Source organism: Roseovarius sp. BRH_c41 (assembly GCF_000961715.1).
In the GTDB taxonomy this organism is placed as follows: Bacteria; Pseudomonadota; Alphaproteobacteria; order Rhodobacterales; family Rhodobacteraceae; genus Roseovarius.
This window is the reverse complement of record NZ_LADY01000059.1, coordinates 56,437-158,421: the sequence shown is the minus strand read 5'-3', so window position 1 is coordinate 158,421 and position 101,985 is coordinate 56,437. Positions and strand designations below refer to the sequence as shown.

Annotated in this window: 98 protein-coding genes (1 of these 98 only partly in view); 39 read left to right on the top strand and 59 right to left on the bottom strand. The window is 61.3% G+C overall.

Going from position 1 to position 101,985, the window contains the following annotated elements; translation table 11 throughout:
- The 5 genes from VR71_RS18560 to argH all read right to left on the bottom strand — a co-directional run.
- The coding region (locus VR71_RS18560; protein WP_296430572.1) for a DUF4175 family protein at positions 1-396 on the bottom strand (396 nt) is incomplete at its 3' end.
- Positions 397-433: 37 nt separating this feature from the next.
- Positions 434-1,699, bottom strand: coding sequence for a diaminopimelate decarboxylase (lysA, locus tag VR71_RS18555; protein ID WP_045686099.1), 1,266 nt, complete (start codon positions 1,697-1,699; stop codon positions 434-436).
- A 36-nt stretch (positions 1,700-1,735) separates the two neighbouring features.
- The gene (locus tag VR71_RS18550; protein ID WP_045686098.1) at positions 1,736-2,056 is read right to left on the bottom strand and encodes a DUF2834 domain-containing protein; all 321 of its coding nucleotides are present in this window, start codon (positions 2,054-2,056) and stop codon (positions 1,736-1,738) included.
- Entirely contained in the window at positions 2,053-2,235 is a 183-nt protein-coding gene (locus tag VR71_RS18545; protein ID WP_045686097.1) for a hypothetical protein, read from the bottom strand. The genes VR71_RS18550 and VR71_RS18545 overlap by 4 nt, the downstream gene beginning before the upstream one ends.
- A complete protein-coding gene (argH, locus tag VR71_RS18540; protein ID WP_045686096.1) occupies positions 2,232-3,623 on the bottom strand; it encodes an argininosuccinate lyase in 1,392 nt (463 codons plus the stop codon). The genes VR71_RS18545 and argH overlap by 4 nt, the downstream gene beginning before the upstream one ends.
- 24 nt (positions 3,624-3,647) lie before the next feature.
- On the opposite strand from argH, the gene VR71_RS18535 reads away from it, so the two are divergent.
- The 6 genes from VR71_RS18535 to yihA all read left to right on the top strand — a co-directional run bounded on the left by VR71_RS18535 (position 3,648) and on the right by yihA (position 10,556).
- Positions 3,648-4,214, top strand: coding sequence for a TlpA disulfide reductase family protein (locus VR71_RS18535; RefSeq protein ID WP_045686095.1), 567 nt, complete (start codon positions 3,648-3,650; stop codon positions 4,212-4,214).
- Between the two features lie 581 nt (positions 4,215-4,795).
- Positions 4,796-5,665 (top strand): tRNA 2-thiocytidine(32) synthetase TtcA, encoded by an 870-nt coding sequence (gene ttcA / locus VR71_RS18525; RefSeq protein WP_045686094.1) that lies wholly within the window; start codon positions 4,796-4,798, stop codon positions 5,663-5,665.
- Between the two features lie 257 nt (positions 5,666-5,922).
- Positions 5,923-7,218 (top strand): bifunctional diguanylate cyclase/phosphodiesterase, encoded by a 1,296-nt coding sequence (locus VR71_RS18520; RefSeq protein WP_296430570.1) that lies wholly within the window; start codon positions 5,923-5,925, stop codon positions 7,216-7,218.
- Between the two features lie 112 nt (positions 7,219-7,330).
- On the top strand, positions 7,331-9,166 hold the full coding sequence (gene yidC, locus VR71_RS18515) for a membrane protein insertase YidC (RefSeq protein ID WP_045686093.1): 1,836 nt from the start codon (positions 7,331-7,333) through the stop codon (positions 9,164-9,166).
- Positions 9,163-9,906, top strand: a complete 744-nt coding sequence (locus tag VR71_RS18510) for an MOSC domain-containing protein (RefSeq protein WP_045686092.1) — start codon at positions 9,163-9,165, stop codon at positions 9,904-9,906. The genes yidC and VR71_RS18510 overlap by 4 nt, the downstream gene beginning before the upstream one ends.
- A complete protein-coding gene (yihA, locus tag VR71_RS18505; RefSeq protein ID WP_045686091.1) occupies positions 9,906-10,556 on the top strand; it encodes a ribosome biogenesis GTP-binding protein YihA/YsxC in 651 nt (216 codons plus the stop codon). The genes VR71_RS18510 and yihA overlap by 1 nt, the downstream gene beginning before the upstream one ends.
- A 131-nt stretch (positions 10,557-10,687) precedes the next feature.
- On the opposite strand, the gene ccrA is transcribed toward yihA, so the two are convergent.
- Both ccrA and VR71_RS18495 read right to left on the bottom strand, forming a co-directional pair.
- Positions 10,688-11,974, bottom strand: coding sequence for a crotonyl-CoA carboxylase/reductase (ccrA, locus tag VR71_RS18500; protein WP_037276605.1), 1,287 nt, complete (start codon positions 11,972-11,974; stop codon positions 10,688-10,690).
- A 135-nt stretch (positions 11,975-12,109) separates the two neighbouring features.
- Complete coding sequence (locus VR71_RS18495; RefSeq protein ID WP_045686090.1) at positions 12,110-13,483, bottom strand: 1-acyl-sn-glycerol-3-phosphate acyltransferase; 1,374 nt, start codon at positions 13,481-13,483, stop codon at positions 12,110-12,112.
- A gap of 137 nt (positions 13,484-13,620) precedes the next feature.
- On the opposite strand from VR71_RS18495, the gene VR71_RS18490 reads away from it, so the two are divergent.
- Both VR71_RS18490 and VR71_RS18485 read left to right on the top strand, forming a co-directional pair.
- Positions 13,621-15,600 carry a methylmalonyl-CoA mutase family protein gene (locus VR71_RS18490; RefSeq protein ID WP_045686089.1) on the top strand — a complete coding sequence of 660 codons (1,980 nt, stop codon included), beginning with the start codon at positions 13,621-13,623 and terminating at the stop codon, positions 15,598-15,600.
- Complete coding sequence (locus VR71_RS18485; RefSeq protein ID WP_045686088.1) at positions 15,597-16,043, top strand: GNAT family N-acetyltransferase; 447 nt, start codon at positions 15,597-15,599, stop codon at positions 16,041-16,043. Before VR71_RS18490 ends, VR71_RS18485 begins: the two co-directional genes overlap by 4 nt.
- A gap of 343 nt (positions 16,044-16,386) precedes the next feature.
- Here the strand turns inward: VR71_RS18485 and mepA are convergent, their stop codons facing one another.
- From mepA to VR71_RS18470, 3 genes are read right to left on the bottom strand one after another with little or no spacing between them, the layout of a single operon-like run.
- Complete coding sequence (gene mepA / locus VR71_RS18480; RefSeq protein ID WP_045686087.1) at positions 16,387-17,310, bottom strand: penicillin-insensitive murein endopeptidase; 924 nt, start codon at positions 17,308-17,310, stop codon at positions 16,387-16,389.
- Positions 17,295-18,674 carry an MFS transporter gene (locus VR71_RS18475; protein WP_045686086.1) on the bottom strand — a complete coding sequence of 460 codons (1,380 nt, stop codon included), beginning with the start codon at positions 18,672-18,674 and terminating at the stop codon, positions 17,295-17,297. Before VR71_RS18475 ends, mepA begins: the two co-directional genes overlap by 16 nt.
- 56 nt (positions 18,675-18,730) lie before the next feature.
- Positions 18,731-19,276: an acyl-CoA thioesterase gene (locus VR71_RS18470; RefSeq protein ID WP_045686085.1), complete on the bottom strand. Its 546-nt coding sequence runs from the start codon at positions 19,274-19,276 to the stop codon at positions 18,731-18,733.
- Positions 19,277-19,406: 130 nt separating this feature from the next.
- Here VR71_RS18470 and VR71_RS18465 point away from each other — a divergent pair, with 130 nt between their 5' ends.
- From VR71_RS18465 to yaaA, 3 genes are all read left to right on the top strand, one after another.
- Complete coding sequence (locus VR71_RS18465; RefSeq protein WP_009816591.1) at positions 19,407-19,694, top strand: YggT family protein; 288 nt, start codon at positions 19,407-19,409, stop codon at positions 19,692-19,694.
- A gap of 79 nt (positions 19,695-19,773) precedes the next feature.
- Positions 19,774-21,810, top strand: a complete 2,037-nt coding sequence (recQ, locus tag VR71_RS18460) for a DNA helicase RecQ (RefSeq protein WP_045686084.1) — start codon at positions 19,774-19,776, stop codon at positions 21,808-21,810.
- A 32-nt stretch (positions 21,811-21,842) separates the two neighbouring features.
- On the top strand, positions 21,843-22,607 hold the full coding sequence (gene yaaA / locus VR71_RS18455; RefSeq protein WP_045686083.1) for a peroxide stress protein YaaA: 765 nt from the start codon (positions 21,843-21,845) through the stop codon (positions 22,605-22,607).
- Here the strand turns inward: yaaA and VR71_RS18450 are convergent.
- From VR71_RS18450 to VR71_RS18430, 5 genes are all read right to left on the bottom strand, one after another.
- Positions 22,592-24,754 carry a response regulator gene (locus tag VR71_RS18450; RefSeq protein WP_045686082.1) on the bottom strand — a complete coding sequence of 721 codons (2,163 nt, stop codon included), beginning with the start codon at positions 24,752-24,754 and terminating at the stop codon, positions 22,592-22,594. The two genes, yaaA and VR71_RS18450, sit on opposite strands and share 16 nt — an antisense overlap.
- A gap of 86 nt (positions 24,755-24,840) precedes the next feature.
- The gene (locus VR71_RS18445) at positions 24,841-26,016 is read right to left on the bottom strand and encodes an acetyl-CoA C-acyltransferase family protein (protein WP_045686081.1); all 1,176 of its coding nucleotides are present in this window, start codon (positions 26,014-26,016) and stop codon (positions 24,841-24,843) included.
- Positions 26,017-26,106: 90 nt separating this feature from the next.
- Positions 26,107-26,826: a metallophosphoesterase family protein gene (locus VR71_RS18440; RefSeq protein ID WP_045686109.1), complete on the bottom strand. Its 720-nt coding sequence runs from the start codon at positions 26,824-26,826 to the stop codon at positions 26,107-26,109.
- Between the two features lie 81 nt (positions 26,827-26,907).
- A complete protein-coding gene (serA, locus tag VR71_RS18435) occupies positions 26,908-28,503 on the bottom strand; it encodes a phosphoglycerate dehydrogenase (RefSeq protein WP_009816604.1) in 1,596 nt (531 codons plus the stop codon).
- Positions 28,504-28,589: 86 nt separating this feature from the next.
- Positions 28,590-29,744, bottom strand: a complete 1,155-nt coding sequence (locus VR71_RS18430; RefSeq protein WP_045686080.1) for a phosphoserine transaminase — start codon at positions 29,742-29,744, stop codon at positions 28,590-28,592.
- A gap of 158 nt (positions 29,745-29,902) precedes the next feature.
- On the opposite strand from VR71_RS18430, the gene serB reads away from it, so the two are divergent.
- Positions 29,903-30,769, top strand: a complete 867-nt coding sequence (serB, locus tag VR71_RS18425; RefSeq protein ID WP_045686079.1) for a phosphoserine phosphatase SerB — start codon at positions 29,903-29,905, stop codon at positions 30,767-30,769.
- Positions 30,770-30,849: 80 nt separating this feature from the next.
- Here the strand turns inward: serB and VR71_RS18420 are convergent, their stop codons facing one another.
- Complete coding sequence (locus VR71_RS18420) at positions 30,850-31,101, bottom strand: EF-hand domain-containing protein (protein ID WP_009816608.1); 252 nt, start codon at positions 31,099-31,101, stop codon at positions 30,850-30,852.
- Positions 31,102-31,375: 274 nt separating this feature from the next.
- Complete coding sequence (locus VR71_RS18415) at positions 31,376-32,371, bottom strand: asparaginase (RefSeq protein WP_045686078.1); 996 nt, start codon at positions 32,369-32,371, stop codon at positions 31,376-31,378.
- 215 nt (positions 32,372-32,586) lie between these two features.
- On the opposite strand from VR71_RS18415, the gene VR71_RS18410 reads away from it, so the two are divergent.
- Complete coding sequence (locus VR71_RS18410; RefSeq protein ID WP_009816610.1) at positions 32,587-33,090, top strand: hypothetical protein; 504 nt, start codon at positions 32,587-32,589, stop codon at positions 33,088-33,090.
- A 78-nt stretch (positions 33,091-33,168) separates the two neighbouring features.
- Here the strand turns inward: VR71_RS18410 and VR71_RS18405 are convergent, their stop codons facing one another.
- The 14 genes from VR71_RS18405 to VR71_RS18340 all read right to left on the bottom strand — a co-directional run bounded on the left by VR71_RS18405 (position 33,169) and on the right by VR71_RS18340 (position 44,480).
- A complete protein-coding gene (locus VR71_RS18405) occupies positions 33,169-33,465 on the bottom strand; it encodes an SCP2 sterol-binding domain-containing protein (protein ID WP_045686077.1) in 297 nt (98 codons plus the stop codon).
- A gap of 127 nt (positions 33,466-33,592) precedes the next feature.
- Entirely contained in the window at positions 33,593-34,036 is a 444-nt protein-coding gene (locus VR71_RS18400; protein ID WP_009816613.1) for a molybdenum cofactor biosynthesis protein MoaE, read from the bottom strand.
- A gap of 3 nt (positions 34,037-34,039) precedes the next feature.
- On the bottom strand, positions 34,040-34,285 hold the full coding sequence (gene moaD / locus VR71_RS18395) for a molybdopterin converting factor subunit 1 (protein WP_045686076.1): 246 nt from the start codon (positions 34,283-34,285) through the stop codon (positions 34,040-34,042).
- Entirely contained in the window at positions 34,285-34,950 is a 666-nt protein-coding gene (gene pgsA, locus VR71_RS18390) for a CDP-diacylglycerol--glycerol-3-phosphate 3-phosphatidyltransferase (protein ID WP_009816615.1), read from the bottom strand. The genes moaD and pgsA overlap by 1 nt, the downstream gene beginning before the upstream one ends.
- Before the next feature lie 49 nt (positions 34,951-34,999).
- Complete coding sequence (locus VR71_RS18385) at positions 35,000-35,761, bottom strand: enoyl-CoA hydratase/isomerase family protein (protein WP_296430568.1); 762 nt, start codon at positions 35,759-35,761, stop codon at positions 35,000-35,002.
- Positions 35,758-37,062, bottom strand: a complete 1,305-nt coding sequence (locus VR71_RS18380; protein ID WP_045686075.1) for a phenylacetate--CoA ligase family protein — start codon at positions 37,060-37,062, stop codon at positions 35,758-35,760. Before VR71_RS18380 ends, VR71_RS18385 begins: the two co-directional genes overlap by 4 nt.
- Positions 37,059-37,715 carry a TetR/AcrR family transcriptional regulator gene (locus VR71_RS18375; RefSeq protein WP_045686074.1) on the bottom strand — a complete coding sequence of 219 codons (657 nt, stop codon included), beginning with the start codon at positions 37,713-37,715 and terminating at the stop codon, positions 37,059-37,061. The genes VR71_RS18380 and VR71_RS18375 overlap by 4 nt, the downstream gene beginning before the upstream one ends.
- A 75-nt stretch (positions 37,716-37,790) precedes the next feature.
- Positions 37,791-39,659: an excinuclease ABC subunit UvrC gene (uvrC, locus tag VR71_RS18370; RefSeq protein WP_045686073.1), complete on the bottom strand. Its 1,869-nt coding sequence runs from the start codon at positions 39,657-39,659 to the stop codon at positions 37,791-37,793.
- A gap of 296 nt (positions 39,660-39,955) precedes the next feature.
- Entirely contained in the window at positions 39,956-40,735 is a 780-nt protein-coding gene (locus tag VR71_RS18365; protein WP_045686072.1) for an SDR family oxidoreductase, read from the bottom strand.
- 13 nt (positions 40,736-40,748) lie between these two features.
- The gene (locus tag VR71_RS18360; RefSeq protein ID WP_045686071.1) at positions 40,749-41,714 is read right to left on the bottom strand and encodes a calcium/sodium antiporter; all 966 of its coding nucleotides are present in this window, start codon (positions 41,712-41,714) and stop codon (positions 40,749-40,751) included.
- Entirely contained in the window at positions 41,711-41,902 is a 192-nt protein-coding gene (locus VR71_RS18355) for a hypothetical protein (RefSeq protein ID WP_009816622.1), read from the bottom strand. Before VR71_RS18355 ends, VR71_RS18360 begins: the two co-directional genes overlap by 4 nt.
- Positions 41,883-42,680 carry a S49 family peptidase gene (locus VR71_RS18350; protein ID WP_045686070.1) on the bottom strand — a complete coding sequence of 266 codons (798 nt, stop codon included), beginning with the start codon at positions 42,678-42,680 and terminating at the stop codon, positions 41,883-41,885. Before VR71_RS18350 ends, VR71_RS18355 begins: the two co-directional genes overlap by 20 nt.
- Before the next feature lie 112 nt (positions 42,681-42,792).
- Entirely contained in the window at positions 42,793-43,554 is a 762-nt protein-coding gene (locus VR71_RS18345) for an ABC transporter permease (RefSeq protein WP_045686069.1), read from the bottom strand.
- A complete protein-coding gene (locus tag VR71_RS18340) occupies positions 43,551-44,480 on the bottom strand; it encodes an ABC transporter ATP-binding protein (RefSeq protein WP_045686107.1) in 930 nt (309 codons plus the stop codon). The genes VR71_RS18345 and VR71_RS18340 overlap by 4 nt, the downstream gene beginning before the upstream one ends.
- A gap of 205 nt (positions 44,481-44,685) precedes the next feature.
- On the opposite strand from VR71_RS18340, the gene VR71_RS18335 reads away from it, so the two are divergent.
- Positions 44,686-45,402, top strand: a complete 717-nt coding sequence (locus VR71_RS18335) for an SGNH/GDSL hydrolase family protein (RefSeq protein ID WP_045686106.1) — start codon at positions 44,686-44,688, stop codon at positions 45,400-45,402.
- 6 nt (positions 45,403-45,408) lie between these two features.
- Here VR71_RS18335 and VR71_RS18330 read toward each other — a convergent pair whose 3' ends face one another.
- On the bottom strand, positions 45,409-45,912 hold the full coding sequence (locus VR71_RS18330; protein ID WP_045686068.1) for a CoxG family protein: 504 nt from the start codon (positions 45,910-45,912) through the stop codon (positions 45,409-45,411).
- 147 nt (positions 45,913-46,059) lie between these two features.
- Between VR71_RS18330 and VR71_RS18325 the strand changes: the two genes are divergently transcribed.
- The 5 genes from VR71_RS18325 to VR71_RS18305 are packed head-to-tail and all read left to right on the top strand — an operon-like array spanning position 46,060 to position 50,454.
- Positions 46,060-47,145: a CaiB/BaiF CoA-transferase family protein gene (locus VR71_RS18325; protein ID WP_045686067.1), complete on the top strand. Its 1,086-nt coding sequence runs from the start codon at positions 46,060-46,062 to the stop codon at positions 47,143-47,145.
- Between the two features lie 22 nt (positions 47,146-47,167).
- On the top strand, positions 47,168-47,620 hold the full coding sequence (locus tag VR71_RS18320; RefSeq protein ID WP_009816629.1) for a YaiI/YqxD family protein: 453 nt from the start codon (positions 47,168-47,170) through the stop codon (positions 47,618-47,620).
- 9 nt (positions 47,621-47,629) lie between these two features.
- On the top strand, positions 47,630-48,601 hold the full coding sequence (locus VR71_RS18315) for a DMT family transporter (protein ID WP_045686066.1): 972 nt from the start codon (positions 47,630-47,632) through the stop codon (positions 48,599-48,601).
- Between the two features lie 15 nt (positions 48,602-48,616).
- Positions 48,617-49,534: an ornithine cyclodeaminase family protein gene (locus VR71_RS18310; RefSeq protein ID WP_045686065.1), complete on the top strand. Its 918-nt coding sequence runs from the start codon at positions 48,617-48,619 to the stop codon at positions 49,532-49,534.
- The gene (locus VR71_RS18305; RefSeq protein WP_045686064.1) at positions 49,531-50,454 is read left to right on the top strand and encodes an alpha/beta fold hydrolase; all 924 of its coding nucleotides are present in this window, start codon (positions 49,531-49,533) and stop codon (positions 50,452-50,454) included. The genes VR71_RS18310 and VR71_RS18305 overlap by 4 nt, the downstream gene beginning before the upstream one ends.
- Here VR71_RS18305 and VR71_RS18300 read toward each other — a convergent pair.
- On the bottom strand, positions 50,451-51,683 hold the full coding sequence (locus VR71_RS18300; RefSeq protein ID WP_009816633.1) for an MFS transporter: 1,233 nt from the start codon (positions 51,681-51,683) through the stop codon (positions 50,451-50,453). The two genes, VR71_RS18305 and VR71_RS18300, sit on opposite strands and share 4 nt — an antisense overlap.
- A gap of 87 nt (positions 51,684-51,770) precedes the next feature.
- Positions 51,771-52,559, bottom strand: coding sequence for an alpha/beta hydrolase (locus tag VR71_RS18295; protein WP_045686063.1), 789 nt, complete (start codon positions 52,557-52,559; stop codon positions 51,771-51,773).
- Between the two features lie 90 nt (positions 52,560-52,649).
- Here VR71_RS18295 and VR71_RS18290 point away from each other — a divergent pair, with 90 nt between their 5' ends.
- Together VR71_RS18290 and VR71_RS18285 are read left to right on the top strand one after the other, a co-directional pair.
- Positions 52,650-54,122, top strand: a complete 1,473-nt coding sequence (locus tag VR71_RS18290; protein ID WP_045686062.1) for an NAD-dependent succinate-semialdehyde dehydrogenase — start codon at positions 52,650-52,652, stop codon at positions 54,120-54,122.
- A 73-nt stretch (positions 54,123-54,195) separates the two neighbouring features.
- Positions 54,196-55,431, top strand: a complete 1,236-nt coding sequence (locus tag VR71_RS18285; protein WP_045686061.1) for an META domain-containing protein — start codon at positions 54,196-54,198, stop codon at positions 55,429-55,431.
- A 49-nt stretch (positions 55,432-55,480) separates the two neighbouring features.
- Here the strand turns inward: VR71_RS18285 and VR71_RS18280 are convergent, their stop codons facing one another.
- From VR71_RS18280 to VR71_RS18255, 6 genes are all read right to left on the bottom strand, one after another.
- A complete protein-coding gene (locus VR71_RS18280; protein ID WP_009816637.1) occupies positions 55,481-55,948 on the bottom strand; it encodes an Hsp20 family protein in 468 nt (155 codons plus the stop codon).
- Positions 55,949-56,087: 139 nt separating this feature from the next.
- Positions 56,088-56,900: a trypsin-like peptidase domain-containing protein gene (locus tag VR71_RS18275; protein WP_045686060.1), complete on the bottom strand. Its 813-nt coding sequence runs from the start codon at positions 56,898-56,900 to the stop codon at positions 56,088-56,090.
- Complete coding sequence (locus tag VR71_RS18270; protein ID WP_045686059.1) at positions 56,897-57,700, bottom strand: trypsin-like serine protease; 804 nt, start codon at positions 57,698-57,700, stop codon at positions 56,897-56,899. The genes VR71_RS18275 and VR71_RS18270 overlap by 4 nt, the downstream gene beginning before the upstream one ends.
- Before the next feature lie 65 nt (positions 57,701-57,765).
- Positions 57,766-59,088: a glycolate oxidase subunit GlcF gene (glcF, locus tag VR71_RS18265; RefSeq protein ID WP_045686058.1), complete on the bottom strand. Its 1,323-nt coding sequence runs from the start codon at positions 59,086-59,088 to the stop codon at positions 57,766-57,768.
- 21 nt (positions 59,089-59,109) lie between these two features.
- Positions 59,110-60,255, bottom strand: a complete 1,146-nt coding sequence (gene glcE / locus VR71_RS18260) for a glycolate oxidase subunit GlcE (protein ID WP_045686057.1) — start codon at positions 60,253-60,255, stop codon at positions 59,110-59,112.
- A gap of 60 nt (positions 60,256-60,315) precedes the next feature.
- The gene (locus tag VR71_RS18255) at positions 60,316-61,749 is read right to left on the bottom strand and encodes an FAD-linked oxidase C-terminal domain-containing protein (RefSeq protein ID WP_045686056.1); all 1,434 of its coding nucleotides are present in this window, start codon (positions 61,747-61,749) and stop codon (positions 60,316-60,318) included.
- Between the two features lie 83 nt (positions 61,750-61,832).
- On the opposite strand from VR71_RS18255, the gene VR71_RS18250 reads away from it, so the two are divergent.
- A complete protein-coding gene (locus tag VR71_RS18250; protein ID WP_045686055.1) occupies positions 61,833-62,552 on the top strand; it encodes a DUF599 domain-containing protein in 720 nt (239 codons plus the stop codon).
- Between the two features lie 36 nt (positions 62,553-62,588).
- Complete coding sequence (locus VR71_RS18245; RefSeq protein ID WP_045686054.1) at positions 62,589-62,948, top strand: hypothetical protein; 360 nt, start codon at positions 62,589-62,591, stop codon at positions 62,946-62,948.
- 21 nt (positions 62,949-62,969) lie between these two features.
- Here VR71_RS18245 and VR71_RS18240 read toward each other — a convergent pair whose 3' ends face one another.
- Genes VR71_RS18240 through VR71_RS18225 form a run of 4 tightly spaced genes read right to left on the bottom strand, consistent with a single transcriptional unit; the run spans position 62,970 to position 69,661 of the window.
- A complete protein-coding gene (locus tag VR71_RS18240) occupies positions 62,970-65,018 on the bottom strand; it encodes a glutamine amidotransferase (protein ID WP_045686053.1) in 2,049 nt (682 codons plus the stop codon).
- Positions 65,015-67,771, bottom strand: a complete 2,757-nt coding sequence (locus VR71_RS18235) for a DUF4159 domain-containing protein (protein WP_296430566.1) — start codon at positions 67,769-67,771, stop codon at positions 65,015-65,017. The genes VR71_RS18240 and VR71_RS18235 overlap by 4 nt, the downstream gene beginning before the upstream one ends.
- Positions 67,768-68,652 carry a DUF58 domain-containing protein gene (locus VR71_RS18230; RefSeq protein WP_009816647.1) on the bottom strand — a complete coding sequence of 295 codons (885 nt, stop codon included), beginning with the start codon at positions 68,650-68,652 and terminating at the stop codon, positions 67,768-67,770. The genes VR71_RS18235 and VR71_RS18230 overlap by 4 nt, the downstream gene beginning before the upstream one ends.
- A gap of 1 nt (position 68,653) precedes the next feature.
- Positions 68,654-69,661 carry a MoxR family ATPase gene (locus VR71_RS18225; protein ID WP_009816648.1) on the bottom strand — a complete coding sequence of 336 codons (1,008 nt, stop codon included), beginning with the start codon at positions 69,659-69,661 and terminating at the stop codon, positions 68,654-68,656.
- 69 nt (positions 69,662-69,730) lie between these two features.
- On the opposite strand from VR71_RS18225, the gene VR71_RS18220 reads away from it, so the two are divergent.
- Positions 69,731-70,312 (top strand): DUF1285 domain-containing protein, encoded by a 582-nt coding sequence (locus tag VR71_RS18220; protein WP_045686051.1) that lies wholly within the window; start codon positions 69,731-69,733, stop codon positions 70,310-70,312.
- A gap of 14 nt (positions 70,313-70,326) precedes the next feature.
- On the opposite strand, the gene VR71_RS18215 is transcribed toward VR71_RS18220, so the two are convergent.
- Together VR71_RS18215 and VR71_RS18210 are read right to left on the bottom strand one after the other, a co-directional pair.
- Positions 70,327-71,961: a membrane protein gene (locus tag VR71_RS18215; RefSeq protein ID WP_045686050.1), complete on the bottom strand. Its 1,635-nt coding sequence runs from the start codon at positions 71,959-71,961 to the stop codon at positions 70,327-70,329.
- Positions 71,958-72,653 carry a thiamine diphosphokinase gene (locus VR71_RS18210; protein ID WP_009816651.1) on the bottom strand — a complete coding sequence of 232 codons (696 nt, stop codon included), beginning with the start codon at positions 72,651-72,653 and terminating at the stop codon, positions 71,958-71,960. The genes VR71_RS18215 and VR71_RS18210 overlap by 4 nt, the downstream gene beginning before the upstream one ends.
- A gap of 232 nt (positions 72,654-72,885) precedes the next feature.
- Here VR71_RS18210 and VR71_RS18205 point away from each other — a divergent pair, with 232 nt between their 5' ends.
- The 9 genes from VR71_RS18205 (at position 72,886) to mscL (ending at position 82,230) form a co-directional block, all read left to right on the top strand.
- Positions 72,886-74,856 carry a hypothetical protein gene (locus VR71_RS18205; protein WP_045686105.1) on the top strand — a complete coding sequence of 657 codons (1,971 nt, stop codon included), beginning with the start codon at positions 72,886-72,888 and terminating at the stop codon, positions 74,854-74,856.
- 145 nt (positions 74,857-75,001) lie between these two features.
- Complete coding sequence (locus VR71_RS18200; protein ID WP_045686049.1) at positions 75,002-76,369, top strand: hypothetical protein; 1,368 nt, start codon at positions 75,002-75,004, stop codon at positions 76,367-76,369.
- Between the two features lie 108 nt (positions 76,370-76,477).
- Positions 76,478-77,758, top strand: coding sequence for an ABC transporter substrate-binding protein (locus tag VR71_RS18195; RefSeq protein ID WP_296430574.1), 1,281 nt, complete (start codon positions 76,478-76,480; stop codon positions 77,756-77,758).
- 27 nt (positions 77,759-77,785) lie between these two features.
- On the top strand, positions 77,786-78,397 hold the full coding sequence (locus VR71_RS18190; protein WP_045686047.1) for a hypothetical protein: 612 nt from the start codon (positions 77,786-77,788) through the stop codon (positions 78,395-78,397).
- A 13-nt stretch (positions 78,398-78,410) separates the two neighbouring features.
- Positions 78,411-79,337 (top strand): branched-chain amino acid ABC transporter permease, encoded by a 927-nt coding sequence (locus tag VR71_RS18185; protein ID WP_045686046.1) that lies wholly within the window; start codon positions 78,411-78,413, stop codon positions 79,335-79,337.
- Positions 79,334-80,266 (top strand): branched-chain amino acid ABC transporter permease, encoded by a 933-nt coding sequence (locus tag VR71_RS18180; RefSeq protein ID WP_045686045.1) that lies wholly within the window; start codon positions 79,334-79,336, stop codon positions 80,264-80,266. Before VR71_RS18185 ends, VR71_RS18180 begins: the two co-directional genes overlap by 4 nt.
- Positions 80,266-80,988 carry an ABC transporter ATP-binding protein gene (locus VR71_RS18175; protein ID WP_045686044.1) on the top strand — a complete coding sequence of 241 codons (723 nt, stop codon included), beginning with the start codon at positions 80,266-80,268 and terminating at the stop codon, positions 80,986-80,988. The genes VR71_RS18180 and VR71_RS18175 overlap by 1 nt, the downstream gene beginning before the upstream one ends.
- The gene (locus VR71_RS18170) at positions 80,972-81,667 is read left to right on the top strand and encodes an ABC transporter ATP-binding protein (protein ID WP_045686043.1); all 696 of its coding nucleotides are present in this window, start codon (positions 80,972-80,974) and stop codon (positions 81,665-81,667) included. Before VR71_RS18175 ends, VR71_RS18170 begins: the two co-directional genes overlap by 17 nt.
- A 140-nt stretch (positions 81,668-81,807) precedes the next feature.
- Positions 81,808-82,230, top strand: coding sequence for a large conductance mechanosensitive channel protein MscL (gene mscL, locus VR71_RS18165; protein WP_045686042.1), 423 nt, complete (start codon positions 81,808-81,810; stop codon positions 82,228-82,230).
- 37 nt (positions 82,231-82,267) lie between these two features.
- Here mscL and rlmH read toward each other — a convergent pair whose 3' ends face one another.
- From rlmH to VR71_RS18150, 3 genes are all read right to left on the bottom strand, one after another.
- Positions 82,268-82,738, bottom strand: coding sequence for a 23S rRNA (pseudouridine(1915)-N(3))-methyltransferase RlmH (gene rlmH / locus VR71_RS18160; protein WP_009816661.1), 471 nt, complete (start codon positions 82,736-82,738; stop codon positions 82,268-82,270).
- Complete coding sequence (gene rsfS / locus VR71_RS18155) at positions 82,739-83,104, bottom strand: ribosome silencing factor (protein WP_009816662.1); 366 nt, start codon at positions 83,102-83,104, stop codon at positions 82,739-82,741. It abuts the gene before it with no gap.
- A gap of 181 nt (positions 83,105-83,285) precedes the next feature.
- Complete coding sequence (locus tag VR71_RS18150) at positions 83,286-84,611, bottom strand: mechanosensitive ion channel domain-containing protein (RefSeq protein WP_045686041.1); 1,326 nt, start codon at positions 84,609-84,611, stop codon at positions 83,286-83,288.
- A 96-nt stretch (positions 84,612-84,707) separates the two neighbouring features.
- On the opposite strand from VR71_RS18150, the gene VR71_RS18145 reads away from it, so the two are divergent.
- The 3 genes from VR71_RS18145 to VR71_RS18135 all read left to right on the top strand — a co-directional run bounded on the left by VR71_RS18145 (position 84,708) and on the right by VR71_RS18135 (position 87,925).
- Complete coding sequence (locus VR71_RS18145) at positions 84,708-85,637, top strand: histone deacetylase family protein (RefSeq protein WP_045686040.1); 930 nt, start codon at positions 84,708-84,710, stop codon at positions 85,635-85,637.
- A gap of 24 nt (positions 85,638-85,661) precedes the next feature.
- Positions 85,662-86,828 (top strand): MFS transporter, encoded by a 1,167-nt coding sequence (locus VR71_RS18140; protein WP_045686039.1) that lies wholly within the window; start codon positions 85,662-85,664, stop codon positions 86,826-86,828.
- 74 nt (positions 86,829-86,902) lie between these two features.
- A complete protein-coding gene (locus VR71_RS18135) occupies positions 86,903-87,925 on the top strand; it encodes an aspartate-semialdehyde dehydrogenase (RefSeq protein ID WP_009816666.1) in 1,023 nt (340 codons plus the stop codon).
- A gap of 65 nt (positions 87,926-87,990) precedes the next feature.
- On the opposite strand, the gene VR71_RS18130 is transcribed toward VR71_RS18135, so the two are convergent.
- From VR71_RS18130 to VR71_RS18120, 3 genes are all read right to left on the bottom strand, one after another.
- On the bottom strand, positions 87,991-88,575 hold the full coding sequence (locus tag VR71_RS18130; protein ID WP_045686038.1) for a c-type cytochrome: 585 nt from the start codon (positions 88,573-88,575) through the stop codon (positions 87,991-87,993).
- On the bottom strand, positions 88,575-89,831 hold the full coding sequence (locus VR71_RS18125) for a PQQ-dependent sugar dehydrogenase (RefSeq protein ID WP_009816668.1): 1,257 nt from the start codon (positions 89,829-89,831) through the stop codon (positions 88,575-88,577). The genes VR71_RS18130 and VR71_RS18125 overlap by 1 nt, the downstream gene beginning before the upstream one ends.
- 231 nt (positions 89,832-90,062) lie before the next feature.
- Entirely contained in the window at positions 90,063-90,722 is a 660-nt protein-coding gene (locus tag VR71_RS18120; protein WP_009816669.1) for a helix-turn-helix domain-containing protein, read from the bottom strand.
- A 99-nt stretch (positions 90,723-90,821) separates the two neighbouring features.
- Here VR71_RS18120 and VR71_RS18115 point away from each other — a divergent pair, with 99 nt between their 5' ends.
- Together VR71_RS18115 and VR71_RS18110 are read left to right on the top strand one after the other, a co-directional pair.
- Positions 90,822-91,547, top strand: coding sequence for a DUF1428 domain-containing protein (locus VR71_RS18115; RefSeq protein WP_045686037.1), 726 nt, complete (start codon positions 90,822-90,824; stop codon positions 91,545-91,547).
- Positions 91,544-92,212, top strand: coding sequence for a glutathione S-transferase family protein (locus VR71_RS18110; protein ID WP_045686036.1), 669 nt, complete (start codon positions 91,544-91,546; stop codon positions 92,210-92,212). Before VR71_RS18115 ends, VR71_RS18110 begins: the two co-directional genes overlap by 4 nt.
- 7 nt (positions 92,213-92,219) lie before the next feature.
- Here VR71_RS18110 and VR71_RS18105 read toward each other — a convergent pair whose 3' ends face one another.
- From VR71_RS18105 to VR71_RS18075, 7 genes are all read right to left on the bottom strand, one after another.
- Complete coding sequence (locus VR71_RS18105; protein ID WP_045686035.1) at positions 92,220-92,960, bottom strand: 2-keto-4-pentenoate hydratase; 741 nt, start codon at positions 92,958-92,960, stop codon at positions 92,220-92,222.
- Positions 92,957-94,159: a CoA transferase gene (locus tag VR71_RS18100; RefSeq protein ID WP_296430563.1), complete on the bottom strand. Its 1,203-nt coding sequence runs from the start codon at positions 94,157-94,159 to the stop codon at positions 92,957-92,959. The genes VR71_RS18105 and VR71_RS18100 overlap by 4 nt, the downstream gene beginning before the upstream one ends.
- Positions 94,156-94,929: an enoyl-CoA hydratase gene (locus tag VR71_RS18095; protein ID WP_296430562.1), complete on the bottom strand. Its 774-nt coding sequence runs from the start codon at positions 94,927-94,929 to the stop codon at positions 94,156-94,158. Before VR71_RS18095 ends, VR71_RS18100 begins: the two co-directional genes overlap by 4 nt.
- 10 nt (positions 94,930-94,939) lie before the next feature.
- Complete coding sequence (locus VR71_RS18090; RefSeq protein WP_009816675.1) at positions 94,940-96,220, bottom strand: TRAP transporter large permease; 1,281 nt, start codon at positions 96,218-96,220, stop codon at positions 94,940-94,942.
- A complete protein-coding gene (locus VR71_RS18085; RefSeq protein ID WP_045686032.1) occupies positions 96,220-96,774 on the bottom strand; it encodes a TRAP transporter small permease in 555 nt (184 codons plus the stop codon). Before VR71_RS18085 ends, VR71_RS18090 begins: the two co-directional genes overlap by 1 nt.
- A gap of 116 nt (positions 96,775-96,890) precedes the next feature.
- Complete coding sequence (locus tag VR71_RS18080; RefSeq protein ID WP_040650374.1) at positions 96,891-97,865, bottom strand: TRAP transporter substrate-binding protein; 975 nt, start codon at positions 97,863-97,865, stop codon at positions 96,891-96,893.
- 122 nt (positions 97,866-97,987) lie between these two features.
- Entirely contained in the window at positions 97,988-99,172 is a 1,185-nt protein-coding gene (locus VR71_RS18075; RefSeq protein ID WP_045686031.1) for an aminotransferase class V-fold PLP-dependent enzyme, read from the bottom strand.
- Positions 99,173-99,315: 143 nt separating this feature from the next.
- Between VR71_RS18075 and VR71_RS18070 the strand changes: the two genes are divergently transcribed.
- On the top strand, positions 99,316-101,985 hold the 5' portion of the coding sequence (locus VR71_RS18070; protein WP_045686030.1) for an FAD-binding and (Fe-S)-binding domain-containing protein. 261 nt of this gene lie beyond the right edge of the window; the window shows 2,670 of its 2,931 coding nt (coding positions 1-2,670); its start codon is at positions 99,316-99,318; its stop codon lies off the right edge, out of view.

Sequence of the window (101,985 nt, the reverse complement as noted above, 5' to 3'; positions counted from 1 at the left end):
CATCCGCGCCTGATGCGCCCGCCAGAGCGCCGCCGACCCGGCATCGCCCGCACCAATCGCCTGCACATCCGCCAGCGCCGCCAGTGGCCTGCCCGGCATCGCCTCATCCATCCGCGCCAAGGCCTCGGCCCGACGCGGAAACCGGAACTTCACAAACCCCAGCACGCCGTAAACCAGCACCGCCAGCGCGGCCAGCATGGCGGTGCCCCAGACCACCTCGACCGCTGCCAGATCGTGAAGGCCCAGCATCAGCGCCGCAGCCCCCGCCGCAATCACGCTCCACATCGGCCAGAACGCGCGCACCAGACGCTCGGCAATCAACCCCGCCCATGTCAGCAGAAGAGGCCGCCGCAACCGCGCGGTCAGAGCTTTCAGGGGGTTTTCGGTCGCAGCCATGCGCGGCACCTCATCTCGGCCCCGCGCGCCCATCGCGTCAGAGCCATTCAGGGATGGTATCGCGATTTATCATTTCGTCAAAGGTCGGTCTGCCCCGGATCACGGCAAAGTCACGCCCATGCACCAGAACTTCGGGCACCAGAGGCCGCGTGTTATACTCGCTCGACATCACCGCGCCATAAGCGCCGGCACTGCGAAACGCCACCAGATCGCCCTCGGCCAGCGGCGGCAGCATCCGCCCCTTGGCAAATGTATCCCCCGATTCGCAGACCGGCCCGACCACATCATAGGGCTGTTGCTCGACCCCCGGCGCGGGCTCCATCAGCGGCACGATGTCATGATGCGCGTCATACATCGCCGGTCGGATCAGATCGTTCATCGCGGCATCAAGGATCAGGAAATCCCGCCCCTCACCGGATTTCACATAGATCACCCGGCTCACCAGAATCCCCGCATTGCCGGCAATCAAGCGACCCGGCTCGATCTCGATCTCACAGCCCAGATGCCCCAGCACCTCGCGGATCAGCGCGCCATATTCCGTGGGCAGCGGCGGGGCCTCGTTCGAACGGGTATAGGGAATCCCCAGACCGCCGCCCAGATCGAGGCGGCGAATGTCATGCCCATCCGCGCGCAGAACCTGTGTCAGCTCCGCCACCTTTTCATAGGCAAGACGGAACGGCGCCAATTCGGTCAGTTGACTGCCGATATGCACGTCGATCCCGATCACCTCCAGCCCCGGCAGGGCCGCGGCCTGCGCATAGACCTCGCGCGCCCGCGCGATTGGGATGCCAAACTTGTTCTCGCTCTTGCCGGTGGCAATCTTGGCATGGGTCTTGGCATCCACATCGGGATTGACCCGAATGGTGATCGGCGCACGCAGGCCCAATTCCACCGCCACGGCACTCAGCACCGCCATCTCCGGCTCGCTCTCGACATTGAACTGCCGGATGCCGCCCATCAGCGCCAGACGCATTTCTTCGCGGGTCTTGCCCACGCCAGAGAACACGATCCGCTCGCCCGGCACGCCCGCAGCCTTGGCGCGCGCATATTCCCCGCCCGAAACCACATCCATTCCCGCGCCCAAAGCCGCCAGTGTCTTGAGAATCGCCTGATTGCTCGCAGCCTTCATCGCGTAGCAGACCAGATGATCCATGCCCGCCAACGCCTCGTCAAACAGGCGGAAATGGCGGGTCAGCGTCGCGGTTGAATAGCAATAGAAGGGCGTGCCAACCGCTTCGGCAATCTCCGACAGCGGCACATCTTCGGCGTGCAGCACGCCGTTATGATAGAGAAAATGATCCACGCGCCGTCCCGCCCCGTTTCATCGTTCAAAAAATACTCAAATCCCGCGCGCGCCGCTCCGCGATGCCCGCAAGAACAGATAGAGCGGCAAACCGCAACTCACCCCGATACCGAAGGTCGCCGGAATGGCAATCAGACCCAGCCAGTGCCGGTTCTGCACGGCCTCGACCACCACCCAGACCGTGAGCGCCACAGCGGCAATCGTCAGATCCCAGACCAGACCCGAGCTTGCCGCATTGGCATGCCAGGCATCGACCATGCCCATCAGGTCATAGCCGTTCTGCCCGAACCACTGCAGGAACCAATACATCGGATGAATGGCGCCCCACACGGCCAGCGCGGCAAAGACCCATCTCACAGGCCAACCCCCACGCCGACATTGACGCCGCCCACGCGCACGCCGCCACCCACGCCGACATTGACGCCATGCGTGCCCACGCCCACGTTCATCCCCGCCGTGGGGCGCACCGGCTCGCCATCAACGCCGCAGCCGATCAGCACCGTGAGGCTCAGCAGAGCAAAACCCAGCCGTATCATCCCAATCGCTCCTTCCACCGCGCCACTTGGGCGCGCACCTGTGTGGGTGCCGTGCCGCCATAGCTCACCCGCGAGGCGACCGAATTATGCACGCCCAACACATCATAGACCGACGCAGTGATTTCGTCATGCACCTCTTGCATCTCGGTCAGGCTCAGGTCCGGCAGATCACAGCCCTTGGCCTCCGCCTTGGCCACCAAGGCCCCGGTGACATGATGCGCCTCGCGAAACGGCATATCCAGCACCCGCACCAACCAATCCGCCAGATCGGTCGCCGTCGAAAATCCCGACCCGGCGGCCGCCTCCAGATGATCCGTCCGCGCCGCCATGTCGCGCACCATGCCTTCCATCGCGGCCAAGGCCAGCATCAGGTTGTCGGCGGCGTCAAACACCTGCTCCTTGTCTTCCTGCATATCCTTGGAATAGGCCAGCGGCAGGCCTTTCATCACCATCATCAGCGCCACATTGGCCCCGAAAATCCGCCCCACTTTGGCGCGGATCAGCTCCGCCGCATCGGGGTTCTTCTTTTGCGGCATGATGCTCGACCCGGTCGAAAACCGATCGCTCAGCGCCACAAACCGGAATTGCGCCGAGGACCAGATCACCAATTCCTCCGCGAACCGGCTCAGATGCATGGCGCAAATACTGGCAGCCGCCAGAAACTCCAGCGCAAAATCCCGGTCACTCACCGCATCCAGACTATTGGCGCAGGGGCGGTCAAAGCCCAGCGCCTTCGCCGTCATCTCTCGATCAATCGGAAAGGATGTCCCCGCCAGCGCCGCCGCCCCCAAGGGGCATTCATTCATCCGCGCCCGCGCATCGCGCACCCGGCTCAGATCACGGCCAAACATCTCGACATAGGCCATCATGTGATGCCCCCATGTCACCGGCTGCGCCGTCTGAAGATGGGTAAAGCCGGGCATCACCCACTCCGCCCCCGCCTCTGCCTGCGCCACCAGCGCCCGCATCAACGCCTGCAAGGCCTGATCCACCGCATCCAGTTGATCCCGCACCCAGAGCCGGAAATCCGTCGCAACCTGATCATTGCGCGACCGCCCGGTGTGCAACCGCCCGGCAGGCGCGCCGATCAAATCCTTGAGCCGCGCTTCGACATTCATGTGAATATCCTCAAGCGCCGTGGAAAAGGTGAATTCCCCCGCCTCTATCTCTGACAAGACCGTGAGCAGCCCTTCCCTCATCGCCGCCGCATCACTATCACTGACAATACCTGTCGCCGCCAGCATCGCGGCATGGGCCCTCGAGCCGGCGATATCCTGTGCCGCCATCCGCTTGTCGAATGAGATCGAGGCATTAATTGCCTCCATGATCGCATCCGGCCCGGCGGCAAAGCGGCCGCCCCACATCTGGTTCGAGGTTGTGTCAGTCATGTCTTTGGCCCTTCGGAGGGAATAATGAAAATCATTCGTCAGATCGTCCTTTATATGGCCGTGGCCCTTGGTGCAAATACTGCCCACGCCGATACCGCAGCACTTGAGGCGCTGCGCGACGGCGACATGAAGAAACTGAATTTCCACTCTGCGCCAACACCCGCCCCGTTGACCGAATTCACCCGCGCCGATGGCACCACAGGCACGCTTGCCGATTTTCAGGGGCGGTATGTCGTGCTGAACTTCTGGGCCACATGGTGCGCGCCTTGTCGGGCCGAAATGCCGACGCTCTCGACCCTGCAAACCGAGATGCGCGGCGACACCTTCGAGGTCGTCACCATCGCCACAGGCCGCAACGCCCCCACCGCGATGGCCAAATTCTTTGACGAGATCGGCGTCGACAACCTGCCGCTGCACACCGACCCCAAAAGCGCCCTCGCCCGCGCCATGGGCATCTTTGGACTGCCCATCACCGTGATCCTTGATCCCGAGGGCCATGAAATCGCCCGCCTCCTCGGCGATGCGCATTGGGACAGCGACAGCGCCAAGGCGATTGTTCAGGCGTTGGTTGAGGGAAAAGGCGAGAGCTGAGAGGCGGCGTTGCTTTAGACACAGGGTGGTGGCTATGCGGACGCAGCGGCCCTTGACAGGTTGCGCTGAGCTTGGAACATTTGGGAAACATTTTGCGCCAACAAACCAACCGCAAACCGAATTGGGGACCCTGTGATGCTGAAGTATATCTATCCTGACGGAACGCATTGCTATCGGGCAATTCATTCTGCCCACGCAGTGTTTCGGGACTCCGATGGCAAACTGATGGCGAGGGCCGAAAAGGCTGACCAATCGGGCATGTATGAGTTCGAATTAAGGGCTTCGAGATTCTAGGTCCTGGCGTGGTCTACGACTGACATTGGCTCACCCCCCACCCCCCATTTCATCTTGCCCGAAATACTTCGGGGGAGTCGCTGCTTGCAGCGACGGGGGCAGCGCCCCCCTCCCTTACCCCAAAACGTACGGTCCAACCGCACAACCGTACCAACCGCTTTCCTGGATAGAGAACGAACCAGACTCTTTCAAAGGGTCCGCATCCCGCCCAATCCTTACCGCACCGCACGCTTGACAGCCCCTCACACACCCTTGCCTGCCCCCCGCAAAACCCCTAAAGCCAGCCCATGCTAGACGAGTCCGAAGAGATCCATCCGCTGTTTCACGGGGCGCCCAGCAGCACCGAATTCAAAAAGCTGCGCAAACGCATTGTCCGTCACACCCGCGAGGCGATCGAGCAATATGGCATGATCGAGCCGGGCGGCAAATGGCTTGTCTGTCTCTCGGGCGGCAAGGACAGCTATACCCTCCTTGCGGTGCTCCATGAGCTGAAATGGCGCGGCCTTCTGCCGGTCGATCTCTTGGCCTGCAATCTAGATCAGGGCCAGCCCGGTTTCCCGGCCACCGTGTTGCCGGACTTCCTCAATCGCATGCAGGTGCCCCACCGGATCGAGTATCAGGACACCTATTCCATCGTGATGGACAAGGTGCCCGCCGGACGTACCTATTGCGCGCTATGTTCCCGTTTACGCAGGGGAAATCTCTACCGCATCGCCCGCGAAGAAGGCTGCACGGCGGTTGTTCTCGGCCATCACCGCGACGACATTCTTGAGACCTTTTTCATGAACCTCTTTCATGGCGGGCGGCTCGCCACCATGCCGCCAAAGCTGGTGAACGAAGAGGGCGATCTCTTCCTCTACCGCCCTCTCGCGCATGTCGCCGAGGCGGATTGCGAGCGGTTTTCGCGCGCCATGAACTACCCCATCATCCCCTGTGATCTCTGCGGCTCGCAAGACGGGCTGCAACGCCAACAGGTCAAACAGATCCTCGACGGATGGGAGGCGAATTCCCCCGGTCGTCGTCAGGTCATGTTCCGCGCCCTGATGAACGCGCGGCCCTCGCATCTGCTCGATCCCAAACTCTTCGATTTCGCGGGTCTGACCACCGAATCGATAAAATCCAACGCAAATCCCGAGGGATTGCCCAAACTCCGTTAACCCCTCTGCGCTAGGCTCAAGACCGGGCTATGGGATTTCGGATGTTTTACAAATCAAAACAATGGTTTGGCGCGTTTTTGGCAGACTTGCCTCAGGCCGGTCGCGGGCCAAAATCGCTGGTCTTTCTCGCCTCGACGGGCCTTGCAACGCAGTGGTTTGGCCTCCCCGCACTCCTGCTTTCCCTACCTATCCTATTGATCATAATCACTCTTTTAGGCCAACAGTCCCGCACACAGAGGGACGGTGCCAGCGTTGCGATGCGCGCCCACCTCAACCGCACCCTGTCAGAGGCGCGCCGCACGGGTCAACGCACCGCCTGTTTCATCCTCCAGATCGACGATTATGACATCTTATCAGAGCGTTACGGTCGATCCGCGACAGACCGCGTCACAGTGCAAAGCCTCGATCGCCTCGCCCGCGCGCTCCGCGCTGCCGATCAGCTCTTTGACCTCGGCGCAGGCCGCATCGGAATTTTTCTGTTTCCGATCAACACCTTAGAATTGGAGCCGCTCCTCACGCTCGCCAGCCGCCTGCAATCCGCCGTCGAGGAACCGATCACGCTGGGTGCCACGACCGTCTATATCTCCGCCTCGCTTGGGTTCTGCCCTGCCACCCACGCCCCCACCCAAACAAGCGACGCGCTCTTTGACGCTGCGCTCACCGCGCTGGACGAGGCCCGCCGCCATGGGCCTTCCGCGATTCGCGCCTTTTCCCGCGACCTGCGTGCGAGGGTCCAAATGCCGCAGCACATTGCAGACGATCTGCAACAGGCGTTCAAGACCGGCCAGTTGATCAGCTGGTTTCAGCCACAAATCTGCACCAATACAGGCCAAATCAGCGGATTCGAGGCGCTGGCACGGTGGCAGCATCCCACCGCCGGCCTCATCACCCCCGCGGAATTTCTGCCACTCCTCGCCGCTTCTGGTCGGATGGAGGTGCTTGGCGATGCCATGCTGAGCAACGCCCTGCGCGCGCTCCAAACATGGGACAATCTTGGCCTCGACATCCCACATGTCGGCGTCAACTTCTCGCCCGAAGAGCTGCGCAATCCACAGCTTGCGGACAAAATCGCATGGGAACTGGACCGTTGCAATCTGCCGCCCACCCGGCTGGCGGTCGAAATCCTCGAAACCGTCCTTGCCACCTCACCCGATGACGTCATTACCCGCAACATCGCCGCGCTGGCGGATATGGGCTGCCTGATCGATCTTGACGATTTCGGCACAGGCCATGCCTCGATCTCGACCATCCGACGCTTTGCTGTAGGGCGGCTCAAGATCGACCGTTCCTTTGTCACCAAAATCGACCGCGACCCCGAACAACAGCGCATGGTCGCGGCCATCCTCTCCATGGCGGAACGGCTGGACCTCGCCACTCTGGCCGAAGGGGTCGAAACTGCAGGCGAACACGCGATGCTCGCCCAGCTCGGCTGCGGCCATGTTCAGGGCTTTGGCATCGGTCGCCCGATGCCGCTCGATGCGACCCCGGATTGGATCGCGGCCCATCGCGCCAAACTCGCCCACCTGCCCCGGATTACCCGCGCCAAGGGGTGAGCGCTGCGATATATCCCCGCGCGACCGGCGCAAATTCCCGGATTCCGCTTGACGTTTGGGCCCGCACTCTGTTGAACCGCCCTGACATGTAACAGACGGATGGCCATCGGCGATGGATGATCAGAACAAGAACCTAATCTTTGCAACTGCGCTCAGTTTCCTTGTGATTCTGGTCTGGTTCGTGATGTTCCCCCCCCCGGAGTCCCCGGCAGTCGACCCCAACGCTCCCGTCCCGAGCGCCACACAGAGCGTGCCCGCGCCAGTTGCGGACAGCACGGCCGATGCGACCACAACCCAGACGGCGGCCCCCGCAACAGAGCCGGACGCCCCGCGCCTGAACATCGACACACCCAGCCTGCAAGGCACGATCTCGCTGCAGGGCGGCCGAATCGATGACCTCTTCCTCAAGAATTATCGCGAAACGATTGATCCCGCCTCTGACATCGTGCGCCTGCTCGCCCCGGTCGGAAGCGAGGCCCCCTATTACGCCCTCTACGGTTGGGCGCCCGGTGCCGGTCTGACCGCCGATCAGGTCCCCGGTTCCAACACGCTCTGGCAAATCGAGAGCGGCGAGACCCTGACACCGACCTCGCCCATCACCCTGTCTTGGGACAATGGCGCTGGTCTCATCTTCCGCCGCGAACTCAGCGTGGACGAGGATTTCATGTTCTCGGTCCGCCAGTCGGTCGAGAATACCGGGGCCAGCGCCGTGAGCCTTGCGCCCTACGGCATCCTTGCGCGCCACGGACGACCCGCAGATCTCAAGAAGTTCTTCATTCTCCATGAAGGGCTGATCGGGATGGCCGATGGCACCCTGTCGGAAATCAAGTATGACGATGTCGAAGAATATCCGTTCAACGCCCGCGAGGGCGCGCCCGCCGAGGTGACGCAAGTGACCGAGAACGGTTGGATCGGCTTTACGGATCACTACTGGATGACCACCCTCATCCCCGCCTCGGGCAACCCATTCAAATCCGTGAGCAAATTCGATCCGCAGCGCGGCATCTTTCAGACCGAAACCGTGCAACCGACCCAGACGGTCGAGCCGGGTCAAACCGCGTCCGCCGACACCCGCCTCTTTGCCGGGGCCAAGGAATGGGCCACGATTCGCGCCTATCAGAACGAGCAGGGCGTCGACCGCTTTCTCGACTCCATCGACTGGGGCTGGTTCTTTTTCCTGACGAAACCGATCTTTGCAGCGCTGCACTGGTTCAACGCCCTGATTGGCAACATGGGCTGGGCGATCATAGCGCTGACGCTGCTGATCAAGGCGCTCGTGCTGCCGTTGGCCTATAAATCCTACGTCTCCATGGCCAAGATGAAGGAACTCCAGCCGCAGATGGAGAAGATAAAGGAGACTGCCGGGGATGACCGCCAAAAGCTCCAGAAGGAAATGATGGAGCTGTACAAGCGGGAAAAGGTCAATCCGGCGGCGGGCTGTCTGCCCATCCTGTTGCAAATCCCGATCTTCTTTTCGCTCTACAAGGTGATCTTCGTCACGCTCGAATTGCGCCACGCGCCATGGGTGGCCTGGATCAAGGATCTTTCAGCCCCCGACACCTCGTCGCTCTATAATCTCTGGGGCATCCTGCCCTGGGCGGCTCCAGAGCCGGGTTCGATCCTGGCGCTGATCTTCATCGGGATTCTGCCGCTCTGCCTTGGTATCTCGATGTGGCTGCAACAAAAGCTGAACCCATCGCCCACCGATCCCACGCAAAAGATGATCTTTGCCTGGATGCCTTGGGTCTTCATGTTCATGCTGGGCAGCTTTGCCTCGGGTCTCGTGATCTACTGGATCGCGAACAACGTGATCACTTTCAGCCAGCAATACGTGATCATGCGCTCGCATGGCCATAAACCGGACGTGTTTGGCAATATCCTCTCCAGCTTCAAACGCAAGAAACCCGCGCCGGAACCCGCGCCCAAAGCAACGCCCAAGAAAAAATGACAGAGGTTCGCGCCCTCTGGCGGCACCCCATCAAAGGCCACGGGCGCGAGGCCCTCACCGCCGTCACCCTCACCGCCGGGCAGGCCATGCCCGGCGACCGTCTTTGGGCCGTCGCCCTCGAAATCGCGCGGCTGACGACCGGCGAATGGGGGCCTTGCGTCAATTTCTCGCGCGGATCCAAGACCGGGGCGATCATGGCGATCAACGCACGGTTCGATGAGGCATCCGAGACCGTCACCCTCAGCCACCCCGACCGCCCCGACCTGACCTTTCGGCCCGATCACGACGGGCAGGCGTTTCTCGATTGGGTGCGCCCCCTGATGCCCCCCGAGGGCACGCAGCCGACCCGCCTCTACCGCCTTGACGGGCGCGGCTTTACCGATACCGAGTACCCGTCGGTCAGCCTGCTCAACCTCGCCTCCAACGCCGATCTCGCGGCCAAGATGGGGGCCGATGTCTCGCCCCTGCGCTGGCGCTGCAACATCCATCTCGACGGGCTTGCCCCCTGGGCCGAGTTCGACCTGATCGGCAAGACGCTGCGTATCGGCACAGCCGAGATGATCGTGCGCGAACCGATCCGCCGGTGTCTGGCCACCACCGCCAATCCGGCCACGGGTGTGCGCGACCTCGACACGCTGGCCGCGCTCAACAAGAACTGGGACCATCAGGATTTCGGCATCTACGCCGAGGTGATCACCGGCGGCACCCTCGCCCTTGGCGACCAGATCGAGGTGCTGTGATGGAACTGCGCTTTTCACCTGCCCCCGACCCCGATCACGAGACCTCCGAACTGGGGCGCAAGCTCTTTGCCGGGCCTGTGGATTTCGTCAAAGGCGTCGTTGCCATGTCGGGCCTGCCGCCCGCCGACCGACTCGAGGTGTGCTTTGCCGGGCGCTCCAATGTCGGCAAATCCAGCCTGATCAACGCCCTCACCGGGCGCAAGGCGCTGGCGCGTGCCTCCAACACGCCGGGCCGCACGCAGGAAATCAACTTCTTCGCCCTGGGCGAGAGCCACTATCTCGTGGACCTGCCCGGCTATGGCTATGCCAATGCGCCCCTCGCCGTGGTGCAAAAATGGCAGGCGCTTCTGAAGCAATACCTCTCGGGCCGCCAGACCCTGCGCCGCGCCTTCGTGCTGGTCGATGCCCGACACGGGATCAAATCCGTTGACGAAGAGATCATGTCGCTGCTCGACGCCTCCGCCGTGACCTTTCAATGCGTGCTGACCAAGACGGACAAGATCAACGCCACCGAGCGTGCGCGTGTGCTGGATCAGGTGCGCAGCAAGCTCGCGCCCCATCCGGCCGCCTTCCCCGAGCTGATCCTCACCTCCAGCGAGAAGTCAGAGGGTCTGGCCACCCTGCGCGCCACCATCGCCACGCTGGAATAGGGCGCGGCACGAGGGCTGCACGCCCCGGGCCTGACCCGGGGCCTCTCCCCCTCTGCGTGCCATATCTGCAAAAAAACAGCCCGCGAACCCCTCCTGGTTCGCGAGCCGCTCCTCCCTCTGCCAGACGCGCCTTACCGGCCCGCGTCCAGCACATCCTCGACCGTGCGCAGCCCGGTGCGCGGCGCTTGCACCAGCACCGCCATATTGCCCGGCTTGTGCTCGTTGCGCAGCATCTTGACATGCGCCTGCGGAATCTCGTCCCAGGGGAACACCTCGGACATGCAGGGATCTAGCCGCCGCTCGACCATCAGTTTGTTGGCCGCCGCCGCCTGCTTGAGATGGGCAAAGTGGCTGCCCTGCAAACGCTTCTGGTGCATCCACATATAGCGCACGTCAAAGGTGCAGTTGAACCCGGAGGTCCCGGCGCAGATCACCACCATGCCGCCCTTTTTGCACACCAGCGACGAGACCGGGAATGTCGCCTCGCCCGGATGCTCGAACACCATGTCCACGTTGACGCCCTTGCCGGTGATGTCCCAGATCGCCTTGCCGAACTTGCGCGCCTCTTTCAGCCACTCGTTATATTCGGGCGAATTCACCTTGGGCAACTGACCCCAGCACTTGAAATCCTTGCGGTTGATGACGCCCTTCGCCCCCTGATCCAGCACGAATTGCCGCTTGCTCTCGTCCGAGATGACGCCAATCGCATTGGCGCCCGCCGTATTCGCCAACTGGATCGCATAAGAGCCCAGACCGCCCGACGCGCCCCAGACCAGCACGTTCTGACCGGGCTTGAGATCATGCGGCGCGTGGCCGAACAGCATCCGATAGGCGGTGGCCAGCGTCAGCGTGTAGCAGGCACTTTCCTCCCATGTCAGATGCTTGGGGCGCGGCATCAATTGCTGCGCCTGAACGCGGGTGAACTGCGCGAATGATCCGTCCCCGGTCTCATAACCCCAGATGCGCTGCGTGGGCGAGAACATCGGATCGCCACCGTTGCAATCCTCGTCGTCGCCGTCGTCCTGATTGCAGTGGATCACCACCTCATCGCCGACCTTCCAGCGCTTGACCTTGTCGCCCACCTTCCACACGATCCCCGAGGCATCCGACCCGGCAATGTGATAGTCTTGGCCATGCACGTCAAAGGGACTGATCGGCTGGCCCAGACCGGCCCAGACGCCGTTGTAATTGACGCCCGCCGCCATCACCAGAACCAGAACCTCCTGGCTGTCGATCTCCCATGTATCGACGACTTCCTTCTGAAAGGACACGTCCGGCTCGCCATGCCGCTCGCGGCGAATGGCCCAGGCGTACATCTTCTTGGGCACATAGCCCAGGGGCGGCATTTCCCCAACCTCATAGAGGTCCTTTTCGGGGGCGTCGTAGGGCGCAATGCCCGTCTTGGTATCCAGGGCCATGGTCAACCTCCTGTCTCAGAATGCCGCGATGCAGAATCGTTCGTCTTGACCCGAGATACAAACGGCCTCGCAATAATGCAATAGCATTTGATGGTTTTTTGTAATTTTATAACCGAGCGGATGCAGAAAATCCACTCATCCCCCGCTGCACCCGCGAAATAGATGGTCAATCGAGGCGGCATAATAGGCCACCACGGGCCGCTCCGCCTCGGTGATCACAAAGGCACCGTGCCGTTCCTCGATCATCCCGCGCTTGCGCAGCACCTGTATCCCGAACCGCGCCGCATAGCCCAGATCCTTGCGCGGCAGATGCACATGCGCGCGCGGCACCTCGGCCAGCATCTCTGCCAGCGCCGCATCCAGCCCCTCGCGCGTCAGCGGCCCCTCGGCCCGGATCAGCGCCCGCGCGACCAATGGCACCGGCAGCACCGGCACCTCGGCCCCGATCCGCGCCATCAGCGCCCGCGCCAGCCCCTCGACCCCCGCCGCCGGATGATCGCGCTCGAACTCCGCCAGCGACATCGGCGCGCCAAAACTCACCGCCGCATAGCCATGCCGGTGATAGCGCCGCCTCAGCCGCAGCCAAACCTGCCGCAGCACGAATCCCGCCACAACGCTGATCCGCGCCGGAAACCGCCGCCCGCCCGCCTGTTCTGCGGCCACCAACAGCCGATCCTCGAACACCCGGTCGTAATTGATGGCCACAGGCACGAACACCACATCGCGCCCACCGGGGCGGCGCTCCTCCACCAGATATTTCAAGAGGCCCAGCTTGGGCGGCTGCAACCCGCCTGACAGGCTCAGCCCGCCTTCGGGAAACATCGCCTGCGTCACGCCGCCATCCGTGGCCATACCCACATAGCGCGCCAGCACCCGCCGATAGAGATCGCCGCGCGATTTGCGCCTTATGAAATAGGCCCCCATCGCCTTGATCAACCGGCTCAGCGGCCAGACCCGCGCCCATTCCCCCACCGCATAGCTCAGCGCCGACCGCTCTGCCGCAAGCCATGTGACCAGCACATAATCCATGTTGCTGCGATGGTTCATCACAAAGACCACCGTCGCCTCGCGGTCCACCGTGGCCAACGCCGCCTCGTCGAAATGCCCCAGCCGCACGCGGTAGAGCGACCGGCTCAGCCATTTCGCGAGGCGGATCGCAATGCCGAAATAGGCGGTGGCGGAAAAACTCGGCACGATTTCGCGCGCATAGCGCTTGGCCTGCTCAAAGGCCACGTTCTCGGGAATTCCCTCGGCCTGCGCATGGGCGGCAATCGCGCGGCTCACCTCGGGATCATAGATCAAGCGCTGGATCATGTCATAGCGCCGCGCCAGCTTGAACGGCTCAATCGGGCGCTGCAACCGCGTGTTCAGCCGCGCCACCACCCGCTCCAACCTGCGCCGCAGAAACCACCGCACCGAGGGGAAGAGAAAATGACTGGCAAAGGTGACGGCCGCAAACCCCACCAGCAACACCAGCACCCAGAGGGGCATTTCCACGGTCTGTCCCATGACCGCACCAAATCAGGGTTTGCCACTGCGGTAAATGCCCTCATGCCGCAACGCAGCGAATTGACAGCGCAACCTTCTTGCCTATACCCTGCCTCTCAACGTAACAAAATTGCGCACCCTGATTCACGAGGCCCCGTATGTCGCAGCCGCAGCAAGACCGCCCCAAGGACAAGCCTTGGCTCATCCGCACCTATGCGGGCCATTCCACCGCCGAGAAATCCAACGCGCTCTACCGCGCCAATCTCGCCAAGGGGCAAACCGGCCTCTCGGTGGCCTTCGACCTGCCCACCCAGACGGGCTATGACAGCGACCATATCCTCAGCAAAGGCGAAGTGGGCAAGGTGGGTGTGCCGGTCTGTCACTTGGGCGACATGCGCACGCTTTTCGCGGATATCCCGCTCGACCAGATGAACACCTCGATGACAATCAACGCCACCGCCCCTTGGCTCCTCGCGCTCTATATCGCCGTGGCCGAGGAACAGGGGGCCGATGTCACCGCCCTGCAAGGCACCGTGCAAAACGATCTCATCAAGGAGTATCTCAGCCGCGGCACCTATATCTGCCCGCCCGCGCCCAGCCTCCGGATGATCGGCGACGTCGCGGAATACTGCTATACCCATGTCCCCAAATGGAACCCGATGAACGTCTGTTCCTATCATTTGCAAGAGGCAGGCGCGACGCCGGAACAGGAACTTGCCTTCGCCCTCGCCACCGCCATCGCCGTGCTCGATGAATTGCGCCCCCGCGTGCCCGCCTCTGATTTCCCGGCGCTGGCGTCGCGGATTTCCTTCTTCGTGAACGCCGGTATCCGTTTCGTCACCGAAATGTGCAAGATGCGCGCCTTTGTCGATCTCTGGGATGAAATCCTGCGCGACCGCTACGGGATCGCGGATGCCAAATTCCGCCGCTTCCGGTACGGCGTGCAGGTCAATTCCCTTGGCCTCACCGAACAGCAGCCCGAGAATAACGTCTACCGCATCCTGATCGAAATGCTGGCCGTCACCCTCTCGAAACGCGCCCGTGCTCGCGCGGTGCAATTGCCCGCCTGGAACGAGGCGCTCGGCCTGCCGCGCCCCTGGGATCAGCAATGGTCGATGCGTATGCAACAGATCCTCGCCTATGAAACCGACCTCTTGGAGTTTGACGACCTCTTTGATGGCAACCCCGCCGTCGATGCCAAGGTCGAGGCGCTCAAGGACGGCGCACGCCATGAACTCGCCAATCTCGACAGCATGGGCGGCGCTGTCTCCGCCATCGACTACATGAAATCCCGCCTCGTGGACTCGAACGCCGACCGCCTTGGCCGGATCGAGCGCAACGAGACCGTCGTCGTCGGCGTGAACCGTTGGCAGGACGGCGAACCCTCGCCCCTGCAAACCGAGGATGGCGGCATCATGACCGTCGATCCTGCGGTCGAGGCTGAACAAATCGGCCGCCTCGCTGACTGGCGCCGCGCCCGTGACACCGCGGCGGTCACATCGACCCTTGCCGCCCTGCGCGCCGCCGCCGCCGAGGGACGCAATGTGATGGAACCCTCCATCGCCTGCGCCCGTGCCGGTGTCACAACAGGCGAATGGGCGGCCCAGATGCGCGCCGTCTTTGGCGAATACCGCGGGCCGACTGGCGTCTCCGCCAGCCCCTCGAACCGGACGGAAGGGCTGGATGACATTCGCAATGCCGTCAGCGCGGTCTCGGACCGGCTTGGTCGCCGCCTCAAATTCCTCGTGGGCAAGCCCGGTCTCGACGGTCACTCAAACGGGGCCGAGCAGATCGCCTGCCGCGCCCGCGATTGCGGCATGGACATCGGATATGAGGGCATCCGCCTCACCCCGGAACAGATCGTCAATGCAGCCCTCGAGGACCGCGCCCATGTCGTCGGCCTCTCGATCCTCTCCGGCAGCCACATGCCGCTGGTCGAGGATCTGATGGAGCGGATGCGCGCGGCTGGCCTTGGCGACGTGCCGGTGATCGTCGGCGGCATCATCCCCGAGGATGACGCCCGCCGCCTACGCGAAATGGGCGTGGCCCGCGTCTATACGCCCAAGGATTTCGAGCTGAACACCATCATGATGGATATCGTTACCCTGGTCGATCCGCAGGCGGTCGCGGCGGAATGACCGCCGCCCTCACCATCCGCCCAATAGAAGCCGCAGATCGCCCCGCTTGGGGCGACCTCTGGCGTGCCTATCTCGATTTCTATGAAACCACCCTGCCGGAAACGGTCTATGACACGACCTTTGCCCGGCTCCTCTCGCCCGATCATCCCGATCAGAACGGGCTGATCGCACTTCTCGATGGGCGCGCCGTGGGTTTGGTGCATTACATCTACCACGCCCATAACTGGCGCGTCGAACAGGTCTGCTACCTTCAGGATCTCTATGCCGCCCCCGAGGCGCGGAGCCTTGGCATTGGCCGCGCACTGATCGAGGCGGTCTATGCCCGCGCCGATGCCGATGGCCGCCCGGCGGTCTATTGGATGACGCAAGAGTTCAACACCACCGCGCGCCAGCTTTACGATCGCATCGCCACTGTGACGCCGTTCATCAAATATTCCCGCTGACTCTGTCAGGACAGGGCCGCGTGGATGAGCGCGACATCCGACGTTACAAAACACCCTCACAAACCTTATAGAACTGCACATTCAAAAGGGCCGTTCCTCGCGGAAACGGCCCTCTAGAAGTCGCGGAGGTGGGCCGGTTAGGCGCACCAATCTGGTTGGCTTTCGCCTCGGGGCTGCCCTAGGCGATCATCTCCCAAACTGTTCCGACACCTCGCTCCAATCCCTCTGTAGACACTGGACCACCTCCTTTCGCTTGTTGAACTTATCCACAGGTTGCCACAGATTTTGCGGTTGTCAAAACAAAATCATGTGGTCTATGAAAAAAAATCCGCAGCATGCTGATTTAATCAGCCTGCAACACCGACACGCACTGTCCGGGCAGATCCGCCATGGTCAATTCCCGCTTGGGCACAGGCTTGGGCGCGTTGGGATCAGGCGGCGGTGGATTCAGAATGTTACGCACCCACTGTTCTGCTTCGGCACAACCATCCCCCGGTGGCGGTGCATCTTGCGGCACGCAACCCCTTGCACCAGAAGGACAATTCAGCCTGACATGGAAATGATAGTGATGCCCGTACCATGGTCGCACCTTGCCCAACCACGCTCTGTCACCGCCTTGTTCATTTCTGCACATCTGCACCTTGGCACCGGCAAAGATAAAAATTCGCGCTGTGCGTGGGTCTTTCGCGGCAGCTTTGACAATCTCGTGATGGGCGCGGGTCCAGCTGCTGTTGGTATAGGCGCCATTCGCCCTTTGCATTGAAATCGAAGAGATATTTTCTCGCTGAACCGCCGTCAGATTGAGATTGTCTGCCGGTCTCAGCCAAATGTCCGCGTCCAGCCCCATCTGGTGACTGGCATGCCCGGTCAGCATCGGCCCGCCGCGCGGCTGGCTGATATCCCCCACATACAGGCCGCTCCACCCCGGCTGCTGCGCCGCGACGCGCGACAGTTTTTGAACAAGATCAATGGTTTCCGGGTGCCCCCAATTTCGGTTTCGGCTGAGCCGCATCGCCTGCCAAGTCGGTCCGGTCTCGGGCAAGGCGACACCCCCTGCCAGACAGCCCTTGGCATAGCTGCCATAGGCTGCGGGACTGTGTTCAGACCCGCGCGCCTCAGCGCCGAACAGTCGCTTGGCCTGAACCCCTTGCATCGCCGCCGGGATACTCTGGCTCGACAGGATACCGGCTGGCTCGGGTTCTGGTTTGGACGGCGTGCAGCTTGCCAACCCAAGCACAAGCGCGCTGATGACTATGATCCGACCCATGTGTCCTTGTCCCCTTCCGCCTTGACCCAACGTAACAGAACGAGGCCAATCACGAAAAGCAAAATCACCGGTGACACCCCGATGCGCGCCGACCCGCTCAGCGTTGTCACCATCCCGATCAACGCCGGAGCCATGAACGCCGTCGCCCGTCCTGAAAGACCATAAAGCCCAAAGTTTTCAGTGGGTAAGGCTGGATCTGTGTGCCGCACCATCAGCGACCGGCTGGCCGATTGCAACACCCCGCCAAAGCCACCGATCAGCACGCCACAGCCGAAAAAAACCACGTCCGGCAGCTTGGACCCGTCGGCCAGCGGCACCCCTAGAATCTGGCTCCGGTCCATGCCCACAACAATGACGCAAACCGCCATCAGCGCCCAGATCGCCACTTTGATGACTGGCTTGGGGCCAATCCGCTTGTCCGCCTTGCCTCCGACCCAGCTAAACACCGCCCCGGCAATCGCACCGATGATCCCGAACACGCCGACAGAGGTGATCGACCAGTTCAGCACCAGAATGGCATAGGTCCCGCCAAAGCCATAGAGCCCGTTGAGCGCGTCGCGGTAGAACATCGACGATCCCAGATAGGTGCTCAGACTCAGCCGGTGCCGCAAGCTCTTGAGGGTCATGAGCAAGGTCGCAAGGGCATCCGACACGCCCCGGCCATGCCCCTTGGGGCCGGTGTCACGCACCCAGAGGAAATAGGGCACCATGAAGATCAAATACCACAGCGCCGTGAACGGCCCCACCGCCCGCGTGCCTTCACGCAGCGTGGCATCCAGCCCAAAGGCCGGATCAAGCCCGATCAGCGTTTTGCCGTTCGATTGCTCGACAAACAGCGCCAGAACAATCAAGAGCGACACCACCCCGCCGACATAGCCAAAGGCAAAGCCGGAACCGGACAGGTTTCCGACCTCCTCCGCTGTCCCCAAGGAGGGAAGCTGCGAATTGATGAAAATGAGCGCGTATTCCGCGCCGATGAACCCGAACCCAAAGGCCATCAGCCCCCACCAGAGGTTCGATCCGTCCGGCATCGTGCCCCAGACCGCCGTGGCCCCCACGACATACATCATGGAAAACACGATAATCCACGACAACCGCCGCCCCGAGGTATCGGCAAAGGCCCCCATGATCGGCGCGCCCAGCCCGATGATCAGCCCCGTCACCGTCAGACACCACGACCACATCGCCTGAGCACGAGCATCCGCCACGTCTTCAGCAAGACCCGTTCCGATGAAATACTCGGACGCGACCGTGGCAAAATAAGGTCCAAAGACAAAGGTCACCAGCAGGGTGTGATACGGCTGACTCGCCCAGTCAAAGAAATACCAGCCCCAGATCCGCTTGCGCCGCGATACGCCTGTCATGCCCCAACCCCTTTGGTTTCAAAGGGATATGACAACCGTTGCGCCGTTTGCGCAAGCTATTCCTGAGCATCCTGCATGGGCGGCCAGGGACGTGTGGACTCCGCCGCAACCCAGGCGGCGGCCCAATCAGGCATGGCGGGCGCGCTCATGTCCTGTCCTATTTCGGCCACCACGCGATCCGGCGCAATGATCCCGTCGCGCCCCGTGATGGCGGAACGCAGCAGGATGTGGTTGGCACATTCACCCGACGCCTTCCACATGGATTGCTCGACATAGACGAATTTATCATCCCATGACAGCAACCGAGAGCGCATCTCGATCCGCTCGAACATGGTAATCCGGCGGCGATAGCGCACACTCGCCCCGGCAATCGCCAGCCCCCAGCGATTGCGTTTGAGCGCGCCAATCAGCCCCACACGCCCCGCCAGCGGTATCCGCCCCAGATCAAAAATCGTGAGCGTCCGCCCATTGTTCAACTCGCGCCACAGGTCAATGTCCCATGGCATGCAGATATGGTGCGACACATGCGTTCCCGTCAGCGGCAGGCGCGGGGATTTGCGATAGAGAAACAACTGCCACATCAGGCGCAGAACGGGATACATCGGCATTCTCCTTCACCGGGCGGCTTGGCATCCCCGCCAGCAGGCGTCAACCGCGACCACGCGTCAGACTTGCGCTTTGCGATGGCGTTTAATAGGTCATAGTGGCTCAGCCCCCAGAGGACGCCCACCCATGCAATCGCTTTTCCAAATCCTGATGCTCCTGCTCGATATCCTTTGGTTCTTCATCATCGCGCATGTGATCATGTCATGGCTGATCAATTTTCAGGTCTTGAACCTGCGGCAGCAATTCGTGGCGCAGGTCTGGTATGGTCTCAATCGCCTGCTGGAACCGATCTATAGCCGCGTCCGCCGCATCCTGCCGCCGATGTCCGGCATTGATCTGGCCCCGCTGGTTGTTCTGGTTGCGGTCTATGCGCTGCGGATCGTGCTGATCAACAACGCTGCCGCATTTTACTGATGTCCGGGGCTTGTTCACCGAATCTTAGTATGAAAAACTTTCTGTAAGAGCAGATAGATAAATCTTACAGGAAACTCCCATGCCAGGCGCTGCCACGCTTTTGCGCGATGTGTTCGGATTCGATGCCTTTCGTCCCGGGCAAGAAGAGATCATTCACACCGTCGCCACCGGCTGCAACACGCTGGCCATCATGCCCACGGGGGGTGGAAAATCCCTGTGTTTTCAGATCCCTGCGCTGATGCGCGAGGGTGTAACGGTTGTCATATCCCCCCTCATTGCCCTGATGCGCGATCAGGTCCGCGCTCTCAAAGCCGCAGGCGTCGAGGCGGGTGCCCTCACCTCCGGCAACACCGAGGAAGAAACCGCCGAGGTTTGGCAGGCGCTTGAGGCGGGGCGCCTGCGCCTGCTCTATATCGCACCGGAACGGCTTGCGGCGGGGTCATCGCTTGGCATGCTGCGCCGCATCGGTGTGGGCCTCATCGCCGTCGATGAGGCCCATTGCGTCAGCCAGTGGGGCCATGATTTCCGCCCCGACTACCTGCGCATCGGAGAACTCAGGCGCGCGCTCAACGTGCCGCTTGCCGCCTTTACCGCCACCGCCGATGCCGAAACCCGCGACGAGATCGTCGAGAAACTGTTTGACGGGCAGTCACCGCAGATTTTCTTGCAAGGCTTTGACCGGCCCAACATCCACATGGGTTTTGCCTCCAAGGACAATCCGCGCGCGCAAATCATGGCCTTCGCCGCCGCACGCAAGGGGCAGTCGGGCATCGTCTACTGCGGCACCCGCGCCAAGACCGAAACCCTCGCCCGCGCGCTCTTGGACGCCGGGCATTCCGCCTGCGCCTATCACGGCGGGATGGAGGCCGAGGCCCGGCGCGTCGTCGAAGGGCGCTTCAGCAGCGAGGATGGGCTGATTGTCGTGGCCACCGTCGCCTTTGGCATGGGCGTGGACAAGCCGGATATCCGCTGGGTCGCGCATGCCGACCTGCCCAAGTCCATCGAAGGCTATTATCAGGAAATTGGTCGCGCCGGGCGCGATGGCGCGCCTGCCGAAACGCTGACGCTCTTTGGCCCCGATGACATCCGCCTGCGCCGCTCGCAGATCGACGAAGGCTTGGCCCCGCCCGACCGGCGCATGGCCGATCACGGGCGGCTCAACGCCCTTCTGGGTCTGGCCGAGGCCTTGGAATGCCGCCGCGCCACGCTCTTGCGCTATTTCGGAGAGACCGCCACACCTTGCAGCAATTGCGATCTCTGCGACACCCCGCCCGAAACCTTTGACGGCACCGAGTCGGTGCGCAAGGCGCTCTCGGCGATCCTGCGCACCGGCGAGAGCTTTGGCGCAAGCCATCTGATCGACATTCTCACCGGCACCGCCACCGATAAAATACGCCAACGTGGGCATGAGACGCTCCCCACCTTTGGCGTCGGGCGCGACATGGACAAACGCGGTTGGCAAGGCGTCTTTCGTCAGATGATGGGGCGCGATCTGATCCGCCCGGATCGCGAACGCCATGGCGCGCTCGTGATGACAGAGACCGCCCGCCCGATCCTGCGCGGCGAAGACAGCGTCACCCTGCGCCGCGACACGATCAACCACACCCCGCGCCCCGCCGTGCGCGCCCTTGTGTCAGACGAAGACGCGCCACTCCTCTCGGCCCTCAAGGCCAAGCGTCGCGCACTGGCAGAGGCCGCCAGCGTCCCCGCCTATATCGTCTTCAACGACCGGACGCTGATCGAGATGGCCGAAACCCGGCCCGAAACGCTCGATCAAATGGCCCGGATCAGCGGCGTCGGCGCGAAGAAACTAGAGCGGTATGGCGCGGAATTCCTCGAAGTGATCACCGGGGCGGCCGATCCCGTGCATCCCACGCGCCGCAAACTCGCCGGCAGCACCGCAGGCGAGGTTTACGACCGGCTAATGCAGGCACAGGCCGATCTGAGCCGCGGCGAGACCGGCATCGACCGCCCCCTCAGTTGCTCTGCGTCATTGGTCGCCAAAGTCGCCAGCCAGAAACCCCGCACCCCTCAGGAAATGCAGCGCTTGCTCGGCGAAAAATATGCCGACCGTTTTGGCGCGGCCTTTCTGGACGTTCTGCACGCCGCGTCCTAGATCACGCAAAGCGCTGCACAAAGGATCATTGAATGCTCGTCGTCGTCTCCCCTGCCAAGAAATTGGACATGACCCCGGTCGAGGGGATCATACCCACCCGCCCCCAATTCACCCACGAGGCCGGGGAGTTGGCGCAGGTGGCGCAGGGGCTGAACGTGGGCGACCTGCAAAACCTGATGCATATCAGCGAGAGTCTTGCGCGCCTCAACGTCGACCGCTTTGCCGACTTCGGGCAGATGGCGGAAAAACCCGCCGCGCTTGCCTTTGCTGGCGACACCTATCAGGGGCTCGAGGCCGGGTCGCTCGACCCCGAGGAAATGGCCTGGGCGCAGGAGCATTTCCGCATTCTGTCCGGACTCTACGGTGTTCTGCGCCCACTTGACGCGATAGAGCCGTATCGCCTTGAAATGGGCAGCCGGTTGAAAACCGCGCGTGGCAAAACGCTCTATGACTATTGGGGCGCGCAGATTTCCCAGGCTCTGAATACGCAGGCCCAAACGCTTGGCACCGATACGCTCATCAACTGTGCCAGCCAGGAATACTTCGGCGCGGTGAATCGCGCTGCGCTGACCCTGCGCGTGGTCACACCCGTCTTCATGGAGGACAAGGCAGGCACGCCAAAGATCGTCAGCTTTTACGCGAAACGGGCGCGCGGGGCGATGGCACGGTTCATCATCCAGCACCGCCTGACGGACCCCGACGCGATCCTTGACTTCGACAGCGGTGGCTATCGCCATGACGCCAGCCTGTCAAAACCCGATCAGCCGGTATTCCTGCGCGATCACCCGACCGCCTGAACCGGCTCAACCGCCCCCTCAGGCGCGCGTGCGCCTTTGGGGCAAGCGGCAATGATGTGAGCAAGGATCATCTCCTTGCGCAGCGGTTTGGTCATATAGTGATCCAACCCGGCCGCCAGAATTTCCGCGTCATCCCCGGTCATCGCATGGGCGGTCATCGCCACGATGGGCACATGCCGCCCACTCTGCGCCTCAATCCCGCGAATGGCGCGCGTGGCCTCCTTGCCATCCATTTCCGGCATGGAAATGTCCATGAAAACCACATCCGGCACGAGCGCGCGATAGAGCTCCACCGCCTCACGCCCATTCTCGGCAAAGCTCAACTCGATATCCAACCCCCTGACCATCTTGGAAAACACAAGGCGGTTGGTCCTGTTATCCTCAGCCGCCAACACCCGCATGGGTCGCGCCTGCACAGGGTCTGATGGCATCAACGCGGCCAGCACACCAAACAGATCCCGCCGCGCCACAGGCCTTTGCAGCACCGCCTGCACATGCACGCGGGCCGGGTCCTGTTCGGCATAGCCGGTGTTGTGGCTCAGCAGGAGAAACGGCATGCCATGCCCTGCCTCGCGCAGCGCCTCGGCCAGCTCCAGCCCGTCCATCCCGACCATATTGTGATCACTCACCACCAGATCAAAACCCGCGCCCACCTGCACCAAGGCCTCTGCCGCGTTCTGGCAACTGACCACCGCGACGCCCAACTGCGCCAATTGTCGTTCCAGGATGGCCCGGCTTGTCGCTTGCGGCTCGACGATCAGCGCCCTGAACTGGCCGTTGATCAGATTGGGCATATCCACCTCGCCAATCTCCGCCACTGGCAAAGACACCGAGAAGCCGAATGTCGACCCCTTGCCCGGCTCAGAGTCGACCCAGATCTTGCCGCCCATCAGCCGGATCAGCCTTTGCGAGATGGCAAGGCCAAGGCCGGTCCCCTCGAACTTGCGGTTGCGCTCGTCATCGACCTGATTGAACTCGCCAAAGATATGGTCGATCTTATCCGGAGGAATCCCGATGCCGGTATCCTCGACCGTCACATGCACGCTCGCCCGCCCCTCGGCATCAGGATGAACGCCCGTCACCCGCACCAGAACATGGCCCGATTCCGTGAACTTCACCGCATTGCCCAGGAGGTTTGTCATGATCTGCCGGATACGTCCCGGATCACCCACGAACCGCGTGGGGAGAAACAGATCGTAATCCACCAGCAACTCTAGCCCCTTATCGCGGGCATTGACCTGCATCAGCGTCACCAGCTCGTGAATACACCGCTCCAGATCAAAGGGCTCGGCGTGCAACACCAGCTTTTCGGCCTCGATCTTGGAATAATCCAGTACATCATTGATGATCACCAAAAGCGCCTCACCGGAAGTCTTGATGGTCGACGCAAAGAGCCGCTGCTCTTCGGTCAGATCGGTTTCCAACAACAGTTCTGCCATGCCCACAACCCCGTTCATCGGCGTGCGGATTTCATGGCTCATATTGGCGAGAAACGATGATTTCGCCCGGTTTGCCGCCTCTGCGCGCCGCCGCGCCTCGGTCAATTCTTTCTCATGCCGGATCGTATCGGTGATGTTGAGCGCAAGGCTCACCATATCGCCACCATGTCCACGCTGATCAATCAGCTTGATATAATGCCCATTCCAGAGCCGGATCACCTCTGGTTCAGGCGCGAAGCTCTGCCAGCGATCCAGCATCTTCTCCCGCCATTCATGCGGTTTCAGCGCGCCGATATTGACGACCCCCTCTTCTGTGATGAATTGCAGGATCTCGATATAGCTCACGCCGGGCTTGACGGCTTCCAACCCGTCAAACACCGCGAGATAGGCATTGTTGGCCGCGATCATCCGGCTGTCGGCATCAAAAAAGGCAAAGCCATCCTGAATCGTCTCGATCGAATGCCAGAGCCGACGTTCGGCAATCTCGACCTTTTGATAGGCGTCATTCAAATCGGATTTGACGCGCTGGTTCTCGTCGCGGACGGTCTGCACCTCGGCCCGCGTCTCATGGATCTCATGCGACAGGGCAAGCGCATGCTTACCCAGCTTGCGATTGGCGGCCTGCAATTCGGCCTGTTTCTGTTCCAGCAGGCGTTCAGCGGCCAGTCTGGCGCGCCGTTCTTCTGCCAGTTTATTCGCGAGGCTCATGCCCGTGCTCCGACATGCCGGATCGTGATCGTCCCACAATCCGGCATCGTCGTGAACAAGCGGTTAAGGCCGCAAAAAATACCGGCTCAGAGCCGTTCAATCGCCAAGGCAATCCCCTGACCGCCACCAATGCACATGGTAATGATCGCGCGCTTACCCCCGGTCCGCTCCAACTCATAGAGCGCCTTAACCGTGAGAATAGCACCCGTCGCCCCAACCGGATGGCCAAGCGCAATGGCCCCCCCATTGGGATTGACCCGGGCAGGATCAAGACCAAGCCCCTTGTTGACCGCAAGCGCCTGCGCGGCAAAGGCCTCGTTCGACTCCACCAGATCGAAATCCGATGCTGTCAGACCGATCCGCTTGAGCAGATTTTCCACCGCAGGCACCGGACCGATACCCATCACCTGAGGGCGCACCCCGGCATGAGCATAGCCAAGGATGCGGGCGCGTGGCTTGAGGCCAGCCGCCTCTGCGGCATCGGCGCGCGCCAACACAAGGGCGGCGGCACCATCGTTGATGCCGCTGGCATTACCGGCGGTCACGGTGCCCTCCTTCTGGAACACGGTCTTGAGACCGGCAAGCGCTTCGGCGGTGGTCGCCTTGGGATGCTCGTCGGTGTCAAACGCCACCATGTCGCGTTTCACCCGCACCTCGACCGGCACGATCTGGGATTTGAACCGCCCCTCGCTGATCGCCGCACCGGCACGCCGCTGGCTCTCGAGCGCAAAGGCATCCTGATCCGCACGGCTGATCCCGTGTTCCGCCGCGACATTCTCGGCGGTGACACCCATATGTCCGGTGCCAAAGGGACAGTTGAGCGCCCCCAGCATCATGTCGAGCGTCTTTACATCACCCATCTTGGCACCCCAGCGTTGGTCGGGGATGATAAAGGGCGAGCGGCTCATGTTCTCGGACCCGCCTGCAAGACCGAAATCGGCATCGCCCAGCATCAGGGATTGCACGACCGAGACAATGGCCTGCGCCCCCGAACCGCAGAGGCGGTTGACGTTCATCGCCGGTGCCGTATCCGGAATCCCTGCCTCCATCGCGGCCACGCGGCTCACATACATGTCACGCGGTTCGGTGTTGATGACATGGCCAAAGACCACATGCCCGATCTGCCCGCCCTCGACACCGGACCGCGCCAAGGCCTCGCGCGCCACGATGGCCCCAAGCGTGGTGGGTGGCGAGCCCGCAAGCGCGCCGCCAAAAGTGCCAATCGCCGTGCGGCAGCCGTCCAGAATCACGATGTCGGTCATGGGTATCCTCCCCCCGGGTTACATTGCGGCGAGCCTAGCGGCTGCGGCACGTTCATGGCAACGGGGACGTGTCGTCAGACGGCGCAATCCTCACGGACAGAGCGCGATCCGGCCCGTTTCCGTCAAGAGCGACGCCTCGCGCCCCTCGAACACCGCTGGCCAGAGCGGACGGCCATAGGCGGCACCACCATCCAGATCAATGCGGTTGCCGAAATGGGTGGGCATCTCAAGAGCGGTGTGCCCATGCACGACAAGCCACGGATGCGCACCCTCATGGTCGAGAAACCCGTCCCTGATCCACATCAGGTCCGCGGGATCTTGGGCGGGCAAGCTAAGGCCGGGCCGGATACCCGCATGAACAAAGAGCAAATCGCCCACCTCTTGCCAGAGCGGCAAACCCGCCAGCCAGTCGCGATGCGCCTGCGGCACGGCACGCCGGGCGGCCTCCCACGCGGTCGCGTCTTCCGTCACGTCAAGGCCGTAGGAGGCCAATGTCGTGGCCCCGCCCAAACGGTGATGCAGCCAGGACAGGCCAGAACGGATATGCGGTGACTTGATCACGCCAGTATCGAGGAAATCCATGAACATCTGATCGTGATTGCCGCGCAGCACGGTCCAGGGGCGGCCCTGCGCCTGCGCCACCCGCAATCGCTCGATCACGGCACGGGAATTGGGGCCACGATCGACCAAATCCCCCAAGAAAACGATGCGCGCCTCCGCCCCGCCATCCCGCGCGACAAGATCGAGCGCGGCCTCAAGCAAGGCGTCCTGCCCGTGAATATCGGGGATGGCATAGATTGGATCTGTCATGGTCCCGTTGAACTCCTGCGTGCCGTGGATGTCCAGAAGGATTAGCAAAAAGCCGCCCCAAAGGGCGGCCCGTTTCACGCGTTAGGCAACGTCGAACTTCAACTCGCGAATCTGCTGGAATTTGCCCGTGGCATGCAGCGCCTTGATCGCCGCCTCAGGCACTGGCGCATCAACATAGAGCAACGCAATCGCCTCTCCCCCCGCATCCGACCGGCCAAGGGTGAAATTCGCGATGTTGACGCCATTCTCGCCCATGGTCATCCCCAAGGTGCCGATGATGCCCGGCACATCCTCATTGGTGGTATAGAGCATGTGACGACCGATTTCGGCGTCGATATTGATGCCCTTGATCTGGATAAAGCGCGGTTTGCCATCCGAGAACACGGTGCCGCCAATCGAGCGCTCACGCTTGTCCGTGACGACCGTGATCTTGATATAGCCCTCGAAAGCGCCGGATTTGTCCTGCTTGGTGGTGCTGATCTTGACGCCGCGCTCCTTGGCCACCACCGGGGCAGAAACCATGTTGACCTCGGGGTTCACACATTTCATGATCCCCGCCACAGCGGCAGAGGTGAGCGCGCCAAGGTTCATCTCGGACACCACCCCATCATAGAGGATATTGATCGCCTTGATCGGCTCGTCGGTCATCTGGCCGATGAAATTGCCCAGATGATCCGCCAGCTTGATCCACGGCCCCATCACCTTGGCCTCTTCCGCCGTCACCGACGGCATGTTGAGCGCGTTGGTCACAGCCCCTGTGAGCAGATAGTCGGACATCTGTTCGGCCACTTGCAGGGCGACATTTTCCTGTGCCTCTGTGGTGGCGGCCCCCAGATGCGGCGTGCAAACCACATTGGGCAAACCAAAGAGCGGGTTGTCCACCGCCGGTTCCTCGGTAAACACGTCAAAGCCCGCGCCCGCCACATGGCCGGATTTCAAGAGGTCCGCGAGCGCCTGCTCATCCACCAGACCGCCACGCGCGCAATTGATGACGCGCACGCCCTTCTTGGTTTTCTCTAGGTTCTCGCGGCTCAGGATATTGCGGGTCTGATCGGTCAGCGGCACATGCAGCGTGATGAAATCGGACCGCTTGAGTAATTCCTCAAGCTCGACCTTTTCCACGCCCATCTTGTCGGCCTTTTCCTGTCCCAAAAAGGGATCATAGGCGATCACCTTCATCTTGAGGCCCCGCGCCCGGTCACAGACGATGCCGCCGATATTGCCCGCGCCGATAACGCCAAGCGTCTTGTTAAACAGCTCCACGCCCATAAAGGCGTTTTTCTCCCATTTGCCGGCATGGGTCGATACAGAGGCCTCCGGCAGTTGCCGCGCCACAGCGAACATCATCGCGATGGCATGCTCTGCCGTGGTGATCATGTTGCCAAAGGGCGTGTTCATCACGATCACGCCTTTCTTGCTCGCCGCTTCCTTGTCGATATTGTCAGTGCCGATACCCGCGCGCGCGATCACCTTGAGCTTATGCGCATTGGCGAGGATCTTTTCCGTGACCTTGGTCGCGGACCGGATGGCGAGACCATCATACTCACCGATCACCTCGGCGAGTTTATCCTTGTCCTTGCCAAGTTCGGGGCGGAAATCCACCTCGATGCCCCGATCGCGAAAGATCTGGACGGCGGTTTCAGAGAGTTTGTCAGAGACGAGAACCTTGGGGGCCATTGCTGGGCTCCTTGACTGAAAGTCTTGAGGGGGAGACCCGGACTCTTGAACAGAGTCCGGATCGATTTCTTTTCAAGAAATCGGGATCACGCCGATACGGACAGCGCTGCGATCTCGGTCTCGAACGCCCATTTGATCCACGGCATCAGCGCCGCTACATCGGCGGTCTCGACCGTGCCACCGCACCAGATCCGCAGACCGGCAGGCGCATCGCGATAGGCGCCGATGTCATAGGCGACACCTGCCGTTTCCAGCCGCTTGGCAACCGCCTTGGCAAAGCTCGCGCCATCGCTGATCCGGGCATCCTCGAAGGTGAGGCAGACCGACGTATTTGAGCGGATCGCCGGATCAGTCGCCAGAAATGCCAGCCAATCGTTTTGCGTCACGAAATCCTCGACCGCCGCCAAATTGGCATTGGCGCGCGCTTGCAGGCCCGTCAGACCGCCCACCGACGCCGCCCAGTCGAGCGCCACAAGGTAATCCTCGACCGCGAGCATCGAGGGCGTGTTGATCGTCTCGCCCACGAAAATCCCGTCAATCAGCTTGCCGCCTTTGGTCAGGCGGAAAATCTTGGGCAGGGGCCAGGCGGGGGTATAGCTCTCCAGCCGTTCCACCGCGCGTGGGCTCAGGATCAGCATGCCATGCGCCGCCTCGCCGCCCAGCACTTTCTGCCAGGAAAATGTCGTCACATCGAGCTTGTCCCACGGCAAATCCTGCGCAAAGGCAGCGCTCGTCGCATCGCAGATCGTGAGACCCTGACGATCCGTCTTGATCCAGTCGCCATTCGGCACGCGCACACCAGAAGTGGTGCCGTTCCATGTAAACACAACATCCTTGTCGGTATCGACCGATGCCAGATCAACGATCTGACCATACTCAGCCGTTTTCACCACAGCGTCGAGTTTGAGTTGCTTGACCGCATCGGTGACCCAGCCTGCGCCAAAGCTTTCCCAGGCCAACATCTCGACGGGGCGCGCGCCCAGCAGGTTCCACATCGCCATTTCCACGGCACCCGTGTCAGAGGCGGGCACGATACCGATCTTGTAATCGGCAGGCACGCCCAGAATGGCACGGGTGTTCTCGATGGCGGCCTTCAGCTTGGCCTTGCCCCCGGCGGCACGGTGGCTGCGGCCCAAAGGCGCGTCAGACAACATGTCGAGCGTGAATGTGGGGATCTTGGCACAAGGGCCAGACGAAAAACGCGGATTTTCCGGCCGCGTTGCCGGTGCTTCAATAGCCATTTAGCTACCCTCTCAGATAAGCGCCCCTCGTTGGGGAGGGGTGTCCCACTGACCGGATTACGGCCAACCGGGGTCTTTCGCAAGTGCAGAAATGACGCTAGAACGCCGCTTGAGTGAGAAATTGCGACACAGCGCGCCTACGATCGGAAACCTGCCCCATGTTCACCACTACATTGATCGCAGCCCCCGGTGCGCTGCAACCGGCTTTGGTCGAGGCGCTGCGCAACGCTTGGGGTGGCGGCTCTGCACACTGGCTGGCCCCCGACGAGGCGGCGGAGTTCGACATGCCCGAGGTGCCGGGCAACCGATGGGAGATCTGGGCCGAACTGCAAAACCAAGCCGTTGATCTGGTGGTTCAGCCGACAGAGGGGCGGCGCAAGAAAATGCTGCTCGCCGACATGGACAGCACCATGATCCAGCAGGAATGCATTGATGAGTTGGCCGAGGTCGCCGGCGTCGGCGCGCATGTCCGCGCCATCACCGCGCGCGCGATGAATGGCGAGTTGGATTTCGAGGGCGCGCTGATCGAGCGTGTGGCGCTCCTCCGCGATCTGCCCGAAACGGTGATCCAGGACGTTCTGACAAGCCGGATCACCTATATGCCGGGCGGCGCCGCTTTGGTCTCAACCATGCGCGCCAACAGAGCCTATTGCGCGCTGGTCTCGGGGGGGTTTACCGCCTTCACCCAATCGGTCGCGGGACATCTCGGATTTGACGAGAACCGCGCCAACACGCTTTTGGCCGAGAATGGCCGCCTGCTGGGCGATGTCGCCCGGCCCATCCTTGGGCGCGCGGCCAAGGTGCAGGCGCTGGAAGAGATCAGTGCGCGGCTCGGAATCACCGAAACCGACGTTCTCGCCGTCGGGGATGGGGCCAATGATCTGGGTATGCTGGGGCGCGCTGGCGCGGGCGTCGCGCTCCATGCCAAGCCGAGCGTCGCCGCTGAATGTGACATCCGCATTAATCACGGAGATCTTACGGCGCTGCTCTATATCCAAGGCTATGTGCGGGACGAATTTGCCTGATCGAACAAATCCGGGGTATCCCGAGGCGGGTTGATGGCCCCCGCCTCGAGAAGGGAAGAGGAGAGGCGCTCAGGCCCCGATCACCCTTCCGTCGCGGGCAATACGCCCGCATCCTTGGCAGCGGCGATTTCGTCTTCGGTCAGCGCGCCATCGGCATCGGCATCCGCTGCCGTAAAGGTATCCGCCGTCGCCTCAGGCATCGCCTGCTGGAACTCGGACATGGTTACATAGCCATCTCCGTCCGCATCCATCGACGAAAATTCGCCAGCGAGGGCCACAGCGGGCAGGCTCATGGCAATCGCGAAACTGGCTGCAACGAATTCCTTGGTCATGTCGATCTTCCTTCTTTCAGGTTTAGGGGGCGCGGTTGCGCCGCCATGACCCTAAGATGGGACCACGTTGCCGCGCTGTCGCGGGGGTGATTGAAACCGGGCCAAAAGGCGCGAAATTCAGCCAGACTCAGGGGGTTGCATGCGCGGACCTACGCCGCTCCCCAAGGGCTGGCGAGAAGTGGCGCATGCACAGACCCCGTTTGAGCAATGCCGCGCCGAACCGGTTGCCACTCGGGGATCGGACGGGCTCCAGTCGAACCAGAACCGAGTCGGGTCAGGCGAGGGCAGCGGCAGGCCGGATCATACCTGTCTCGACCCCGCGCCAATTGACGATCGGTGCATTGCGATACTTGAGCGCGGCTGGATGCGCCGGGTCCAGAACCCCCAACCGTACAAGGATCGAGGCAATCGCACATTCCGCCCCGCGCGTGCCGCCATCGGCGATCTTGAGCGCCACGCCCAGCTTGCGCTGCGGCAGGATCGCGATAAAGAACGCCTCGGCCCCGGTCTTGAGCGCCACAGGCTCGGAACAGGCCCGCATCAATTCGGTGCAGGCCCGCCCCTCCCCGGCCACAAGCGCAGGATGGGCCACCATCGCCTGCCAGAGGCGCACCGCCGCCCGCTCAGCCGCATCCCCACTCTCAGAGGCCCCGGCAAACCACGCCATCGCCCGCGCCATACCGTGCAAGCTGCTGGCATGATTGGGCGCGGAACAGCCATCAATTCCATAAAAGGGCGAGGTTTCCCGCGTCACCGTCTCGAACGCCTCCAGCACCGCTCTTTGCACCGGATGATCGGGGGCGATATAGTCCGGCCCTCCGCCCAGATGTCGGTTGAGCGTCAGAAACCCGGCATGTTTACCGGAACAGTTGTTATGGACCTGACAGGGCGACGTGCCGGAACACAGCAGCGCCTTATGCGCCTCCTTGTCCTGCGGATCATGCGCGCCACAGCGGAAATCATCATCGGTCAAACCCAGATCGCCAAGCCAGCGATTGACACGGCTTGTATGGATCGCCGCCCCGTTATGCGACGCGCAGGCAAGCGCCAGTTGCTCAGTCGTCAGACCCTGCGCATCCGCCGCACCGCTGGTGATCAAGGGCAGGGCCTGGATCATCTTGGAGGACGACCGCGGCAGGATCGTCTCAGAGGGATTGCCCCAGGCCTCGACAATAGAACCGCCTGCGTCACAAATCACCGCATGACCCAAGTGCATGCTTTCGGCCATCGGGCCGCGCCAGATTTCGGTCAAGGGGACAGGTTGGCTCATTGGTTTACTCCGGCATAACGAGGGTCTGGGCGGGATGTGCGAAAATCCGCCAATTGCGTCTTTCACTTCTCGCCTGTTTCAGGCTAATATTGCAATGTCGAGACGGGACTGGTCGCATATAAAAATATTCCCGTAAAGGGTGACTGGCGACCCATGAATTTGAGGCTCAGGACAGCTTGGAGGCTGGACATATGGTATCACGAATTGCAGGCAGCATGGCCATCGCACTGGCTATGCTGGTCACACCCGCTGCGCAGGCGCAGGGCACAAGCACCAATCAGGTGGCAACAAGCACCGCATGGAGCGTGTTCGAGGATAACGATCCCCGGGAATGCTGGGCCGTGTCAGCGCCGACAGAGTCGGTCAACACCAAAGACGGGCGCGTCGTTGCGGTTCGGCGGGGCGATGTCCTTTTGATGACCTTTTTCCGCCCCGGTGCCGGCGTTCAGGGGCAGATCACCTTTACGGGCGGCTATCCCTTTGCCGGGGGATCTACCGTCAACCTCAATATCGGCGGCAGCCAATTCGAGCTTTTCACCGAAGGTGAATGGGCATGGCCTGCCAGCACCGACGATGACGCCAAGGTTCTCGCCGCGATGAAGCGCGGGGCCGATGCCGTGCTGACCGCCCGATCCGGGCGCGGCACAGTGACCAAGGATACGTTCTCGCTCTTGGGCTATACGGCGGCGGTCGAAGAGGCTGAGAAACGCTGCAAGTAAACGATCCGGGATTTCTGGACATTGATCAGAGCGGCGGGCCACATTGGTGCCGCCGCTTCTTTCTTCGGGTATGCCGCGCTATGCCTCGTCCGTCAGGATCGCGCTGACCTTGAGCGCACGTTGCACATTGCCCTCAACCTTCAATTTGCCCGACATATAGGCCATGATCGGATTCTGCTCCCCCGACAGAATGTTGCGAAAGACCTCATCGCTCGCCCTCAGAACCACATCGGCCGCGTCATCACCGGCCTGAGCGCCCTTTTCACTCAACATGACGCTGCCGTGATCCGTGATCACCAGCTTGGCCAGCCCCTTGATCCGGCCGCGCGCCTTGGGGGTCAGGGTGGTAACATAGTCGTCGATGATCGCGCTCATGGGATGCTCTCTGTGTGGTTACTCGCGGGGGTGATCTTTCCCGGAACGCCGCCCTACGCAAGCGGAACCGCGCGTCAGTCGCCCTGTGTACAATAGCCGCGTACAAAAGGTACGCCCTGTACACCTCTCACCAGCGTGACAGCGCGTCTTCGTCCTCGTCCCGCGCGGCAACCCAATCCGTGCCTGCCTCGGTCACTTCCTTCTTCCAGAACGGCGCGCGGGATTTCAGAAAATCCATAAGAAATTCAGCCGCTTGAAAGGCGTCCGCCCGATGCCGCGCTGCGGTGGCAACCATCATGATCAGATCATCGGGATGCAACATGCCGTAGCGATGGATGATCAAAATATCCCCAAGATTCCAACGACTTGCGGCCTCATTGGCAATGGTATCCAAGGCCTTCTGGGTCATGCCGGGATAATGCTCGATTTCCATCGTGCTCAACCGCGCCCCATCGAGGTCTCGCACGATCCCGGTAAAGGTCACGACCGCGCCCATACCGGATTGTTTCGCCACAAATGCATTGGCTTCGGAACCGAGATCAAAGGCAGCCTCCTGCACACGGACATCCATAGGCTAACCCCCTGTCATCGGTGGGAAAAACGCCACTTCCCGCGCTCCAGCAAGAGGGGCGTCAAAATCACTCAACTCTTGATCCACCGCCACGCGCAACGCGCCCAGATCGGCAAAGGCTGCCTCATACCGCTCTTCGCGGGCCCGCAACTCGTTAACCAAATCCATCACCGTCGCAGGCGGCGTGTCGATCCGCTCTTTCGGAAGGCCGATCCGTTCCCGCACCCAGGCAAAATAGAGCACATACATTATGCATCATCCTTTAGATAAGGGATTGATTTATTGAAGTAATCAAACCCCGTCAGCAGGGTCAAGGCCGCCGCGAACCACAATAGCCAGATGCCCACATGCCCAGCCCAGACCATGCCGGTATATTTCCACATCAGTCCGTGAATGTCATCTTCACGCCCATCCAGAATAGAGATCACCAGTTGATCATCCATGCCAAAGACCGACATACCGAAGTAGTGCTCGAACACGCCTTGGGCAAATAAGACTGCAATTGCAACCATTTGCGCAGTGGTTTTCCACTTGGCCAATTGCGTCACTTTGAGCGTCCCGGCAGTATCACCCAAAAATTCTCGCAAGCCGGACACAAAAACTTCGCGAAAGAGAATCACCGTGGCTGGCAGCACCAACCATGGCGACATGCTCGAATAACCCACGATCACCATCAACGCGATCACCACCATCGCCTTATCGGCAATCGGGTCCAACATCGTGCCCAGCTTGGTCACTTGCTTCCAGCTGCGCGCCAGATAGCCGTCGAACCAATCGGTGATTGCGGCGCTGACGAACAGGATCAGGGCAAACCAATCAGCATAAGGTCTTGTAAAATATAGAAACATGACCGCAACTGCCGGGGCGGCGAGCAGGCGGAGCGTGGTCAGGATATTGGGCAAGGTCCACGTCATGGCCACTGTTCTATCCTGTCACAGAGCGGAGGGAAAGCGCCCTTGGCACCTAGAAATCACTCAGCCTGCGGGTGGTTTCCGGGTCCATGAATCCGGCGATCGTCGCCTCTGTTTCCAGATCCATCGCGCGGCGCAAATCGGTTAATGCAGTGGCGTTCAAGACACGTTTCATAGCCCGCACCGACAGGGGCGGCAGAGCGGCCAAACGCCGGGCTGTATCCAGTGATAGTTTCATAAGATCTTGATCTGGAACGGTTTTCCATGCCACCCCCATCGTCCGCAACTCGGTCGCATCGTAGCGACCTCCCAAGAACAGCATTTCGCGCGCTGTGTTAAGACCGACCAGCGCGGGCAGCAGACTGCTCACCCCGCCGGTGACAAAGACATTGAGCGACACTTCGGGAAAGAACCCACGCGCCGATTCGGCCCATATCGGAAAGTCACAGTTGATTGCCCACTCGAACCCCCCTCCCACGGCCCATCCGTTGATCGCGCCGACGACAGGTTTATTATTTAAAACAATGGCATAGGTGGCACGCTGGATCGCGCAAACCAGATCGCGCGCCTCTTCTTCACAGGTCGGATGCACGTGTTCGCGCCGATCATCACCGGCACAAAACGCCTTTCCTGCCCCGGTAAAAATGATCGCGCGTGTTTTGGGATCGGCATTCGCATCCTCAAACGCCCGCGCCACATCGTCGATTAACCGGCGGTTCATCGCATTCAGACTGCCGGGACGATTCAGCGTGATACAGCGGACGCCGTCCTCCAAGATTTCGCTAAGCACAGTTTCATACATAAAATCAGTCATTTATGGGACCTCACCACACGCTTAGTCTTGCCCTCGGTCAGTGGAAATGTCCCATGTGGCACGATTTTGACCCGCGCTGTTGCCCCGAGTTTGGCCTTGATCTCGGACGCAATAGCGTCGGCCAATCCGTCCGACGCACCCTGCCCCTTGGCCAGTTCCACACATACCGGCAAGGCGTCATAAGGCGGCGGCGCATCGAGCGTGATCCGGTAATCCCCTGATAACTCGACGAATTCATTGATGACCGCCGCAACCATTGTGGGAAAGAGGTTGAGTCCGCGCACGACAACCATGTCATCCGACCGCCCCACCACCCGGAAACGAAACCCGGTGCGCCCGCAGGTGCACGGCGCGGTTTCATCCACCGCGATGATATCGCCACTGCGAAACCGCACCAGCGGCTGACAATCGCGCAAGAGATGGGTCAGCACCAACTCGCCCGTCTGCCCCGCCTCAAGTGGGAGAGGCGCGCCGGTGTCAGGGTCGATCAGTTCAGGGTAAAGCACGTCGGCGGCCATGTAGTGCAGCCGCGTGTCCTGTGTGCATTGCGCCGCGAAATTGCAGAACACATCCGAGACGCCGTAATTGGCATTGCGCGGCTCCATCCCCCAGACATCCCGCAGACGCGCGCGAAAAGCCGGATCGTCCAACCCCGCCTCGCCACCAAAAAGCCCGAGCCGAAGGCCCAGATCACGTGGCCTAAGTCCCGGAAACTTCTCGGCAATCACCCGCTCCAACACAGATGGATATGAGGGCGTGCAGGAAATCGCGGTGATCCCCACCTCCTGAATGGTGCGTACCAATAGCTCAGTTGATCCCACACCAAAGGGCACCACCATCGCGCCCGTCGCCTGCAAGGTCATGTGATCGGTCAGCCCCCCCATCCACATCTGATAGTTCAGGCAATGCACCACGGTATCCTCAGGCGTAAGGCCAGCGGCGGATTGACAGCGCCCGCCAACCGTTTCCGTCACCGCGCAATCGCGCGCCGAGAGCGCCAGATTCATCGCCTGCCCCGTGGTGCCAGAGGTGCGGTGCAGGCGGACGGCATCACGACGCGGCGCGGCCATGTAATTGCCAAACGGCGGATGATCGGCCTGAGAGACCCGCAATTGCGCCTTGTCCGACAGGGGCAGGTCCGGCAGGTCGCGCAGGTCGGCGGGGGGCGTTTGCCCCTGCCACAGTTCACGGTAGAATTCCGAGCGCCGCGCGACATGGGCGCTCTGCACCGCCCAGGCGGCGGCCTGATGCACGCGAAAGCGTTCGAGGCTGGCATATTCGGCTTGGTCAAGCGGGCTCATGGCTGCATTCCCCGTTCCCAGATGGTTGTGAGCGTGGCAATCACCGCCGCGCGGTCGGCGGACACATCAACCAGCCCCGGCTCCTGCGAGAGATAGAGACTGGATAAATACTGATCCGTCATGCCGCCCAGCGCATAGGCGCGGCGGGTAAGTTCGGCGTCGCTCAACGTATCGCGCCCCTCGCGCGCCAGCCTGCGGCGGGTAGCGGCCACGACGGTGTCGATCCATTCTCGATTGAGGCGATGAAAGGCCGCGCGGGCCGCCGGAAACGCATCGACTTGGTGGATGAGGCATTTCATCAACCCGCGATTGGCCTCGAACAGGCGGGCGTAGGCCTCGGTCGCGGGGCGCATGCTCCGCTCGGCGCTGGTCTGGCTGGCGCGGATCATCCCCGCTTGCAGAAACGCGGCGAACCCTTGCAGCAGGTCATCGAGCAGATGCGCCTGATCGGGAAAGTAGAGGTAAAAGGTGCCATTGGCGACGCCCGCCTCCTTGCAGATCGCGGTGATGGTTAAATCCGTGAGCGCCGCGTGTTCCAAGAGTGCGCAGGCCGCGATGCGGAGCGCCTGCGCGGTGCGGATGCCCTTGGACTCGCCCTCGACCTGCGCGGCAAGGAACGCGGGATAGCTGGTTTGATCGGCGGGTGATTGCATGGCGACTCAAAATGAAACTGACGTCATATTCAGTTTCAGAGCCCGCTCTGTCAACCCGGTTTACCACTGCCCCGCTCAGCCCCGTTCGTGGAAGAAATCATAGAGTTTCTGCGCCATCGCGTCCGAAACCCCCTCAACTGCGCGCAGGTCGGCCAGATTGGCGCGGCTCACCGCCTTGGCGCTGCCGAAATGCGCCAAGAGCGCGCGCTTGCGCGCGGCCCCGATGCCCGGCACCTCATCCAGCGGTGTGGCCCCCACCGCCTTGGCGCGTTTCGCGCGATGCGTGCCGATGGCAAAGCGATGCGCCTCGTCACGCAAACGCTGCACGAAATAGAGCACCGGGTCGTTATGGCGCAGCGCCATTGGATGTTTGCCGATGCGGTGAAACTCCTCTTTACCGTGGTCGCGGTCCACGCCCTTGGCGACGCCCACCATCGGGATATCCTCGACCCCCATCTCGCGCATGATACTGGCCACGACGCTCACTTGCCCCGCCCCGCCGTCGATCAGCAAGAGGTCGGGCCATTGGCCTTGGCTGCGGTCTGGGTCCTCTTTCAAAAGGCGCTTGAAGCGGCGAGTCAGCACCTCTTTCATCATCCCGAAATCGTCACCGGGGGTGAGGGCGTCACCGCGTATGTTGAATTTGCGATACTGGTTCTTCATCATGCCTTCGGGGCCTGCGACAATCATCGCACCCACGGCATCGGTGCCCTGAATATGACTGTTGTCATAGACCTCGATCCGCTGTGGCGGCCCGGCCAAATCAAACGCCTCCGCCAAGCCGCGCAGCAGTTTACCTTGGGTGGCTGTCTCGGCCAATTTACGCGCCAAACTCTCGCGGGCATTGCGCATCGCGGCGTCGATCAATTCGGCCTTCTCCCCACGCAGTGGCACCGTCAGCGTCACCTTGCGACCGAGCTTGTCGCTCAAGGCCTGTTGCATCAGATCGGCATCCTCGATCGGATGCGAAAGCAGCAAGCCGCGCGGTGGTTCCTTGCTATCGTAGAACTGGCCGATAAAGGCCTCGAGCGCCTCGGCCTCTTCGACATCCACGCCGACGCGGGGATAGAAATCCTGATTGCCCCAGTTCTGCCCGCCGCGAATAAAGAACACCTGCACACAGGCCTGCCCGTTTTCCAGATGCAGGGCGATCACATCGGCCTCGTCCACGGTGCGGGGATTGATGCCTTGGGCGGTCTGCACCTGTGTCATCGCCTTGATGCGGTCACGCAACGCGGCGGCACGCTCAAACTCCATCGCCTCGGCGGCCTCGGCCATTTGGGCCGCAAGTTTCTCTTGGATTTCAGTGGACCGGCCCGACAGATACCGTTCGGCATCGCTGACCTGCACCGCATAGTCGGCGCGGCTGATCTTGCCAACACAGGGCGCAGTGCAGCGTTTGATCTGATGTTGCAGGCAGGGGCGCGTGCGGCTCTCGAACATCGCATCGGTGCAATTGCGCAACTGAAATACGCGCTGCAACTGGGCGAGTGTCCGGTTGACCGCGCCCGCGCTGGCGAAAGGGCCATAATAGGAGCCCTTCTCCCGCTTCGCGCCACGATGTTTTTTGATCATCGGAAAATCATGACCGGTGACAAGGATGTTGGGAAAACTCTTGTCATCGCGCAAGAGCACGTTGTAGCGCGGCTTGAGTTGCTTGATGAGATTCTGTTCGAGCAGCAACGCCTCGGTTTCGGTCGCGGTGGTCAGAAACATCATTGAGGCGGTTTCTGAAATCATCCGCGCGATGCGTCCCGTATGTCCACTAGGGCGGGCATAGTTTGACACGCGAGCCCGCAGATTGCGCGCCTTGCCGACATAGAGTACCCGCGCCTGCGCATCGAGCATCCGGTAGACCCCTGGTGAGGCATCCAGAGAACGCAGGTAGTCGCGGATTACCTCATAGCCGGTTTTCGGAGTGGTGATGGGGTCAGTGTCAGGCATTGTCGTCCAGATATGATTCCCAATGAGTGCTGCAATGATACCGAACCGAGAGCAAGAGAGAAGCTGTCCACGATTCTTGTGGATAAGTCTGGAGATAAGTTTCAGTAAAGTGGAAATTTCTCTTGAATTCGGCTGGCTTCGTTGAGTTGCCTACTTTTTAAGCAGTTTCTCAAGGCTTTGATTTTATGCAGAAAAAATAAAGGTGGCGAACAAAACACTGATAACATTAGCATTTTTGTAACGGCCACGTGACGGGCCGGTGACCAGTGCAAAACTTTTCCGGCAGGACGGGTCCTTTATTCTACACCAAGGACATCCGGGGTCTGCCAGCCAAGGTGCTGACCCCCATCCACACACAGCAATTGACCAGTCACAGCCGGCGCATTGAGGAAATAGGCGAGCGCCCCAGTGATGTCGGATCCATTCGCGCCGCGCCTCAAAACGGTGGCGTGGCGCTGGTTCTGAAAATGGCTGTCGCTCTGGCGATGGCCCTGCAACGTGGGGCCCGGCCCAATCGCATTGACACGAATGCGTGGCGCAAGCGCTTGTGCGGCGGTTTGTGTAAAGGCCCATAGGCCTAATTTGGCGATGGTGTAGGTCATGAACTCGGGCGTCAGTTTGCGCACACGTTGGTCGATCATGTTGATCACCAAACCCTGCGCCAACGGCTCACCCTGCGCATCAGGAACGGGGTCAGGCACCTGTCGAGCCATTTCTTGCGTCAGCACGAAGGGCGCGCGCAGATTGCTCTCCATATGCCGATCCCAGCTCTGTCGGCTTGCGCTCTGGATATTGTCATACTCAAAAATTGAGGCGTTGTTGATCAGTGTCGTGATCGGTCCACCAAGCGTCTCGGCGGCACGGGCCACCAACGCCGTCACTTGCGCTTCTTCGAGCAAATCGGCCTGAAGTGTCACGGCACGACGCCCCAGAGCGCGGATTTCTTTGGCCACCCCCTCGGCCTCGTCGCTCGAAGAGGCAAAATGCACCGCAACGTCATGACCTTGTCGCGCCAGCTCCAGCGCCATCGCCCGGCCCAGACGTTTGCCTGCACCCGTCACCAAAGCTCGAGTCATTCAGTCTCTCCAATCATATCAGGATGAACGAGACATAGGCCACGTAGGTGAAGGTCAAGACGATGCCCCAAAAACGATTGATGTCGAACTTGAAGAATACAAAGGGAATGATCAGGAGAGCTGTGCCCAACATAACCCAGAGGTCAAATCTTAGGAACTGAGGGTCCACCGGAATGTTTCCGACCAAAGCGGCCACCCCGATGATCCCCAAGAGGTTGAACATGTTCGAGCCGATTACATTGCCAAGCGCCACATCCGCCTGTTTGCGCAGGGCCGCCATAACCGTGGTTGCAAGCTCTGGAAGAGATGTCCCCACCGCGACCAGCGTTAGGCCAATCACGGCCTCGCTCACACCATAGCGTTCAGCGATGATCGAGGCATTATCCACGAGAATGTCGGCACCAAGCGGAAGACCTACCAAACCAAGCACCAGAAAGGTCATGATCTGCCACCAAGGCATACTTGGATCGGCACCTTCCACATCTTCAATCCGGTCTGCATCGGACAGCGGGGCAATGGCGGCATCACGGCGATGGGCAAGCGTATCACGAAACGCGTCCGTCAACATGAGCACCAAGGCGGCCAAAAGGATCAGAGCAGCTATCCAATCAAATGTGCCGCGAAAGGCCAGAAGGATGAAGAGCACAGTTGCCGCGAGCATCTGGAGATAGGATTTAGAACAGCTGCAGCCGCTGGTGTGGAGAACCGAGAGAATGGCCGGTATTCCCAATACAAGCAGGATATTGGCGGTGTTCGATCCCACAACATTGCCAAGCGCCAATCCGGGCTTGTTATCCAGCACCGCATTCACGGAAATCAGAAGTTCGGGGGCGGAGGTGCCAAAAGCCACCACTGTGAGGCTGACGATAAGGGCAGGAATTCCCACCCGCAGGCTGAGATTCACCGCGCCTTTGACCAAGGCGTCACCAGCCAGCAAAAGGATCACCAGCCCAAGCGCCGATAAGAGCCATGGCATCATTTCAACTTACCTTTTTCGCAAGAACAAGGGCCTTTGCCGATCCGGTAGCGGCCGCATTTTGGGCATTTGGCCTCGCTCAGCCGCTTCTGCCCCGGAAAGCGTAGGCGCCCAAACATCGCCAGCACGCCCATGGCAACCAGAAACAATATGACGATCTTGACCAACACGTCAGAGACCGAACCGGGCATAGCTTGCCCGTTCCTCGACAAATGACAGGGCATCCTGTGTGAGAGACGCTCCAAACCTTTGAAAGAGACCGCGCTTGCGCCCGTATTTGGAAAACCGGACCTTGTCGCCGTAAAGCGCTTTCATCTTGGGAACCAGATGACCAATTCCATCGGCGAGTCCCAATTCTATGCTGCGCGCACCGAGCCAGAATTCGCCGGTGAAGAGATCGGGATCGTCCGCCAGCTTGCTTCCGCGCCGGGACTTCACATGGGTGATGAAGGCTCCATGAATATCCTCCAGAATACCCTTGAGGCGGGTCACATCCTCGGGCTTTTCCGGCATGAACGGGTCCAGCGTGCTCTTGGATTTGCCCGCCGTGTAGATGCGCCGTTCGACCCCCTGTCGGGCCAGAAACTCGTTCGCGCCAAAGCCCGCCGATATCACCCCGATAGAGCCCAGCACCGACGAAGCATCGACCCAGATATCATCCGCAGCCACCGCCAGCCAATAGCCGCCCGAGGCCGCAACATCCTCGACAAAGGCATGAACCGGGATGCTCTTTTCCTCGGCGAGCCGCCGGATACGGGCGGCGATCAAAGAGGATTGCACCGGCGATCCGCCGGGGGAGTTTATCACCAGCGCCACCGCCACCGGCTTGCCGCGCGAGAATGCCTTTTCAATGACCGGACCGATGGTCTCGTCACTCAGGGGCGCACGCGAGCCGGAGCCAATCATGCCCGCGAGTCGAATGACAGCTACGGTTGGCTTGCGTTTGATAAATGGGATCAATTGTCTCATGCAGCCCGATGTAGAGTGCTGAGCCAAGACAAACAAGGCAGGCCGCGCAACTGACCCCACTACATCGAAGCAATAAAGACGGCGCCGCGTGAAAAAGATCACGCGGCGCCACTCAGGATTTAATCCGGTATCCGGTCTTAAAGATCAGCCAGACCACGGCGAGGCAAAGGCCAAAGAACAGGCCAACCGCCAGCAGGCTGTAGCCAATACCCACATCCGCCACACCAAAAAAGGACCAGCGGAAACCCGAGATGAGATAGACCACCGGGTTAAAGAGCGTAACGACCTGCCACGCAGGCGGCAGCATCGAGACCGAGTAAAACGCGCCACCGAGGAACACCAAGGGGGTGATCACCAAAAGCGGAATAAGCTGCAATTGCTGAAAGTTCTCGGCCCAAATCCCGATGATGAACCCAAACAGGGCAAAGGAGACACAGATCATCAGCAGAAATACAACCATGATTACCGGATGCTGAATGTCGAGTTCGACAAAGATGCTGGCGGTGATGAGGATGACGGCGCCGATCATCAGTGCCTTGGTGGCAGCGGCCCCAACATAGCCCAGAACGATTTCGAGGAAGTTGACCGGGGCCGACAGCAACTCAAAAATCGTGCCGATGAACTTCGGGAAATATATTCCGAAAGACGCATTGCTGATCGCCTGCGTCATCACACTGAGCATGATAAGACCCGGCACGATGAAGGCGGCATAGCTCACACCTTCGACCTCTTCGATTCTGCCCCCAATGGCTGCGCCAAAGACCACAAAATAGAGCGTGGTGGAAATGACCGGTGACAGCAGACTCTCAAGAATAGTGCGGAAAAACCGTTTCATCTCGTAGATGTAGATCGCAAGGATCGCATGCAGGTTCATGCCGCATCCTCCCGCACGAGGCCTACGAAGATTTCTTCGAGGCTGCTCTCCCGCGTTTCAATGTCACGCACCGATAGTCCCTCTTCGGCCAATGCCTGCAAGAGCCGGGTGATCCCCGTGCCCTCCGCACGCGTTTGGTAGTTGTAGATGAGCGAATGTCCATCCTCGGCACGGTCCAAATCATAGGTCGCAAGGCTCGCAGGGATTGCGTCGAGAGAGGTCACGAGCTCAATGCGCAACGACTTGCTGCCCATTCGGCGCATCAATGCGGTCTTGTCCTCAATCAGCAGGATTTCTCCCCGATTGATGACCGCGATGCGATCGGCCATTGCCTCGGCCTCTTCCAGATAATGCGTGGTGAGGATGATGGTCACACCGCTCTTTTGCAGATCGCGCACCACCTCCCACATGTCCCGGCGCAGTTCCACATCGACGCCCGCCGTCGGCTCATCCAGAAAGAGAACGCGCGGTTCGTGGCACAGCGCCTTGGCAATGAGCACCCGCCGCTTCATACCGCCTGACAGTTCCCGTATCCGATTATTGCGTTTGTCCCAAAGTGACAGTTGCCGTAAAATTTTCTCGATCAGCACTTCGTCGCGTGGCTTGCCGAATAGGCCGCGCGAAAACCGGACGGTGTTGATTACCTTTTCAAACGGCTCCAACGCGATTTCCTGCGGCACGAGGCCGATCATCGCCCGCGCGGCGCGATATCCAGTGATGATGTCATGCCCGCCGACCGAAGCGTGCCCGCCGGTGGGCGTGGTGATTCCGCACAGCGTTGAAATCAGCGTTGTTTTGCCCGCGCCGTTCGGACCAAGCAGCGCGAGAATCTCACCCTCTTCGATGGCGAGCGTAACATTGTCGAGCGCAGTGAACCCGCCCCTGTAGGTTTTGGTCAGACCTTCGACCCTGACGATTGCCGCCATATCAGCCCCCTTTTTTTGTACGCAGAACCTAAACCGCTGGTGACTGAGCGCAACATGCATCCCCGCATAGGCATCTGTGCGCCGATGCGCGGCGTTGCCGATCAGAGAACAGTCTGTTTTTGTGAGTTTGTTCATAGTTTCGCGGCATGCTGTTAGAGTATCGGAGATGCCCTGTGGCGCGCCTGACGGACACGAGGATGACGGAATGATCAGACAGATTTTCGCCCTGAGCCTGCTGGTATGGGGGATGATGATGACCCCAACCCCTAGCCGCGCAGAACCGCGCATTCTTGTGATGGGTGATTCTCTCTTGGCGATGCACAAACTGTTGGGGCGCTCGGTCTCTTCCTCGGTTGAGCGGGAATTGCGCGTGCGCGTCACCGACATGTCGGTTGCCGGGGCAAGATTCCTCTACCGCCTGCCCATCAGCGGTGCGCTTGGCCTCAATATTACCAAGCAATTTCGTCAGGGCGATTGGGATTGGGCCGTGCTGAATGGCGGCGGCAATGATCTCTGGCTTGGCTGCGGTTGCATGCGCTGCGCGGGCAAGCTGGATCGCCTGATTTCCAGCGACGGGCGGCGCGGCGTGATCCCCGGGTTTGTTTCACGTCTACGTCAGAGCGGCGCACAGGTGATCTATGTGGGCTATCTGCGCACGCCCGGGATCACATCACCAGTGGAACATTGCACCGATGAAGGGGCCGAAATGGATCGTCGCGTGGCCCTTCTCGCGGGGCTGGACCGGGGCGTTTACTTCCTGCCACTGGCGGATATGGTGCCCCATGGCGACCGCTCTTATCACGCCATCGACCTTATTCATCCCTCGTTCAAGGCCAGCCGCATGATCGGTCAACGCATTGCGCGGATCGTTGTGGAGAATGATCCCGGGCGGGTTTCTCATAACCGGATCATGACAGACTGACCGATGCTAACTAATCAACCGTTTGAGCCAGCCCTTCTTCTCGGCCTCGGGTTCAGGGTCATCCTCGGATGGCCCTTCGAGCACCTCTTCGAGACGGGCAAAGAACTGATCCGCCATCTTCTTGGCAAAACCGTCCACTAACCGACTGCCCAATTGTGCCAGCTTGCCGCCGACGCTGGCCTCTACATCATAGCTCAGCCGCGTGCCGGTCTCGCTATCCTCCAGCCGCACATTGGCGCCACCCTTGGCATAGCCTGCGGCCCCGCCCTTGCCCTCACCGGTCAGGGTCAGGCTCTGCATCTCGACAATGTTCGAAACTTTCACCATGCCCTTGAACGTGGCCTTGACCGGCCCGACCTTTTGCACAACGGTCGCCTCAAAGCCATCCTCTGGCGTGCCTGTCACGTCTTGGGCGCCGGGCACACATTCCTTGAGCACCTCGGGGCTGAGCAGGGCGGCCCAGACCGTCGCCCGATCCGCCTTGATGTCGCGTGCGTCACTCATCTGCATGTGGTCATCCCCTCCCAGTCCGTGATGCCTGCACCCTAGCGCAGCGCCCGTGCCGCGCCAAGGGAGCAGAAAGTCGGAGCAGCGCAAGGCATCTGGCCTTCGCGCGCCGCTGCCCTTACCCTGCGCCAAAACGAGATTGGGGCTAGGATGCTGTCAGGGCTGCGCGTGGTGGAATTCGAGGGGCTGGGGCCGGCCCCCTTTGCCGCGATGATGCTGGCCGAGATGGGGGCGGACGTGATCGTGATCCATCGCCCCGGTGCGGGCAATCCGGTGGCAGGCGCGCGCAACCTCTTGGATCGCGGCAAGCGGTCCATCGTGCTCGACCTCAAGACCGCGACGGATGTAGCCACCGCCCGCGCCCTGATCACACGCGCGGATGCGTTGATCGAGGGGTTCCGCCCCGGCGTGATGGAGCGTCTGGGGCTGGGGCCAGAGGTGATGCAGGCCGCCAACCCGCGCCTTGTCTACGGCCGTATGACCGGCTGGGGCCAGACCGGGCCGCGCGCGCAAGAAGCAGGGCATGACCTCAATTACATCGCCACCTCTGGCGCGCTATGGTATGCGGGTGCGCCCGGCACACCACCCCAGACGCCCCCGACTCTCGTGGGCGATGTCGGCGGCGGCGCGCTCTATCTCGTGGCGGGCTTGCTGGCGGGACTTATCCACGCCGGGCGCAGCGGACAGGGCACCGTGGTGGATGCGGCCATTGTCGATGGCTCGGCGCATATGATGGCGCTCTTGATGTCGATGATGCCCACCGGCAACCTCAGCATGGTGCGCGGTCAGAGCCTACTTGATGGCCCGCATTGGAGCGCCGTTTACGCCTGCGCCTGTGGCGGCTGGCTGTCGGTGCAATGCCTGGAGCCACAGTTTTACGCGGAATTCCTGTCGCGGCTGGGCCTGTCGGACGAACCGGATATGACCGCGCAGCACGACCGTGCGCAATGGCCCGAACAGGGCGCCAGATTGGCAGCGATCTTTGCCTCGCACCCGCTGGCGCATTGGGCAGAGGTCTTTGCCGGGTCGGATGCCTGCGTCGCCCCGGTTCTGTCGCCCGAAACGGCAGCGCATGATCCTCATATGGCGGCACGGGGCATCTGGCAGGAGGAGGCCGGCAGCTTGTGCCCCGCGCCCGCGCCGCGCTTTGACGGCGCAAGCCCTAGCATCGCCCCACCGCCCACACGCGGAGAGCACAGCGCCGAAATTCGCGCCTGGCTTAACGCTCCACTCTGACCCTTTGCTAAAGGACCACGCCATGCCCATTTACGTCGATGCCGATGCCTGCCCGGTCAAGGACGAGGTCGAGCGTGTCGGCACGCGGCACGGGCTGCGGATGTTCGTGGTCTCGAATGGTGGGTTGCGCCCGTCGCGCAATCCGCTGGTCGAGACGGTGATTGTGCCGGATGGCCCCGACGTGGCGGATATGTGGATTGCCGAGCGCGCGGGGCCGGGGGATGTGGTGATCACCGGGGATATCCCGCTGGCCGCGAAATGTGTGGCGGCTGGCGCGCTGGTGCTCAAACACAATGGCGAGGCGCTGACCGGTGCCAATATCGGCAATGTACTGGCGACGCGCGATCTGATGACCGACCTGCGCGCCGCCGATCCGTTCCGGCAGGGCGGCGGCAAAGGGTTTACAAAGGCCGACCGCTCGCGTTTTCTCGACGCGCTGGAACGGGCGGTGCGCGCGGCGGCCCGTAACATCTGAAGGACCCCCATGACGACAGCCATCACTATTCAGCGCTCCAACCTCATTGGCGCCGCCTATGCGCTTGCGGCGGTGTTGTGCTTTTCCCTCAACGATGTGGGGATCAAGTTCCTGTCTGACAGCTATGCGCTGCATCAGGTGGTGTTCATCCGGGCACTCGTGGGCATGGCGGCCTTTCTGGCCTTTGTGATGCCCTTTGCGGGCGGTCTCGCCCTCTTGCGCACGCGCCGCCCGAGAATGCACCTTCTGCGCGGCCTCTGCGTGGTCAGCGCCAATACCTGTCTCTTTCTCGGGCTGGCGGCGATGCCGATTGCCGATGCGGTCGCGGTGTTCTTTGTCTCGCCCTTGGTTATCACGGTGTTTTCCGTGCTGTTCCTACAAGAGACCGTCGGCACGCGGCGTTGGGCCGCCATTGGCGTGGGCTTTTTCGGCGTGATGGTGATCGTGAAACCGGGCACGGCAGCGTTTCAACTTGCCTCGCTCTTGCCGGTTGCCGCGGCCTTTCTCTATGCGGTTATGCACATTCTGGCACGCAAGATCGGCGGCACTGAAACTGCGCCAACCATGGCGTTCTATATCCAACTGACATTCATCATCGCCAGCACGATCATTGGCCTCAGCTTTGGCGACGGGCGTTTTGCCGGGATGGGGCATCCTTCGCTGGAGTTCCTGTTTCGCGCCTGGGTCTGGCCTGATCCAGGGGATTGGCCGATCCTGATCATGCTGGGCATTTCCGGCATGTTGGGCGGTCTCTTCATCTCTCAGGCGTACCGCCTATCCGAGGCCGCCTTTGCCGCCCCCTTTGAATATGTGGCCATGCCGATGGCGATCATGTGGGGGGTGACGGTGTTCGGCACCTGGCCCGATGCCACCGCGTGGATCGGAATTGCCCTCATTGTGGGCTCTGGCCTCTATCTCTTGTGGCGCGAGTCGGTCAAGGATGCGACGCTGGCCACCAAGGGCCCGACCTATCGCCGCTAAACACAGGAGAGACGCATGAGCCTGACGATCATTCCTTTTGCCCAAGGCGAGGCGCATCTGGAGTGGCGGGGTCTTTGCGCGGCATTCGAGGCGGGGCACCGACTGCCCAAGGCCGAGATTGCCGATACGCTGCTCTATCGCGGCCGCGATACGCTGCTCAACCGGGCGGCATGGATCGACGGGATGGGACTTGCCGTGAAATCCGCCACGATCTTTCCGGGCAATCCAGAGCAGGGCGCGCCGATGATCAACGGGGCGGTCAACCTCTATTCCGATACCGATGGCACGCTGGAGGCGCTGGTGGATTTCCACCTTGTGACCAAGTGGAAAACCGCAGGCGACAGCCTCTATGCCGCCACGCGGCTGGCCCGGCCCGATAGCGAAACCATCCTGATTGTCGGCGCAGGCACCGTGGGTCGCTCGCTCTGGCAGGCCTATCGCGCGCTTTTCCCGCAGGCGCGTTTCAGCGTCTGGAACCGAACCCGTGCAAATGCTGCTGCGATGGCCGCTGCCTGTCACGGGATCACAGTGGCCGAGGATCTGGAAACGGCGGTGCGCGCGGCGGATATCATCACCTCTGCCACCATGTCCACCGATCCGCTCATCAAGGGTGACTGGCTGCGCCCCGGCCAGCATCTCGATCTGATCGGGGCGTATCGGCCTGACATGCGCGAGGCGGATGATGCGGCCATCGCGCGGGCGCGGGTGTTTGTCGATAGTTTCGATACCACGGTGGATCATATCGGTGAGATCATGACACCACTGGCGAGCGGCGTGATCACCCGCGACCACCTCATCGCCGATTTCTATGATCCTGAGAGATTTCGACGGCACGCGCCCGAGGAGATCACCCTTTTCAAAAACGGCGGCGGGGCGCATCTCGATCTGATGACCAGCCGCTATATCCTCGATGCCTGGAGGGCTGTGGCATGATCTGGTTCGGACTGCTCATGCTTGCAGGGTTGGCCATCGCGGCCCCATTCCTTCGGGAGGCGATGAAACCCGCGATGACCGATCATCTCCGCAAGGACGCCCCCGGCGATTTCGTCACGTTGTCACGCGGCAAGACCCATTATCGCTGGCTGGGCGCCACGCGCGGGCCGGTGGCGGTCTGTGTGCATGGTCTCACCACGCCCTGCTTTGTCTGGCATGGCATCGCGGCGGGACTGGGCAAACTTGGCTACCGCGTGCTGGTCTATGACCTCTATGGGCGCGGCTATAGCGACCGGCCCGACGGCCCGCAGGACAGCGCCTTTTTCATCACCCAGCTTGAGGAGTTGCTCGAGGATCAGGGGATCGCAGGGGATTTTACGCTTGTGGGCTATTCCATGGGCGGCGCGATTGCCACGGCCTTTGCCGCGCTGCATCCCGAGCAGCTACGCGCGCTGGTGCTGATAGCACCTGCCGGGCTCGGGCATGATCTGGGGCGCTTGGCCGAACGGGTCGCGCAGGGTGGACCGCTGGCGCAATGGCTGATGCTGTCAGGTTTCCCGCGCAGCTTTCGCAAGGGCTGCGAGGCAGAGCGGCACCTGCCCAGCAGCGTGCCGGGCATTGTCGATCTGCAACAGGCCCAGCTGCGCTATCGCGGCTTTGTGCCTGCCGTGGCGCGCTCCATCAGTGGGATGGTGTCCGAGGATTTGACCGAAGAGCATGCCGATATCGCCAAAACGCGGCTGCCGGTGCTGGCCATCTGGGCGCGCGAGGATACGATCATCCCGCTGCGCAGTATGGCACGTCTGGCTGAGATCAACCGCAGCGCGCGGCAGGAGGTAATCGAGGGTGCAGGCCATGGTCTGACCTATACCCATAGCGAAGAGGTGCTGCGCGCCATGCGCGATCTCATGCGCGATTAGGCTGGCTGTAACTGCCGTTCCTTTACCGGCAGGTGGACGATTGCCGAGAATGCGCCAACCCCAACGCCGATCCACCACACCATCGTGTAATCGCCATAGAGATCATACATCTTGCCGCCCAGCCAGACGCCCATGAAGCTGCCAAGTTGGTGGGAAAAGAACACGATCCCATAGAGCGTGCCCATGTAACGCAGCCCGTAAAGATGCGCGATGAGGCCCGAGGTCAGCGGCACGGTGGCCAGCCAAAGCGCCCCCATCGAGACCGAAAAGAGCAGCACCGTCGCAGGCGTGATCGGCGTCATGATGAACGCCGCCGCAATCAGGGTCCGGCCCAGATAGATGCCCGCCAGCAGGTTTTTCTTGGAGTAGCGCTTGCCCAGCCAGCCAGCCGTGAGGGTGCCCGCGATATTGGCCAGACCAATGATCGAAATCGCCACAGCGCCCAGCGCCGAGGTGGTGGTGATGCCGATGTTATGCAGCGCCCCACCGGGCAGGATCGGGCCGCACATTTCGGTGACAAAGGCCGGGAAATGCGCGGTGACAAAGGCCAGTTGATAGCCGCAGCTGAAGAAACCCAAGAAAATCAGCGTAAAGGACGGATCGCGAAAGGCGCGGCGCAGGATCGTGCCCATCGATTCCTCGATCACTGCGCGCCCCACCGGCTCGGGCGCGCGCATCAGGGGCAGCATGGCCAAGACAGCGATGATCACGGCGGCAAAGATGAGAAATACGCTCTGCCATGTCATCAGCGACAGCAGGAATTCCGCCAGCGGCGCGCCAAACACCTGCCCAGCCGATCCCGCAGCGGTGGCAATGGCGAGGCTCATCGAGCGGTTCTCGTCCGAGCTTGCCCGCCCCACCACGGCGAGGATCACGCCAAAGCCGGTGCCCGCGATGCCAAACCCCACGAGGATTTCATACATCTGATGCGCCTCGGGCGTGACGGCAAAGGACGATAGCACCAGACCCGCCGCATAGGTCAGCGCGCCCAGAATGATCGCCTTTTGGTCGCCGATTTTTTCCGCGAGCGCGCCGAAGATGGGCTGACCAATGCCCCACGCAAGGTTCTGAATGGCGATGGCGAGTGAAAATTCGGCGCGAGGCCAGTTGAACTCGGTCGCAATCGGAATCTGGAACACGCCGAACGATGCGCGGATCGCAAAGGAGATCAAAATGATCACGCAGCCCGCAACGAGCACGGGGGTAATCAGAGGTTTGGATTTCAGCATATTGTCCTCGCGCGATGTTGACGCAGATTACGGAAATGCACGGGGGCGTCAATTCACGCTTTGTGATGGGGGTCATCACGTTCTGCGTCACCTCAGGAGTTGCGACACCATACGGCTATCCCCATCGGCCAAGGCCTCGATCACATCGAAATGGTGCCGCCCCTTGGCAATCTCATGGCCCGCGTTCCACGCCTCTGCCAACCACCGCGCCTGATCCAGAAACACCGGCCGCTCGTCAGAGCCGACCCAGACCGTGACCGGCACGGGCCGAGGCCGCATGAGCGCCGGGCTCTCAGCCTCTGCCGCCGCCCGGTCAAGCCGGAAGTGTTCGTTCATCGAGGTTTGCAGCAATGGCCGCAGGTCCGACACCGGGGAAATCGGCATGACGCGGCTCAACCGCGCCGCCACATCACTGGGAAGAACCCCCGGCACCGCCATCCGCGCCACCAGATGCGCGCCCGCCGAATGCCCGACGAGGGCTATCGGCCCGTTGCTCTGCGCCGCAAGAACGCAAACCGCACGGGCAATCTGCCGGGTGATGTCCGAAATACGCACCTCCGGGCAGAGGTCATAGGACGGCATCGCCACCGCCCAGCCTCGCGCCAGCGCCCCCGCTGCCAGATGGGACCAAAAGGACCGATCGAAGCGCAACCAATAGCCGCCATGCACAAAGATGCAGAGCCCCCGCGCCGTATCCTTGGGGTGAAAGAGATCAAAGGCCTGCCGCTTGCCGTCGCCATAGGGCAGGCCAAGCTCGGCACGCCGCTCTGCGCTTAGTCGGGCGCGGAACGCCTCGGCCGCGACGGTCCAGCGCGCCGGATACTGGGCCCCACCGGGAATATAAGGTACATTGGCATAGGCATCGTCCAGTTCCACAGCGCATTCTCCCTTATCTGGCCCTAGACATTCCTAGCCCAAGCTGGTCTGTGTTTGCGAGACCAAAAGCCATGCCAAGAAGGAAACGCCATGACCAAGACCGACCTGAAATCCATGCTCAAGGACCCCAGCCTGCTCTGCGAACGGGCCTATATCAATGGCGAGTGGGTGGATGGCGACAATGGCACCTTTGAGGTGACCAACCCGGCACGCGGTGAGGTCATCGCGCATGTGGCCGACCTCAGCCGCGCGCAGGTAGCGCGCGCGATTGCCGCCGCCGAGACCGCACAAAAGGAATGGGCGAAATGGACCGGCAAGGAACGCGCCGCCGTTCTGCGCCGCTTCTTTGACCTGATGATGGAGAACCAGCACGATCTGGGCGTTATCCTGACCTCAGAGCAAGGCAAGCCACTGGCAGAGGCCAAGGGCGAGGTCGCTTATGGCGCGGCGTTCATTGAATTCTTTGGCGAAGAAGCCAAGCGGATCTATGGCGAGACAATCCCCGGTCACCAGCGTGACAAACGGATCACGGTGATCAAACAGCCGATCGGTGTCGTGTCATCCATCACGCCATGGAACTTCCCCAACGCGATGATCACGCGCAAAGCGGCCCCGGCGCTGGCGGCGGGATGCTCTTTCGTTGGCCGCCCAGCTGCGGAAACGCCGCTTTCTGCGACCGCGATGGGCCTTTTGGCAGAGCGCGCAGGCATTCCGGCGGGGGTGTTCAACATCGTCACCTCGTCGCGCGCCTCCGAGATTGGCAAGGAATTCTGCGAGAACCCGGCCGTGCGCAAGATCACCTTTACCGGCTCGACCGAGGTGGGGCGCATCCTCTTGCGACAAGCCGCCGGTCAGGTGATGAAATGCTCGATGGAACTGGGCGGCAACGCGCCGTTCATCGTGTTCGACGACGCCGATCTCGATGCGGCAGTCGAGGGCGCGATCCTCTGCAAGTTCCGCAACAATGGTCAGACCTGTGTTTGCGCCAACCGGATCTATGTGCAGGCGGGAGTTTACGACGCCTTTGCCGCCAAGCTGAAGGCGGCAGTCGAAAAGCTCAAGATGGGCGACGGCATGGACGAGGGCGTAGCCCTTGGACCGCTCATCAACGCCGATGCCATCACCAAGGTTCAGGAACATGTGGCCGACGCCAAGGCCAAAGGTGCCACGGTCATTCTCGGTGGTGGAGAGCCGACGCAGGGTGCGGGGTATTTCCTGCCCCCCACCATCGTCACTGGTTGCACGCAAGATATGCAGTTTGCGACTGACGAGACATTCGGTCCGCTGGCACCGCTCTTCAAGTTCCAGACAGAGGACGATGTGATCGCCATGGCCAATGACACGATCTTTGGACTGGCCTCTTATTTCTATGCCAAGGATCTCAGCCGCGTCTACAAAGTGGCCGAAGCGCTGGAATACGGGATCGTCGGCGTCAACACCGGGATTATCTCGACCGAAGTTGCCCCCTTTGGCGGCGTCAAGCAATCCGGGCTTGGCCGCGAAGGCAGTCATCACGGGATCGAGGACTTCCTCGAAATGAAATACATTTGCATGAGCATCTGACCAAAGCGGTACTCGACCAAAGGCGGGGCAATCGCTAGGATGCCCGCAACTCTAGTTGCAAAGGAGGCAGGCGATGCCCCGCTCGATCCTTTTGGCCAGTTTTCTGACCTTCTTGTCTGCGGTCGTGGCACAGGCACAGGACGAGACGCGCACAGTCTCTGGCGGTCTTGGCTATCTGCAACGCATCGCCTTGCCTCCCGACGCTCGCGCCGTCGTCGTGGCCGAAGGGCGTTTCGGAACCATGCTGGGTGAAGTGACGATTGACGCGGATGGCAAACAGGTGCCGTTACCGTTTGAAATGACGGTGCCTGCCGATCTATCGGGACGGCTGAGCGCGGTAATCCGGGTACATAACCAACCGCGTTGGATTCTGCGGGACCTGCCCTTTGCAGCTGGGACGGAACCGGTCGACCTCGGCACACTCATTCTGGAGCCGGTCTCGGCACTGGCCTTTGCCGTCGATTTTATCTGTGGGGATACCACAGTTTCCTTTGGCATGTTGGGGAATGAAATTGTCCTGCGCGCCGAGGGGCGAGATATTCCTATGAAACAGGCGGTATCCGCCTCTGGCGCGCGATTTGAGGGCATCAAAGACCGGGATACGGAATTTTGGAACAAGGGCGACAAGGCCATGGTCCGGTTAGAAGGACGGGATCTGCCCGAATGTCAGGAGGCACCGCCACCGCAACAGCAGATCTATCGTGCCGGAGGCAATGAGCCCGGGTGGTCCGTCGTGTTAAACGATACCGCCATAATCACCGCAGATTACGGTGAGATCACCCACACTCTTCCTCGTCCCGATGTGCAGGTCCTGCCCGGCGCCTACGTGTTTGATATGTCCGATGTCGAGGCACGCCTGACGATCCGCGAGGGGATTTGCAGGGACGATGCCACTGGCATGCCGCATCCAGACGCGGCGGCCCTGAACCTTGGCGGACGAACGTTCCAAGGCTGCGGTGGTGCGCCTGAGGACTTGTTGGTTGGATCAACCTGGCAGGTCATGTCCTTGGGGGATGCAGAGTTGATCGAGCCAGAGCAGCTATCCCTGAACTTCACGGCACCGGGTCGGCTGGCCGGCGGCACAGGCTGCAACCGTTTGGTCGGGGGCTACACACTGACTGGTGAGGGGCTGCATTTTGGCTCCATGGGCAGCACATTGATGGCCTGCCCTGAACCGCTGATGGACCAAGAGCGCCGCATGCTCGATGCGTTGGAACAGGTGGCGCGATTCGATATCACCGAGGATGGCGCATTGCACCTGATCGGTGGGTCCGAAGACAGCCTGCTGATCGAAGCGCGGCGTCCCTGAACAGCCAACGCTCGGCCAGAGGGGTCTGACCGAGCTTGGCTTGAGGCGCTTAGTTCACCTTGTCGGCGTCCACCACATCCTTGGTGACAATGTCGCCGCTGGCAATCGCGATACGACGCGGCTTGAGTGCTTCGGGCACTTCGCGGCGCAGGTCGATGTGCAGCATCCCGTCGGCATGTGTGGCCCCCATCACGCGCACATGATCGGCGAGTTGGAAACGACGCTCAAAAGCCCGCGTGGCGATGCCGCGATGCAGATAGGTGCGGCCTTCGGTTTCGTCGCTTTTGCGCGCCGAGACGACAAGCGAGCCATCCTTCACGTCGACACCTAAATCATCAGCGGCAAATCCAGCCACCGCAATCGAAATGCGATAGGCATCGTCGGCGGTTTTCTCGATATTGTAAGGCGGATAGGTCGGCTGTGTCACATCGCTGGCCATCACGCGGTCCAAGAGATCAGCGATCTGGTCGAAACCGACCGTGGCACGATAAAGCGGAGCTAGGTCAAAATTACGCATGGGTCATCCTCCATTGAGCGATACCAAAGTTGCGCCTTCCCCTGTGGGGACAGGCTATACGTCCGGCCCGTCCTGCGGCACCGGAACACCTGTGATTTGGGAAGTGCTCTAGCGGCTGTCAAGACCCCAGCCCGTGCGCTTAGGGCCGCGCAAACTTCGCCCCAGAGGTCGCCGCATCCCCGCCCACCGTCACGCGCCGGAACCCCGGGTTTGCCGCAAGCGGGCGCGAGGCCGCCGCACGCAGATCCTTTTTCAGCCGCGCCACGAGGTCGGGCAGGTCCATGCCATAGGCGCGGCTTTCGCCGCCGGCCCAATTGCCACCGCTGACCAGCGACAGGATCCGCACCCGCCCGCCATCCCGCGCGAAGACCGGCGCGCCGGACGAGCCGTTGATCACTGCGCAATCAAACCCCATGACCCCCTCGGACCGCCACAAGAGACCGCAATCACGCTGCCATGACGGGGCCTTGTCTCGGTCCCGGCCATAAGAAACGACGCTGACCCGCTGTCCCGGCGCAGGGGTGGCCGCAAGGTGAAACGGCGACGCGAGGGCCGCAGGAATTGGGGTGGTCAGGTGCATCAGGGCGACATCGCGCCGGACATTCTCGGCCTGCATCCCTGCCGCCGGATCATATCCGGGTGCAACCACATAGCGTGCCACGCCAGACTCGGCGATGACGACGCCATCGCGCAGACCGGCGCGAAACCGGATGATGTCGGAAGGGATCGCACGTTGCGCTCGGTCAAAGACACAATGCGCCGCCGTCAGAACCTGATCGGGGGCAATCAGAACGCCCGTGCAATAGCCATCGCGCCCAAGGTCGACCCGGCCCACCGCCTCCCACCCAAAGAGATCGTCGCGGTCGGTCAGTCGAATAAGGCCGCTTGTCTGCGCCATAGCGCCCGATGCGCTGAGAACGAGCGCCACAAGACAGGCGCGCCAGCCTCTCATGGCTTGGCGAATTTCGCGCCGGTATCGCGGCGGATACCGGAGGTGAACATCTTGGGCGCTGCGTCCTGAAACACGCCGCCGCCCTCATCCAGCGTCGCGCGCAGCACCCGTAACGGATCGGTCAGTTGTGTGCCCAGCGATACCTTGCGCCCCTCGACCTCAGCCATAGCCGAGACAACCGAGACAATGCGCGGCACCCCGCCTTCAAAGCTGAAGATCGGCGCCCCGCTGGATCCGAAATCCACATCGCAGGACATGACCAGAACGCCATCCTGACGCGCCAGAACTTCGCAGATATTTTGCAGCGAAGGCGCCTCGGATCGGTCGCGGGCATAGCTGACAACGCCAATCTTTTGTCCCTTGCGCGGGCGCTCGTCGGTCTCGAACGGGGTCACGCGCGTGTTGTTGATCGGGTGATACAATTCGAGCAGCGCGACGTCGTTGCGCACGCGATCTGCGGTCACATCGGTCGCCGGTGCATAGTCGGGATGTGTCACCGCACGGCGCACCGAGCGGTAGGCCGCCGCGCGGCCATTGCGCCACCCGGCCATGAACTCGATCCGCGCTGGATCGAGCCGCGCGCCGGTTTCCTTGTCAAAGAGGCAATGCGCCGCCGTCAGCACCAGATCGGGGGCCACCAGCGCCCCGGTACAAAACCCGCGCCCGCCCAATTCCAGCCGCCCCACAGCCTCCCACTGGCGGGCTTCGTCGCCGACATCCAAGCGTTGCAATCGGCTGTCCTGCGCCATCGACGCGCCTGCGATGCAGGCTGACAGAAGGGTGATGATAAGGCGCAGCATGAGGTCTCCGACCGGGTCCAGACACTTGCCGGATAGCAAGCGTTTTGGGCCAGATTATGACCGGATCAGCGCAGGATCGGAACCCCGGTCATCCCTTGGGCCGCGCGGCTCATGGCGGGCGGTTTCGGGCCCCCCGTGGCCCAATCCAGCAACTCGACCGTGTGGACCACCGGAATCCCGGTGCCAGAACCGATCTGCATCATGCAGCCGATGTTGCCCGCCGCGATCACATCAGGCTTTTTCGCCTCCAGCGTCCGCACCTTGCGCGCCTTGAGCTGTTTGGAAATCTCGGGCTGCATCAGGTTATAGGTGCCCGCCGATCCACAGCACAAATGACTGTCTGCCGGTTCCACCACCGCAAATCCGGCCCGCTTGAGCAGGTCCTTGGGAAAGGTCTTGATCTTTTGTCCATGTTGCAGCGAACAGGCGGCGTGATAGGCGATCACCATCTCCTTGTCCTCGCCCTGCGGCAGATCGAGCTGCATCAGGATTTCGCTCACATCCATGGCAATCTCGCTCACGCGCGCGGCATCCTGCGCCAGCGTCTCGTGCCGGAACATATGCCCGTAATCCTTGACCGTGGTGCCGCACCCGCTGGTGTTGATCACGATGGCATCAAGGCCCGCGCCATCCATCTCACTCGCCCAAGCCTTGATATTCTTGGCCGCCGTCGCGTGGCTTTCATCAGTTTTGCCCATGTGATGCGTCAGCGCCCCGCAACAGCCCGCCCCCTCGGCCACCACCACCTCGCATCCCAGCCGTGTGAGCAGGCGGATCGTGGCATCGTTGATGTCGGTGTTGAGCGCCTTTTGCGCGCAGCCCGTCATCAAAGCCACGCGCTTTTTACGCGTCCCTTGCGGCGCAAAACTCTGCGGATCGTCATTGCGGCTCACGGGCGGCACCTGTTTGGGGGCCATCTCGAGCATCGCGCGCAGCCGCGCATCGGGCATCAGCCGCGCGAAAGGCCGCCCGATCTTGGCCCCAAGCAAAGCCAACCGGAACCGCGTTGGATAGGGAAGGATACGCGCCAGAATCCAGCGCAGCGCGCGATCCCCCAAGGGACGCTTGTAGCGCTCTTCGATATACTCCCGCGCCTGATCCACCAGATGCATGTAATGCACGCCAGAGGGGCAGGTCGTCATGCAGGCCAGACAGGACAGGCAGCGATCAATATGCTTGACCGTCTTGGCATCCGGCACGCGGTCATTTTCCAGCATATCCTTGATGAGGTAAATCCGCCCTCTCGGACTGTCCAACTCATCACCCAGAACCTGATAAGTCGGACAGGTGGCGGTGCAGAACCCGCAATGCACGCAAGAGCGCAGGATCTCGTTGGCGCGGGCAATCTTGGGGTTTTCAAGTTGTTCGGCGGTGAATTCGGTTTTCATCTATCTCTACTTTCCCGCCATTCAAACGGCTGCACTCGTGGCCATCAGCCCGGGGTTCAGAATTTGCCTTGGATCAAATTTGAACCGCAGCCCTTCTTGCAACGCCGCAACCGGCGCAGGCAGGGGGGGAAATGCACCTTGGCTGCAATCCCCGCGGATCAGCGTCGCATGGCCACCGCGCGCCGCCACTGCGCTGCGGATTCTAGCGGCACTCAGCCCCGATCCCTCGGCGGCCAACAGCCAGATCAACCCGCCACCCCAATCGTAAAACGCCCGCGCACCCGGAAGGTCCGCCACAATCCCCGGCGCATCGGTGGGTTTCACCGACAAGCGCCAGACATTGCCCGCCTGTTTCTGAAACGGTCCAACATCGCGGATGTAGGCCCACTCGGAAGCGGTCTTGTCGGTGTCCGCCTCAAAGCTGCAAGCGCCGAACTCGGCCAAGAGGCGTGTCAGTGCCTCGGCGCGGTAGGCGACCGAATTTTCAAAGCCTTCCAGCCGGATCATCGTCAACGACGTGCCATCCGGCCCCTCTTGCAGATGCGCGGCCCCTGTTACCTCATAGGGCGACGCCAGAGAGCGGCAAAGCGCCGCCACGGCAGCGGCATCGCTCAGCCCCTCGATCCGCAGCATTCCCATGCTGCGCGGACGCGGCAAGACCTTGAGCGCGACCTCAGTCAGCACCCCCAGCGTACCGAAACTGCCCGCCATCAGTTTGACCAGATCATAGCCAGTGACATTCTTCATCACCCGACCGCCGTTCTTTACAATCTGCCCGCGCCCATCGACAAATCGCACGCCCAGCAGAAAGTCGCGGCACGCACCTGCCTGAATCCGGCGTGGCCCGCTGACATTGGCGGCAACAACGCCCCCAATTGTGGGCGTGCCAGATGTTCCCAGCAAGCCCCGGTGATCCATCGGCTCGAAGGCCAGCCGCTGTCCTTCAGCCTCCAATGCTGCTTCGATCTCAGAGAGGGGCGTTCCCGCTCGTGCCACCAATGTCAGCGCGCCGGGCTCATAAAGTTCGATGCCGCACAATGCGGACGTGCTCAGCCGTGCGCCGTTTGACAGCGCGCCAATAGGACGCGTTCCGCCGCCTTCGATGCGCAAGGGGCCTTCAGCACCCCGGATAATCTCGGCGAGGTCCGCCTCGGTGTTCGGTGTCATGTTGCTACTTCTTGGTAAAATACTTTGGGGAACCGGGAGCCGCGCGCCCGACTTGATCTGTCAGGCCGCACGCCGTGCGTCAGAGGAGGCCAGCGGAAAGACCTTGGCCGGATTGAGCAACCATCTGGGGTCAAACACATCCTTGACGGCCATCTGCGCCTCCAGATCTTCGGGTGCGTATTGATGCGACATGAGATCACGCTTTTCGATCCCCACGCCATGCTCACCTGTCAGACACCCGCCGACCTCAACGCAGAGTTTGAGAATTTCAGAGCCAAGATCTTCGCATAATTCGAGATCACCGGGCTTATTGGCATCGAACAGGATCAAAGGATGCATATTGCCATCACCGGCGTGAAAGACGTTTGCGACATCAAGTCCAAACTGCTTGGACAATTCACCAATCCGCTTGAGAACATGCGGCAATTGGCTGACCGGGATAGTGCCATCAAGGCACATGTAGTCGTTGATCTGCCCCATCGCGCCAAAGGCCGATTTCCTCCCCAGCCAAATAGCCGCACTTTCCTCGGGCGAACGGCTCTGGCGGAATTCCACCGGATCATGCCGCCGCGCGATGTCTTCGATCAGGCCCAGTTGCTCGTCAATCTCGGCGTCCGAGCCTTCGACTTCGACGATCAGCAGCGCCTCGCACATCGGATAGCCTGCCTTGGCGAAATCCTCGGTTGCCTCGATGCAGGGGCGGTCCATGAATTCAATCGCCACCGGCAGCACGCCCGCCTTGATGATGTCGCTGACACAGGCACCCGCCACCTCGTTCGAATCGAACCCGATCAACACAGGCCGCGCACCCTCGGGCTTGCGCAGGATGCGCAGCGTCGCCTCGGTCACGACGCCCAATTGCCCCTCGGAACCGCAGACGATCCCCAAGAGGTCCAGCCCTTCGGCCTCCAGATGTGCGCCGCCCAGGTCCAGCACGGTGCCATCCATCAGAACCATGGTCACACCCATCAGGTTGTTGGTTGTGACCCCATATTTCAGACAATGCGCCCCGCCCGAATTCATCGCGATATTGCCCGCAATTGCACACGCCAGTTGGCTCGACGGATCAGGCGCATAGAAAAAGCCATACTCTTCGACTGCCCCCGTCACGCTGAGATTGGTGCGCCCGGTCTGCACCCGGATAAAGCGGTTGTCGTAATCGGTTTCCAAAACCTCGTTCAGTCTCGCCACCCCGAGAATCACACTATCGGCGGTCGGCAATGCTCCACCTGCCAGCGATGTGCCTGAACCACGAGGCACCACAGGCACACCCATCTCGTGACAGATGCGCAGGGCGGCTGCGACCTCTTCGGTCGATCCCGGCAGAATCGCCACCAGTGGCGGACACTTGTAGGCAGTGAGGGCATCGCATTCATAGGCCCGTGTCTCGGCCGGATCGGAAATCACCGCATCTGCGGGCAGAACTTCGAGCAAACGTTGAACAAGTTCAGCCTTGCGCGCCAGAATCTCTGGACGGGGGACGGGCATTTCCATGATATGTTCCTCTCTGATTGGTAATAAAATATAACCAATTTTTGCATCTGGCAAGTTAAACCTCTCAAGGATAGCGTGATGCAATGATTTGGATGGATCAACTGACACATTTCAACGGTCTGGATGCCGTAGCACTCGGGGCATTGGTCGGGGGATGGCTTCTGCTTGGCCTGATGATCGAGAACCCGCCCCGCAAACGCCCGTCGGTCACGGCGCTCATGGCTCAGTACCGGCGCGAGTGGATGGTGCAGATGGACGCCCGCGACGCGCGCATCTTTGATGCTCAGCTTCTGGCGAGCCTGAGACAGGGTACTGCGTTCTTTGCCTCGGCCACACTGATCGCCATCGGCGGGGCGCTAGCGATGCTGGGCGATCTGGATCGGGTGATGGGGATTGCAGACGATCTGACCCCGGCAACCGTACCGGTCATTGTGTGGGAGGTGAAGATCCTCGTGATCCTCATCTTTCTCACCAATGCCTTTCTCAAGTTTGTCTGGTCCAATCGCCTCTTTGGCTATTGCGCCGTGATCATGGCCGCTGTGCCCAATGACCCCACCGATCCCGCCGCTCTGCCGCGTGCGCGCAAGGCCGCAGAGATCAATATCACGGCGGCGCGCGGCTTCAATCGTGGCCTTAGGGCGATCTATTTCGCATTGACCGCGGCGGCTTGGCTTCTCGGCCCGATCGCGCTGATTGGGGGCACGACAGTGACTTGCCTCGTGTTGTTGCGTCGGGAATTCGCCTCTCAGTCCCGCGTGGTGCTCATGCAACCGGATGTGACGGACCGCCACACTCAGACGTGACTGTGTTTTGCTGCGGGGCAAGTTATACTCTCCTGCATGAGACATGTTTGCCTAACCTTCGCCGCCGTTCTAATTGCCGGTCCCCTGCTCGCCCATGAGCCAGAAATTCTGGGAGTGCGTGTCGAAAAATCCGGCACGGGTCTACAGGTGGCGGTCACACTCATGCACCCTGACACCGGATGGGATCATTACGTCGATGGATGGGAAGTGCTTGACGCCGAGGGAAATCGGCTGGGCTATCGCCTGCTGCATCATCCACATGTCGAGGAGCAGCCCTTTACCCGGTCGTTGAATGACTTGGCGCTGCCAGACGGCGCGCAAGAAATCTTTGTGCGGGCCCATTGCTCGGTTGATGGATGGAACAGCGAGGTCTTTCGTGTCGCGTTGGAGCCTTGACCGCCATTGCTCACCTCGATTTCACCGCCGCCCCTCTCTTAGCCAGCCAGCCAGGATCAGCCCAGACACCAGCAACAGAACAAGCCAAGGCGGCAAGATGTCCATCTGGCGCAGGCTTTGGGTTTCATAGGCACCGCGTGGCGTGATACCGATCCAACCGCGCCCGGCAGCCGGACGCCCTTCGCGTATGTCACGGATCGCAGGCACGCCGTCCTGCAATGCCCACACCCCGCCATTGGTGGCATCCACCGAGCGTTGCAGCACTTCGGCGCTGGCGATTGTACGCTCAAACTCCACCGGCGACGCGGGGCCAAGGCCAATGACCGCGCGTTGATCATCGTTCTCCAACCGATAGAGACCAATCTCTGGTCCATCGTAGACGGTCTCGAACCGTCCAGGCGACACTTCGTCAAGCGAGCGTTCGATGACTTCGCCCGAAGGTGTTGTAATGGTCACTGGACCAACAGTGTCCTCAAGCGAGCGGCGAATGACTCGCATTTGCTGACCTGTCGCCTCTGCCCAGAGCGCCTCTTCCTCCAGTTCCGGCTCTTTCATCATCCAATGCGCCAGACGTCGTAGCAATTCGAGTTGCGGTCCACCGCCTTCAAAGCCACGCCCCCAGAGCCATGCATGATCCGAGGCCAAGAGCGCCACGCGCCCCTCACCCACGCGGTCCAACAGCAGCAAGGGCCGATCATCCGCACCAGACATCACCACGTCACCTGCGGTCTGATTGACCTCGATTTGGCGCAGCCAACGACCCCATTCACCGGAAAACTCCTGCTCCAGCCCTGCGGTAACCGGATGCCGCGCGCCCAGATCCGTAACCTTGGGCAAATACCCTTCCTCAATGACACGGGCAGTTGGGCGAGCGGGCACGATGGCTTCGAACGGACCGCGATAGATGCTCTCGGCCCCGGCGAAATCCGGACCGGCCGCAAAGAGGACGGCACCGCCATTTTCGACATACTGCCGGATATTCTCCAAATAGACGTTCGGCAAAATACCGCGCCGCCGATACCGGTCAAAGATGATCAGGTCAAAATCATCAACCTTTTCCAGAAACAGCTCGCGGGTCGGGAAGGCAATCAGCGACAATTCCCGCACCGGCACGCCATCCTGCTTTTCCGGCGGCCGCAGGATGGTAAAATGCACCAGATCGACCGAGCTGTCGGATTTGAGAAGATTGCGCCACGTGCGGGTTCCGGGATGCGGCTGACCAGAGACCAAGAGCACGCTGAGCCGGTCGCGTACCCCGTTGATCTGCACCAGCACGGTGTTGTTGCGCTCAGTCAACTCGCCTGGCACGGCAGGGGTCGAGAATTGCAGCACGTTGCGGCCCCCGTGTGGGAGGATCAACGGCAAGGTGATTTCTTGACCCAAAGGAACCTCAAAGCGGCGCGATTCCTCACCATCCACCGAGATATCGAGCGGTACATTGGTGACGCCCTCGGGCGCAGCCCCCTCGTCGGTTACCGTCAGCGTCATCTGCACCTCTTCGCCTAGAATGGCAAAGGCGGGCGCGTTGTCGATCTTCAGCCGCCGATCCCAATCGCCCTCGCGGCCTGTATGCAAAAAATGCAGCGGCGCGGGAATATCCGGCGCACGCTCTGCGTCGTGAATGCGCCCATCCGAGAGCATGATCACGCCGGCGATTCGACCCAGAGGTTCTTCGGCCATCGCCTGCGCCAATGCGGTCATAGCCTGCGTGCCACCATTGTCCGGGGCGTCCGGCACTCGAACGCGGCGTACTTCCGTGTTGGTGCGCGCCTCAAGACGGGCTGCAAGCGTCTCTGCGGCCTCTCGTGTAAGCGCCGCCCTGTCCGCCAGTCCCTGACTGGCACTTTCATCCTCGACGATCAGCACGATATCACTGAGCGGATTGCGCTCTTCTTGTTGATAGGCGGGGCCCATGAGCGCCGCGAGTATAACCAGCCCCGCGAGCGCCCGAAGCGGCCAACCGGCAAGCCCCTTCCAAATCGCCAACACCAGACCCGCGACCACGATGATCGCCAGCCCTGCAATCAACCAAACCGGAAGAAAAGGAGCAAAGATCACACTTGCGGTCATTGGCCCAACCTGTCGAGAAGGGCAGGCACATGCACCTGGTCAGATTTGTAGTTACCTGTCAGCACATGCATCACCAAATTGACACCAAAGCGGTAGGCCAGTTCCCTTTGCCTCTCACCCGCATAGCCTCGGCCCACCGGAAACATCGGATCGCCGCGCTCGTTCACCGCCCAGGCAGCGGCCCAATCGTTGCCACCGATCACCACAGGCGTCACACCATCGTTCAGGTTGCGAAATGGCATGCCTTCGATCTGTTCGGCATCAGGAGGTGCCGCCTCTACCCACACGGCGCGGCCCATGTGACGGCCCGGAAAGTCGGTCAAGAGATAGAAAGTTCGTGTGAGAACATGATCTTCGGGAAGCGGCTCCAGCGGTGGAATATCCAAGGGCGCCGCCAATCGTTGCAAACGCGCGCCATTTGGCGAGGCCGCACCAAATCCTGCGATATCAGCATCCCGCGTATCAAAGAGAATTAGACCACCATTTCGCAAATAGTCGTTCAACTTGACATATGCCTCCGCTGAGGGAGTCGGCTGATTGGCGCTGATCGGCCAGTATAGGATCGGGTAGAACGTCAGGTCGTCCAGCTCAAGATCGACGGCAATCGGCTCTGCCGGCTCTACAGAGGTCCGGAAATTGAGCACTTGTCCGAGACCACGGAGCCCAGCGCGGGCGGTGTCATCCAACTGCGCATCTCCCGTGAGGACATGCGCGAGCGCCAGTTCCTCTGTTGCGAGAATTGCGCGGGCATCATCCTGCGCTCGCGCCTCTTGCACCGCACCAAGGCTCAGCGTGAGTGCCAGCAGAGCGACCGCGCGCGCAGGCCAAAGTCGCCCTGAAAGGGCCAGCGACGCCAGAATGTCCGCCGTCAGCAAAAGGAGCGCTGCGGCCAAGAGCCAACCCGCCAGAGGTGTTTCAGGCGCACGTTCAAGCCCCTCGACCGTGACGCGAGCGGGCCACTCCATCGGGGTCAGCACCGTGTCTGCCGCAATCACATTTCGTGCAACGCTTCGCTCTGGCCCGTCATAGAGACCCGGCAAGAGATCGGGGCCAAGCGGTGCCTCAAGCAGTCTCTCTCCCGGCACGCCGGGGCGATTGTCCGCGTCCTTCAGCCGTCCAAACCCGTCGAGCACTTCGAGGGGTTGCCAAATGGTGCCTTCAAGTTCTGCTGCATCAGGCGGGGCCATGGCCGAAGAAACCGCCAACCGCTCCAACATCTGGACAAAGAGACCAGAGAGCGGCAGGCTCGACCATTCTGCATTGGCGGTGACGTGAAACAAGACCACCTGCCCCGCGCCGATGCGCTTGCGCGTGACCAAAGGCGTGCCATCGGTCAATTGGGCAATCACCCGGTCTGCCAGAGTTGGATCGGGTTGCGCCATGACCTGCGCGCTAACGGTGACATCGGACGGAATCGCAAGTCCTTGGAACGGGCTTCCCTCGACAAAGGGGGCAAGGGCCTTGGGTTCGCCCCAGCTCATCGCGCCACCGACCGTACGTCCACCCGCCCGCAAACGTACGGGCATGAGCGGATCTTCGTCGCTGCGCGACACATCGCTCGCGGCCACCCGTTGCCCCGCAAACCGCAGGAGAAGCCCCCCCTCGTTGGTCCACTCAAGCAGAGCCGCCTGTTCGGCACCTGACAACGTCGCCACGTCCGCCAGAACGATCACGTCCGGATTCGCAGGCAGAACATCCATCAGCCCCCCCTCCAGCAAATCGGCCGTCGGGCTGAGCGCCTGCTGGAGGTAGTGAAGCGGCGATAAGAGTTCCAGGCCCTCACGATCCTCGCGGCCTGCGATCAGGGCCACCTCACGGCGTTTCAAACCGTCGTCGGTCAGGGTCACGGCACCGGCCTGAGCCTCGCCCGCAATTTCAAAGCGTGTGACGCGGGCGCGCAGTTCCGGTGGCAAGGACAATGCACCCGTTGTCTCGACTGCCCCTTCGTCAAATCTGAGCGGCAGGTTCGCCAGAATGCGCCAGACCCCGGCGGGGTCAAGACCATGGGCGTTCACCGTGATGTCGCGTTCGGGTGCTGGCGCGGCACGCAGAACGCGCAGCACGATCTGACTGTCCTCCAGCACGGGTGGGGTGAGCGCAAGGACGGGGCGCGCGCTTTCATGCACGGTCACCGGACCACGCGCCTCTAAAACCTCCAAAAATTCAGTGCGTCCCGGTTGCGCCAGCCCGTCCGAGAACCAGCGCGTCTCGAACTGACCGTCGCCCAACATGTCCGCGGCGCGCTCTAAAACGTCGTCTCCAATCGCCCAAGGAGCGGGTGTCAGCCCCGGCACCCGGCTGCGCAGGGTTTCGGCAGCTTGAAACACGGGCGTTTCGGCCTTGCTCAGTTGCATCAACGCCGTCGGTCGCCCGTCGCGCCCGGCCTCGGCGAGCATCGCGTCAATCACACCCATCTGAGCCGCCCAGTCCCGCGCACCGGCCCAACTGCTATCGAGCAGAATCAGGAGCGGCCCCGAAGCACGCCCTTCACCTTCGTCGCGCGGATTAAGCACAGGCCCGGCCAGCCCTACGATCACAGCCGCGACCGCAAACATCCGCAGAAGCAAGAGCCACCAAGGCGTGCGATCACTGACGCTATCTTCGTCCTTGAGACCCAAGAGAAGCGCAACACCGGGAAATCGCCGCCGGATCGGCGCGGGCGGCACGGCGCGCAGGATGATCCAGAGGATCGGCAGGGCGACGAGTGCCCAAAGAAGCCAAGGTGCCGCAAAACCGATGGGACCCAGAATCATGCGCCCGACCCCCCGGCCATCGCGCCATGCAGCCACAAGAGCGCCGATTGAGCGCTCTCTCCGGTGTGATGACAGCCATAGCGCCAACCTGTCGCCGTGCAGAGCGTGGCGAGTTCGTCTTTGCGCTGTGCGAGGCGTTCCAGATAGCGCGCACGCAAATCTCCCGCCTTGAGAGTCTCATGCGCCAAAGTGCCGCCGACACTTTCGAAAATCGTGCGGCCTGTGTACGGAAAGGCCTCTTCTGCGGGGTCGAGCACCTGATAGAGCAGTCCGCGCACGCCCCGATCCGCCGCGGCGGTCAGTGCGCCGCGCAGTGGTGAGAGATCACCCATGAAATCCGATATCAGGAGCGCGCGACCATGTGGGATAAGCCCGGACATCTCAGGGCTGGCATAATCCTCGTCGCTTTCGTGCAAGAGCGCCTCGGCCAGCCGCGTCACTTGCGCCTGACCACGCCGGGGCGGCAAGGCGGTGCCGGTTAGCCCAACCCGCTCGCCACCGCGCACCAAGAGCAAGGCCATCGCGAGAGCCAGAAGGCGTGCGCGGTCTGCCTTGTCGGGCAGGCTTTTATCGCTGGTAAAGCGCATTGATGCGGCGGGATCGACCCAGAGCATCACACTCTGCGCGATCTGCCATTCCCTCTGCTTGACGAATTGCACGTCTGAGCGTCCCGAACGCCGCCAGTCGATCATCCGACGGCTGTCACCGGGCTGGACCGGGCGGTATTGCCAGAAATCATCACCCGCCCCTGCCCGCCTGCGGCCATGTTCCCCCAAGAGCACCGTGCGCGCCAAAAGCTCTGCGCGCGCCAAAAGTGGGGGCAGGCGGGCGGCCTCTGCCTCGGCGCGCGGGCGCAGGGTGTTTGGGGAGGGGGCGTTCATCTCAGGCGGCAGCCTGCACGTGGGTTACGTCTTCGACCGTCCGGGAAATCAACGCCGCAAGGCTATCGCCACGCGCACGGGCCGCGAAATTGAGGGCCATGCGGTGCCCAAGAACCGGCTGTGCCATGGCGGCCACGTCGCTGGCATCCGGCGCAAGCCGCCCTTGCAACATCGCCCGTGCGCGCACTGTCAGCATCAGCGCCTGCGCGGCGCGCGGCCCCGGACCCCAAGCCACACTCTGACGCACCGTTTCGGCAGCGCTTGTGTCTTCGGGACGGCAGGCACGCACCAGATCGAGAATAACCTCCATCACTTTTTCACCCACCGGCATTCTCCGCAACATCTGCTGCGCCGCGATCAATTCGGATGGGGTGAATACGCCGTGAGCCGTTTCTTCGGTTGCGCCCGTTGTGGCCAAGAGGATCGCACGCTCTGTGTCGCGGTCCGGATAGGGCACCTCGATCTGCACCAAAAAGCGGTCAAGCTGTGCCTCGGGCAGCGGATAGGTGCCTTCTTGCTCAATCGGGTTCTGGGTGGCCAACACATGAAACGGCGTCCCGAGCGAGCGGCTTACACCTGCCACGGTCACGGTTCGCTCTTGCATCGCCTGTAACAGGGCGGATTGGGTCCGAGGGCTGGCGCGGTTGATCTCATCGGCCATTAAAAGCTGGCAAAAAACTGGGCCTTCAATGAATTTGAACGCCCGTCTGCCGTCTTCGGCGGTTTCCAGAACTTCGCTGCCGAGAATGTCCGCGGGCATCAAATCAGGCGTAAATTGCACCCGATTGGCATGCAGGCCCATAACCGTGCCCAAAGTCTCGACCAGACGGGTCTTGCCCAAACCGGGCAAGCCGATCAGAAGCCCATGCCCACCACAAAGGAGAGCTGACAGTGCGAGATCGACCACCCGCTCTTGCCCGATGAACCGCCGGGTGATCGAGTCGCGTGCTTGGGCCAGTTTCCCTTCGAGCGCCTCTAGCCCAGCCAAGAGATCGGTGTCATCGGTCATGGCAAAACTCCTGTCAGAACTATATCCTATAGATAGAGTGTATAGCTTGAGACAGAAATGGCAAAAGCAATGAGCAAAGATTCCGTCACAACCCCGTCAGCCGAGGGACTTGCCGCCACGGCGCGCGCCGTTCGCGCGAAAGGTAAGGGTCTGCCGCCCGTTCATCTGTGGACTCCACCATTCTGCGGTGATTTGGATATGCGGATCGCACGGGATGGCACATGGTTCTACCTTGGAACCCCGATCGGGCGGCCCGAATTGGTTCGGCTGTTTTCCACCATCCTGCGCCGCGATGGGGACGATTACTTTTTGGTCACCCCTGTCGAAAAGGTCGGAATCACCGTCGATGACGCGCCATTCATCGCCGTGGATTTCGAGGTCGATGGCGCCGGACCGGAGCAGAGTTTGCGGTTTGAGACGAATGTCGGCGATCACGCGAACGCGGGCCCCGAACATCCCATCCGGGTCGAGCGTGATCCCGAGACCGGAGAGCCCGCCCCTTATGTGTTGATCCGCGCCAATCTTGAAGCGTTGATCGACCGCAAAAGCTTTTATCGTTTGGTCGAGATTGGTGACCGGGTCGATGGCTGGTTTGGCCTTTGGTCGGGAGGCGAGTTTTTCAGGATCATCCCCGAGCGTGACCTACCCTAGCCGCCTGGAGTGGGTCAGTCGCGACTCCGCAGGGCTGTGCGCTGGATGAGGAAGACGGTCAGAAGCGGCAAACCGACCGTGACCAGCGTGACTGTGAGAAGCAACACGCCAAGCTCACTATAATCTGCAGGCGTGGTAATCTGCCCAGACGCGGGATCGCGAACTTCGCGCGTGACTATGAAAATCTGGTTCAGGTATTTGGTCAGCAAGGAACTGGCCGAGAGCGCCAGATTCGTAAAAGACGCCATCACGGCAAAGAAGGTTGCCTTGAGATTGTCAGGCGCATTGCGGGCGATCCAGGCCAACATCGGGATCATCGCAATCTGCCCCAATGGCGACTCGATGGCCGTGTCGAGGATCGCTATGAAACGTGCATCAACGATGCCACCGGTCAGGGCGGCCGTGATCTCCTGCACCCCGTAATAGAGCCCGATATTGGGCAGCGACAGAACACCCCCGATCAGTGTGAGCAACACCACGATATAGACGATGCTGCGATGCGCCATCAGCGGGCGTAGAATGACCATCCCCGCCAGCGTCAAGAGCGAGGTAATGAGCGACAGCACCGATAGGAACTGTTGATCGAACGCCAAAAGGTCGATGGAAAACCACGTGTAGCCATCCCCAGGCCGGGGAGTGGCGCGAAACATGAAGATAATCACTGCCGTGCCGACCAGCGTGCGCGCCTGCGCCACCGGCAAGACCGCCACAAGCTGACGCATCAGCAAGAGCACAATCGCCATGGACCCCGCAAAGATGATCTCTTGCCCATAGGGAATATCGCTGAGGCCGATGGTCAACGACAGCGCCACGAACCCGGCCCCGCCGATGAAATACCACGGGTTTGGCCGCGTCTTCTCACCTGGTCGCTCGAACAGCGTGTCGGCTTCGGTTTTGCTCAGTCCATGAGTGCGCAGGCCCCGGCGCAGGCGGTGTTTCTGCCACGCCGCCAAAAGAACGCCCGACACTGAGACCAGCGGGATTGTCAGAGCGGCGAGATAGATCAGCGCGTAGGTGGCGCGCTTGGCCTCTGGATCCAGCGCCTCGATTCCCGCGAACATGTAGATATTGAGTGCTGCCACCGCGACTGTGCCGGAAATCAGCGCAAACCGGCCTAGCGTTTGCATCGTGGTGTGAAGCGCGCGGGCGGTCTCTTGCGGGATCGGGGTTCCGTCTGCATCCATGCGCGGCACCGCCTCGACCGACATCGCATCGGCGACCGCGTCCTGAATGACCAATCCGCAGGGAGCAAGAATGTAAGAGGTCACATACCATGCGCCCATCGGCATGATCGCAGTCATCGCTTCGGTCCGGGTCAAGAGCAGATACATGATGAACACCGACAGCCCGATCAACCCGGCTCCGACATAGACCAGCAGCCATTTCCAACGCCAAATGATGTCGACCAGATGACCCAGTGGCATTTTGAGGGCCCATGGCAGTCCCGCCCAAAAAGCAAGACCGGCAAGGTAGGCGGCTGAGAGGTCAAGATACTCCTTCACAAAGAAGGTGCCCACGATCATCGTGAGTCCGGAAAACCCCGCCGCGAAATAGATCATCAAGGGCGGTAGAAACGTCCAACGCATCTGTCGCCCAAGATCGAAGACAACGGCGTCAACCCATCTGACAAGACGCTCTGTCAGGGTCATGCGTTGGGACGCGGCATGATGGGGTCAGGCCAGCGGGCGGTGGTCTCGGTCAAGACGGGGGCCGCGATTTCGAGCATCTCAAGCGGCAGGATCACGAGCATCTTTGGCGCCGTTACGGCGAGATGCACCGGACCCATGGCCGTATTTGACGTCCCAACACGCCCGTCGGGGGCAAGGTTGAGTCCGTTGATCGGCCATTGCAGCCCCTCCGACACGCCCTCTACCGCGCCCATTGGAAAGAGCGAGATCCGACAGCCCGCAGGTAAAGGCAGACTCAAAGATGGCGGGCAAAGAAACATCAAATCGCTCGAGCCCAGCAGAATGCAGCGCTGCCACGAATGACGCGTCAGCGCATTGCAGACGGCCAGTTGATGATCAAGCCGGTCACCACAAAACCCCAGACCTAGAATGAGTGGTGCCGAAATCGCGGCAAGGCACTTCTCGAAATCCGTGGTGTTCTGATCCCGGTCTGGATATTGTGACACATCTGGAATGTTCGCGCGGGCGGATTGCGATATACTGTCGAAGTCGCCAATCACCGCCCGTGGCATGATGCCATGTTCCAGCGCGGTATCGGCCCCGCTATCGGCAGCGATCACGATCTGGGCAAGTGTGAGCGCATGGTTAACAAGCCCCTCCGGCACGGCAGCCCCGCCGATCAAGATCACTGGTTCAGATTCTCGGACAATCATCACTTTTGCCTGTTATCGTTGCCTTAACTAACCTGATGTCACATTCTAGCCACGAAATGATACGGTAAAAATCTAAGAATCGGGCCGCTTTGGTCTCTGGCGTCATGGTAAACCTTAACTTTGCAGGCAAGCAAAGCGAGCGCATATTATGGTTGGTTCAAGTAAGATACTGACAGTCTCCTACGGCACGTTTTCGTGCACGTTGGAAGGTTTTGACGATTCATTTGACACAATGAAAGCAATTGCGGAGTATTTTCGCGATCTGGCGGCGGATGACCGTTACTTCGGAGCAGAGCCACCGACCCCCGATGCAGAGATGCTGGCGCGAATCGCGGAACGGGAAATCGCCCGGCGAGTCGAAGCGCATGAAGAGCGCGGCAAGATCGTGCTGCGGGCCGGGTCCGGTCAGGCGCTTATGCCTCGGACGGACATAACGGAGACGAGATCGGCAAACCCTGCACCGAGCCCGGAGCAAGCGCCTGAAGTGGCGCAATCTGCTGCCTCCGTCAAAGCAGCGGAGCCAATACCCACGCCGCAGCCTGCGGCAGAGGTGGCACCAGAGTCCTTCGATACTGACGAAGCTGCGGCTGAGCTTGAAACCCTGACAGATATGGCGGAAGCCGAGACTGAGGTCGAAGCGCCCGCTGCGGAAGATGTCGCACAAGACTTGCCCGAAGGGTTGGAAGACGAGCCTCGCGCAATGCAGGCCGACTCCGAGTTGACCGAGACGGTCGTTGACAGCGAGAGCATTGCCGCAAAGCTGAGCCGTATCCGGTCGGTTGTGGCGCAATCCGAAGAGGCCAGCGAAGATCAGTACACCGAAGATGAGCACGCGCAGGATTTTCTGGACAGCGTCGCAGAAGACCTAAGCAGCGTTCTCGCAGAGGATGACCGCGTCGAGGCCGATTTGATCGACGATGATCTGATCGAGGATATCTCGGACGAGAGTGACTTTGACCGGGAGGGCCCGGACGAAGAGGCAGCACTGACTGCGGTCCTGTCTGCCGTCGGCACCGATGAAACGAAGACGACAGAAGCGATGCAGGCAGAAGAGGTCTATGACGCGGCTGACGAGTTCGAAGATACTCTCGCGGCACTGATGGCCGACGCGCAACCCAAGCAGTTGACCCGCGATGACACAGCCACGATCCACCAAGAGGCGGAGGCCGCAGAGCAACCAACTGCACACGTTATCAAGGTCAAACGCACGGAGTTTGAGGCGGCACTGGCCAATGGTATTTTTGAGGAAGACGAGGGCGAAGAAGACGAGTTCGACGACGACGACGACGACGATAATTTCTTTGGTGCGACTGGAGCCGCACTGAGCCCAGAAGAAGAAGCGGAGTTGCAGCGCGAATTGGCCGAAGTTGAGGCCGAGTTGGCTTTTGAGGATGCGGCAGAATCTGAGGCGGACCTTGAGACCGAAGCCGAAGAAGAGATTGCCGAAGCCGAGCCTACGCCCGAGGCGGTAACGCCGCAGGACGACGTGGAGCCTGAAGTCGCGGAACAACCCGGCGCAAACCGGTTTGGACGCGCGGAAGGTTCAAGCGACTTGACGCGGATCTTTGAGAAAACCGATACGCAACTTGAGGCACCCGCCTCGAGTCAACGACGCAATGCCATCCAGCACCTGCGCGCCGCCGTTGCCGCAACGCGGGCAGAGCACAATGCCGGATCAAGCCTGCGCGAGAACGTGGATGACAGCCCCTACCGGAGCGATCTGGCCAGTGTCGTGCGGCCCCGCCGCCCGCAGATTGCTGCCCCCACCGAGCGCTCTGCGCGCCCCGAGGAAAGCCGTCCTGCGCCGCTCAAGTTAGTGGCGGAACAACGCATAGATACGCCACGCGCCCCGATCCGTCCGCGCCGCATCTCCTCGACCGAGATCGAAGCTGAGGTCTCTATCGAAAGCCAAGCCGGAAGTTTTGGCGCCTTTGCCGAAGAGATGGGCGCAAGCTGCCTTCCGGATCTGCTCGAGGCGGCGGCAGCCTATCTGTCCGATGTCGAGGGTCGTCCACAGTTCTCGCGACCGATGCTGATGGGCAAGCTCAAGGAAGTCGAGAAAGAGCGGTTTTCACGTGAAGATGGCCTGCGTTCCTTTGGGCAGCTCCTGCGTCAAGGCAAGCTGCAAAAATTGGCGGGCGGGCGGTTTGCCGTCACTGAAGAAACAGAATTTCGCGCGACGGGCCGCAGACACGCCAGCTGAGCGTAAAGGCTTGGTGCGGTAAACGGTGATGACCCCCTCGTCCGACAAGGCGAGGGGGTTTTCGTTCGCGTGGCGATTTGTCTCTTTCCCGCGCTTCGCGGAGCGGTCAGACTTGTTCTGAGAGTTTGGAGAGGGGACAAAGTGCATGCGGGCGATCTTGCTTGGCGGGGCGTTTCTTGCGCTGACCGCAAGCGACCTTTGGGCGCATGCCGGAGAGCAGGGATTTGTGCTTCTTCTCCCGACGGATGCTTACATCGCGGCGGGGGGAGTGACCGTTGCCGTAACATTGGCGCTCTTGGCTGTGCTGCCGGAGCAGATGGCAGAAGCATTGTTTCGGTCTGTCGGCATTTTTCGACTGCGAGCCCCGGCGATCCTCCGTTATAGCTTTAACCTCGGTGCTGCTTTCTTGCTCGGCTGGCTGGTCTGGCGTGGACTTGTGGGGCCGGGCGATCCGGGCGTCAATCCGTTGCCACTGGCGATCTGGGTGGTGTTCTGGATCGGGATCGTGTCCGTTCAGGGGCTGATCGGGGATGTCTGGCGCTGGATCAATCCTTGGGTGGGCGTTGGGGTTCTGCTGCGCCACCTCACCGGATTGCGCGCGCCCTTGCGCTATCCGCGCGTGTTGGGGCATTGGCCCAGCGTTTTAGGATTACTTGCCTTTTCCGGGTTTCTCTTGGCCGACCCCGCTCCAAGCTATCCGGAGCGGCTGGCCGTTGTGGTCGGGTTCTACTGGTATGCGATGTTGGCCGGGCTGGTGCTTTTCGGCCCCGTCTGGCTGGTGCGGGGCGAGGCGATCACGGTGCTGATGCGCGCCTATCGTCGGGTATCTTTCTTAGGGTTTTCAAAGGGCTGGGTGTCTGTTGGGCTTCCAGGTCGGCAGATACTTAGCAGGCCAAAGGTCAGTTTGGGACTGGCGGCGTTTTGCTTGATCCTGCTCGGCTCTGGCAGCTTTGACGGGCTCAACGAGACTTTTCTATGGCTTGGTATTCTTGGCCTCAACCCGCTGGAGTTCCCCGGGCGGTCAGCGGTTATTCTACCCACTATATTGGGGTTATTGTTGACCAATACCGCACTTATTGTGGTCTTCGCTATCGCGCTGTGGCTGGGCAAACGGCTGGCCGGAGGGCGCGCGCCGCTTCGTGATCTGTTTTGCCTCTATGCTCCAACGATCTTGCCAATCGCGCTGGCCTATCATGTTGCGCATTATCTGACGGCGTTTCTGGTTGACGGGCAGTATGTTCTGGCGGCCTTGGCACGGTCGCTGGGCCTTACGGACCTTACAATTTCCGCCGGATTCCTTAACACTCCCGGCCCGGTCAAACTCATCTGGATGACACAGGCAGGCGCGGTGGTCGTTGGGCATGTGATCGCAATCCTGCTCGCGCATGCGCTAGCGATGCGCCTAGGCGAGGGACGGCGGCGGGCGGTGCTGGGTCAGATCCCGCTCGCTTTGTTCATGGTGGCCTATACAATCTTTGGTCTTTGGCTGCTGGCGACGCCGCGCGGGGCGTGACATGTAAGCGCTGGACAACCCCAAGGGGGTTGCGCAAGGTGTGCAGGTGCGGCATTTGTCCTGCGAATGCGACTGATCTTTGGAGGATGCGCGATGAACAGCCCAAAAATGAGCCCGGCTACCGGCACGTCCCGACGCGGTGCGTTGACGGCACTTGCGGGCGGCGTTGCTGCGGCGAGCCTGCCGATGTGGGCGCGCTATAGCCATGCGCAGACCGCCGCGCCGATCAAGATCGGGTTTCAGGTGCACCGCACTGGCATCGGTGCCGCCTATGGCCGCTGGTATGACCGCACCACGCAGGCCGCGGTCAAACTGATCAACGACGGCGGCGGCATCAATGGCCGCATGGTCGAGATTGTGGCCGAGGATGATGGCACCGACCCCAAGCGCGGGGCCGAGGTGGTCGAGAAATTCGCCAATCAGTATGGCTGCGATATCGGGTTTGGCACGTTGTTCAGCCATGTCGTGATCGGCTCAGCGCCGCGTGCGGGGGAATTGAAGCTGCCGTATTTCGTGGTCTCGGAAGGGCATCATGTGGCCTCTGGCATGCTCAACCGCTACACGCTGCAACCGGGCATCACGGATGTCAAAAGTCAGGTTCAGGCGATGGCGCCCTATGTGGCCGCGAATCTTGGCAAAAAGGTCACGATGGTGTTCCCGGATTTCGCATTCGGCCATGATCACCGCGATTTCTTTACGCAAGCGATCGAGGCGCAGGGCGGCGAAGTGCTGGCACATATCGCGATTCCGCCCTCTGAGACCTCGTTCACCAAGTATTTCCCCAAGATTCCGCGCGACACCGAGGTTCTGTATCACGTCATGGTCGGACCCGCCGTGCTGACCTTTGTCAAGGAATTGGGCGAATTCTTTGGCGGGCAGGGTCCGGCGCTCTTTGGCTTTATCGACAGTCTGGAGGCGGTGGCGATTGACAGTCCCGGTCTGGAGTTCCTCGAGAACAGCTATTTCTGGGAAGGCATGTGCCGCGATCAACAACCGGATGAGAGTGCGCATGAGACCGCCTATCGCGCGGCGGTGGGTGTCAACGAGCGCGGCGCGTCGGTCAGTGACCCGCGCGACGTGTCCACCTATGCGCATATGTTCGGCTGCTGGGAAACGCTGCATGTCATCAAGGCGGGGATGGAGGCGGCGGGCTATACCGGGCCGCAGGATCGCGCCGCGCTGATCGAGGCGGTCGAGGCGATGACCGTCCTGCCCGAGAGCCTTGCGCATCCGCAGGGCGACAAGATCTTTAACGGCAAGACACATCAGGTGTTTGGCCATCAGAATATTTCGCAGGTGCAGGGCGGAAAACTGCTGCGCGTGCATCGGACCTCGATCGAGGATACGCTCTATCCCGACGAAATTGATTACACGGCGCAGCCGTTCTGAAGCGGGTTGGGTAAGCGGGGCGAAGCGATGAGAGGTCTGCATGTCATTCTGACACTGGCGCTTGTGGTGCTGGCGGGTTGCGGTGCGCCGCCCCCGCCGCCCGAGTCGCAAGAGGTGACGCGGCTGGCCGCGGCGATCCGAAGTCTCGGGCCCGAGGTGGACGCCGAAGAGGCCGAACGCGCAGCACGTATCACCTATGAGCATACCCACCAGCTTGCTCTGGAGTACGAGATCACGGATCCGCCCATTGTGCATAACACCAAGGTCAACATGGGGTTGAAACCGGCTGGCCTGTGCTGGCATTGGGCCCGCGACATAGAAGATCGGTTGAAGCAGGAAGAGTTCCAGACGCTTGATCTGCACCGCGCGGTTGCCAATTCTGAGAATGCCTTTCGGCTGGAGCACAGCACGGCGATCGTAAGTGCCAAGGGAGACGCGTTTGATCAGGGGATCGTTCTTGATCCTTGGCGCAAGGGCGGACAATTGACATGGACGCCTGTGGTCGACGACCGGTCCTATAAGTGGGAGAAGCGCAACGACGTGGTAGCCCGCAAGCTCGAACGTTTGCATGGGCAGATCGTGACGCTGACCGACGATGACCGAATCCTGATGGGCGGGCTCGAGTACGCCGTGCCATGACGTGCCTGCGACCATGGAGCTAGGCCCATATCTGGTGCTGGCCACGTTGGAGGGCGCGGTGACGGCGGCGGTGCTTGCGCTGACGGCGGTGGGGCTCAGTCTTGTGTTTGGCGTGATGCGGGTGGTCAATATCGCGCATGGCGAGTTTTTCATGCTGGGCGCGGTGCTGGCGTGGTGGATCGCGCAGAGCGTGGTCGGGCATCCGGAAATCGGCTTTGCTCTGGCGCTGGTCGTGGCCCCGCTGATCGTGGGGGCGCTGGCGGTGGCCGCCGATATGACGATCCTCAAGCGGCTGGATTATGATCCAGAACGCACCATCGTGGCCACAATCGGGCTGCTCTATATCATTCAGCAAGTGACGCTGATGGGCTATGGTCCGGATGCGCGCCCCGTCGCGGCGCCGTTCAACACGCGGCTTGCAATCCCGTGGTTTGAGCATGGGCCTGAGGGCTGGGCGATGATCTGGCCCTGGGGGCTGGGCACGACCTCTTACAAGCTGGCGGTGATCGGCGCGGCGGTGGTGCTGCTCTGCGCGGTCTGGGTGTTGATGACGCGCACACTTATCGGCCTTGTGATGCGGGCAACGCAGGCGGACCGCGAGATGGCGCTGGCCTTTGGTATCCCGGTCGAGCGGGTTTATGCTGGGGTCTTTGGTCTGGGCGCGGCGCTGGCGGCGCTGGCGGGCGTGTTGATCGTGCCAATCCAGCAGGCGCATTACCTGATGGGGGCGGATCCTCTCTTGTTGTCATTCATAGTCGTGATCATCGGAGGACTCGGCAGTCTGCCCGGCACGGTGGTGGCGGCGATCCTGATAGGTCTCAGCGATGGCATCATCTCGGTGTTTTTCTCGCCGACGCTGGCCAAGATACTGGCGACGCTCTTGGTCGGGTTAGTGCTGGTGTTTCGGCCACAGGGCCTATTCGGGACGCGCGCCGCATGAGGGCCTATGCCTTGCACGCCGGGCTATTGGCCGTGCTCTTGGCGCTGCATTTCGTGCTGCCTGCGTATCACCACGGCAATCTGGCGCGGGTGATGGTTCTGGCGAGCTATGCCATGGGCTACAACCTCATGTTTGGCTATACCGGGCTGCTCAGTCTGGGCCATGCGCTGTTTTTTGCGGCGGGCATGTATGGGATGGGCCTCGGTGTGCAGCATCTGGGGCTGACGGCGGTGCCTGCGCTGATCCTCGGGTTGGCGGCAGGTGCAGTGGTATCAGGCTTGCTGGCGGCGCTGGCCCTGCGCACGGCGGGGGTCGCGTTTATGATTGTCACGCTGATGTTCGCGCAGGCGGGGCATCTAACCGTGCTCTATTTCGGGGCGCTGACCCGGGGCGATGAAGGCTTTGTGATCCAGCAGGCGGATCGGATGCTCTGGGGCATCGACCTGAGCCTTGAGGGCAACCGCTATCTGGCGGCGCTGATCCTGTTTGGTGTTTGCCTGATGCTCTGCCTCTGGCTGGTGCGGTCGCCCTTTGGCCGGGTGCTGGTGGCGATCCGCGAGAATGAAGAGCGGGTGCGCATGCTGGGCTATGACGTTTTCGCGCATAAGTTCGCGGTCATGGTGATTTCGGGCACGATGGCGGCGGCGGCGGGCGCGGCATATGGGCTGCTCTTTGGCTATGTGGGCGCGACCTTCGCTTCGGTGCAATACTCGATCTTTCCCCTGCTTTGGGTGCTTTTGGGCGGGGCGGGCACGGTGCTGGGACCGTTCATCGGCACGCTTTTCATGTTCTACCTGATTGACCTCAGTTCCGGCGTGACCACCGCCTATATGCTGATCGCCGGTGTGGCGCTGGTGGCGCTGACGCTCTTCGCGCCGCAAGGGCTGATGGGGGAATTGCGGCGTCGGTTCTGGCGGGGGCTGCGGTGATGCTCTTGTCCACGCGGGGGCTGTCCAAGAATTTTGCCGGGTTACGCGCGGTGGAAGACGTGGATTTTGATCTGCCCAAGGGCGAGATTCGCGCCCTGATCGGCCCCAATGGTGCGGGCAAGACGACGCTGGTGGGCATGATTTCTGGGCGCATCGCCCCAAATGCGGGGCGGGTGATGCTGGATGGGCAGGATATCACTGCGCTGCCCGCGCACCGGCGGATGCGGCTCGGAATTGCCTATACGTTTCAGATCACCTCGGTCTTTGGTCGGCTGAGCGTGCAGGAAAACGTGGCCCTCGCGGCGCGGCGTCATATGCAGGGCACGGCGGTAGAGGCGGCAGTCGATGCCGCGTTGTCACAGGTCGGACTGGCAGAGCGCGCGGCGCAGGACGCGGGCGATCTGGCCTATGGGCATCAGCGCCTGCTGGAGATTGCCATGGGCCTTGCCCAAAGCCCGCGCCTCTTGATCCTTGATGAGCCAACCCAAGGTCTGGCCGAGGGCGAGATCGACAGTTTTCTGCGCCTGATCCGCAAGGTGGCAGAGAAGGCCACGATCCTTCTGATCGAGCATAACATGCGGGTGGTAATGGATCTGGCGGACCGGATTACCGTGCTGGATGGCGGCCGGGTGCTGGCCGAGGGCACGCCTGCGGAAATCCATGCCAACCGCGCGGTGCAGGCGGCGTATCTGGGGGGGCTGCCCAATGCTGCGGCTGGATAGGGTCAGCGCGGGATATGGCCGCGCACAGGTGCTGCGCGATCTGAGCCTTGAGGTGAAGGCGGGCGAGATCCTGTGCCTCTTGGGGCGCAACGGGGCGGGCAAGAGCACGACCATGCGCGCGATCATGGGGCTTTTGCCGCTCATGTCGGGCACCATCTGGTTGGGTGAGCGGAGCCTGAGCGCGCTGCCCGCGCATGAGGTGCCACGCGCAGGCGTGGGGTATGTGCCGCAGGGGCGCAGGCTGTTTACTGACCTGACAGTGGCGCAAAATCTGGAGATTGGTCTGATGGCGCGGCAGAGCGGGCCAGAGGTGCGCGAGCAAGTGCTGACACTCTTTCCCCGCCTGCGAGATCGGCTGGGACAGAAGGCGCAGACCCTTTCGGGGGGCGAACAGCAGATGCTGGCGATGGCGCGGGCGCTCTGTCTGCGGCCAAAGGTGCTGTTGCTTGATGAGCCGACCGAGGGATTGCAGCCCTCGATGATCGCAGCCATTCGCGAGGTGATCACGGCGTTGCGGGCCGAAGGCGTCGCTGTGCTGCTGGTGGAACAGCGGGTCGATGCGGTGCTGGAGGTGGCGGACCGTGTTGCCTTTCTGGAAAATGGCCAAGGGGGTGCTGTGATGAGCGCCGAGGCGTTGCGCGCGGATCGCGGATTAGTGGACCGCTATGTCGGGGTTTAGTGCGATGCTCTGAGGGGAGGATTGTGGGTCAATTCCCCGTGCCGCCCGTCAGATTTATGTCAAATCTGCGCAAAAATATGCTAGAGGCCCGACGCGGGCGCACAAGAAGACCCGTGTGTGACAGTGGAAAAGGGACGAAAATGATTCAAGAGTTCAAGGATTTCATCGCCAAGGGCAATGTCATGGACATGGCCGTTGGGATTATCATCGGTGCGGCCTTTACTGCGATTGTTGGCTCGATGGTGGCGGATCTCATTAACCCGATCATCAGTCTGTTTATGGGCGGCATTGATTTTTCGGGCCTCTATGTCGTGCTTGGATCAGGCGAGTATTCCTCGATCGCAGCGGCGGAAGAAGCCGGAGCAGCCGTTTTTGCCTATGGTCGATTCATCATGGCCGTGATCAATTTCCTGATCATTGCCTGGGTGGTGTTTATTTTGGTCAAGCTGGTCAACCGCGCCAAAGATGCCACATCCAAGCCCAAGGTAGAGGCACCTGCCGCCGATCCCGGCCCGTCCGAATTGGATATCCTGATGGAAATCCGCGACGCCCTGAAGAAGTAATCCAATCAAGGCGAGGGGCACATGGTCCCTCGCCACTTCAAACACGATGATAGGGGCTTCCGGCCAGTATCGAGGCGGCGCGATAGAGCTGTTCCGACAGCATCACCCGCACCAACATATGTGGCCAGACCATCCGGCCAAAGGATAGTGCGAAATCCGCCCGCGACCGCAGTTCTGGCGCGATACCATCCGCGCCGCCAATCACCAGAGCCAGATCGCTGCGCCCGGCATCGCGCCAGCCCGCCATCGTATCTGCAAAGTCTGGAGAGGACAGCAGCTTGCCTCGTTCATCGAGGACCACAAGCACGGACCCTTGGGGGATCACCCGGTCAAGCAAACTGGCCTCGGCGGCCATGCCACCGCCCTTCTTATCCTCGACCTCGTGCAGGGTGGCAGGGCCAAGGCCGTGCGCCCGCCCCGTTCGGTCGAACCGGGTAAGATAATCGTCGAACAATGCGCGTTCCGGGCCGGTCCGCAACCGGCCCACCGCGCAGATGTGAACCCTCATTCAGACCTGAGACGCCGCCGTCTGCCCGGAAGGCAGCCACATCTTCTCAAGCTGATAGAAATCGCGAACCTCAGGGCGGAACACATGGACGACCACATCGCCCGTGTCGATCAGCACCCAGTCGCCGGTTTCCTTGCCCTCACTGCGGGCAACGATCCCCATATCCTGCTTAAGCCGATCCATCAGTTTCTCTGCGATGGCAGAAACCTGCCGCGAGGAGCGCCCCGAGCAGATCACCATATAGTCGCACATGGCAGTTTTTCCGCGCAGGTCGATCTGCACGATGTCTTCCGCCTTGTCATCGTCGAGAGAGGTCAGGATCGCCGCAAGCTGCGCTTCGCTATCTGCGGTCATGGTGGGCATCATCGAGATGGCCCCCTGGTCAGCGGCGTTTGCCGCATATGTCGTAAAAGACAGGACATCGTCCTCCTTTGCTGCACACCGCAGGCCCCGGTGCTAGGAATGATATCAAAGTAGCAAGAGATGCATGACTTTTCAATAAACCGCCGCATCCTATTGCACCAAGACGCGGGAATGTGCTGCAAATTTACCCGATCGGTGGTTCGTTACCGGGTTCGTCCCCCAGCATTCTCACCTCGCGTTGCGGGAAGGGGATGGAAATGCCATGCTCTTGAAACGCATCCCAAAGCGCCAGATAGACATTGCCGCGAATGTTGGTCAGGCCTTGAGTGGGGTCCCTGATCCAGAATCTCAGGATATAATCCACGCTGCTGTCACCAAAGCCAACGATGTGACAGACCGGGGGCCTCTCGTTCAGAACGCGGCCAACGCTCAGGGCAGCTTCGACTGCGATCTTGCGCACTTTATGGGGATCGTCGCCATAGGCTGTGCCAAAGTAGATGTCGAGGCGCACGAAATCGTTGGAATGGGACCAGTTGACCACTTGTCCAGTGATCAGATCTTCGTTCGGGATGAGGTATTCGCGCCCATCTCGGGTTGTGATGGAAACATAGCGGGCACCCAAGCTGTTGATCCAGCCGAAGGTTTCGCCCAAGCTGATGACGTCGCCGGGTTTGATCGACTTGTCGAGGAGGATAATGATCCCTGAGACCAGATTCGAAACCACCTTTTGCAGACCAAAGCCGAGGCCCACGCCAATCGCGCCGGACAGCACGGCAAGCCCGGTGAGGTCCACCCCGACGGTGCGTAAGCCAATGAAGAATGCGGCACCATAGAGCAGCACCTGCATGAATTTGACCACCAGCACCTGCATCGAGGGGGAGAGATCTTCGTTGCTGCGGACCCGTGCGCTTGTCACCCTTGCGGTAAAGCGTGCCACAACGATGAGCGCACCGATCACGATCACCGCCTGCACAACCAGCCAGAGTGAGAATCGTGTCTCGCCCACGTCTATTGCGGCGCTGTCCAACAGCGCTTGTGCCTCGTGGGTGAGATTGAGAATGCTGAGCGTGACCCAAGTCCAGCCTGCGTAGCGCACAAGGCTGCGCAGCAGGCTATTGCCAATCAACCGGGTGACGATGGCGATCACCAACCAAGCAAGAGCCAATTCTCCGGCGATCGCCAGCAGATAAGAGCGGCTAGGCCATGTCACTTCACGCATGATCCAGCACACCGGCCAGATCAGCATCACGAAAAAGATAAGACGCAAGCGCCGGTGCAGCATGACAAGCAGCCGCATGCGCCACTTCGGCCAGCCTTCGCGTTGCCGCATCCATTCGCGGCACGCTGGTCCCAAGAGGCGTTCGAGCAGATATGCCGCGAAGAATAGGGCAAGCAGGATGCCCACCTGATAGGCATTCCAAGGCCGCAGCATGCTCCACAGGAACAGTTCGGCCTGACCCCAAACGGCAAGCACGATGTCCTGAGTCACTGAGGCGGCATCTCCTTCCATGTCTGCCAGACTGGCACGCGGTCAAGCCGCCCACAAGGCTGCACTGGACAAGCCCTGAAATTCAGGCTCTTTTTGCGCCAAGTATGGAGGAGCGCCATGACCACAGCCCTGATCACACATCCCGATTGTCTGGGGCATGAGACACCCGATGGGCATCCCGAACAGGTGGCCCGGCTAGAGCGTATCCTCGAGGCGCTCGAGGGCAAGGACGTGACCCGCGTGACCGCCCCGCTTGCTGCCGAAGACGATCTGTTGCGGGTGCATCCGAGATCCCATTTGGAGGCCATCCGCGCCGCATCCCCCGCCAAGGGGGTGGTGCCGCTGGATGCCGATACATGGATGTCGCCGGGCACATTGGCGGCGGCGCATCGCGCGGTGGGCGGTGCCGTGCGTGCCGTTGATCTGGTGCTGTCGGGAGAGGTGCGTAACGCCTTTGTCGCCACCCGACCGCCGGGGCATCATGCCGAGCGCGAGACGACCATGGGGTTCTGTCTCTTTGGCAATGTGGCGGTGGCGGCGAAATATGCGCTGGATCATCACGGGCTGAAACGGGTGGCGGTGGTGGATTTCGACGTGCATCACGGCAATGGCACGCAGGACCTGTTGGAAGACGAGCCGCGCGCCTTTTTCGCCTCGTCGCATCAATACCCGCTTTGGCCCGGCACCGGGGCGGCGCATGAAACCGGACCGCATGACACGATCCTCAATGTGCCACTGGCCCCGCGTTCGGGCGGCGCTGTGTTTCGACGCGAGTACGAGGCCAAGGTCTTTCCGCGCGTTCGGGCATTCAAACCTGAGCTGATCCTTGTCTCTGCCGGGTTTGACGCGCATCGCGAAGACCCGTTGGCCGATCTCATGCTGGAAACAGAGGATTTCCGGTGGGTCACGGAACGGCTGTGTGATCTGGCGGATGAACTCTGCGGTGGCAAATTGGTGAGCTGTCTTGAAGGTGGCTATAACCTCTATGCCTTGGCCGAGAGTGTGGCGGTGCATGTCGATGTCCTGATCGCGCGCGGAGCGGCCTGATCTTAGCTTCAAAAGGGAAACCGCATGCGTGCTGGCCTTGTCCTGCTGAGCCTTGCCTATGTGCTCAGCCAGTTTTTCCGCGCTTTTCTGGCGGTTCTGAGCGGCCCCTTGGCACAGGATGTACGTGCAACGCCCGATGATCTGGCCACAGCCTCGGGCCTCATGTTCGTGACATTCGCAGTGATGCAATTGCCGGTGGGGTGGGCGCTCGACCGGGTCGGGCCACGGCGCACGGCGGCGGTTCTGCTGTTGCTGGGCGGCGGCGGGGGAGCGGCGCTCTTTGCGATGGCCACCAGCCCGCTACATATCAAACTAGCGATGGTATTGCTCGGTGTGGGTTGTTCGCCGGTGCTGATGGCCTCTTACTATATCTTTGCGCGGCAATTCTCACCCGCGCGATTTGCAACGCTGGCGGCGGTCATGCTGGGGGTTGGATCATTTGGCAATCTGGTGGCCTCTTATCCAATGGCCTGGGCGGCGGAAACGATTGGCTGGCGCGCGGCGCTCTGGGGATTAGCTGCCGTCTCGGTTGCGGCAGCGCTTGGTATCCTTGCGGTGGTTCGTGACCCCGAGGCGGTGAGCGGCGACACGCGCGGTTCGCTCCTTGATCTGCTGCGCATGCCTGCCGTTTGGACCATTCTGCCATTGATGTTTGTCGCCTACGCGCCGGCGGCAGCGCTGCGCGGGCTCTGGGCAGGCCCGTACCTGCGCGATGTCTTTGGCCTTGATACCGGGCAGGTGGGGCAGGCGACGCTGGTCATGGGCGTGGCGATGATCGCGGGCACCTTTGCCTATGGTCCGCTTGATCGGATTTTCCAGTCACGCAAATGGGTGATTTTTACCGGCAATGTGATCTGCGCCCTGGCCATCTTTGCGCTTATGCTCTGGCCGGATCGGGGCCTCATGCTGTCCATTACCCTCCTCGCGGGGATCGGGCTTGCGGGGTCCACCTTTCCCGTGCTCATCGCGCATGGGCGAGCGTTCTTTCCGGCACATCTGGCAGGGCGGGGTGTGACGCTGCTCAACCTCTTTGGGATTGGTGGGGCCGGGGTGGCGCAATTTGCCTCTGGACCGCTACACGCCTCAGCCCCAAGCGTATTGGCCGGATATACCGCCATTTTTGCCCTGTTCGGCTTTGCCCTGCTGGCGGGTCTGGTGACATACCTCTTTAGCCGCGACAGCATGGACTGAGCGCGGCCCCTTTCACATCTTGTGCAATCCTTGTATGACCCGCTCCGCAACCCCCGCTATGGAGGCAGACACACATGGGTTACAAAATCGTCGTCGCAGGTGCCACGGGCAACGTTGGCCGCGAAATGCTGAATATCCTCGCCGAGCGCGAGTTTCCGGTAGATGAGATCGCGGTGCTCGCTTCGCGCCGGTCTCTGGGCACCGAGGTCAGCTTTGGCGAGCGAACTCTCAAGACCCAGGATCTGGATACGTTCGATTTCACCGGCTGGGACATGGCGCTGTTCGCCATCGGGTCGGACGCGACCAAGATCTATGCGCCCAAGGCGGCCAAGGCGGGCTGTGTCGTGATCGACAACTCGTCGCTCTATCGCTACGATCCCGACGTGCCGCTGGTCGTGCCGGAAGTGAATGCCGATGCGGTGCTGGGCTATGCCAAGAAGAACATCATCGCCAACCCCAATTGTTCGACTGCTCAGATGGTTGTGGCGCTCAAGCCGCTGCATGATCGCGCGCGCATCAAGCGCGTTGTCGTCTCGACCTATCAGTCGGTGTCGGGCGCCGGCAAGGAGGGCATGGACGAGCTCTGGGATCAGACCAAGGCAGTCTACAACCCGACCGATGACAAGCCGGCCAAGAAGTTCACCAAACAGATCGCGTTCAACGTGATCCCGCATATCGACGTGTTCCTTGAGGATGGTCAGACCAAGGAAGAGTGGAAAATGGTTGCCGAGACCAAGAAGATCCTTGATACCAAGATCAAGGTCACGGCCACCTGCGTGCGGGTGCCGGTCTTTGTCGGCCATGCCGAAGCGATCAACATCGAGTTCGAGGATCATCTCGACGAGGCCGAGGCCCGCGATATCCTGCGCGAATCTCCCGGCATCATGGTGATCGACAAGCGTGAGGACGGCGGCTATGTGACGCCAATTGAATGCGTGGGCGATTACGCCACCTTTATCAGCCGCATCCGTCAGGACCCGACGATTGATAATGGTATCAACCTCTGGTGCGTCAGCGACAACCTGCGCAAGGGTGCCGCGCTGAATGCCGTGCAGATCGCCGAAGTGTTGGGGCAGCGCGTGTTGAAAAAGGGCTGAGATACCTCAGACAGAATAGAGACGGGCGCGCCATCAGGTGCGCCCGTTTGCATTTGCCGGGTTCGCTATTGGACCGGCGCGACCTTGAACTGAACGGACGAATACCAGTCTGCCACCGCACGGATTTCATCATTCGTCATCTCGGCGGCGATGCCGCTCATGATGTCATGCTGACGCTTGCCGGTGCGGAATGCCTTGAGCTGCGTGTCGATATACATCACCGTCTCGCCCGCAAGATTGGGCGCGTCGTCGATCACTGCGATCCCATCCGCGCCGTGACAGGCGGTGCAGGCCTCAGGCGCGCTCTCGGCGGTCTGAGTTGGGGCGAGGGTCGCGATAGGCGTCTGGCTGCTATACCACGCCGCAAGATCGGCAATGGCCTGATCGGTCAGGTTCGCGGCCACCACGCTCATCATTTCGTGCACGCGGCGCCCCTCGCGAAAGGCGGTCAGTTGATGCTCGATATAGGACGGGTTCTCGCCGCCGATATGCGGCACGATGGGCATTTTCGCCATGCCTTCGATCCCGTGACAGGTGCGGCACTGCCCCGCCAGTTTGCGCCCCTCCTCGTGGTCGCCGGTCAGATCCTCTGCAACAGCAATCTGGGCGAGGAAAACCCCGCCCAGACCCAGAATACATGCCTTGAGCATCAGTTGCCCTCGTACCAGATGCGGTAGATGGCCCCGGCCAGATCGTCGGACACGAGGATCGAGCCGTCGCGCAATTGCGCCACATCGGCGGGACGGCCCAGATACTCGCCGTTCTCGTCAATCCAGCCTTCTGCAAAGGGTTCCATCGTGGCGTTGCCCTCTCCGTCGATGACGGTGACCATCACGCGGGCGCCGACCGGCTCTGTGCGGTTCCAAGACCCGTGCTGCGCCGAAAAGATGGCGTTCTTGTATTTGGCCGGGAACATCTTGCCGGTGTAGAAAGTCATGCCGAGGTCCGCGGCATGGGCCACGGTTTCGACCGCAGGCATTACCACTTCAACCGGGACGTCTTCACCCTTGTACTCATTGGTGCGCACGGACCCGCCGCCATACCAGGGATGGCCAAAATGCTGACCTGCCTCGGTTTGGTGGTTCAACTCGCCGGGGGGGATATCATCGCCCATGCCATCAACCTGATTGTCAGTCCACCACAAATCGCCGGTTTCGGGGTGGAAATCCTGACCGACCGAGTTGCGGACGCCGTAGGTATAGACCTCGCGGCCCGTGCCGTCGGTGTTCATGCGGATAATGCCACCGATGCCCCATTTGGTGTTGGTCTCCAGGTTCTCTTTCGGGGCCACGTTGAAGGGCTGACCGAGCGAGATATAGATCTTGCCATCCGGGCCAATGTCGCAGACGCGCGCGGTGTGGTTGAAACTTTCCTGCTCCTCAGGGATCAGATCGCCCTTGGCTACAAGATTGAAGGCCGCCACATCGGGGCTTTCGTAAAAGAACTCGGCGGCGGGAAAGAGCAGGACGCGATTCTGCTCGGCGATATAGAGGAACCCGTCCTTGGAAAAGCAGGGGCCATTCGGGATAGAGAATTGCAACGAGGGCGCGAAATCCTTGACCTCATCGGCCACACGATCCTTGTTGCGATCGGTGACGGACCACACCTTGTCCTTGCGGGTGCCGACAAAGGTCACGATGCCCTGCGGGCCGACAGCCATGTGGCGCGCATCGGGGACGACCGCATAGAGGCCGATCTTGAACCCGTCGGGCAGGCTGATCCCCTCCAGCGTTTTCTTGATTCCCTCGGCATAGTCGCCGCCCTGTTCGATAAACGTGAAATCGGTGACGCCGGTGGACTGGAAATTCGACAGCTTTTCCAGATTGTCCGGCACATTGGCCGCTTGCCCGTGGGCAAGGCCCGCGCTGAGTGCAAGGGTTGCGATGGATGACAGCAGTTGCTTCATGGGGTTCCTCCCGTTTGAAAATCCAACCAGCCTGTCCGCCGCTTTGCGTTAGAACAGGACCCTGATCTTAGACCTCTAAAAGCAGACCCAACGCGCTCTCCCCTTCGCGCGGCTCATGCGAGTACCGTTTACGTTGTAATCGCACAGGTCTGACCCTATCGCAGTTTTGCGAACGAACAAGACCTTGCTGTGCTCATTGCCTACGACCAAAGTAGGAGTAATATCTGCCGATCACTGCGCTTGCGCTGAAAGTTGGAAGAGGTCGACAAAGGCCTGCGCGGCATCTTGATCGCCCCGCAGGGAGATCACACCCAAGTGTGTCATGTCGCGCAGAGATTTTTTTCCGTAAACGGCGGCTGCCAGAGTGTTGCCGTTTCCGACGAGCACAAAGGGTGCGCTGGGCTTGGCCACCAAACGGGTATGGAGCGCACCATCCGTCAAGTGCATTTCGAAGACTTCGCTTCCGAAATCAAACCCGGCCTTCACATCAAGACCCGAAGCCCGGTCGCGCCGGAGCATCGCACCCATCGAGATCATCAAGGCCGAGGGGCTAATAAAGCGCGAGGGGTCATGGCCAGGTATCGTCAACGCCCATTGGCAGAGTGCCTCGAGGACTGGCAAGAGGGCGCGACCGGGATCGGTCAGCGCATAAACGCCCAACCGCGTGTCATGCGTCAGCACCCCGCCCTGTTCCATCTGTGCCAAGCGTCCGGTCAGCACGCTGGCCGTGATGCCCGGAAGGCCGGCGCGGATCATCTGGAAGCGCTTGGGCGCGAACATCAGTTCGCGCACGACCAACAGCGCCCAGCGGTCGCCGATCAGGTTGAGCGCATGCGCGGCAAGACAGCCTTCGTCATAGCGCAGCGTGGGGGATTTCGCCTGTTTAGTCATTTTTTCATACTTATAGTTGTTTTTTAATACTACCCTTGGCACAGTACGGATACAAGAGTGATTCTCTCGCGCGCGAACACATAGGAAAGGAGAGTTAAAATGCCCTATTTCACCGGCGCAGTTGCCGCCGTTCCATCCACCAACAAGGACGCCTATCAGACCCATGTCGATGCGATCTGGGAGATGTTCAAATCTTATGGCGCCACCCGCATGATCGAGACCTGGGGTGTGGATGTGCCCCATGGCAAAGTCACCGATTTCTATGGCTCGGTCGCCGCAGAACCCGACGAAGCCATCACATTCTCCTGGATCGAGTGGCCCGACAAGACAACGGCGGATGCCTCTTGGGAAAAGATGCAGAGCGATCCCGCGATGAAGGAGATGCCGGCAATGCCGTTTGACGGCAGCCGGATGATCTTTGGCGGGTTTGACCCGGTCGTTGAGCGCGGGACACACAGTGGCGCGAGCTACTATCAAGGCTTTCTGCTCGCCGTCCCCGAGGCCAAAAAGCAAGCCTATATCGACATGGCAAACGAGGCCTGGGACATGTTCCGCAAGGGCGGTGCGCTCGGCATGGTCGAGAACTGGGGCGTGGATGTGCCCAAGGGCGAGAAGACGGATTTCTACCGTGCCACCAAGGCGGAGGACGGTGAAGTTCCGATCTTTAGCTGGATCGCCTGGCCGGACCGTGCCACCTGCGATGCGGCATCCAAGGCAATGGAGGCCGAGATGGGCGACATGGATATGTCCGCGATGCCGTTCGATGGCAAGCGCATGATGTGGGCGGGGTTCGAACCCCTTTTCGATTCAGGAAAAGCGGCATGACACTGACACTGATCACCCTTGATTGGGTGCCCGAATTTCCGCGCGGCTTTGTGCGAGACCTGCGGGTGCGGTGGGCCCTCGAAGAGATTGGCCGCCCTTATCGCGTCGAAACGGTGCCGATGCAGCCCAAGAGCGACGCGCATCGCGCAATGCAGCCCTTTGGGCAGGTGCCCATAATCCGCGACGGAGATTTGACCCTGTTCGAGAGCGGGGCGATCCTTCTCTATGTGGGCGAGGGCACCGCGCTCTTGCCCGAGGCGCGGCGTGCGGAAATCACGCAATGGCTCTTTGCAGCGCTGAACACGGTCGAGCCCGCAAGTATCGTCTGGATCGGCAAGGTGCTTGCCGAACGCTGGCCAGAATTCTTTGGCCCACCGACGGGCGAAGAGAGCAAGGCGTTTGCCCGACAGGCCCTGAAGACCAGACTATCCGAGGTGGAAACGGTACTGGAGGGGCGCGACTGGATCGCAGGCGATTTCAGTCTGGCCGACATTGCAATCGTCGATACGCTGCGCGTGCTGGCAGGCGAGGGGGTGTTGGACGACATGCCCATTCTGAGCGCCTATGTCGCGCGCGCCGAGGCGCGCCCGGCGTTTGTCAGGGCGATGGCGGATCACATGGCACATTGGCAGGCGGCTGACGTCACCATGGCCCGCACGGCCTGACAGGGCCTCACACCGGCGTCAGTGTCATGCTGACCGAACCCAACCCGCCGATCCAGCCTGTGGCTGTGGTCGGCGGCGTCATCCATGGCAACCCGTTGAGCGATCCGGTGATCACCACATGGCCGGGCTGCAAGCCACCGCAGTGATCCCCCAAGGCGCGGGTGAGGGCGCAGAGCGTTGCAAAGGCATCGCCGCCGGGCACCGATGCCGGGCCGTCGAGCAGGGTTTCATGTCCAAGGGTCAGGCGCGCCTCGGCGCGGGTGACGTCGATGCCCTGCCAGTCGCGGCGGGGTTCACCCAGAACCACCGCGCCGTTGAGTTGATTGTCCAACATCTTGAGCGCAGGTGTAGCGCCCCTGGGGTCAGCAAGACGGCTCTGCACAAGTTCAAAGACCGGCAAGATCTCGACCGCATCGCGCAACTGTGTCTCGAAATCCGCTGCGTCGATGTCCGGCAAGGGGGCAATCAGGCGAAAGGCGTATTCCAGTTCGACGCCCACCTCATCGCCTTCGGGAATGTGGATCTCGGACGGGCTGGCGTGAATGTCGCTGGCAAAGATGGGCGCGATGATGATCGGGGCGCCGGGCGGACAGGCCACCTTGAAACCGCCCACCGGCCCAAGCTCTGCCGCGACCGCCGCCTGTACGGCAAAAATGCGGTCCCGCGTCAGCCCGTCGCCTGCGGATGCGGGCAGTTTTGGACCACCGTTTCGCGCAGTCAGGAGTTGCGTCACCAAGGGATCGCTCATGCTGCGATCACCGCGCCGGAGATGACCAAAGCCTCGATCTGATCCGCCGCATACCCCGCCTCTTGCAGCACCTCGCGACTATGCTGACCAAGTGTGGGGGCGGCGCGGCGAATGCTGGCCGGGGTTTCGCTGAACTTGATCGGATGGCCCAGGGTCTTGACCGAACCTGCCACGGGGTGATCCACCTCGACGATCATGTCGCGCGCGTGGGCCTGCGGATCGGCCTGCATTTGCAGGATATCCAGCACCGGCCCGGCGGGCAGCCCGGCGCGTTCCATCCGCTCCAGCCAGACCTCGGAGGTTGCGTGGCGCAGGTGATCGTTCAGGATCTCTTCCAGTTCCATCAGATGCTGCATCCGATCATGGTTGGAGGCAAAGCGCGGGTCCTCGTTCAACTCGGGCGCGCCGATCACATCGAGAAACCGCAGCCAATTGCGTTGGTTGGCAGCCCCCACATTGATCCAGCCGTCTGCGGTCTGGAATGCCTGATAAGGGCCATTGAGGGGATGCGCCGAGCCCATCGGACCGGGGGCCACGCCGGTGGCAAAGGCAATCGCCGATTGCCAGTAGGTCTGGGTGATCGCCGCCTCAAAGAGCGAGGTATCGACCTTTTGCCCCTGCCCGGTTTGCAGCATGCGCGCATAGGCGGCGGACACCCCCATCGCTGCCACGATCCCAGCCGTGATGTCCGACACCGGCGCGCCGGTCTTGACCGGGGGTCGCCCCGGCCCCTCGCCGGTGATCGACATCAGGCCCGACATGCCCTGTGCGATCAGATCAAAGCCACCGCGCTCCGCATACGGACCCGTACGGCCAAAGCCGGAAATCTCGCAGTAGATCAGGCGGGGGTTGATCGCGCGCAGGGCCTCATAGCTCAACCCGAGCCGCTCCATCGTGCCCATGCGGTAATTCTCGATCACCACGTCGGCCTCTTCCAAGAGACGATGCAGCGCCTCGACCGCATCGGGTTCCTTGAGGTTCAGCGCCACGCCGCGCTTGTTGCGATTCATCATCATATAGGCGGCGGATTCGCCCTCGATCGCCGGGGGAACAAAGCGGCGGCTATCGTCGCCATCGGGCTTTTCCACCTTGATCACATCTGCGCCCATATCGGCCAGCATCAGGCCACAGACAGGCCCGGCCATGATATGCGCAAGCTCGATCACCTTCATACCCGCAAGCGGGCCGGTCGCCCTCATGTGCCGCTCCATTCGGGTTTCTCCTTGGCAAGAAATGCTTCCATCCCGTGGCGAAAATCATTGCTCATGTAGCACATTTCGATCAGGTCGGCGTCTTCGACGCGGGTGGCGGCGCTCACACGTCGCATGGCCTCTTTGGTGGCGCGCAGGGTCAAGGGAGCCATCTGCGCCAACGTGCCGGCAAGATCTTCGGCGCGGGCCATCAGAGCGGCCTCGTCCTCTAACACCTCGGAGATGAGGCCATAGTCTAAGGCTTCCGGGGCACTTATCAGCCGCGCGGTAAAGATCATCTCGCGCACCCGGCCCGCCCCCATCAACGAGGACAGCCGCGCCAAGTTCGCGGCGGCAAGACAATTGCCAAGCGTGCGCGCGATCGGAAAACCGAACTTGAGGTTTTGGGCGGCGATGCGAATGTCGCAGGCCCCGGCAATCGCCGCCCCACCGCCGGTGCAGGCACCGTTGATGACGGCGACCGTGGGCAGTGGGCAGCGCTCGACCGCCTCGAGCACAGTCTCGATCCGGGCCTCGTAAACCAGCGCATCCTGCGCGCTTTCGAAGGCGCGGAACTGTGTCATATCGGTGCCTGCGGCAAAGGCCTTGCCGCCCGCGCCGTGGATAACCACGGCCCGGATGCTTCCATCGGTCGGCACCTCGCTGCAGAGTTTTGCGAGCCCCTCATACATCGCAAAGGTCAGCGCATTGCGGGCCTGTGGACGGTTGAAGGTAATCCAGAGGGTATTGCCCCGGACCTTGGACAGGATCTCGGTCATCTGCATCCCCTTAGCGGTAAAAGTATTCAACAAGGAAGAGTGGCACCGACGGCACATAGGTGCAGAGCAACAGCACTGCCAAAAGTACCAGAATAAACCAGATATTGACCTTGGACACTTCCCAGATATTCGCCCGCGCCACCGCACAGGCAGTAATCAGCACCGAGGCGACCGGTGGCGTCTGTTGGCCAATGGCGAGGTTGAGCGTGACGACCAGCCCGAAGTGCACCGGGTCGATGCCAGCAGCGGCAATCAGCGGCATTACGATTGGAATCACCAGAATGATCGCCGCAGCAGAGTGCAGAAAAAAGCCGATGATCAGAAAGAAGAAGTTGAGAATGAGCAGGATCGCCCATTGTTGATCGGTTATATTGAGAATGCCCTGTGCCAGTTGCTGCGGGATCTGCGCGCGGGTGAGAAACCCACCCATCAGAACCGAAGCCGCCACCAGAAGCATGACGACTGCCGTCTGCATACCGCCGTCCAGCATGGCGCGGCGGAGGTGCTTGAGATCAATCTGCCGATACCAAGCCGAGACGACGATTGCCGCGATCACGGCCAGCCCCGCTGCTTCGGTCGCTGTGACATAGCCGCCAAAGATGCCACCCAGAATGATGACCGGCAGAAAGAAAGCTGGCAGCGCATCCATGAACGTTTCCCGCACGCGCGGTATATTGAACGCTTCTTCGGTTGGCAGATTGTAGCGGCGGGCAAAAATATAGGCCACAAGCATCAAGCCAGCGGCCCCCAAGAGACCGGGGACCACGCCTGCAACGAAGAGTTGCTCAACCGATGTATTGGCAGAGGCCGCATAGAGGATCATGGGAATCGATGGTGGAATGATGATCGCCAGCGATGCGGACGAAGAGGTGACTGCGGCGGATAGTTCCTTGGAATAGCCGCGCTTCTTCATTTGCGGAATAAGGATGGAACCCATGGCTGCGACGTCGGCCACGGCAGACCCTGAGATCTCGGCAAAGAAGAGGGAAACCCCGATGTTCACCATCGCGAGGCCACCGCGAATGAAGCCAATCAGCGACGAGACAAAATTGATCAGCCTGTCAGTGATTCCCCCCGCGTTCATGATCGCACCCGCGAGAACGAACATTGGAATGGCAATCAGGGAAAACTTGGTGGAGCCATCGTACATGTCGAGCGCGATGGTCACGAGGCTGTTGGCACCTTCGGTCACGAAGAGACCCAAAACGCCTGCCAATGCCAACCCGATGGCGATCGGCACGTTGATGCAGATCATCGCCACGAGGGCCGCGAAAATTCCCAGCATCAGCATCACACGCGCTCCTTGTTCTTGTCGAGTTCGGTTTCGACCTCTTCCTCTATCTCGGCATGTTCCAGAGAAATGCCGCGTGCGGTCTGGGTCCAATAATTTGGCAGGCTCAGCAATTGGCAGGTGATGAACAGGATTGCACCGATAGGAATAACCGATTGGGTGAATTGCACCGGCACCCAAGTCAGGGCCGTCAGATGATCGCCTTCTAGGACCTCAAGCACCTGAAACCCGGCACGCGCCATCAGAACGAAGAACAAGAGAACGAGGCCTTCACCAATCAAGACCGCAATCATGCGGCCACGCGGCGGAATGGCCAGCAATACGGTGTCAAATCCGATATGTCGTCGATGCAGCGCTGCGAGAGCCGAGCCGTAATAGGTAATCCAGGCGAGCATAATCGCGGCCACTTCGTCATACCACGAAAAGCTCTGCCCCATCAGGCGGGCGATAACAGCGACAATCACGGTTGCCGTGAGTGCAACCATCAAAAAGATCGTAATCCATTCCAGAAGGCGGCTTGCCATCATGTTGGTGCGTTGAAGAAGAGCGTTCATTTGGTCCTGCGTTCGGGTGCATCGAACCTGCCCGGCAGCGCTAGGCCGGGATTGATCCGCAATGTCATGTCCAGGGTGAAACGGCGGCCCCTGAACGGGACCGCCGACCGTCGCTCTTAGCTCGATTCGCCAAGAGCAAGAACCGCATCAACCAGTTCCTGACCGCCCTCAACTTCGGCTGCGAAGGCATCATAGATTGGTTTGGACGCTTCGATGAACGCTGCCTTGTCGGCCTCGTTCACCTCGACGCCGGCCTCTTTGATCACGTCGAGAAGCTCGGTTTCAAGCTCTGCCGCTTTCTCATATGTGAAGGTCTGCGTCTCGCCGGCGCAGTCGGTCAGCACCGCCTTCACGTCGTCAGGTTGATCATCGAGATGCTTTTTGGACGCCAGAATATACGCTGGCGTATAGACATGGCCCGTGATCGAGAGATACTTCTGGACCTCTTGGAACTTGGCCGAGGCGATTTGGGCATAGGGGTTTTCCTGCCCGTCGATCACGCCCGTCTGCAACGCGGTGAACACGTCAGAAAAGGCCATCGGTGTTGGATTGGCGCCGTATTCCTGGAACATCTTGACGCGCCATTCGCCGTTGGGCGTGCGTAGCTTGATGCCTTGCAGATCCTCAGGGACATTGATCGGCCGGGTATTGTTGGTGATGTGGCGAAAGCCGTTCTCGGCAAGGCCCACTATGTGATAGCCATTTTCGTTGGCGGCCCCCTGAAACTTGTCCATCATCGCATCCTGAACGCGGCGCATGTGGTCGCGATCCTTGATGATATATGGCATCTCGAAGACGCCAAAGATGCCGTCCACCGAAGACATCACTGATGAGGGTAGCGCAAAATCTACTTGACCCAGCTTGAGCTTTTGCAAGAGTTCCTTGTCCTTGCCCAATTGCGACGAGCCGAAAGTCTGGACTTCGACCTTGCCGCCAGATTTCTCAGCGACGCAGGCGGCATAGTGATTGGCGGTCGCCTCGAATAGTGATCCTGGCGCGCCGACATGGCCGAACTTCATCGTGATATCTGCTGCCATTGCGGGCAGCGCGATGAAGGACGCTACGACGGATGCAATCAATGTCTTTTTCATGGTCTTCCTCCCTTGGTTTCTCGTTATTGACGCGGATTTTGCCGCGCGGTCGTCATGCGTTCTCCCGGTAGGGATCATAATGTTCCGGGCAGGCTCCTCCTCCCACCCGGAACGCGCGATCGTCAGGCTGCAGCGCGCGCGCTATCAAACTTCTGACCCAGCACCTCCATCGCAGCCTGCACGCCCCCGGCCCGGTGCGGCACGCCTGCATCTCGCAGGCCCATTTCAACACCAGCCAATGTGCCGATCAGCATGAGATCATTGAAATCCCCCAAGTGACCGATACGGAACACCCTGTCCGCCACTTTGGACAGACCGTTGCCAAGCGACATATCATAGTTGCGCAAGGTGACGGAGCGGAAGTTGTCGGCAGAATGTCCTTCGGGCATCATCACCGCGGTGAGCACGGGCGAGCAGTCAGGCGCCTTTTTGCAGAGCACCTCAAGCCCCCACGCCTCGACCGCCGCACGCGCCGCAGTGCCGTGCCGTTTGTGCCGAGCAAAGACATTGTCGAGCCCTTCTTCGTGCAGCATGTCGATGGCCTCGTTCAGGCCATAGAGCAGGTTGGTTGCGGGGGTGTAGGGGAAATAGCCGGTATCATTTGGCCCGGTCATTTCAGCCCAGCTCCAGTAAGAGCGTTTGAGCGCGGCGCTTTCGGATACTTGCATCGCCTTGGCGCTAATCGCATTGAACGACAGTCCCGGCGGCAGCATCAGACCCTTTTGCGATCCGGAGACTGTGACATCCACGCCCCAGTCATCATGCCGGTACTCTACAGAGGCGAGCGAGGAAATCGTATCGACCATCAAAAGCGCCGGGTGATTGGCGGCATCCATCGCGCGGCGCACGGCGGCCACGTCGGTCACGGAGCCGGTCGAGGTCTCGTTATGCACGACGCAGACGGCCTTGATGTCGTGGGTCTTGTCGGCGCGCAGATGCTCTTGGATCTGCGCGGCATCGGCACCGGCGCGCCAGTCACTGTCGATGAAGACAGGATTGAGCCCCAGCTTCAGCGCCAGTTTCTGCCAGAGCATAGCAAAATGGCCGGTTTCATACATCAGCACCGTGTCGCCCGGTGAGAGCGTGTTTACCAGTGCCGCCTCCCAAGCGCCGGTCCCGGAGGACGGATAGATCACCACGCGGGATTCGGTCTTGAAAATTCTCTTCATACCCTCGAGCGCCTTGCTCCCGACTTCGGCAAAGGCCGGGCCGCGGTGGTCCATGGTCGGGTAATCCATCGCCCGCAGGATTCGGTCCGGCACGTTCGACGGGCCGGGGATTTGCAGAAAGTGGCGGCCAGCGGTCATTGTCGATCCTCCCAAGATACGTCCCTGTGCAGCCGGTTCTGTTGATCGTCATTGCTGGCACACAGGTGAATTTTGTTGAATTGAATTCTGAATTCAATATTCTGTCAAGACTAAACTCAGACCATCGACCGGATCGGGGACCCATGCTCGGCAGTACAATCCAACAGCGCCTCGACCGAGAGGTGCAGGGCGAAACGCGCTTTGATGCCTTTTCGCGCGGGCGGTATGCAACCGATGCCTCGATCTATCAGATCATGCCAGCGGGGGTGCTCATTGCCAAGGCGCCGGGGGATATTCTGGCCGCATTGGACGCTGCGCGTGAGGCGGGTTTGCCCCTGACGATGCGCGGCGGCGGCACCTCGCAATGTGGGCAGACGGTCAACTCCGGCCTGATCGTCGACTGCTCGAAATACCTAAACCGAATTCTGGAGCTGGATGTCGCGGGTCGACGCGCAGTGGTCGAGCCGGGGATCGTTCTGGACGATCTGAACCGGGCGCTGAAGCCGCATGGCCTTTGGTTTCCGGTCGATGTCTCGACTGCCTCGCGCGCCACGATCGGCGGTATGGTGGGAAACAATTCCTGTGGCTCGCGGTCGCTGCGCTATGGCACGACACGGGACAATGTGGAGCGGATCGAGGGGTTTCTGGCCGATGGGACGCCGTTCGATTTCGGCCCCGGATCGGGCAATCGCGTGCCAGAACCCCTGTTGCGGCAAATGCTCGATCTGGGCGCACGCGAGGCTGAGGAAATCGCCGCGCGGTTCCCTAAGGTGCAGCGCCGGGTGGGCGGATATAATATCGACGCACTGGTCCCCGGTGAGAGGCCCATCAACCTTGCGCATCTGCTGATCGGGTCCGAGGGAACGCTGGCCACCTCGACTGCTATCGAAATCCGGCTCTCACCGCTGCCGTCGAAAACCCGTGTGCTGGGCGTCTGCCATTTCCCCACCTTCCGCGCCGCGATGGAAGCGGCCAAGCCGCTGGTCGAGCTGGGGCCGACGTCGGTCGAACTGGTGGATAACACCATGATCGACCTTGCGCGCGCCATCCCGCTCTACGCGAAAACGCTGGAGCAATTCGTGCGCGGCGCACCCGCCGCGATGCTGCTCGTTGAATTCGCCGATAGCCCGCCGGAGAACGAAGAGAACATGCGCCGTCTGGCCGATACCATGTCGGACCTTGGCTATGGGTTTGGCATGGGGGGTGCCCATGAGGGCGGTGTGGTCGAGGTCTGGGACATGGCCCTTGCTGCCGAGATTGGCGAGCTGCGCAAGGCGGGGCTCAACATCATGATGTCGATGAAAGAGGCGGGCAAGCCCGTGTCTTTCGTCGAGGATTGCGCCGTGCCGCTGGAGCATCTGGCGGATTATACTGACCGGCTGACAGAGGTGTTCCATAGCCACGGCACCACCGGCACATGGTATGCCCATGCCTCTGAGGGGTGCCTGCACGTGCGCCCCGTCCTGAACCTTAAGCTGGAGCAGGACGTGCGCAAGATGCGTGACATCGCTGAAGCCGCGTTTGAGATGGTGAGGCAATATAAGGGCTCGCATTCCGGCGAACATGGCGATGGGATCGTGCGGTCGGAGTTTCACGGCGCGATGTTCGGTCCGCGTATCCTGAGCGCGTTCGAGGAGGTCAAGGCGGCGTTCGATCCCGACACCCGCCTCAACCCCGGCAAGATCGTGCATGCGCCGAAAATGGATGACCGCAGCCTGATGCGCTATCCGCCGGGCTATGATTTCGTCGATCTGAAAACCGGCCATGACTGGTCCGCCTGGACCGGCAAGGGCGGCGGATTCCAGGGCGCGGTCGAGATGTGCAACAACAACGGGGCCTGTCGCAAACTGGCAGGCGGTGCGATGTGCCCGAGTTATCGCGTGACGCGCGACGAGCGGGACGTGACGCGAGGCCGCGCGAATACGCTGCGGCTGGCGCTGTCGGGACGGTTGGGTCAGAACGCGCTTTTCTCTGACGAGATGGCGGAAACGATCAAGCTCTGCGTCGGGTGCAAGGCCTGCAAGCGCGAGTGCCCGACCGGCGTGGACATGGCCAAGATGAAGACCGAAGTGCTGTATCAGCGCGGGCAAAAGCTGGGATTCGGCCTGCGCGCACGGCTTATTGCAGAGATGCCGCGCTATGCGCGGTTTGCCGTGACGTTGCGCGCCCTCATCGCGTTGCGTAACCGTGTGCCGATGCTTGCCGCCTTGGGTGAGCGGATCACAGGGCTGGCGCGGGTGCGCTCCCTGCCGCTCTTCCAGGGAGATTTTTTCAAGGATTCAGAGGTCAAACGCGCCCGGTCTTCGGCCAAGGCGGGCAAGGTCATCCTTTTTACCGACACGTTCAATCGCTGGATGGAGCCAGAGATTCCCCGCGCCGCGCTGCGCGTGTTGACGCGCGCTGGCTATGAGGTGATCACCGCCCAATCGCCCGGTCGCCCGCTCTGTTGTGGGCGGACCTATCTGGCGGCGGGCATGATCGACAAGGCCCGCGCCGAAGCGAAGCGCACGCTCAATGCGCTCTTGCCCTATATTCGCGCAGGCGTGCCGGTGGTGGGGCTGGAGCCGTCGTGCCTTCTGACCCTGCGCGACGAGTTCCTGACTTTGCTGCCGGGTGAGGACACGCGTTTGCTGTCGGAGAACGCCTATCTCTTCGAAGAGTTCATCGCCCGCGAATCCCGGGCGGACAAGCTCAACCTGCCCCTTTCCGATCTCGGTCGGGCAGCCCATGTGCACGGCCATTGCCATCAAAAGGCGTCGGGGGTGATGGGCGATATGGCGCAGGCTCTGGCGCTCATACCCGGTCTTGACCCC

Bases quoted from the DNA above. Each gene is read 5' to 3' on its own strand.
- rlmH (WP_009816661.1), bottom strand. From the start codon at position 82,738: ATGAGGGTTCACATCTGCGCGGTGGGCCGGTTGCGGACCGGCCCGGAA.
- VR71_RS18200 (WP_045686049.1), top strand. From the start codon at position 75,002: ATGCGGGCGATCTTGCTTGGCGGGGCGTTTCTTGCGCTGACCGCAAGC.
- VR71_RS18445 (WP_045686081.1), bottom strand. From the start codon at position 26,016: ATGACCGACATCGTGATTCTGGACGGCTGCCGCACGGCGATTGGCACT.
- VR71_RS18360 (WP_045686071.1), bottom strand. From the start codon at position 41,714: ATGATGCCATGGCTCTTATCGGCGCTTGGGCTGGTGATCCTTTTGCTG.
- VR71_RS18535 (WP_045686095.1), top strand. From the start codon at position 3,648: ATGAAAATCATTCGTCAGATCGTCCTTTATATGGCCGTGGCCCTTGGT.
- moaD (WP_045686076.1), bottom strand. From the start codon at position 34,285: ATGTATGTGCTCTATTTTGCCTGGGTGCGGGAACGGATCGGCCTTCCG.
- VR71_RS18340 (WP_045686107.1), bottom strand. From the start codon at position 44,480: ATGGCGGCAATCGTCAGGGTCGAAGGTCTGACCAAAACCTACAGGGGC.
- VR71_RS18095 (WP_296430562.1), bottom strand. From the start codon at position 94,929: ATGACCGAGATCCTGTCCAAGGTCCGGGGCAATACCCTCTGGATTACC.
- VR71_RS18545 (WP_045686097.1), bottom strand. From the start codon at position 2,235: ATGATACGGCTGGGTTTTGCTCTGCTGAGCCTCACGGTGCTGATCGGC.
- VR71_RS18075 (WP_045686031.1), bottom strand. From the start codon at position 99,172: ATGACCGCTGGCCGCCACTTTCTGCAAATCCCCGGCCCGTCGAACGTG.
- VR71_RS18280 (WP_009816637.1), bottom strand. From the start codon at position 55,948: ATGCGTAATTTTGACCTAGCTCCGCTTTATCGTGCCACGGTCGGTTTC.
- VR71_RS18195 (WP_296430574.1), top strand. From the start codon at position 76,478: ATGAGCCCGGCTACCGGCACGTCCCGACGCGGTGCGTTGACGGCACTT.
- VR71_RS18115 (WP_045686037.1), top strand. From the start codon at position 90,822: ATGCCCTATTTCACCGGCGCAGTTGCCGCCGTTCCATCCACCAACAAG.
- serA (WP_009816604.1), bottom strand. From the start codon at position 28,503: ATGGCCCCCAAGGTTCTCGTCTCTGACAAACTCTCTGAAACCGCCGTC.
- VR71_RS18150 (WP_045686041.1), bottom strand. From the start codon at position 84,611: ATGGAAGGAGATGCCGCCTCAGTGACTCAGGACATCGTGCTTGCCGTT.
- VR71_RS18110 (WP_045686036.1), top strand. From the start codon at position 91,544: ATGACACTGACACTGATCACCCTTGATTGGGTGCCCGAATTTCCGCGC.
- VR71_RS18415 (WP_045686078.1), bottom strand. From the start codon at position 32,371: ATGAGCCAACCTGTCCCCTTGACCGAAATCTGGCGCGGCCCGATGGCC.
- VR71_RS18290 (WP_045686062.1), top strand. From the start codon at position 52,650: ATGACCAAGACCGACCTGAAATCCATGCTCAAGGACCCCAGCCTGCTC.
- VR71_RS18470 (WP_045686085.1), bottom strand. From the start codon at position 19,276: ATGTATCCCGTTCTGCGCCTGATGTGGCAGTTGTTTCTCTATCGCAAA.
- VR71_RS18285 (WP_045686061.1), top strand. From the start codon at position 54,196: ATGCCCCGCTCGATCCTTTTGGCCAGTTTTCTGACCTTCTTGTCTGCG.
- VR71_RS18330 (WP_045686068.1), bottom strand. From the start codon at position 45,912: ATGCAGATGAGTGACGCACGCGACATCAAGGCGGATCGGGCGACGGTC.
- VR71_RS18300 (WP_009816633.1), bottom strand. From the start codon at position 51,683: ATGCTGAAATCCAAACCTCTGATTACCCCCGTGCTCGTTGCGGGCTGC.
- argH (WP_045686096.1), bottom strand. From the start codon at position 3,623: ATGACTGACACAACCTCGAACCAGATGTGGGGCGGCCGCTTTGCCGCC.
- VR71_RS18130 (WP_045686038.1), bottom strand. From the start codon at position 88,575: ATGCTCAAGGCATGTATTCTGGGTCTGGGCGGGGTTTTCCTCGCCCAG.
- VR71_RS18125 (WP_009816668.1), bottom strand. From the start codon at position 89,831: ATGAAGCAACTGCTGTCATCCATCGCAACCCTTGCACTCAGCGCGGGC.
- VR71_RS18230 (WP_009816647.1), bottom strand. From the start codon at position 68,652: ATGAACGCCCCCTCCCCAAACACCCTGCGCCCGCGCGCCGAGGCAGAG.
- VR71_RS18365 (WP_045686072.1), bottom strand. From the start codon at position 40,735: ATGACTCGAGCTTTGGTGACGGGTGCAGGCAAACGTCTGGGCCGGGCG.
- VR71_RS18270 (WP_045686059.1), bottom strand. From the start codon at position 57,700: ATGCTGCGCCTTATCATCACCCTTCTGTCAGCCTGCATCGCAGGCGCG.
- VR71_RS18175 (WP_045686044.1), top strand. From the start codon at position 80,266: ATGCTCTTGTCCACGCGGGGGCTGTCCAAGAATTTTGCCGGGTTACGC.
- VR71_RS18080 (WP_040650374.1), bottom strand. From the start codon at position 97,865: ATGAAAAAGACATTGATTGCATCCGTCGTAGCGTCCTTCATCGCGCTG.
- glcE (WP_045686057.1), bottom strand. From the start codon at position 60,255: ATGACACCGAACACCGAGGCGGACCTCGCCGAGATTATCCGGGGTGCT.
- VR71_RS18350 (WP_045686070.1), bottom strand. From the start codon at position 42,680: ATGAGACAATTGATCCCATTTATCAAACGCAAGCCAACCGTAGCTGTC.
- VR71_RS18485 (WP_045686088.1), top strand. From the start codon at position 15,597: ATGACCGCCGCCCTCACCATCCGCCCAATAGAAGCCGCAGATCGCCCC.
- VR71_RS18410 (WP_009816610.1), top strand. From the start codon at position 32,587: ATGGCCATCGCACTGGCTATGCTGGTCACACCCGCTGCGCAGGCGCAG.
- VR71_RS18325 (WP_045686067.1), top strand. From the start codon at position 46,060: ATGCTGTCAGGGCTGCGCGTGGTGGAATTCGAGGGGCTGGGGCCGGCC.
- VR71_RS18255 (WP_045686056.1), bottom strand. From the start codon at position 61,749: ATGGAAATGCCCGTCCCCCGTCCAGAGATTCTGGCGCGCAAGGCTGAA.
- VR71_RS18240 (WP_045686053.1), bottom strand. From the start codon at position 65,018: ATGACCGCAAGTGTGATCTTTGCTCCTTTTCTTCCGGTTTGGTTGATT.
- mscL (WP_045686042.1), top strand. From the start codon at position 81,808: ATGATTCAAGAGTTCAAGGATTTCATCGCCAAGGGCAATGTCATGGAC.
- VR71_RS18320 (WP_009816629.1), top strand. From the start codon at position 47,168: ATGCCCATTTACGTCGATGCCGATGCCTGCCCGGTCAAGGACGAGGTC.
- VR71_RS18185 (WP_045686046.1), top strand. From the start codon at position 78,411: ATGGAGCTAGGCCCATATCTGGTGCTGGCCACGTTGGAGGGCGCGGTG.
- VR71_RS18120 (WP_009816669.1), bottom strand. From the start codon at position 90,722: ATGACTAAACAGGCGAAATCCCCCACGCTGCGCTATGACGAAGGCTGT.
- yidC (WP_045686093.1), top strand. From the start codon at position 7,331: ATGGATGATCAGAACAAGAACCTAATCTTTGCAACTGCGCTCAGTTTC.
- VR71_RS18180 (WP_045686045.1), top strand. From the start codon at position 79,334: ATGAGGGCCTATGCCTTGCACGCCGGGCTATTGGCCGTGCTCTTGGCG.
- yaaA (WP_045686083.1), top strand. From the start codon at position 21,843: ATGCTCGTCGTCGTCTCCCCTGCCAAGAAATTGGACATGACCCCGGTC.
- VR71_RS18315 (WP_045686066.1), top strand. From the start codon at position 47,630: ATGACGACAGCCATCACTATTCAGCGCTCCAACCTCATTGGCGCCGCC.
- yihA (WP_045686091.1), top strand. From the start codon at position 9,906: ATGGAACTGCGCTTTTCACCTGCCCCCGACCCCGATCACGAGACCTCC.
- VR71_RS18100 (WP_296430563.1), bottom strand. From the start codon at position 94,159: ATGAGGGCGACCGGCCCGCTTGCGGGTATGAAGGTGATCGAGCTTGCG.
- VR71_RS18210 (WP_009816651.1), bottom strand. From the start codon at position 72,653: ATGATTGTCCGAGAATCTGAACCAGTGATCTTGATCGGCGGGGCTGCC.
- VR71_RS18170 (WP_045686043.1), top strand. From the start codon at position 80,972: ATGCTGCGGCTGGATAGGGTCAGCGCGGGATATGGCCGCGCACAGGTG.
- VR71_RS18250 (WP_045686055.1), top strand. From the start codon at position 61,833: ATGATTTGGATGGATCAACTGACACATTTCAACGGTCTGGATGCCGTA.
- VR71_RS18495 (WP_045686090.1), bottom strand. From the start codon at position 13,483: ATGGGACAGACCGTGGAAATGCCCCTCTGGGTGCTGGTGTTGCTGGTG.
- VR71_RS18085 (WP_045686032.1), bottom strand. From the start codon at position 96,774: ATGAACGCTCTTCTTCAACGCACCAACATGATGGCAAGCCGCCTTCTG.
- VR71_RS18405 (WP_045686077.1), bottom strand. From the start codon at position 33,465: ATGAGCGCGATCATCGACGACTATGTTACCACCCTGACCCCCAAGGCG.
- VR71_RS18375 (WP_045686074.1), bottom strand. From the start codon at position 37,715: ATGCAATCACCCGCCGATCAAACCAGCTATCCCGCGTTCCTTGCCGCG.
- VR71_RS18140 (WP_045686039.1), top strand. From the start codon at position 85,662: ATGCGTGCTGGCCTTGTCCTGCTGAGCCTTGCCTATGTGCTCAGCCAG.
- VR71_RS18345 (WP_045686069.1), bottom strand. From the start codon at position 43,554: ATGAACCTGCATGCGATCCTTGCGATCTACATCTACGAGATGAAACGG.
- VR71_RS18465 (WP_009816591.1), top strand. From the start codon at position 19,407: ATGCAATCGCTTTTCCAAATCCTGATGCTCCTGCTCGATATCCTTTGG.
- VR71_RS18380 (WP_045686075.1), bottom strand. From the start codon at position 37,062: ATGAGCCCGCTTGACCAAGCCGAATATGCCAGCCTCGAACGCTTTCGC.
- serB (WP_045686079.1), top strand. From the start codon at position 29,903: ATGTTCACCACTACATTGATCGCAGCCCCCGGTGCGCTGCAACCGGCT.
- VR71_RS18190 (WP_045686047.1), top strand. From the start codon at position 77,786: ATGAGAGGTCTGCATGTCATTCTGACACTGGCGCTTGTGGTGCTGGCG.
- VR71_RS18105 (WP_045686035.1), bottom strand. From the start codon at position 92,960: ATGAGCGATCCCTTGGTGACGCAACTCCTGACTGCGCGAAACGGTGGT.
- VR71_RS18090 (WP_009816675.1), bottom strand. From the start codon at position 96,220: ATGCTGATGCTGGGAATTTTCGCGGCCCTCGTGGCGATGATCTGCATC.
- ttcA (WP_045686094.1), top strand. From the start codon at position 4,796: ATGCTAGACGAGTCCGAAGAGATCCATCCGCTGTTTCACGGGGCGCCC.
- VR71_RS18520 (WP_296430570.1), top strand. From the start codon at position 5,923: ATGCGCGCCCACCTCAACCGCACCCTGTCAGAGGCGCGCCGCACGGGT.
- VR71_RS18475 (WP_045686086.1), bottom strand. From the start codon at position 18,674: ATGACAGGCGTATCGCGGCGCAAGCGGATCTGGGGCTGGTATTTCTTT.
- VR71_RS18220 (WP_045686051.1), top strand. From the start codon at position 69,731: ATGAGCAAAGATTCCGTCACAACCCCGTCAGCCGAGGGACTTGCCGCC.
- VR71_RS18400 (WP_009816613.1), bottom strand. From the start codon at position 34,036: ATGGATGTCCGTGTGCAGGAGGCTGCCTTTGATCTCGGTTCCGAAGCC.
- VR71_RS18355 (WP_009816622.1), bottom strand. From the start codon at position 41,902: ATGCCCGGTTCGGTCTCTGACGTGTTGGTCAAGATCGTCATATTGTTT.
- VR71_RS18275 (WP_045686060.1), bottom strand. From the start codon at position 56,900: ATGAGAGGCTGGCGCGCCTGTCTTGTGGCGCTCGTTCTCAGCGCATCG.
- mepA (WP_045686087.1), bottom strand. From the start codon at position 17,310: ATGGGTCGGATCATAGTCATCAGCGCGCTTGTGCTTGGGTTGGCAAGC.
- pgsA (WP_009816615.1), bottom strand. From the start codon at position 34,950: ATGACGTGGACCTTGCCCAATATCCTGACCACGCTCCGCCTGCTCGCC.
- VR71_RS18310 (WP_045686065.1), top strand. From the start codon at position 48,617: ATGAGCCTGACGATCATTCCTTTTGCCCAAGGCGAGGCGCATCTGGAG.
- VR71_RS18225 (WP_009816648.1), bottom strand. From the start codon at position 69,661: ATGACCGATGACACCGATCTCTTGGCTGGGCTAGAGGCGCTCGAAGGG.
- VR71_RS18440 (WP_045686109.1), bottom strand. From the start codon at position 26,826: ATGACAGATCCAATCTATGCCATCCCCGATATTCACGGGCAGGACGCC.
- VR71_RS18305 (WP_045686064.1), top strand. From the start codon at position 49,531: ATGATCTGGTTCGGACTGCTCATGCTTGCAGGGTTGGCCATCGCGGCC.
- VR71_RS18215 (WP_045686050.1), bottom strand. From the start codon at position 71,961: ATGACCCTGACAGAGCGTCTTGTCAGATGGGTTGACGCCGTTGTCTTC.
- recQ (WP_045686084.1), top strand. From the start codon at position 19,774: ATGCCAGGCGCTGCCACGCTTTTGCGCGATGTGTTCGGATTCGATGCC.
- VR71_RS18135 (WP_009816666.1), top strand. From the start codon at position 86,903: ATGGGTTACAAAATCGTCGTCGCAGGTGCCACGGGCAACGTTGGCCGC.
- VR71_RS18430 (WP_045686080.1), bottom strand. From the start codon at position 29,744: ATGGCTATTGAAGCACCGGCAACGCGGCCGGAAAATCCGCGTTTTTCG.
- ccrA (WP_037276605.1), bottom strand. From the start codon at position 11,974: ATGGCCCTGGATACCAAGACGGGCATTGCGCCCTACGACGCCCCCGAA.
- VR71_RS18235 (WP_296430566.1), bottom strand. From the start codon at position 67,771: ATGATTCTGGGTCCCATCGGTTTTGCGGCACCTTGGCTTCTTTGGGCA.
- VR71_RS18335 (WP_045686106.1), top strand. From the start codon at position 44,686: ATGATCAGACAGATTTTCGCCCTGAGCCTGCTGGTATGGGGGATGATG.
- rsfS (WP_009816662.1), bottom strand. From the start codon at position 83,104: ATGATGCCCACCATGACCGCAGATAGCGAAGCGCAGCTTGCGGCGATC.
- VR71_RS18450 (WP_045686082.1), bottom strand. From the start codon at position 24,754: ATGAGCCTCGCGAATAAACTGGCAGAAGAACGGCGCGCCAGACTGGCC.
- VR71_RS18205 (WP_045686105.1), top strand. From the start codon at position 72,886: ATGAAAGCAATTGCGGAGTATTTTCGCGATCTGGCGGCGGATGACCGT.
- VR71_RS18490 (WP_045686089.1), top strand. From the start codon at position 13,621: ATGTCGCAGCCGCAGCAAGACCGCCCCAAGGACAAGCCTTGGCTCATC.
- uvrC (WP_045686073.1), bottom strand. From the start codon at position 39,659: ATGCCTGACACTGACCCCATCACCACTCCGAAAACCGGCTATGAGGTA.
- glcF (WP_045686058.1), bottom strand. From the start codon at position 59,088: ATGAAAACCGAATTCACCGCCGAACAACTTGAAAACCCCAAGATTGCC.
- VR71_RS18245 (WP_045686054.1), top strand. From the start codon at position 62,589: ATGAGACATGTTTGCCTAACCTTCGCCGCCGTTCTAATTGCCGGTCCC.
- VR71_RS18420 (WP_009816608.1), bottom strand. From the start codon at position 31,101: ATGACCAAGGAATTCGTTGCAGCCAGTTTCGCGATTGCCATGAGCCTG.
- VR71_RS18145 (WP_045686040.1), top strand. From the start codon at position 84,708: ATGACCACAGCCCTGATCACACATCCCGATTGTCTGGGGCATGAGACA.
- VR71_RS18385 (WP_296430568.1), bottom strand. From the start codon at position 35,761: ATGACTGATTTTATGTATGAAACTGTGCTTAGCGAAATCTTGGAGGAC.
- VR71_RS18510 (WP_045686092.1), top strand. From the start codon at position 9,163: ATGACAGAGGTTCGCGCCCTCTGGCGGCACCCCATCAAAGGCCACGGG.